The 115,343-nt window shown below is 50.6% G+C and carries 97 protein-coding genes and 1 tRNA gene (1 of these 98 running past the window's edge); 48 read left to right on the forward strand and 50 right to left on the reverse strand.

Features of this window, described 5'->3' with window-relative positions; translation table 11 throughout:
* Positions 1-117 precede the first annotated feature (117 nt).
* The 11 genes from RBT11_10890 to RBT11_10940 all read right to left on the reverse strand — a co-directional run bounded on the left by RBT11_10890 (position 118) and on the right by RBT11_10940 (position 9,883).
* Positions 118-921, reverse strand: a complete 804-nt coding sequence (locus RBT11_10890) for an HNH endonuclease (protein ID MDX9787276.1) — start codon at positions 919-921, stop codon at positions 118-120.
* 28 nt (positions 922-949) lie between these two features.
* Positions 950-2,005: a hypothetical protein gene (locus RBT11_10895; protein MDX9787277.1), complete on the reverse strand. Its 1,056-nt coding sequence runs from the start codon at positions 2,003-2,005 to the stop codon at positions 950-952.
* Complete coding sequence (locus RBT11_10900) at positions 2,002-2,793, reverse strand: SIR2 family protein (protein ID MDX9787278.1); 792 nt, start codon at positions 2,791-2,793, stop codon at positions 2,002-2,004. The genes RBT11_10895 and RBT11_10900 overlap by 4 nt, the downstream gene beginning before the upstream one ends.
* The gene (locus RBT11_10905) at positions 2,793-3,347 is read right to left on the reverse strand and encodes a non-canonical purine NTP pyrophosphatase (protein ID MDX9787279.1); all 555 of its coding nucleotides are present in this window, start codon (positions 3,345-3,347) and stop codon (positions 2,793-2,795) included. Before RBT11_10905 ends, RBT11_10900 begins: the two co-directional genes overlap by 1 nt.
* A 187-nt stretch (positions 3,348-3,534) precedes the next feature.
* Positions 3,535-4,563: a DUF2939 domain-containing protein gene (locus tag RBT11_10910; GenBank protein MDX9787280.1), complete on the reverse strand. Its 1,029-nt coding sequence runs from the start codon at positions 4,561-4,563 to the stop codon at positions 3,535-3,537.
* A 75-nt stretch (positions 4,564-4,638) separates the two neighbouring features.
* Positions 4,639-5,784 (reverse strand): hypothetical protein, encoded by a 1,146-nt coding sequence (locus tag RBT11_10915; GenBank protein MDX9787281.1) that lies wholly within the window; start codon positions 5,782-5,784, stop codon positions 4,639-4,641.
* Positions 5,785-5,905: 121 nt separating this feature from the next.
* Positions 5,906-6,619 carry a hypothetical protein gene (locus RBT11_10920; protein ID MDX9787282.1) on the reverse strand — a complete coding sequence of 238 codons (714 nt, stop codon included), beginning with the start codon at positions 6,617-6,619 and terminating at the stop codon, positions 5,906-5,908.
* A 193-nt stretch (positions 6,620-6,812) separates the two neighbouring features.
* Positions 6,813-7,979 carry a tetratricopeptide repeat-containing serine protease family protein gene (locus RBT11_10925; protein MDX9787283.1) on the reverse strand — a complete coding sequence of 389 codons (1,167 nt, stop codon included), beginning with the start codon at positions 7,977-7,979 and terminating at the stop codon, positions 6,813-6,815.
* Between the two features lie 47 nt (positions 7,980-8,026).
* Positions 8,027-8,290, reverse strand: a complete 264-nt coding sequence (locus RBT11_10930) for a hypothetical protein (GenBank protein MDX9787284.1) — start codon at positions 8,288-8,290, stop codon at positions 8,027-8,029.
* Positions 8,280-9,263, reverse strand: coding sequence for an integron integrase (locus RBT11_10935; protein MDX9787285.1), 984 nt, complete (start codon positions 9,261-9,263; stop codon positions 8,280-8,282). The genes RBT11_10930 and RBT11_10935 overlap by 11 nt, the downstream gene beginning before the upstream one ends.
* A gap of 251 nt (positions 9,264-9,514) precedes the next feature.
* On the reverse strand, positions 9,515-9,883 hold the full coding sequence (locus RBT11_10940) for a hypothetical protein (protein MDX9787286.1): 369 nt from the start codon (positions 9,881-9,883) through the stop codon (positions 9,515-9,517).
* On the opposite strand from RBT11_10940, the gene bamA reads away from it, so the two are divergent.
* The 6 genes from bamA (at position 9,852) to corA (ending at position 23,110) form a co-directional block, all read left to right on the forward strand.
* A complete protein-coding gene (bamA, locus tag RBT11_10945; protein ID MDX9787287.1) occupies positions 9,852-11,618 on the forward strand; it encodes an outer membrane protein assembly factor BamA in 1,767 nt (588 codons plus the stop codon). The two genes, RBT11_10940 and bamA, sit on opposite strands and share 32 nt — an antisense overlap.
* 149 nt (positions 11,619-11,767) lie before the next feature.
* On the forward strand, positions 11,768-15,979 hold the full coding sequence (locus RBT11_10950; GenBank protein ID MDX9787288.1) for a translocation/assembly module TamB domain-containing protein: 4,212 nt from the start codon (positions 11,768-11,770) through the stop codon (positions 15,977-15,979).
* 210 nt (positions 15,980-16,189) lie between these two features.
* Entirely contained in the window at positions 16,190-17,554 is a 1,365-nt protein-coding gene (locus RBT11_10955) for a TolC family protein (GenBank protein MDX9787289.1), read from the forward strand.
* A gap of 20 nt (positions 17,555-17,574) precedes the next feature.
* Entirely contained in the window at positions 17,575-18,738 is a 1,164-nt protein-coding gene (locus RBT11_10960) for an efflux RND transporter periplasmic adaptor subunit (protein MDX9787290.1), read from the forward strand.
* Entirely contained in the window at positions 18,735-21,986 is a 3,252-nt protein-coding gene (locus RBT11_10965) for an efflux RND transporter permease subunit (GenBank protein ID MDX9787291.1), read from the forward strand. Before RBT11_10960 ends, RBT11_10965 begins: the two co-directional genes overlap by 4 nt.
* A gap of 17 nt (positions 21,987-22,003) precedes the next feature.
* Positions 22,004-23,110, forward strand: a complete 1,107-nt coding sequence (gene corA, locus RBT11_10970) for a magnesium/cobalt transporter CorA (protein MDX9787292.1) — start codon at positions 22,004-22,006, stop codon at positions 23,108-23,110.
* Positions 23,111-23,119: 9 nt separating this feature from the next.
* Here the strand turns inward: corA and RBT11_10975 are convergent, their stop codons facing one another.
* Positions 23,120-23,671: a DJ-1/PfpI family protein gene (locus tag RBT11_10975; GenBank protein ID MDX9787293.1), complete on the reverse strand. Its 552-nt coding sequence runs from the start codon at positions 23,669-23,671 to the stop codon at positions 23,120-23,122.
* Positions 23,672-24,164: 493 nt separating this feature from the next.
* Between RBT11_10975 and RBT11_10980 the strand changes: the two genes are divergently transcribed.
* Positions 24,165-25,259: an AI-2E family transporter gene (locus RBT11_10980; GenBank protein MDX9787294.1), complete on the forward strand. Its 1,095-nt coding sequence runs from the start codon at positions 24,165-24,167 to the stop codon at positions 25,257-25,259.
* A gap of 296 nt (positions 25,260-25,555) precedes the next feature.
* On the opposite strand, the gene RBT11_10985 is transcribed toward RBT11_10980, so the two are convergent.
* Positions 25,556-25,631 (reverse strand) — tRNA-Ala (locus tag RBT11_10985).
* 376 nt (positions 25,632-26,007) lie between these two features.
* On the opposite strand from RBT11_10985, the gene RBT11_10990 reads away from it, so the two are divergent.
* The 3 genes from RBT11_10990 to RBT11_11000 all read left to right on the forward strand — a co-directional run bounded on the left by RBT11_10990 (position 26,008) and on the right by RBT11_11000 (position 28,964).
* Complete coding sequence (locus RBT11_10990; protein MDX9787295.1) at positions 26,008-26,208, forward strand: P-II family nitrogen regulator; 201 nt, start codon at positions 26,008-26,010, stop codon at positions 26,206-26,208.
* Between the two features lie 184 nt (positions 26,209-26,392).
* Positions 26,393-27,679, forward strand: a complete 1,287-nt coding sequence (locus RBT11_10995; protein MDX9787296.1) for an ammonium transporter — start codon at positions 26,393-26,395, stop codon at positions 27,677-27,679.
* A 262-nt stretch (positions 27,680-27,941) separates the two neighbouring features.
* Positions 27,942-28,964, forward strand: a complete 1,023-nt coding sequence (locus tag RBT11_11000) for an ADP-ribosylglycohydrolase family protein (GenBank protein MDX9787297.1) — start codon at positions 27,942-27,944, stop codon at positions 28,962-28,964.
* Positions 28,965-29,001: 37 nt separating this feature from the next.
* Here the strand turns inward: RBT11_11000 and RBT11_11005 are convergent, their stop codons facing one another.
* From RBT11_11005 to RBT11_11030, 6 genes are all read right to left on the reverse strand, one after another.
* On the reverse strand, positions 29,002-30,795 hold the full coding sequence (locus tag RBT11_11005; protein MDX9787298.1) for a cobalamin-dependent protein: 1,794 nt from the start codon (positions 30,793-30,795) through the stop codon (positions 29,002-29,004).
* Positions 30,796-31,173: 378 nt separating this feature from the next.
* Positions 31,174-31,578: a hypothetical protein gene (locus RBT11_11010; GenBank protein MDX9787299.1), complete on the reverse strand. Its 405-nt coding sequence runs from the start codon at positions 31,576-31,578 to the stop codon at positions 31,174-31,176.
* Positions 31,579-31,607: 29 nt separating this feature from the next.
* The gene (locus tag RBT11_11015) at positions 31,608-31,763 is read right to left on the reverse strand and encodes a hypothetical protein (protein MDX9787300.1); all 156 of its coding nucleotides are present in this window, start codon (positions 31,761-31,763) and stop codon (positions 31,608-31,610) included.
* A 262-nt stretch (positions 31,764-32,025) separates the two neighbouring features.
* The gene (locus RBT11_11020; protein MDX9787301.1) at positions 32,026-32,226 is read right to left on the reverse strand and encodes a cold-shock protein; all 201 of its coding nucleotides are present in this window, start codon (positions 32,224-32,226) and stop codon (positions 32,026-32,028) included.
* A gap of 297 nt (positions 32,227-32,523) precedes the next feature.
* A complete protein-coding gene (locus RBT11_11025) occupies positions 32,524-33,807 on the reverse strand; it encodes a DEAD/DEAH box helicase (protein MDX9787302.1) in 1,284 nt (427 codons plus the stop codon).
* Between the two features lie 151 nt (positions 33,808-33,958).
* Positions 33,959-35,599: a DEAD/DEAH box helicase gene (locus RBT11_11030; GenBank protein ID MDX9787303.1), complete on the reverse strand. Its 1,641-nt coding sequence runs from the start codon at positions 35,597-35,599 to the stop codon at positions 33,959-33,961.
* A gap of 617 nt (positions 35,600-36,216) precedes the next feature.
* Here RBT11_11030 and RBT11_11035 point away from each other — a divergent pair.
* Positions 36,217-37,029, forward strand: coding sequence for an SDR family oxidoreductase (locus RBT11_11035; GenBank protein MDX9787304.1), 813 nt, complete (start codon positions 36,217-36,219; stop codon positions 37,027-37,029).
* A gap of 249 nt (positions 37,030-37,278) precedes the next feature.
* Here the strand turns inward: RBT11_11035 and RBT11_11040 are convergent, their stop codons facing one another.
* Positions 37,279-37,704, reverse strand: a complete 426-nt coding sequence (locus RBT11_11040) for a WxcM-like domain-containing protein (GenBank protein ID MDX9787305.1) — start codon at positions 37,702-37,704, stop codon at positions 37,279-37,281.
* A 72-nt stretch (positions 37,705-37,776) separates the two neighbouring features.
* The gene (locus RBT11_11045; GenBank protein ID MDX9787306.1) at positions 37,777-38,622 is read right to left on the reverse strand and encodes an alpha/beta hydrolase; all 846 of its coding nucleotides are present in this window, start codon (positions 38,620-38,622) and stop codon (positions 37,777-37,779) included.
* Positions 38,623-39,154: 532 nt separating this feature from the next.
* Between RBT11_11045 and RBT11_11050 the strand changes: the two genes are divergently transcribed.
* The 12 genes from RBT11_11050 to mobB all read left to right on the forward strand — a co-directional run bounded on the left by RBT11_11050 (position 39,155) and on the right by mobB (position 53,176).
* Positions 39,155-40,738 (forward strand): PAS domain S-box protein, encoded by a 1,584-nt coding sequence (locus tag RBT11_11050; protein MDX9787307.1) that lies wholly within the window; start codon positions 39,155-39,157, stop codon positions 40,736-40,738.
* A gap of 285 nt (positions 40,739-41,023) precedes the next feature.
* Entirely contained in the window at positions 41,024-41,785 is a 762-nt protein-coding gene (locus RBT11_11055; GenBank protein MDX9787308.1) for an ABC transporter ATP-binding protein, read from the forward strand.
* A 7-nt stretch (positions 41,786-41,792) separates the two neighbouring features.
* Positions 41,793-43,721, forward strand: coding sequence for an AMP-binding protein (locus RBT11_11060; protein MDX9787309.1), 1,929 nt, complete (start codon positions 41,793-41,795; stop codon positions 43,719-43,721).
* A complete protein-coding gene (locus RBT11_11065) occupies positions 43,718-44,611 on the forward strand; it encodes a branched-chain amino acid ABC transporter permease (protein MDX9787310.1) in 894 nt (297 codons plus the stop codon). Before RBT11_11060 ends, RBT11_11065 begins: the two co-directional genes overlap by 4 nt.
* On the forward strand, positions 44,611-45,708 hold the full coding sequence (locus RBT11_11070) for a branched-chain amino acid ABC transporter permease (GenBank protein MDX9787311.1): 1,098 nt from the start codon (positions 44,611-44,613) through the stop codon (positions 45,706-45,708). The genes RBT11_11065 and RBT11_11070 overlap by 1 nt, the downstream gene beginning before the upstream one ends.
* An 85-nt stretch (positions 45,709-45,793) precedes the next feature.
* Complete coding sequence (locus RBT11_11075) at positions 45,794-47,017, forward strand: ABC transporter substrate-binding protein (GenBank protein ID MDX9787312.1); 1,224 nt, start codon at positions 45,794-45,796, stop codon at positions 47,015-47,017.
* Between the two features lie 149 nt (positions 47,018-47,166).
* Positions 47,167-47,982, forward strand: coding sequence for an ABC transporter ATP-binding protein (locus RBT11_11080; GenBank protein MDX9787313.1), 816 nt, complete (start codon positions 47,167-47,169; stop codon positions 47,980-47,982).
* 130 nt (positions 47,983-48,112) lie between these two features.
* Positions 48,113-48,517: a universal stress protein gene (locus RBT11_11085; GenBank protein ID MDX9787314.1), complete on the forward strand. Its 405-nt coding sequence runs from the start codon at positions 48,113-48,115 to the stop codon at positions 48,515-48,517.
* A 46-nt stretch (positions 48,518-48,563) separates the two neighbouring features.
* Positions 48,564-50,084: an AMP-binding protein gene (locus RBT11_11090; GenBank protein MDX9787315.1), complete on the forward strand. Its 1,521-nt coding sequence runs from the start codon at positions 48,564-48,566 to the stop codon at positions 50,082-50,084.
* 366 nt (positions 50,085-50,450) lie between these two features.
* Positions 50,451-50,942 carry a PaaI family thioesterase gene (locus RBT11_11095; GenBank protein MDX9787316.1) on the forward strand — a complete coding sequence of 164 codons (492 nt, stop codon included), beginning with the start codon at positions 50,451-50,453 and terminating at the stop codon, positions 50,940-50,942.
* Between the two features lie 183 nt (positions 50,943-51,125).
* A complete protein-coding gene (locus tag RBT11_11100; protein ID MDX9787317.1) occupies positions 51,126-52,490 on the forward strand; it encodes a sigma 54-interacting transcriptional regulator in 1,365 nt (454 codons plus the stop codon).
* 164 nt (positions 52,491-52,654) lie between these two features.
* On the forward strand, positions 52,655-53,176 hold the full coding sequence (gene mobB / locus RBT11_11105) for a molybdopterin-guanine dinucleotide biosynthesis protein B (protein MDX9787318.1): 522 nt from the start codon (positions 52,655-52,657) through the stop codon (positions 53,174-53,176).
* Here the strand turns inward: mobB and RBT11_11110 are convergent.
* Both RBT11_11110 and RBT11_11115 read right to left on the reverse strand, forming a co-directional pair.
* A complete protein-coding gene (locus tag RBT11_11110) occupies positions 53,173-54,204 on the reverse strand; it encodes a molybdopterin-binding protein (protein MDX9787319.1) in 1,032 nt (343 codons plus the stop codon). The genes mobB and RBT11_11110 overlap by 4 nt on opposite strands.
* Positions 54,205-54,266: 62 nt before the next feature.
* Positions 54,267-54,902, reverse strand: coding sequence for an FmdE family protein (locus RBT11_11115; GenBank protein ID MDX9787320.1), 636 nt, complete (start codon positions 54,900-54,902; stop codon positions 54,267-54,269).
* A gap of 306 nt (positions 54,903-55,208) precedes the next feature.
* Between RBT11_11115 and RBT11_11120 the strand changes: the two genes are divergently transcribed.
* Positions 55,209-55,331 carry a hypothetical protein gene (locus RBT11_11120; protein ID MDX9787321.1) on the forward strand — a complete coding sequence of 41 codons (123 nt, stop codon included), beginning with the start codon at positions 55,209-55,211 and terminating at the stop codon, positions 55,329-55,331.
* On the opposite strand, the gene RBT11_11125 is transcribed toward RBT11_11120, so the two are convergent.
* Positions 55,328-55,558 (reverse strand): hypothetical protein, encoded by a 231-nt coding sequence (locus RBT11_11125; protein ID MDX9787322.1) that lies wholly within the window; start codon positions 55,556-55,558, stop codon positions 55,328-55,330. The genes RBT11_11120 and RBT11_11125 overlap by 4 nt on opposite strands.
* Positions 55,559-55,588: 30 nt before the next feature.
* Positions 55,589-55,813 carry a hypothetical protein gene (locus RBT11_11130; protein ID MDX9787323.1) on the reverse strand — a complete coding sequence of 75 codons (225 nt, stop codon included), beginning with the start codon at positions 55,811-55,813 and terminating at the stop codon, positions 55,589-55,591.
* A 53-nt stretch (positions 55,814-55,866) separates the two neighbouring features.
* Between RBT11_11130 and RBT11_11135 the strand changes: the two genes are divergently transcribed.
* Complete coding sequence (locus RBT11_11135; GenBank protein MDX9787324.1) at positions 55,867-57,804, forward strand: aldehyde ferredoxin oxidoreductase C-terminal domain-containing protein; 1,938 nt, start codon at positions 55,867-55,869, stop codon at positions 57,802-57,804.
* Between the two features lie 204 nt (positions 57,805-58,008).
* Here RBT11_11135 and RBT11_11140 read toward each other — a convergent pair whose 3' ends face one another.
* Positions 58,009-59,280 carry an MFS transporter gene (locus tag RBT11_11140; GenBank protein ID MDX9787325.1) on the reverse strand — a complete coding sequence of 424 codons (1,272 nt, stop codon included), beginning with the start codon at positions 59,278-59,280 and terminating at the stop codon, positions 58,009-58,011.
* Between the two features lie 57 nt (positions 59,281-59,337).
* Complete coding sequence (locus tag RBT11_11145) at positions 59,338-60,306, reverse strand: chromate resistance protein (protein ID MDX9787326.1); 969 nt, start codon at positions 60,304-60,306, stop codon at positions 59,338-59,340.
* 504 nt (positions 60,307-60,810) lie between these two features.
* Here RBT11_11145 and ileS point away from each other — a divergent pair.
* Genes ileS through RBT11_11165 form a run of 4 tightly spaced genes read left to right on the forward strand, consistent with a single transcriptional unit; the run spans position 60,811 to position 66,458 of the window.
* Entirely contained in the window at positions 60,811-63,615 is a 2,805-nt protein-coding gene (gene ileS, locus RBT11_11150; protein MDX9787327.1) for an isoleucine--tRNA ligase, read from the forward strand.
* Positions 63,615-64,121 (forward strand): signal peptidase II, encoded by a 507-nt coding sequence (gene lspA / locus RBT11_11155; GenBank protein ID MDX9787328.1) that lies wholly within the window; start codon positions 63,615-63,617, stop codon positions 64,119-64,121. Before ileS ends, lspA begins: the two co-directional genes overlap by 1 nt.
* 52 nt (positions 64,122-64,173) lie before the next feature.
* A complete protein-coding gene (lgt, locus tag RBT11_11160; GenBank protein ID MDX9787329.1) occupies positions 64,174-64,959 on the forward strand; it encodes a prolipoprotein diacylglyceryl transferase in 786 nt (261 codons plus the stop codon).
* 11 nt (positions 64,960-64,970) lie between these two features.
* Positions 64,971-66,458, forward strand: a complete 1,488-nt coding sequence (locus RBT11_11165) for a hypothetical protein (protein MDX9787330.1) — start codon at positions 64,971-64,973, stop codon at positions 66,456-66,458.
* A gap of 46 nt (positions 66,459-66,504) precedes the next feature.
* On the opposite strand, the gene lipA is transcribed toward RBT11_11165, so the two are convergent.
* From lipA to gcvH, 3 genes are read right to left on the reverse strand one after another with little or no spacing between them, the layout of a single operon-like run.
* A complete protein-coding gene (gene lipA, locus RBT11_11170) occupies positions 66,505-67,398 on the reverse strand; it encodes a lipoyl synthase (protein MDX9787331.1) in 894 nt (297 codons plus the stop codon).
* A 9-nt stretch (positions 67,399-67,407) separates the two neighbouring features.
* A complete protein-coding gene (gene lipB, locus RBT11_11175; protein MDX9787332.1) occupies positions 67,408-68,097 on the reverse strand; it encodes a lipoyl(octanoyl) transferase LipB in 690 nt (229 codons plus the stop codon).
* Between the two features lie 4 nt (positions 68,098-68,101).
* Positions 68,102-68,488 carry a glycine cleavage system protein GcvH gene (gene gcvH, locus RBT11_11180; GenBank protein MDX9787333.1) on the reverse strand — a complete coding sequence of 129 codons (387 nt, stop codon included), beginning with the start codon at positions 68,486-68,488 and terminating at the stop codon, positions 68,102-68,104.
* Between the two features lie 295 nt (positions 68,489-68,783).
* Between gcvH and argC the strand changes: the two genes are divergently transcribed.
* From argC to RBT11_11225, 9 genes are all read left to right on the forward strand, one after another.
* Positions 68,784-69,821, forward strand: coding sequence for an N-acetyl-gamma-glutamyl-phosphate reductase (argC, locus tag RBT11_11185; protein ID MDX9787334.1), 1,038 nt, complete (start codon positions 68,784-68,786; stop codon positions 69,819-69,821).
* A gap of 144 nt (positions 69,822-69,965) precedes the next feature.
* The gene (gene folD / locus RBT11_11190) at positions 69,966-70,874 is read left to right on the forward strand and encodes a bifunctional methylenetetrahydrofolate dehydrogenase/methenyltetrahydrofolate cyclohydrolase FolD (GenBank protein MDX9787335.1); all 909 of its coding nucleotides are present in this window, start codon (positions 69,966-69,968) and stop codon (positions 70,872-70,874) included.
* Positions 70,875-71,431: 557 nt separating this feature from the next.
* Positions 71,432-73,957 (forward strand): preprotein translocase subunit SecA, encoded by a 2,526-nt coding sequence (gene secA / locus RBT11_11195; protein ID MDX9787336.1) that lies wholly within the window; start codon positions 71,432-71,434, stop codon positions 73,955-73,957.
* A 168-nt stretch (positions 73,958-74,125) separates the two neighbouring features.
* Entirely contained in the window at positions 74,126-74,440 is a 315-nt protein-coding gene (clpS, locus tag RBT11_11200; protein ID MDX9787337.1) for an ATP-dependent Clp protease adapter ClpS, read from the forward strand.
* Between the two features lies 1 nt (position 74,441).
* The gene (clpA, locus tag RBT11_11205) at positions 74,442-76,712 is read left to right on the forward strand and encodes an ATP-dependent Clp protease ATP-binding subunit ClpA (protein MDX9787338.1); all 2,271 of its coding nucleotides are present in this window, start codon (positions 74,442-74,444) and stop codon (positions 76,710-76,712) included.
* 414 nt (positions 76,713-77,126) lie between these two features.
* Positions 77,127-77,303, forward strand: coding sequence for a hypothetical protein (locus RBT11_11210; GenBank protein MDX9787339.1), 177 nt, complete (start codon positions 77,127-77,129; stop codon positions 77,301-77,303).
* 403 nt (positions 77,304-77,706) lie between these two features.
* On the forward strand, positions 77,707-79,347 hold the full coding sequence (locus tag RBT11_11215; protein ID MDX9787340.1) for a thrombospondin type 3 repeat-containing protein: 1,641 nt from the start codon (positions 77,707-77,709) through the stop codon (positions 79,345-79,347).
* Positions 79,348-79,459: 112 nt separating this feature from the next.
* On the forward strand, positions 79,460-80,158 hold the full coding sequence (locus tag RBT11_11220; GenBank protein ID MDX9787341.1) for a PEP-CTERM sorting domain-containing protein: 699 nt from the start codon (positions 79,460-79,462) through the stop codon (positions 80,156-80,158).
* Between the two features lie 103 nt (positions 80,159-80,261).
* Complete coding sequence (locus RBT11_11225) at positions 80,262-81,050, forward strand: PDZ domain-containing protein (protein MDX9787342.1); 789 nt, start codon at positions 80,262-80,264, stop codon at positions 81,048-81,050.
* 21 nt (positions 81,051-81,071) lie between these two features.
* Here the strand turns inward: RBT11_11225 and RBT11_11230 are convergent, their stop codons facing one another.
* The 3 genes from RBT11_11230 to RBT11_11240 form a co-directional block, all read right to left on the reverse strand.
* Positions 81,072-82,073, reverse strand: coding sequence for a methyltransferase (locus tag RBT11_11230; GenBank protein ID MDX9787343.1), 1,002 nt, complete (start codon positions 82,071-82,073; stop codon positions 81,072-81,074).
* A gap of 181 nt (positions 82,074-82,254) precedes the next feature.
* Positions 82,255-83,445, reverse strand: coding sequence for a prenyltransferase/squalene oxidase repeat-containing protein (locus tag RBT11_11235; GenBank protein MDX9787344.1), 1,191 nt, complete (start codon positions 83,443-83,445; stop codon positions 82,255-82,257).
* Positions 83,446-83,447: 2 nt separating this feature from the next.
* Positions 83,448-84,134, reverse strand: coding sequence for a YdjY domain-containing protein (locus RBT11_11240; protein ID MDX9787345.1), 687 nt, complete (start codon positions 84,132-84,134; stop codon positions 83,448-83,450).
* A 134-nt stretch (positions 84,135-84,268) separates the two neighbouring features.
* Between RBT11_11240 and RBT11_11245 the strand changes: the two genes are divergently transcribed.
* Positions 84,269-84,466: a hypothetical protein gene (locus RBT11_11245; GenBank protein ID MDX9787346.1), complete on the forward strand. Its 198-nt coding sequence runs from the start codon at positions 84,269-84,271 to the stop codon at positions 84,464-84,466.
* On the opposite strand, the gene RBT11_11250 is transcribed toward RBT11_11245, so the two are convergent.
* From RBT11_11250 to RBT11_11265, 4 genes are read right to left on the reverse strand one after another with little or no spacing between them, the layout of a single operon-like run.
* Positions 84,463-85,869: a sigma-54 dependent transcriptional regulator gene (locus tag RBT11_11250; GenBank protein ID MDX9787347.1), complete on the reverse strand. Its 1,407-nt coding sequence runs from the start codon at positions 85,867-85,869 to the stop codon at positions 84,463-84,465. The genes RBT11_11245 and RBT11_11250 overlap by 4 nt on opposite strands.
* A 6-nt stretch (positions 85,870-85,875) precedes the next feature.
* A complete protein-coding gene (locus RBT11_11255; GenBank protein ID MDX9787348.1) occupies positions 85,876-87,270 on the reverse strand; it encodes an ATP-binding protein in 1,395 nt (464 codons plus the stop codon).
* A 13-nt stretch (positions 87,271-87,283) separates the two neighbouring features.
* On the reverse strand, positions 87,284-88,528 hold the full coding sequence (locus tag RBT11_11260) for a radical SAM protein (GenBank protein MDX9787349.1): 1,245 nt from the start codon (positions 88,526-88,528) through the stop codon (positions 87,284-87,286).
* Positions 88,529-88,545: 17 nt separating this feature from the next.
* Positions 88,546-88,806: a hypothetical protein gene (locus RBT11_11265; protein MDX9787350.1), complete on the reverse strand. Its 261-nt coding sequence runs from the start codon at positions 88,804-88,806 to the stop codon at positions 88,546-88,548.
* A gap of 568 nt (positions 88,807-89,374) precedes the next feature.
* Here RBT11_11265 and RBT11_11270 point away from each other — a divergent pair.
* From RBT11_11270 to RBT11_11280, 3 genes are all read left to right on the forward strand, one after another.
* Complete coding sequence (locus RBT11_11270) at positions 89,375-90,016, forward strand: VTT domain-containing protein (protein ID MDX9787351.1); 642 nt, start codon at positions 89,375-89,377, stop codon at positions 90,014-90,016.
* 202 nt (positions 90,017-90,218) lie between these two features.
* Complete coding sequence (locus RBT11_11275) at positions 90,219-90,605, forward strand: cupin domain-containing protein (GenBank protein ID MDX9787352.1); 387 nt, start codon at positions 90,219-90,221, stop codon at positions 90,603-90,605.
* A 336-nt stretch (positions 90,606-90,941) separates the two neighbouring features.
* Positions 90,942-93,074, forward strand: a complete 2,133-nt coding sequence (locus RBT11_11280; GenBank protein MDX9787353.1) for a TonB-dependent receptor — start codon at positions 90,942-90,944, stop codon at positions 93,072-93,074.
* Positions 93,075-93,169: 95 nt separating this feature from the next.
* Here RBT11_11280 and RBT11_11285 read toward each other — a convergent pair whose 3' ends face one another.
* Genes RBT11_11285 through mqnE form a run of 4 tightly spaced genes read right to left on the reverse strand, consistent with a single transcriptional unit; the run spans position 93,170 to position 97,419 of the window.
* Positions 93,170-94,027, reverse strand: a complete 858-nt coding sequence (locus RBT11_11285) for a menaquinone biosynthesis protein (GenBank protein MDX9787354.1) — start codon at positions 94,025-94,027, stop codon at positions 93,170-93,172.
* 1 nt (position 94,028) lies between these two features.
* The gene (locus RBT11_11290; GenBank protein ID MDX9787355.1) at positions 94,029-95,234 is read right to left on the reverse strand and encodes an amidohydrolase family protein; all 1,206 of its coding nucleotides are present in this window, start codon (positions 95,232-95,234) and stop codon (positions 94,029-94,031) included.
* Positions 95,231-96,307: a cyclic dehypoxanthinyl futalosine synthase gene (gene mqnC, locus RBT11_11295; GenBank protein MDX9787356.1), complete on the reverse strand. Its 1,077-nt coding sequence runs from the start codon at positions 96,305-96,307 to the stop codon at positions 95,231-95,233. Before mqnC ends, RBT11_11290 begins: the two co-directional genes overlap by 4 nt.
* Positions 96,304-97,419 (reverse strand): aminofutalosine synthase MqnE, encoded by a 1,116-nt coding sequence (gene mqnE, locus RBT11_11300; protein ID MDX9787357.1) that lies wholly within the window; start codon positions 97,417-97,419, stop codon positions 96,304-96,306. The genes mqnC and mqnE overlap by 4 nt, the downstream gene beginning before the upstream one ends.
* Before the next feature lie 291 nt (positions 97,420-97,710).
* On the opposite strand from mqnE, the gene RBT11_11305 reads away from it, so the two are divergent.
* Together RBT11_11305 and RBT11_11310 are read left to right on the forward strand one after the other, a co-directional pair.
* The gene (locus tag RBT11_11305) at positions 97,711-98,862 is read left to right on the forward strand and encodes a response regulator (protein ID MDX9787358.1); all 1,152 of its coding nucleotides are present in this window, start codon (positions 97,711-97,713) and stop codon (positions 98,860-98,862) included.
* A gap of 11 nt (positions 98,863-98,873) precedes the next feature.
* The gene (locus RBT11_11310; GenBank protein ID MDX9787359.1) at positions 98,874-100,115 is read left to right on the forward strand and encodes an ATP-binding protein; all 1,242 of its coding nucleotides are present in this window, start codon (positions 98,874-98,876) and stop codon (positions 100,113-100,115) included.
* A 59-nt stretch (positions 100,116-100,174) separates the two neighbouring features.
* On the opposite strand, the gene RBT11_11315 is transcribed toward RBT11_11310, so the two are convergent.
* Genes RBT11_11315 through RBT11_11330 form a run of 4 tightly spaced genes read right to left on the reverse strand, consistent with a single transcriptional unit; the run spans position 100,175 to position 103,793 of the window.
* Entirely contained in the window at positions 100,175-100,558 is a 384-nt protein-coding gene (locus RBT11_11315) for a hotdog domain-containing protein (protein MDX9787360.1), read from the reverse strand.
* A 4-nt stretch (positions 100,559-100,562) separates the two neighbouring features.
* Positions 100,563-101,951, reverse strand: coding sequence for a hypothetical protein (locus RBT11_11320; GenBank protein ID MDX9787361.1), 1,389 nt, complete (start codon positions 101,949-101,951; stop codon positions 100,563-100,565).
* Between the two features lie 10 nt (positions 101,952-101,961).
* Entirely contained in the window at positions 101,962-102,981 is a 1,020-nt protein-coding gene (locus tag RBT11_11325; protein MDX9787362.1) for a hypothetical protein, read from the reverse strand.
* Positions 102,982-103,025: 44 nt separating this feature from the next.
* Positions 103,026-103,793, reverse strand: a complete 768-nt coding sequence (locus tag RBT11_11330; GenBank protein MDX9787363.1) for a ParA family protein — start codon at positions 103,791-103,793, stop codon at positions 103,026-103,028.
* 181 nt (positions 103,794-103,974) lie between these two features.
* Between RBT11_11330 and RBT11_11335 the strand changes: the two genes are divergently transcribed.
* Complete coding sequence (locus RBT11_11335) at positions 103,975-106,128, forward strand: SUMF1/EgtB/PvdO family nonheme iron enzyme (protein ID MDX9787364.1); 2,154 nt, start codon at positions 103,975-103,977, stop codon at positions 106,126-106,128.
* Between the two features lie 102 nt (positions 106,129-106,230).
* On the opposite strand, the gene RBT11_11340 is transcribed toward RBT11_11335, so the two are convergent.
* Genes RBT11_11340 through RBT11_11355 form a run of 4 tightly spaced genes read right to left on the reverse strand, consistent with a single transcriptional unit; the run spans position 106,231 to position 111,379 of the window.
* The gene (locus RBT11_11340; protein ID MDX9787365.1) at positions 106,231-107,868 is read right to left on the reverse strand and encodes a radical SAM protein; all 1,638 of its coding nucleotides are present in this window, start codon (positions 107,866-107,868) and stop codon (positions 106,231-106,233) included.
* Complete coding sequence (gene alr / locus RBT11_11345; protein MDX9787366.1) at positions 107,861-109,024, reverse strand: alanine racemase; 1,164 nt, start codon at positions 109,022-109,024, stop codon at positions 107,861-107,863. The genes RBT11_11340 and alr overlap by 8 nt, the downstream gene beginning before the upstream one ends.
* A gap of 11 nt (positions 109,025-109,035) precedes the next feature.
* Positions 109,036-109,878, reverse strand: coding sequence for an aminotransferase class IV (locus RBT11_11350; GenBank protein MDX9787367.1), 843 nt, complete (start codon positions 109,876-109,878; stop codon positions 109,036-109,038).
* Between the two features lie 43 nt (positions 109,879-109,921).
* Positions 109,922-111,379, reverse strand: a complete 1,458-nt coding sequence (locus RBT11_11355) for a 30S ribosomal protein S1 (protein ID MDX9787368.1) — start codon at positions 111,377-111,379, stop codon at positions 109,922-109,924.
* Positions 111,380-111,512: 133 nt separating this feature from the next.
* Here RBT11_11355 and RBT11_11360 point away from each other — a divergent pair, with 133 nt between their 5' ends.
* From RBT11_11360 to RBT11_11370, 3 genes are all read left to right on the forward strand, one after another.
* A complete protein-coding gene (locus RBT11_11360) occupies positions 111,513-111,887 on the forward strand; it encodes an arginase family protein (GenBank protein ID MDX9787369.1) in 375 nt (124 codons plus the stop codon).
* A 141-nt stretch (positions 111,888-112,028) separates the two neighbouring features.
* Positions 112,029-112,865 carry an oxidoreductase gene (locus RBT11_11365; protein ID MDX9787370.1) on the forward strand — a complete coding sequence of 279 codons (837 nt, stop codon included), beginning with the start codon at positions 112,029-112,031 and terminating at the stop codon, positions 112,863-112,865.
* A 66-nt stretch (positions 112,866-112,931) separates the two neighbouring features.
* Positions 112,932-114,647 carry an ABC-ATPase domain-containing protein gene (locus RBT11_11370; GenBank protein ID MDX9787371.1) on the forward strand — a complete coding sequence of 572 codons (1,716 nt, stop codon included), beginning with the start codon at positions 112,932-112,934 and terminating at the stop codon, positions 114,645-114,647.
* Between the two features lie 230 nt (positions 114,648-114,877).
* Here RBT11_11370 and RBT11_11375 read toward each other — a convergent pair whose 3' ends face one another.
* Positions 114,878-115,343, reverse strand: partial view of an ABC transporter permease gene (locus RBT11_11375; protein MDX9787372.1) — the 3' portion only. Its footprint extends 272 nt past the window's final position; 466 of the gene's 738 nt are visible here — the last part of the coding sequence; its start codon lies off the right edge, out of view — the gene reads right to left on this strand; the stop codon is at positions 114,878-114,880.

Consider the following 115,343-nt stretch of genomic DNA (forward strand, 5'->3'; position numbering starts at 1 on the left):
GCGCGTGTTATTTGTCTGACGCTCACGGTAGAAAGCAAAAGCCAAATGCCGGTCCTGTTGCTTAGGCCTTGTATTTCATCAGTGAAGAACGGAAGAAAAGAAAATCTAAATCCGATTCTAAGGGGGTGTTATTTTCTCTTGACTTCCTCGGCCATATAGATGTTCGGCCTTAACCGCCTGAATTATTGATTTAATATTATCAATACTTATCGTGTCTTTCTTCCGATGAATAACTGCATGACAATTTGGACAAACTGGAATCAGATCTTTTATCGGATCGACTTGATAACCTTCACCAATTTGTGCCAAAGGCTTTAAATGATGAACATGAATGAGTCCTTCACCAATATTGCCATAGAATTTATAGAAATCGAATTTACATATTTGACAAGCACAACCGTAATACTCAATGCAAATCTTTCGAGCAGTTACATTCCGTTCATATTTGTTAATTGAAATTGTTGTAGCGCTGCCTTCTGAAAAAGTTGCTGCAACTTGGGGAATCTCTTCAGGTAAATAAAAAGTTTGAGGCTGGCTCATTCCAGACTTCTTTTTTTCAGAGAGTGGATAAGCGTTTGCACATAATATTTGCGCGACTTGTGGAAGTAAGTGGTGATCACTTATTTCCACAAAATATGGGAATTCTTTATCCCAACCCTTTTCAATTTTTGGACGGATATTTATTGTGATTCCAGATTGGAAAGCTGGTTTTACAATAACATCTCCCCTAAAATAACATCTAATAAAACCACTTTTTGATCGATGGTATACATATGCAAATCTATTCCTTCCTGGCACATATAAAGCACAAGTATCATTTGATTCATTGCGAGTTGCCGTAGGTAAGAATTTGCGGACTTCTTCAAGTAAATCTTCACATAAACTTTGTGATTCAATACTGGCTTTTTTATGGCTTGGCATTCATACTCCAGTTTGTGGCCGAACGCTGCTAATCAGCCGCGCTGCTTTTTGCGTCGGCTGAATTAGCCTTGTTATGGGTTTTACGGTTAAGTTTCGAGATTAATTTTATATTTTTGAATGAGTAACTATTCTGATTTTCATACATTTTATCAATGCAATCATCATTTCCAGTAATGCTTCTAAACATAGTATAGTTATCACTAAGGTTGTTATTGTTTATACTTGGGTTATCAGAACAAAGGACAAAAGGCACCCCTTGCTTTATAAATTCAACAATGGGGTGATCTTTCATTTTTTGAATAGAGCGTGTCAGATAGTTACTACAAAGGCAAATTTCTAAACATATTTTTCTTTCGACAATCTCATTCATTAATGTCATAGACTCTGCAGCGGCTAAACCATGGGCTATCCGATCAGCCCCACATTCATTAATAGCCCACCATATGTTTTGTATTTTCCCTGTTTCTCCTGCATGTACTGTTATTCCTAATCCGAATTCTTCTTTCGCTTTTTTGAAAAATTTTTCTACATCTGGAATTACTGGTGAATCTTCATTTCCGCTGAGATCAACACCTACTAATGTGCTACTGAAATTTACATATTGTATTGCTTTTGAGAGCTTTTTGATCTTTTCTTCGGATAAACCATACCGGGAGAGGGACAATATGAGCTTTGCATCAATACCGACTTTAACTGACGCAGTTTCAATTGCTTCGATAAGCCACTCTAAGGATTTTTCTAATGGTATTTGATTTATTTCCGAAATATTAAAGGGAGAGTTTCGCAGTTCAACATAATGCACATTATCGTCAGCAAGACTAATCAATGCGGATTCGACCATCGAATAAAGACATTCTTTGCTGTATGGTAATTTTTTAAGTGCGTACCATGGTTTGAAGTATTCCTGCAATCCATTCACTGGTGCATTTATTTGTAGATCATTATCTAAATTGAACCACTCTGGCAATTGAGCGGCCACTGGCCCCAGGAGTTGAATGGCCGTGCTTGTTGTAATCGCACCATTAAGATGGACATGAAGATCTGCTTTTGGCAAATGACAGAAAACGTTGTTTTCAGTATTCATGGTTGTAACTTTTTAAAAAAATTAATTAGTGCTTCTTGTGGGTCATCCTCATCAGAAGTTATCATATTGATACCCCATTGATCTAAAATTGCTTCTTGAATTGGATTAGGTCTGTGCGTAAAAACATAAGATCGTGGTTGGACGCCCCCGCATGTATTGGATTTCCATAGCTTAGCTAGTTTATAAAAAAGGAACCTCAAATTAACATCTGTCAAACTATAACCAATAAATAGGACAGACTTTCCGAGCACATCAGACCTTAATTTAATATCGAGAGGAGTCTCAAACTCTAAACGTTCATAGTAACTTGATTCATCGAGGACTATTGTGTCATCATTATCAAAATCACCATGGAATTTTATAATTTGGGTGATTCCATCCTTTATCTGCGTTATATCCGAAACACTTGCAATCTTGATGTATTCTTTTTCATAGAGATCAAATGAACGTTCGAGCCAACGGTCATAGTTGGTTGTATAGATCATTGGAAACTTCATGTTTGCTATCAATCTGTGTAATTCTGAACTATTCAAATCGATATCTTTAGAATGCCAATTTGTGTCCATCCAACTTCTTAGGGGGCCTATATTCCCTTTTTTTACCCGGTAATATTCTGCAAGAGCTAAATTTTCACCGAAAGTTTTATATATCTCAGGATCATATCCAAGTTCATCAGCAATGTGATCTATTAATTCAGACCACGCCGGCAAGCCCAGATTCTTTGATACGCCAGCCCCGACAAATAAAATAACATTTCTTTCACGATAGGCGGATTTTAAATCGTCCATTACAGTATTTCCTTCAATAGAAACTCTCTAAACTGATCAAATGCCAATTTGCGCATTGATATTTCATTCTTTTTTTCGCCCAATTCTGCAAAAGTTTCTGTGTATCCATTTGGTATAAAAACACAGTCCCATTGAAAAGCTCTATCACCTTTTGGCTCAGGGGAAATTTTACCTTCAACTGACCCTTCAAAAGTATATATTTTTTTTGCATCACAGTATGCTATAACGGTCCTGGCAGTTAATGAGGTATTTTCAAGTCCTCCCAGCAATTCTGAGAATTTGTCTGCTTCCAATTTATCCCAAAAAACTTGGGTCAATCCTCCAGGAAATCCTTGTAGACTATCGATATAGAGTCCAGTATGTTCTATAAAAACTGGCCTCCCTATTTGATTAAAAGCCTTCAGCACCTTATCCCTAACAATTTCATGAATATCCTCTGTTTGTATCTCATGAATTGTGAGTGGAGCATGAATAATAGAGATACCGATATCACCTATAATTGTCTCGACTTCTTTTGCTTTATGAGGATTTTTAGTTACAAATCGTATTTCCAAAATTTAGTCCCTTTGAGACCCATAACGCCGCGCTTAACCGGGCGCTGCTTTTTGCGCTCCGGTTGAAGTGCTTGTTCGCAGTTTAATTTACTACCTATCGGATATTTGCAGAGAATCATCAATACAAGCCCCAGTGTCATTTCCATTTTAACATTTGGCCATTACCAGGTCTTTCAAGCTTTCATTCTTATTGTTGTGCATAGACTGCTTGTTCGGAACCTGCCACTTCCAAAGTAAATTCTTCAAGATTTTCCGGAAGGTTTAAAAACACTATCATGAAAGGCCGGTCTTCCCCTGGCTTGATGTTCATGTTTGCATTATTATCCCCTTTAGCGTTACCCAGCCGACTTTTAATTTCATCCAAGCCCAGTTTCGAGAGTTCCGCGATGGCAATAACATTCCCGCAATAAACTATTTCCGAATTTGATAGCTTTTTCCCTTTTGTATGTAGCTTGCCGTTAATCCGTATCAAACTTCGGGCTTCCCCATATCCGTTTCGCGCTTTTCCTGTAATGACAAACAATCGCCCAGCAGGGCCGTTCTCAACAAACTGACTGTCAATATCAGTGGTCGTAATTTTAAGATTACCTTTGATATCGCGTGATATTTTATCGTTTTTCTCATTTGGTCCCGTTTCAATATGTGGATCTTTTAGGTCGGTATTCGCTAATAATTCCTCAAAAGGGAACTCTATGTTTGTTACCTTCCAATTAAATCCGTAACGCTTTAAACAAAATACTATATTTTTAACAGGTTGAGTGTTTTTCATAGGGATGCTAATAGTAAACTTATTAAAACCCTGTAATTTATATGAGGCCTCATAAAAAAGCTGCTTGGATTGGATGTTTTTATTTTCAGAGGGATTTTGGCTGCTGCTTGCCAACTCAATCGAGTTGCCTTGTAAAAAATGCAATATGCCATAAGGGGTGATTAATGAATCAACTAAACCCTCTGAAAATTTAGAAGCGATCGCTGTTCCGAACGCGCTGAAAGGATGATCTTTTAGTGTTTCACCAGCAGATTTCATGAAATGAAAATTAAGCTGATCTTTAAAATTTTGCCTCAAAAGTTGGAAGTCAACGTTATCTGACAATTTATCCGGATCATTATCTTTAATGCTATTCTCAATATTATATACCGCAATATAAGGAGAACCAATAAAATAGGTGGCTGTAAGGACGAGTGCCACAATTAAGGCAAACATAAATCTTTTCATTATAACTCTCTTTTCTTAAAAGTTTTTGCTTACAGTATGCCATATCAAATTCATGGGTGCTGCGAACGCTGCTAATCAGACGCGCGGCTTTTTTGCGTCGGCTGCATTAGCCTTGTTATGCTTATTTTTGTAATTTTTTTCCCAGATTTCTTCTGGCGCTGTTGTTAAATGAAATCTGTTTGAAGGAAATTTAAGTACGCTATCATTAGAGAAAATAGATGCGATTCTAAGCAATACATATAATTCAGGTTTATTTGCATCACCCGGTACAAATCCTTCATGCACTATATCATTGCGTATTTCTATAGCCTTTATCGCGAGCTCGATTTGTTGTTCTGGTATTTCATCTACAGCCGCACATAAGATAGCTAATTGAGACCTTAATGGAAGATTATTGAAGGAATTGGTTGATTCTAAAATTTCTTTTTTAACCACCCTTTTTCTAATGAAATTATGTATGCTCAATTCAAGAGCTGTTACTCCTTCTATAAAAGCAAGTCGCACATCCCCTTCATCACATAACCTGTGCGCCCTGATAATAAATAAGTCACCGTTAGTTTGGGTGTAGTCTATGTTGGATAATGATTCCCAATCACGCTTATTCATGTATTGTTCATAGTCTGGTGGAGGTCCGACTCGAAAAGTAGCCTTAGTTGTTTCAGGTCCATCGGGGTCCAAAACTTTCCATTTCCTGCCACGAGAAAAGCGCCATTTCATACCCAAAACACTACCAGCATAATAGCCAAGAGATTGGGTTCTAGAATCAAATTTAGGCATTTGATGCAACCAATACTGCCCCATCCTAATCCTTAGCATTTCAATAAAATTATGAAGTGGCTCATATATGATATTTTTGATTACATTTTTGGTGAATTTAATATATTTTTCATCACCTTTCCTTGAGGCACCAATTGCCGCGGCAATATCATCCGGAATTTTATCAAGTTCGAGGAGACCATTAAGGGGTCCAGAATATAGACAACCTTGTTTCCCCATAATTTTTAAATCGACTTCTCTTCGAGAAGGATTAAAACGTACAAAAGAATCATCTGTAAATCCGAATCGTTCAAACCAGACTTTTAGTTTAGCATTTGGATTGTCGACGGATAAAGTTATAAGATTTTTTTCACCGTCAGGCAGCCATCTGTGAAAAATTGCCCCTTCATTGTCATCATCATGAGAACTCAAATCAATTCTGAATTTGATAAGTATTTTTTTCAATATTGGACGCCTATTGGTGATAAAACTTTGAAATTTGACGAAAGTAGAGCATAACGCTCGGCATAAGGCGCGGCGGCCTTTTGCCGTCGCCCTTAATGCCGTTGTTAGCTATTTTGTTGCATCATTTCGAATTATTCAACATTCCTGCTGCGAAGAAATCTGATGCTAATTGCTGCATGAACTTTACGGCTGGCCCTCCAACCTTGAAAACAGGAAGATTCCCGTTTTCTGAAAGAAACACTTCATGAGGAACACGTGACGAATGATTCGAAACAATGAACAGCCAGAATAAACCGCCAAAAACTGCTCGATAGGCCGTGTGGCCGTCTATCTTTGTGGGAAGCCTTTCAGGAGGATAAACAAATTGCTGCATCAGTTCTTGGCTCAACGCCGGCAGCACCAGAATTGAGCCGTATTCATAAACCTCCCCGGGTCTTTCCTCGGATAGCATTTTACGAATTCTCTCTGAGTGAGGACCCAAGTCGATTCTATGTACCTCAGGTCTACTTGCGATTGATGCTCGCCAAATCAAGGACATTTGGAATAGTTTAAAAGAGTCGTAATTCAGACCTGAAAATACAACCGCTCGATTATTTTCAATCACTTTTAGTGGCAATTCAAAGAAAACATTCCTGGCGTATCCTTCCCACCTGCTAAACCGCTGTTCACATTCATGGCATAAAAGTCTTTCATAGATCCCTTTTGGACGGGTGCTTCTTCTTTTGTTTGCATCCGTGGAAAGAACAAAGAATCGATGATTATCGTCATACAGCGGTCTGTAAAGCCATTCTGGAAATATATGAGATTCCCTAAGTGGAATATTCTTATTGCACAATCTGCACGCCATATCTTCACGCTTCAATTATTACTAAAAACAAAGGCGATGCCATAAATATCCAGTCCTTAGGATTTTTGGTCCCGAACAACCCGCAAAATAGAATCCATGGCCCTTGTAAGTTGAACAGACGATCGTTACAATACGATATGAGCGTTTTTGCCTTCGGATGAAGGCCCACCAGGACAATCGTTTAATAACCTAAGACCATCACCACGGCATTACCGGACTGCTTCACAACTTGTGCTCGACTCAACCCATTATTTCTATTCGGTTCAAGTCTGCCACTCAATTCCGGCAATGATTCGAGAAAACTTAGTACGATTGAACTTTTTAGCGCATAGTTCACATTCTGAGGCAAAGTTCCTGTTGCTCGTGCAGCGGATATTTCATCCAGCTTCGCGATAACCACCCCGATCACCCGACCCTGTTCATCCAGAAGCGGCCCGCCAGAATTACCAGGCTGAACCGGCACGCTAATCTGGAACAGGCGCGGGTCATTGCCTGCACCCGTAAGGCTACTAATGTTTCCCTGGGTGTATTTAACCTCGGTTCCCTGAAGTTGGATGTTCGGGAAACCGAGCGTAAAAACATCTAAGCCAGTTCTCACATTTCGACTCGATATAACCGGCAACGCCGCAACTTTTAATCCATCCAGTTTCAGCAGTGCAATATCATTGGCGGCATCGAAACGAACCAACTGTGCGGGCATCAATCCGCCGTTTGTCCATACGTTGAGTACAGCGGCTTCTTTGACTGCATGATAAGCGGTCAGTAAGTATCCGTCGGCTGTAATAAAGAAGCCAGTTCCATTGTTCCTGAACTCTGCTGCCGCCGGTTCTCGCGCGGTTGCGTGTTCACCCTTTCGTGGACGAAATTCCCGGCTCAGCCGCTGGGCCTCGGCTATTTGGGCGGGTGACATCACTTTTCTCAATAAATATCTATTTTTCTTAGCACCTTCAAAACCCTGTGCAACGGATAGATTACACCATTTATAAGCTTGGACATAGTCTTCAGGAACACCTTGGCCAATGTAATACATCGTTGACAGGTAGGCTTGGGCATCTGCACGCCCCTGTTCTGCTGATTTGGTGAGCCACTTGGCCGCTTCTTTGTAGTCTTTTGGGATACCTTCGCCGTTGTAATACATCAGGCCCAAATTAAGTTGAGCACCCGCATGCCCCTGTACCGCTGCCTTGGTAAACCATTTGAATGCTTCTTGGTAATCTTTTTTAATAGAATACAACAATCCCACACCATAGTTGGCTTGGGCCTCGTCAGTGTGGTCTTCTGCCAGTAATCCGATCGGTATGAGCAAGATAAATGCAAGGATTGCTGCATGGACAATTATTTTCATCATCGAATTCCCCAGCTAACATTATATTATACGGCCTAAAAAAATTACAATTACAGCGGAATCAACCGCCTATACCGAAATCCAGCCTTTGCTTTTAAAATCAATATTAACAAAAATTTCAGCACAATAACCTCTATTAAGCCAAATTCACCCGTTTGTTTATACGGCGCAAACCTGCAGCCTAATCCGGCAAAGCCGGATGCTGGAATGCTGGGATGCTGGGATGCATAAAAGCCATCTTTCACCTTCGGCGAATATACACGCAAAAGCGTGCATGTTTCTGGTAAAGGGTTAAACAACTCATCAAAGATCATCCGCCGGGCTTCTCACCCCTCGGCCGCCGCTATTTAAAACATGGGTATATATCATCGTCGTTTTCACGTCATTATGGCCCAGAAGTTCCTGAATCGTTCGAATATCGTAACCGGATTCCAGAAGGTGTGTGGCAAATGAATGCCGAAGCGTATGGCAGCCCACCTTTTTATTTAGCTTGGCCGCCCATGCCGCTTCTTTGACTGCCCGCTGAAGCACCGTTTCATGAAGATGGTGCCGCTGTTCCACTCCCGACCGCGGATCAATCGAGCGCTTCGCGGACGGAAAAACATATTGCCAGATCCATTCACGATTTGCATGGGGGTATTTTCGATCCAGGGCGTGCGGCAGGTGAACGCGACCGAACCCCTCGCGCAGATCGTTTCCGTGCAGGTCCTTAACAACCGCAAGATGGTTTTTTAATGGGGTTATTACGGAGCTTGGCAGCATGGTGATCCGATCCTTTTCACCCTTGCCATCCCGCACGGTGATTTGCCGATAACTGAAATCGATATCTTTTACTCTCAGCCGAAGGCATTCCATGAGCCTCAGACCCGCGCCGTAGAGCAGGTTCGGCATAATCCATTTGTCGGCCTTCAAATGGGAAATAAGGGTTTTGACTTCATTTTTCGTTAAAACCGCTGGCAGTTTTCGGGAGCGTTTTGCCCAAACGATGCCGTCAAACGTACCGGGTTCCTTTTGAAGAACATGCTTGTATAAAAAGACAAGGGCGCTCATCGCCTGGTTTTGCGTTGAAGCCGCCACGTTCTGATGGGCCAGATGAGAAAGAAAATGGGTAATTTCACTACTCCCCATTTCAAGGGGATGGCGCTTTTGATGAAACAGAACTAACCGCTTGACCCACTGGACGTATGTCTCTTCCGTGCGAATGCTGTAATGCCGCATCCGCACCGCATTCCGAACCTGGTCCAATAGTTTGGGTTTTTTCCCCGGAGGTTGATTGTCGGTTTTCATTCAAGTCACCAATTGGAACTGCAGCGCGAAACATTACTCTGTATATGCTATCGGAACATGAGAACACCGCCCGGAGCTGTTCGCCGGCGCCGGGTACCACGATGAAACGATTTGTTGCGGGATGATTGGCTGAATGGAGGGGGCTTTGGCCGCCGTGAAATTGGGGCGTTATGATGTGGGGCTATCATAAAAAACGGCGGTCGAGTGTGTTTTCACCCTTCCTGCAATGATCCACAACATGAACAGCGATTTTAAAGCCTTTGTTTTTCAATCGCGTTCAAATGGTTCATAAAGAGTTCGCCGGTCAAAATCAAGAGGGAAATGAAAAATGGCAGGCGCTTTGGAAGAGGAAATCCGAGACGTTTTTTATCCATTCCACGAGCGTCTTTGATTCGGCCGGTTGAAGGGCCAACTGGTATTGTGCGGTCATCTATGCTAATCTGGGCGAAAATTGCCGGTTGAACCACCCAAAAGCTTTCAGGAACAGCGCTCATTACCATGAAATGCAGCCTCTTTTGTTTTCTGTTGATAGGTTTCGTCGCTGTTTTACCCGCAGCGGCGCAGGAATCCCCTTTTCGATTAAGCAAGGTGACATTCAGCGGCGTCAACTCCATTTCCAAACAGGATCTTTCCGAAACCTTGTCCGCGCAGGTTCCCAATCGGCTGAAAATCTGGATTCGAAAACCGGTGCTGACCGAAGAGGATCTTCACGAGGATGTGGACAAGATCAGGCGGTTTTATCAGGCATATGGTTATTTCCATGTGAAGGTTGAATATAGCCTTAAACGGATGAAGGATATTGCGCAAAAGGAGGCGGCCGGACCGCTGGCGCCGGGTTATACGGCCGAGGTCACGTTTACGGTGACCGAGGGCGCGCAGGTTAAGATCAGTGCCGTTGAGATTCGCATGAAGAACGCGGCGGGCATGGACCTTGAGTCGGCGTTGCGCGCGAATCTGCCGGTTCAAGAGGGCGCGGCGTTTGAAATCGCCAAATACAGGGAAGCCAAGGTCTTGATTCAAAAGGAATTGGGAAACCGGGGATATCCGTTTGCCAAGGTGACATCTAATGTGGTGGTGGATACCGCTTCCGAGACCGCGCGGATCAGCTTTGACATTGATTCGGGAATGAAATGTGTGTTTGGCCCGATGGAAGTTTCAAAGCAGGAAATGGCGATAAAGGATGAGATCATTGAACGGGCGGTCACGGTTGCGCCCGGCGCGCCCTACGAAACACGAAAGATCGAGCAGAGCCAGCGCAATTTATTTAACCTGGATGTGTTTAAATCCGCATTGATTCGAACGGAACCCCCGAAGACGGCCGGGGATAATCATGTGCCCTTGCACCTGGAGCTTAAACCTAAAAAACAGCAGAGCGTTAAATTCGGATTGGGGTATGGCAACGAGGACGGGGTTCGGGTCAAAACCGGTTGGATTTACCGGAATTTCGGCGGATGGGCCGGCCGGTTCAGCCTGAACGGCAAGCTTTCGGATTTGTATCAGGGAATCGAGGGCGATTATACGCAGCCGTATTTCATGGATGCGCGAAATACGCTTTCGGCCGCAGCCGGGACGGAAACAGAGACGCTTGATTCATACGACAATCGGAAAATATTCGGGCGGCTTGACCTGAAACGCAAATATCTTTCCAATTGGGAAGTGATCTGCGGATATGCGCTTGAGATGAACAACCTGGAAGATCTCAGCGTGACCGACCCGGAAGAACTGCGCCAGTTCCGGAAGGACAAAGACTACCTTATCTCTTCTTTCGGCCTGGGTGTCTCCCGAAGCACGGTCGATAACGAGATTAATCCCACCAAGGGCCAAACGGTCTCGTTCCTGGTGGAACTGGCTTCCGAGTATTTCGGGTCCAATATCGCTTATGTCCGGCCGGATATGGAATTTAAAACCTATATGGTGAGCTGGTTTCAAACCATTGTGGCATGCCGGTTTCGGGCGCAGACGATCAATGATTTCGGGAATACCACCTATATTCCGATTTTCAAGCGCTTGTTTTTAGGCGGCAGCAATACGGTACGCGGGTATGGGTACCAGGAGCTGGGCCCTTTGGATGACACGGGAACGCCGCTCGGCGGATTGTCCTTTCTGAACGCGAATATCGAATTGCGGCGCAGCTTGTATGAATCGATATCCGGGGTATTGTTTCTGGACGCGGGCACGGTGGAAGAAAAGGCCTTTGACTTTCCGCTGGATAAGTTGCGGTACGCGGGCGGTGCCGGGTTACGATATGACACGCCGATCGGGCCGGTTCGGCTTGATTACGGGTATCAGTTAAACCCGCTCACCGAGGAAGATGACCGATGGCGAATTCATTTCAGCATCGGCCACACCTTTTGATCGGACGAGAACCGGAACATGACTGAAAAGGAGCCCATGCCGGCACCACCGCCCGAAATACCGTCACGGGCCCGAACCCGGGTCAGACCCTTTACCAGAAACACGCACGCTTTTGCGTGTATGTTCGCCAAAGGTGAAAGATGGCTTTTATGCATCCCAGCATACCATCATCCCAGCATTCCAGCATCCGGCTTTGCCGGATTAGGCGCTTACTGAAATCGGCAGCCCTGCTCTGCCTCGCGGTGCTTTTCTGCGGGGTGGCCGCCCTGGCCTTGCTGCAAACGGAAACGGTCAGATCTGGCCTTAAATCCGTTTTACTTGAACAATTGAGCGGGGTTTTAAACGCCACCGTTGAAATCGGGCGGATTGAAGGCGATTTTATTCGGGAGCTGACCCTGGAGAAGGTGCGCCTGTCCGATCCGGACGGTGATATTTTGTCCTGTGACCGGTTGTCGCTCAAGTGGCTGATGCCGCTATTGCTGAAAAAAACCATTTATATTCAGTCGGCTGAGATTCACGGATTGCATATTCAGTGGCGTTTTTTGGCGGACGGATCCTCTAATTTCACCCGAATGTTCAACTCGGACGCGGAATCGGCCGAGGATGACGTGCCCTCGGCGATCCAGTTTATTCTGGGCAGGGGGGTGTTGAAAGATAGCGGCATCGCTTTTATCGAACAAAAGGATGATACGGTCGGGCCGGAGATTTCGGTGGCGACGCTTGCCCTTCAACTGAAATACGGCCGGGTGTTGCGCTTCGATATTGAAGCGTCCGCCTTTTCGATGAAGTCTCCCCGATTACCGGAAACGGCGCTCAAGGGCATCGCGATATTGGATCCGGACACCTTGCGGTTCCGGTTTGAAACGATTGATGTAAAGACTTGCGACTCATCGGTTCATGTGGCCGGAGAAATGTCCTTTGAGGGAGATGTCCCCGCGTTTGACCTTGCGCTTCAAAGCGAGCGGTTGAACCTGGGGGCGTTGGACCGTGCGTTTGATCTGCAATGGGGTCTTACGGGCACTCTGGCCGGCGAGGGAACGGCCAAGGGGGACTTTGACCGATTTGAGCATCAGTTAAGTCTCACCCACGGGGACGCCGCGGTGAGCACCGCCGGAACGATCGCCATCCTCGCAGGGGGGGAGGTGGATCTGGCCGTGACCGGCAGCGTAAGAGAGTGGAATCCGGCGGGTATGCCTTTTTACCAGAGGCCTGCTTTTGCGGCCGGACTGAATGCGGATTTTTCGGTGAAGGGAAAATGCGGCGCTTTTCACCCCGTATTTGATGGAACCGTGGAAATAACGATGCATCAATCCGAATTGGCATCGGTGGCGGTTACAAAAGGATATCTGGCCGCCCTGCTTTCGGGGCATTCCATCGCCATTCGGACGCTGTTGTTGGACGGTAATTTCGGCGCGATTCAAGCCGGCGGGGAGTTGGCGGGCGTGCTCGATGATACCGGGGATAAAACCGGCGCATTTACCGTTTCGTGGTCCCATTCAAATCCGGCGGCATGCCCTTATTTGGAACAGTTAAAGCTGAGGGGGAATGTCAACCTGGAGCTCGATCTCACCGCTTCTTTTCCCGCGGATTACGATTTGTCTAAAGCAGCGGGAAAGGTCACGGCGCGGTTAAAAGAGTCGCGGTTAAAGGTGGATGATCTTACCATCGGCAGCGGGGAGATTAATGCCGTTATGGAAAAAGACCGTCTGACGGTGAAGGACGCGGCTTTTTCCACCTCGGCCGGCGGGATTGTGTTCAGCGGGATGGGGCAGGGGTTGCTTTCACCTCACAGCGATAAGAACATTGAGGTGTCGGCAAATCTTCAAAAGGTGGATCCCGGTGTTTTTCTGCGGCGCCTGCGGGATCAGGGCGAGGGGGCAAATGTGAATCTTTCGCTCGATGCCTCGGCCCAACTCCCCTCGAACTATCAACTCAAGGCCGGCCGCATTCTTTTCAATTCGAATGTCTTTCCTTCCGTTATCGGTGGCATGACGGTGAATTCCGGCGGGGTGCAAGGGGAGTGGATGGCCGGAAAATTGCGGGTGGACCGGGTTGAACTCACTACCGGGGATGTCCGGCTTCATGCCGATGGCGAGTACGACACGAATGCGTGTTCCCTGCATGGCCGCGCACAAGCGGATGTAAGCGACCTCAAAGGGCTTGAGGGCCGGCTGAAAAGCTTTCTTCCGGAGATGCCGACGGCGCTTAACCTGTCCGGCCGGGGCCGAGTGACCGCCACCGCGAGCGGGGCGATTGATGCGCCGGATTTTTCGATTCAGATCGACGGGACCGATCTGTCCGCGATGGGGCTTTCCGCGGGCAGCATCGCGCTGAACGGAAAATGGCAGGGAGTTGCGGCGGTTCCACGGCAATTATCGGCTGTTTTGAAAGCAGGTGGCATTGATTATAAGGGAAACCGGTTTCCTGAACTCAACGCCACCGTTAACCGGGACGGCGAAAGCCTGTCAGCGGATATCGAACTTTCGCATGAAAGCAAAAACGTCCTCACGCTCATCGCTACCGCGGAGGGGCTGGAAAACGAGACGAAATCCATCACGATAAAGAATCTTTCGCTTAGCGGGCCGGATTTTCCGGAATCCGAAAAACTGTTCAATCAAGGGCCGATCCTTCTGCGCTTGACACCGCAACTGCTGGCTGTCGATGCCTTGCATGTGACTTCAAATCGGGCCGAATTGACGATGAACGGTCTTTTTGCGCCGGACGCCGAGCAGCGCCTGGCGATGAGGTTAAGCGGACTTGAAATGGCGCGATTATCCCGGCTGTGGAACTCGAAAGACAAGATCAGCGGCCTTGCCTCGGCCAATGTTTCCCTGAGCGGAACCCTCACCGCACCGGTGATCGAAGGGCGGATAGGCATCAAAAATATCGCCGGATATCAGGTGACGCCCGCGGATTTGACCGCCGATATCGCTTACCGGAATGGCGCAGGCACCCTAAAGCTCGATCTGACCCGAAACGGCGAACCGTTAGTCGCCGTCGCCGGCAGCATGACGGTGCCGATACGGCTTGTGCCGTTTGAGGCCGATTTTGACAATAGCCCGATGCGGGCATTCATCAAGGTCCGCACATTGCTCTCGGCGTTGCCGATTCCGGCGATCAAAGAGGTGACCTATGATGCCTTCGCCGATATGGACCTGAACGTTGCGGGAAAAATCGCGGCGCCTGAGATTTCGGGGCACATTCGGCTCTTGAACGGGCATCTGGCTGTCCCCGGAAAGGGGCTGAATTACGACACTGTGAGCGCCGAGATCGATGTGGAAAACCGGCGAATTTTCATTCGGGAATTACTGGTTAAGGGGAAAAAGGAAGGATACCTGCGCGGCGCCGGACAAATCGAGATGGACGGTTTTGCGCCCGCTTATCTGAATCTGCAGTTGACCGGCGAGAAGTTTTATATTCCGTATCAGAAAGCGATTCAGGCACGCCTGACCCCCGAATTGACCCTTGCCGGTCCAGCGGCTTCCCCGGTGTTGACCGGGGAGATTCGCATCGTGGAAAGCAAAATCAATCTGGATAAAATGGCGCCTCAAGCGCCGCCCGAGATCTTAATTGTTGACGGCGCGGCGGAAGAGAACAGGTCGCAACAAATCCTGGATGATGAAGAAATGCCTTGGTTTTTAAAAGGCTTATCCACTGATGTGCTTGTGCACGTGCCCGGAAACGCATGGTTGAAAGGGCAGGACATCAATACGGAACTGACGGGAGAAATTGCGCTGAAAAAGACGAAGGGAAAACCCTTTACTCTGATAGGAGAGCTTTCAACCATTCGGGGCACCTATAATTTCAGGGGCAGGCTTTTTAAGATCGAGCAGGGCGGGGTGCGTTTTATCGGGCTCGAAGACCTGAACCCGTTGATCAACCTCAAGGCGGTGAGTCAAATCGACGATGCCGATATCATCATTTTGCTCACCGGAAGGGCCGATAAGCTCGTGCTGACGCTGGACAGCGACCCCAAGATGGATCAGTCCGACATCATTTCGTATCTGGTGTTCGGAAAATCCACTGATTCCTTAAAAGGCGGGCAGGCCTTCAATGCCGAAAAGGCGGCGATGAGTTTGTCCGGGGGCATGGTGGCCAATGAGCTTCGCAGCATTTTGGGAGATGTGTTTTTCCTTGATTCGTTTGCCATCGAATCCGGTGAGGAAAGTGCGGCCGGAGCCGTTTCCTTCGGCAAGTACCTTCGGCCGAAAATTTTTGTTCTTTACCGGCAGGGGCTTGCCGAAGATCAGCACAACCGGGTTGAAATTTCCTACGAGCTGAGTCCCAATATCCGCGTCGAGACGCAGTTGGGCAATGATCGGAATAACGGGGTGGATCTGTTCTGGGAATATGACTTTTAATGGTATTCCGGCTTGATATCGGCCGAATCACTTTCCTGCGAAAAATTAAAATTTGAAAAATGGCGTTAACTGCCTTATGGTGGCGAAATCGGACTACCGGTTGTGAAACCGGTTTGTATTCAAGGTCATTCACGCCCGGTTTACTTCAATCAAGGCAGAAAACAGACTTCCGGCAACGCCGGATCAGGCACAAGGAGTAAATACGCATTGATGAACCTGCCGTTGCATTTTAAAAAACCGATTTCATGGATCGGCCTGATACTGATGTGGCCGGTTATGCTTCAGGCCGCCGCACCGGAAGCGCCCGAACCGCTGGAACGATCCCGCGCCTTAAGCATGGCGGTTTCCGGGCACCCCCGCATGCGCGTGTATGCGCATCGGCATGATCAGGCGATGGAAAGAATTACGCAGGCAAGGTCGGGGTTTTTGCCGCAGCTTTCTTTTTCGGAACGCTACAGCCAGACGAATAATCCCATGTGGGCCTTCGGCACCATGCTGAATCAGGAAAGCATTACACAAAACGATTTTGACCCGGCAAGGCTTAACGACCCCGACGGCATCGACAATTTTGTGGGGTCGTTTTCAGTCCAATGGCCGCTGTTTGATTCCGGACGAACCTGGTACGGCTGGCGCCAGGCCCGGCAAGGGGCTGAAGTGTCCGAACTGGATATGGAAAAAACAAAGCAGCAGGTGGTGGCCGGCGCCGCTGTCGCCTACGACAGCCTGCTGCTCGCAACGGCGCATTCTCAGGTGATCGACCAGGCGATGTTGCTGGCCGAAGCGCACTTGCGCATGGTGACGGAACGCTTTCAGGCCGGTTTTGTCGTCAAAAGCGATTTGCTGCGCGCACAGGTCCGCCTTGCGGAGTTAAAGCAAAAACGCTATGCGGCCCAAAGCCGGGTGGCGGTCGCCATCGCGGCGCTCAATGCGGCCATGGGCGAGCCGCCGCACGAGAATTACGAGCCGAGTGATGATCTGGTGATGACCGCCTGTAAATCGCAAGTTATAGAGGACTGGATTCACACCGCCCTTTCCAAGCGGCCCGAGCTGCTTCAACTGGATAAGCAGGCATCCATCGCGGAAAAAGAGATTGCCAAGCAAAAGGCGGCCCACCTGCCGAGTCTGGGGCTTTTCGGCAATTATGAAATCAATTCGGAGTCGTTGGACGAATCCGCGACCAATTACACGGTGGGGGCCATGGTGCAGGTCAATCTGTTTTCCGGATACCGTGATGTGGCCAAAACCCGCGAGGCCCGGGCCGCACTTGAAGAGATCAACGCCCAACGCCTCGATCTGGTCGCCCATATCGAAGTGCAGGCAAGACAGGCCTATTATGAGGCATGCAGCGCCAAAGAGCGCATTGGGGTGACCGAGTTCGCCGTGAGCCTGGCGGAAGAAAACCGGCGAATTGTCGCGGACCGGTACAAGAACGGTCTATTGACCATCGTCGAGCTGCTCGATTCGGAAACGGCCCTGGAAGAGGCGCGTATCAACCGGTATCAGGCATTGTATGACTACCGGGTGGCCTATGTCAATTTACAGCTTGCGGCGGGACTGGTGCCGTCGGATTTATAATCGATTGAGGAGGATGAGGAATGCGACGTTCCATTTTTTTAAGCATGGGATTATTCCTTTTTATGAGCATTAGCGGATGCGGGGACAAGATCGAACCCGGCACGAGCAAAACCGATTCTGTAAGGGGCATTAAGGCGAAAACCGCGATGGTGCAGGCTGAATTTAGAACGTCCCTTCAAGATGCGGTCGGTACGGTGGAAGCCAGATTAACCAGCACCTTGTCCAGCAAGATCATGGGCACCGTGACGGAAGTGAAGGTTGAAGAGGGGGCGTCCGTAACCAAGGGCCAGGTGCTGGTGGTGATGACGCAGCAGCAGATTTCCTCGGATCAGCAACAGGCGTTGGCGGGTCTGGATGAAGCCCGTCGCGGTCAGGCGGCGGCTGAGGCGGCCCTGCGCGTCGCTCAGGCAAATGCCAGACTGGCCGAAGCCACCTATGCGCGATACCAGCAGTTGGTTTCGGGTGAATCCGCCACGGCCCAGGAGTTTGATGAAATCAAGGCAAAGAAGGATTCCGCCAAAGCGGCGGTGTCTCAGGCCGAATCCATGCTCTCGGCTGCAAAGCAGCGGGTGGCGAGTGCCGGCGCGAGATTGCAAGGGGCAACGGCGACCGAACGGGATAGGATTATATCCGCGCCCTATGATGCGGTGGTAATGGAAAAGATGGTGGAGCCCGGAGATCTGGCCGCTCCCGGGCGAGCCCTGATTCGCCTTGAAGGAAAGGAAGGCCATCGGGTGGTGTTTATGCTGGAGGAAGCCAAAATTCATGCCATTCACCCGGGGCAAAAATTGCCGGTTTCTTTCCCTGCGCTTTCGGAACTGCAAGCGGAAGGAACCGTGGAGGCCATTATGCCGTCAACGGACGCGGTTACCCGTTCGGTTGAAATCAAACTGGCGCTGGCGTCGATTCCCGGACTCAGATCGGGATTATTCGCGCGGGTGCTGGTGCCGGGCGATGAGAAAAAAAGCATCCGCATTTTCAACAGCGCCATCGTTACCCGCGGCCAGTTGACCGGCATCTACAAGGTGGATGCGGATTCAATCGCCCGGTTTCGGCTGGTCAGAACCGGCCGCGTCTTTGAGGATCAGGTGGAGATTCTTTCCGGCGTAACCGATTCGGATCGCTACATCGTCTCGCCCGGTTCCGATGTGGCCGACGGCCTTCGCGTGGAGGAAGGGGCATGACATATTCATTGGGTCCATCGGGTAAAATCGCAAAATTTTTTATCGATTCGAAACTGACGCCGCTGATTATTATCGCCTCCCTGCTTCTCGGCATTGCGGCCGTGTTTGCCCTGCCGCGCGAGGAGGAACCGCAGATTATTGTGCCGATGATCGATATTTTTGTGGCCATGCCGGGGGCTTCGGCCGAGGAGGTGGAGCAGCGCGTCACCCGGCCCATGGAAAAGCTCCTCTGGGAAGTGCCGGGCGTGGAGTATGTGTATTCCACATCGAGCACCGGCATGGCCATGACCGTGGTGCGCTTTTTTGTGGGAGAAGCCGAGGAGCAGGCCATCGTCCGGCTTCAGTCAAAGCTGGTGGCCAATTTTGATCGAATCCCGCACAGCGTCAGCCAGCCGCTGATCAAACCCCGCTATATCGATGATGTGCCGATTCTGGCGCTGACCTTTACGGGCAAGGATATGGATCATTATACCCTGCGACGCGTCGCCGCAGAAATAGAGGACCAGATCAAGCGCGAGCCCAATGTGTCCCTGACCAAGCTGATCGGCGGCGGCCGGCGAACGCTTTATGTGCGGCTCGATCCGGTCCGGCTGGCGGCGTACGGATTGGATGCCGATCAGGTCGCCGGCATGATTGCGACGGCAAACCAGGAACTGGATGCGGGGAGTTTCCCGTCACCCGTTGGGCAGATATTGGTTCACAGCGGGGGATTTTTGCGGGATACCGATGATGTGGGCCGCGTGGTGGTGCATGTGGCTGAATCTCGCCCGGTATATCTGCGAGATGTGGCGCAAATCGAAGACGGCCCCGAAGAACCGGATCAATATGTGTTTTTCGGTCAAGGCCCGGCGTTTGAGGAAAAGGAGGCGTCCGGCCATACGGATTCGGACCTGCTCCCGGCCGTTACCCTGACCGTGGCCAAACGCAAAGGGACCAACGCCATCAGCGTTGCAAGCAGCGTATTAAGACGGGTGGAGAGTGCAAAAGGAAATATCATTCCGGATAACATCACGGTGCGCGTGACCCGAAATTACGGGGAAACCGCCAAGGAAAAATCGGACGAGCTGTTGCTGCATATGTTGATCGCGGTGATATCGGTCAGCATTCTGATCTGGTTTGCCCTGGGGCATCGCGAATCGGGCGTGGTGGCACTGGCGATTCCGGTGACCCTGGCCCTGACCCTGGCCGTGTTTTATCTCTACGGCTATACGCTCAACCGGATCACCCTGTTCGCGCTGATTTTTTCCATCGGTATTTTGGTGGATGACGCCATTGTGGTGGTTGAAAACGTGGTGAGACATTACCGGCTGCCGGAAAATCAAAACCGGCCGAAGCTTCAGGTGGCCATAGAAGCTGTGGATGAGGTGGGAAACCCCACCATTTTGGCCACATTGGCCGTGATTGCCGCCATATTACCCATGGCCTTTGTCGGCGGGCTGATGGGGCCTTATATGCGGCCCATCCCGGTGGGGGCATCCGCGGCGATGATTTTTTCCATGATGATCGCCTTTATTGTTACCCCCTGGGCCTCGGTCCGGTTAATCGGTGAGCAAAAGGCCGGGCATGAAGGTTCTGATCATCACGGCAGCGAAGACTGGTCCACCCGGCTCTACCGGCGCATCATGGACCCGCTGCTTCACAAGCCGGTATTGCGCTGGGGATTTTTGCTGCTGGTGGTGGGGCTGCTGCTTGGTGCGTGCGCGATGGTGCTCCTGGGGATGGTTCGCGTCAAAATGCTTCCCTTCGACAACAAGAGCGAGTTTCAGATCGTGCTGGATATGCCGGAGGGCGCGACGCTGGAAGCGACCACGGCGGTATGCCAGGAATTCGGCAATTATCTATCGACGGTCAATGAAGTCGCCGATTTTCAGATCTACTCGGGAACTTCGGGGCCGTTTAATTTCAACGGGCTTGTCCGGCATTATTATCTTCGCGGCGGACCGAATATGGCCGATATTCAGGTCAATCTGGCGGGTAAAGGGCAACGAAAGCTTCAGAGCCATGAAATCGCCAAACGGGTGCGCCCGCCGCTGAAAGAAATCGCGGATCGATACGGCGCAAGGGTCAAGGTGGCCGAAGTGCCGCCCGGACCGCCGGTTCTCTCCACCCTCGTGGCGGAGATTTACGGCCCGGATTATCAGCGGCAGCGCGAAATCGCCGCGGAAGTCATGCGAATTTTTGAAGAGACCCCGGGCGTGGTCGACGTGGACTGGTATATGGAAGAGGATCAGGCCCGATACCGCGTTGAGATTGACAAGGAAAAGGCTGCGCTGAACGGCATATCCGCCGGAAAAATCAGCGCGGCCTTGCAGGCGGCGCTGAGCGGCCGTCAGGTGGGCCTGCTGCATAAACCCCTTGAAAAGGAAGATGTTCAAATCCTGATGTGGCCGGAGCTGGCCTCACGAGCGGGGATTGAACAGTTGGGCGCCATCAAGCTCTCCGGTGCCAGCGGGCGGCTCGTCCCGTTATCCGCGCTCGTTACGTTCACGAAGGAGGTGAACGACAAAAGCATCTATCATAAAAACCTCATGCCCGTGGTTTACGTCACCGGTGATGTGGCCGGCGAAGTGGAAAGCCCGGTGTATGCCATTCTGGATATGAGTAAAAAGATTGATGCCTTGAAATTACCCGAAGGCTATACGATGAAACAGCACACCGCGCGGTTGCCGGATAGCGACCAGCGGTTTTCGATGAAATGGGACGGCGAGTGGCATATTACTTACGAGGTATTCCGGGATCTGGGACTCGCGTTCGGGATTGTGCTGGTATTGATTTTTGTGCTGGTCGTGGGGTGGTTTCAGTCTTTTTCAACGCCGCTGGTGATCATGGTGGCGATTCCGTGTTCGCTGATCGGTATTTTGCCCGCGCATTGGGCTATGGGCGCCTTTTTTACGGCCACTTCCATGATCGGATTTATTGCGGGCGCGGGGATCGTGGTGCGAAATTCCATCATTCTGGTCGATTTCATCGAGCTGCGCATCAGCCAGGGCATGCCATTGGATAAAGCCGTGGTGGATGCCGGCGCCGTGCGCTTCCGGCCCATGATGCTGACGGCCGCGGCCGTGGTGGTGGGCGCTTCGGTCATTTTGTTCGATCCCATTTTTCAGGGGCTGGCCGTTTCGCTGATGGCGGGCGAAATCGCCTCCCTGATCTTTTCCAGAATGGCGGTGCCGATTCTTTATTTTCTGGATAAGCGATGGGAATCGGAACATCTTCACAGCCATTCCGAAAAACAGCCCGACGCCTGAAAAAAAGGACGAACACGTTGTCACGCTTTCTAAAAAAAGTGGCCAAAAAAACGGGGGCCGCACCCGGCACCTTGATTCATGTCGGCGAAAGAAGGATCGATCGGGCAAAGATCTCTCTGATGTCTTATAACCAGGAGGACTTTCACTTCGTGGAATATGAATCCATTGATGAATTGCCCGATATCGGAACCGATATCGGACCTGATATCGAACCCAGTATCGAGTCAGGCACCGGAAAAACCGTCTGGCTCAACATCGACGGTGTTCATGATGTGGCCTTGATTGAAGCCATCGGCAACCGGTATACCATTCACCCCTTGACCCTGGAGGATATTCTTCACACGGGGCAGCGTCCCAAGGCGGAGTTGTTTGACGATTATATGTATATTGTCCTGAGAATGATTCAATACGATGAAGCGGATGGACAGCTTCGCTCCGAACAAATCAGTTTCATCCTATTTCCCGGCTTGCTGATTTCGTTTCAGGAATCCATCGATGATGATGTGTTTTCGGGCGTTCGGGAAAGAATTCAAAAAGGGAAAGGAAAAATTCGCGGCCTATCATGCGACTATCTCGCTTACGCCTTGATCGATGCCATTGTGGATCATTATTTTGTGATACTCGAAAAATTCGGCCAGGATGTCGAATCCCTGGAAGAGGAGCTGACCGACTCGCCGAGCCGTCACTCGATGCAACGAATCCACGAGTTAAGGCACGAATTTATCTACCTGCGAAAACAGATCTGGCCGCTTCGTGAGGTGGTTAACAACCTGACGAAAGGGGATGGCGGTTTTTTCCAGGAAAAAGCTCGGTTTTTTCTGCGGGATGTTTACGATCATACCATTCAGGTCATTGATACCATCGAGTCCTACCGGGACATTCTCTCCGGGTACATGGATCTCTATCTGTCCATCGCCAGTAACAGGATGAACGAGGTGATGAAGGTTCTGACGATTATCTCAACGATTTTTATTCCCATTACCTTTATCGCGGGCGTTTACGGCATGAACTTCAAGCACATGCCGGAATTGGACTGGCGGTGGGGTTATTTCGGCGCATGGGGGCTGATGGGAATTTCGGCGTTCGCCATGATTTTTTATTTCAAGAAGAAAGACTGGTGGTAACGGTTACCGCTACCCGATCACCATGGGCGCCGCCACTTCAGCCGCTTTTTCTTTTCCATACAGCGCGGCCACCAGCTCAAGCGCGAACGCCAGGGCGGTGCCGGGGCCTCGGCTGGTAATGCAGGGTCCGTCGACCACCACACGGTCTTCGGTTGCGCTGTTTCGGTCAATCTGCCCAATGAAATTCGGATGGCAAGTGGCTTTCCGGTTTGCCAGCAGTCCGTGATGGGCCAGGACGACGGCGGGTGCCGCGCAAATCGCGCCGATCCAGCGGCCTTCAGCATGCTGTTTTTTCAGCAGATGGGTTAATGCGTCACAATCCCTTAAATTGGCGGCGCCGGGAATACCGCCGGGCAGCGCGATCATATCGTAAACATTGCCAGTGCAATCGGATATGAGCTGGTCCGCAACAAGCCTGACGCCCCTGGAGGCAGTGATTTGCAGCGCGTCTACGCCGGCAACGGTGACCGATGCCCCGGCCCGTCTCAAGACATCTATGATGGTAACGGCTTCCATTTCCTCGCATCCCTCTGCAATGGGAACCAAAGCGGTTTTTTCCATGCTTACTCCCTTTCTTTCTTTCTTTGTTTGTTTATTTGTAACTGCTCAGTATCCAGGAGACAGTATTCAGAATTCAGAATAAAAACAACTGAGGGCGGCCGGATTAATCCCATTGCATGAAGATATCGGTGGCGTAGTGCTTCATTCTGAATTCTGGCTTCTGAATTCTGTGTTCCTGAGGTGTTACGTTTATTTTATAACTCCTTTTTTCCGAACGGTCAAACCGTGCCGCAGCTTCCATCCGATCCCCCTCCAGGCTTTCGCTCCCGGCTGTTCTTTTCTACAGGCGATTTCCCTGCCAGGCAGCCGGTGACAGTCCGGTCGCCGGGCGGCACGGGTTGAATACGAACCCATATCCGGCACAACTCGGTATAATTTATCCTTTCCGCGATCCTAAAGCCAAATGGTCGATATTTCGGGTCTCGTTTGTATTATTTTTATTTTTAGGCTAAAAGAACGCATCGAATAAATGTGCTTTGGAGAAGGACACACGGTGGGACCGATATTCAACTGGTTGAAGCGTCACATGGGGAATCCCCAGATTGTGATTCTGTTCGGGGTCATTCTGGGCGTCTTGATTGTTCTCATCGGTTTTGGCTCGATGCTGATGCCGGTTCTTGCCGGAGGGGTGATTGCCTACCTGTTGGAAGGCCCTGTTAAGCGACTGCAACGAATCGGATTGCCCCGGATCATGGCGGTCATACTGGTGTTTATTTTATTTCTGGCTGTTTTGGCGCTGCTGGTTCTGGGGATCATTCCAAAGCTTTCTCAGCAGATTTCCGATTTTGTCGAACGGATTCCGGAATACATGATTCAGATACGCACCGGGCTGGAAATTCTGCCGGAACGGTATCCGGAATTCATTTCCCATGAACAGGTGGCCTATCTGGTGAGTGAGTTGACGTTGCAAATCAATGAATCGGCCCGCCAACTGGCACTGCGCTCCCTATCCGGGCTGGTGAATTTCATCGGGGCCGTCGTTTACATTTTTTTAGTTCCGGTACTGATTTTTTTCTTTATGAAGGACAAGGATAAAATTGCGGCATGGGTTCATCAATTTCTGCCGGCGGAGCGAACCCTTGTGGATCGAATCGGTCGGGATGTCGATTTACAGATGGCCAACTACATACGGGGAAAAACACTTGAAATGGTGATTGTCGGGGTTGCCGCCTACATCATGCTGTACCTGTTCGGGTTGAATTATTCCATACTGCTGGCTACCCTTGTCGGTATGTCGGTTTTCATACCCGTGGTCGGCGCCATTGTCATGACCGTTCCGGTGGTTCTGGTCGGCTATCTGAAATTCAGTTTTACGCCGGAACTCATGTGGCTTACACTGGCGTATATCGTCTTACAGCAACTGGACGGCAATGTGCTGGTTCCCATCCTTTTTTCCGAAGTCAATAAACTCCATCCCGTGGCTATCATCAGCGCCGTGTTGGTGTTTGGCGGCATGTGGGGTTTCTGGGGCGTTTTTTTTGCCATCCCACTGGCCACCCTTGTACAGGCAATCATCCGGGCGTGGCCGGGGGTACAGAACATGGAAAGCCAACCTTCGCGAGAGCAAAGCGCAACGGATAACGAATAAGGCTGAAGGTCGTTCGAAGAAAAGATGGGCAGACTGACACCTATCGAAATCATCAAATCCCGCCAGATAAGATAGCTTCTCATCGTCTATGAGAATGCACCTGCCGCGCGGATGCTGTATCTCATTGTATCCACCATGCCCCCATGCGAAATGTGGCCCCATGGGGCATGTGCATGTGGAAAAATAAAAAAGGCCACTCCCGTGTAAGGAAGCGGCCTTTTTAAAATTACATGTCACAAAACTGTCACATTTTGGGGTATCCCGGGTAGTGCGTGTTTTGTAACTTATTCCATTCATGGTGGAGCTGAGGGGGCTCGAACCCCTGGCCTCATGACTGCCAGTCATGCGCTCTCCCAGCTGAGCTACAGCCCCGTTGATTGAGATGCATCTACTAACAAATAGCGCATACGGTGTCAACCCTCTTTTTTTTGCTTTTCTGCCGGCACCAATTTTTCAAAGTCCGGATTGACGTAGGGGGCAGCGCAGCGCAGTTCACTTTAATAAAGGAGAACCGAAGCTTTGCTGTGCGACACTTTTTGAATCATTCGCTTCAGGGCGTTCATGGCCGGACTCACCCCGACGGTAAAAAAATAAGTAACTACTCAGTATTCGGAATTCAGGATAAACACAACTGAAGGGCGCCGGATTAATACCGTTGCATGAAGATATCGGTGCGTAGTGCTGCTTCATTCTGAATTCTGTGTTCCTGAGTAGTTAAAATAAAATTACATTTATGTCAAAAAGGATAATGAATTCAGACCAGTGTTTTCCGGCTGGCGTGCAGTGGCTCGAAACGACCTTCACGAGAAAGGCCGCGCCAGGACCTCAGCGCGGGCACATGGAGATTTACCGTGGTGCCGAAGATGAAACGAATGGTTTCCCGAAGATCAAAATTGAGGTGGTTGGGGGTTTGTCCGCGTGTAATTTTTACATAATTGTTGTCTTTTAATTATAAAATTACATTTTTGTCTTTGAGGTGCTATCGTCAGTTTTTTTGTTGTGAGCATTATCGATTGAAATAATAGCCAGATACGATTTCGCAACCGCCATTGGCATACCCATTGCTGTTAATCGAAGCAACAGGGCGGAAACGGGGTCATCATCTGGACGAGATACTAAAGGGAGGTAATACCATGAAGAGGGTTTTTGGGGCGACGCTCATCGCGATCACTATTTTTCCAACCATCGCATTTGCAGAAGGGGTCTTGAACTCAGGCGATACGGCCTGGATGATTGTCTCGACCGCATTGGTTATGATGATGACGCCGGCGGGGCTCGCACTCTTTTACGGCGGCATGTCCCGGTATAAGAATCTGTTAAATACCTTTGCCATGACCTATGCGGCTTACTGTCTCGCCAGTGTTATCTGGGTGATTTGGGGCTATTCCCTCTCTTTTGGCGCTGACAAATTCGGTCTTTTCGGCTCGTTGAATTTTCTCTTTCTAAACGGCATTACCGTGAACAGCATCAGCGGCAGCATACCGACTTATGTTTTCGTTGTCTTTCAGATGACCTTTGCGGGCATTACCGCTGCGCTTGTCCTGGGCTCCGTTGTGGACCGAATGAAATTTTCATCCTGGCTGGTTTTTACGGTGCTTTGGATCACCTTTATTTACTGCCCGATCGCGCATTGGGTTTGGGGCGGGGGGTGGTTGAGCACATTGGGTGCGCTTGATTTCGCCGGCGGCAATGTGGTGCATATCAATGCCGGTGTGGCCGGTCTGGTGCTTTCCCTTGTGCTCGGAAAACGTATCGGTTACGGCAAAGAAGCCATGTTTCCATCCAGCATCGCCTTTACCGCGCTGGGCTCCGCTCTGTTGTGGTTCGGCTGGTTCGGTTTTAATGCCGGCAGTCAGTTGGCTGCCGATGGGCTGGCGGGGTCGGCGTTTCTGGTGACCAACACTTCTGCTGCGATGGGCGCACTTTCCTGGATGTTTCTGGAATGGCATATCAACAAAAAGCCAACCCTGCTGGGATTGGCCTCCGGTGTGGTCGCCGGCCTGGTGGCAATCACGCCTGCCGCCGGGTTTGTCGATTTGGCCGCATCCATCGTGATCGGACTGGTGGCCGGTGTTCTGGGATTTTATTGTGTAGCGGTGGTAAAGAGAAAGATGGGTTATGATGATTCGCTGGATGCCTTTGGGGTTCACGGCATGTGTGGGTTGTGGGGAGCACTTGCCACCGGCATTTTTGCCAATCCGGCGGTCAATAAAGTGGGTGCCGGATTGCTCTATGGCAACCCGAAACAGTTGCTGATTCAAGCTGTGTCCATTGTCGCCACGGCCGCCTTCACTGCTGTTGGCACCCTGATCATCGTAGGGATTACGCGGCTTGTAACTGGCGGGTTGAGAGTCGGACAAGAAGAAGAAATTGAAGGGCTTGACAGTTCGCTTCACGGCGAGCGCGCCTTTGAGTTATAACTTCTATTGGCCAAAGGTTAATTCATTCATGATGGCGCGGGCAAGGGTGTCGATACCCTCGGAGGAAACGATCATCGTGCCCGCGCATACTGCCTTGATTTTCGTCCCCATACAATTGTGTACCGTGCCATAGGATCATCTTGCCTTTCGGTATCGCCCGCAGCTTTTCTTTTTGCCGCTGAAATATCTTTTAATTTCATGGTCGATATGTTATGGCAAACTGCGATTGCAGAATGATAATTTTTTTCTTAGGATGGCAGGCATGGGAAACACCGGCTCTCACATCAGTCTGAATGACAGGCGATCGAGCGCGATCCTGGGAATGTTCGTCGGGGATGCGCTTGCCATGCCGGTCCATGGGTACGCCGATCGGGAGACCCTTGTTCGCGATTACGGGCTTGTCACGGATTATCTGCGACCCAAAAATCCCCATCCCGGCAGTAGGTTGTATCGTTCAAAATATACGCCGCTTAATGAAAAGGGTGAGATTCTTCATGAACAGGCGCAGTATTGGGGAGAAATCGGTATTCATTATCACCAGTTTCTGTCGGCCGGTGAAAATACGCTGAATCTGAAACTTTGCACCTTGTTAATCAACAGCCTTATTCATCACAGGGGCTACAATCCGGATGATTACCTGAAATCCTATATTGATTTTATGCGTACGCCCGGAAACCATCGCGACACCTACATTGAAGAACATCACCAACAGTTTTTCCGCAGTTATGCGATGGGTAAACGGCCGCGGTTTTGCGGGTCACCGCAAAAGAATATCAGCGGTATCATCGGCATGATTCCTATCGTGCTTTTTTATGCTGAACATCCGGACATGGCACGGGAAGCGGCGCTGACCCATCTGAATTTGACCCACCTGGGGCCGACGATAGAGGTGGCTGCTTCGTTTTTACTGGATGTGCTAATATCGGTCCTTAACGGCGAGCCCTTACAGAAGCTGATGCGCCGAATGATTCTGGGGCAGGAAAATCAACTGTTGAATCCGAATCTTATGGATTGGCGATACAAACCCGATGAAACAGTTATCGGCGATTATATCGGATCAGCCGATACCGTGGAGCAAGCCGTGCCGGCGATCGCCTATCTGGCCATGAAATATCATGAAGATACGGAAAGATGTCTGATCGCCAACACCAACCTGGGGGGTGATAATGCGGGTCGGGGCGCGATTTTAGGCGCGCTGATGGGCGCGGCCAATGGTATGGCCTCCATTCCCGATCGTTGGATCAAGGGCCTGCTTGAACCACCACCCGAATTGTTCGGAAGTTAACCAAAGGGTTCGCGCCCATCTTAGCTGATAGCGAGGGTTAAAAACTGCTCGGCACTACGGGCGCTGCCTTCGCGGTTTCAGCGATATTCCGCACCGTCATATCGATTTTAAAGCCAATAACATTCCCGGTTCTCCGGCGCGCGGTGTTTCGCGCTGAATTTTCAAGGGCAATAGCGGCGGGATTTTTTTCACAGAAGGTTTCGGGTTCATAGGTCCATCCCTTTGCCAACCGTTTTTCTTCTCTTTTCAGCGTGATATAAAGGTATCGGCCGATCAGCGGGGCCATCATTTTCGGTCCCCATCCGAACTCATGATAGATATCACGCAAAAGGCGAGTCAGTTTTTCTGAAAGTCGCCGATTATTTCGGTAATGGGTTTTCATGGCCCATACGGCACCTGCATAGACGCTTCGAAGGGGAAAGGCTTCGCGGGCAAAGCGATTCCGGATACGCGAATCTGAATGATTTTTGTACCGTTGCCATCCCGTCAAAAGGGTGCGTATCAACCGGGCCAGGCTTGGGCCGTTGACCTCGAAATCCCGTTGAAAAGCCTTTAAGAGAAATCCCTCTTCCCGGTTTTGATGAATGTGGGGATGGTGAAAATTGAAACGGTATTGCCCATGGGTGTCCGCCAGGGGAAAGGCTGCTTCGGAAAGGAGTGACCCGTTTTTCCGGTGCTGATCATAAAGAGGGGTTCCCGGAATCGGCGTATAAAGCATGAACTGGTGAAAGTCGGAATCATGCCGAATGGCGTCCTCAATCACCTGGTCGATATTTTCGGGGGTGTGCTCCTCCAGGCCGATGATGGAAGATCCTAGAACGCGAATTCCGTGAGATTTCAGATGCTGAACCAGTTCATAGGTGTCAACGCCCCGAAGCTTCCGATACTGACTGCTTTGGCCCTCCAGGCCCATCCAGACCCAGGAAATTCCAAGCCCCACGAGTTGATCAATGGTATAGGATTGCAAGACCCGGGCTGAACTGAAAACATACAGGGACCAGCTCTTTTGGTTGGATGCCATTAATTCCATCAACCTAAGAGCCCGGCTTCGATGCAAAAGAAAATTTTCGTCCATGACAAAAAACGATGTCACCTTCAGTTTTGCTTCAAGGTCACACATGACCGCAAAAAGCGCGTCTCCGGTTTCATAAAAGTTGACAAAGTTTCCCTTGCCGCCGAACAGGGCGGAGGTGGAGCAAAAATTGCAGCCCACTGGACATCCGACGGATGGAATCAACATGGCAGCCGTATTCCCCTGTTGATGCTCCCGGTGCAGGGGAAGCCCCAGGGTCCGCGTTCCGTGGGCCGAATAGGCCAGGGGATGGCGAATCGGTTCGGTTTCATTTTGCCCGAGAAATTTTTGAAACCATCGAACGCCCTCGCCCTTAACAATGTGATCCGCATCGATAATTTCCGAAAGTTCTTCTTTATTGGCGATATGACCGCCGATAACGATGGTTGCTCCTGGTAAGTGTTCTCGAACCAGTTCACACATTTTTTTCACTTTTCCCACGTTCGGAATGATCGCGCTGATGCCCACAATGTCATATTGATTGTCCCGGATTTCCTGGACAAACCGGTCGAGAGAGGGAAAATCAAGCAGCGTGCAGGGCGCATTGAGATTCGATTGTATCATCATCAAGCCGAAACTGCGGTGAAACATGCGCAGCGAAAAACCACCTTGCACCCGGGTCACCTGGTTCTGGTAAAGCTCCATGGGATTGATCGTTCGGCTGCCGTATTCATCGTTTTGTGCATAAGGGCCGAAAACGCCGGAAAGTAAAATCCTGGCATGGGTTCCGAGCGAATGCACGGGGGTTAGCGTCGTCATAGAAACCTCCTGTGGGCTAATTTCAAGCCATTTCAGTTCGGTCAAGGTTAAGTGGATTCAAATTTCATCTGCGCAATACAAACTGTATTTTGAGGATAAAAATTTTAATCCAACGAAAGGATCGGCCGTAACGGGGCGTTTTGAAATTCGCTTTTTTGTTTATGGTTTTAAAAAAACGCTAAGTGCTTCAAGATCATCTTCGTAAGGATGTAGAATACAGGGGAGAATACTTTCTCAGCGCGGGATTTTGTGTTGATCATAGAGGAATTCGAGCGGACTTCAAGAATATTCGTCGCATTGACAATTCTATTACAATTCAATGCAATGGCGTCTAATCTCACGATCGCTCGTGAGCCGCCAAAAAAACCGGCGATTAGATCATACTTGGAGGTCGTTGCTTATAATCTTTCGTGCCTTTTGCTTTGTCTGTTCGCCGGAATCAATTTTTTCTTCAAATAGATCCACATCATCAAAGAATAACTCGGCAGAACGGTTTTCATCGGATTCATACAGCCTCATGACCGATTCGGCAATTTTCGTCGCATGGGGCCCGATGGGAAAAAGGTTGCGGGTTCGCAGGGTCGCGACCAGTGCTTCTATCCCGCAGTGAATGGAGCCTTCTATGGCCGAGCTATCATAGGTTTCTTCGCCGAGAAAGGAAAAGGCTTCCTTGCCCGGTGTCGAAGATGCTGCATGATTTAGAACTCTTAGAATAACGGCATATTCTTTGATGTTGAGTTTGTTTTTGACGCTTTCTCGAGAAATAAAATATTTTTGGCGCATATTTGCTCTCCTTAATGTCGGCATACGCGTTAGACTGCGGATTCTTCTTCATCCCGAAGATGCGTTGGCTTCTCTTCGGGCGTTATCGGTTTTTTATCCTGTCTGGATTGCTTTTTTTGCTCTTTCTTGTTTTTCCTTGCCAATTCTTTCTGACGTTTTTCGAATTGAAAATTTGGTCTTGCCAATTTTGCCCTCCTCCTTTGTTACCATTTTATAAATAAAGAAAAGAATCGCGGGATGACCTTATGTGTGTCCTAAGCCGGCAACCGGGCGACTTGACCGCCGACAACCTTCTCCAACCATGAACGCTTTTGCGTGCATATTTTAAGATAAAGGTACGAAGGGTAGGGCGCAGCAGGGCATCGGGGTGCAAAAAATCAAACGAATCGAAAGGGCACGCTTCAAAATATGAGAAGCTATGCCCTTTTTTCAAATGATAACAAAAAATTAAATTACAGTAACATTTTCAGCACAAGGGCCTTTTTGCCCTTGCGCAATGTCAAAGGAAACTTGATCGCCCTCACTGAGGGACTTAAAACCGGTGGCATTGATTGCTGAATGATGAACAAACAAGTCCGGTCCGTTTCCCTGCTCAATAAATCCAAACCCTTTTTGGTCGCTGAACCACTTTACAGTTCCATTGGCCATAGTGACTTCCTCCTTTCATAAAATTCTCTTAGTTCCAGACTTCAGGATGCCACTACTTAAAATGGAAGTTCCCTTGGGGAGAAACCGGTCTGAAAATTAATACAAACCATACACAGATTAACCCGTAACATAGTCATCAGTTGGGTTATGTCAAGTAATTATTTTAATAAAATCAATAATATTTGGCAATATTTCGTTAATATGGCAACTAAAAAAAGAATCGTTGGGGATGCGATGTCAAAAAGAAACAAAAGAGCATCCCTTCGCATGAAAAGAAATGCCTTTTTTACAGTTATATTAGGCGGATTGCAGGCTTCGCCGGCCGGTTGGCTTCGTCTCCCGGCCGGACATCCAGGCAAACGCGCCTTTTCTCGACCGCCCTTTTGGCTCATAGGCGGGTTTGTTCCTTTGCGGTTGATACCCTCGATCGGATCGGGGGCCGCTTTTTTGCGAAGTTGCCGGCGCTGCATGATAATCGAAATCCGCCAGGGTGCGCCGTTCGATAGGCGTGCCAACGGTCTGATTGATGGCGCGGACCATATCCTTGTCCTCTCCGGTAATCAGGGTGAAGGCCTCACCGTTGCGCGTGGCTCGACCGGTCCGCCCGATGCGGTGAATATAAGCTTCGGGGGTGGAAGGGATATCGTAGTTGATGACGTGAGACACCTGCGTGACGTCAATGCCCCTGGCGGCGATATCGGTGGCGACCAGAATCTGAAAGGTTCCATCGCGAAAGCCATCGAGAGCGGCCTGGCGGCGTCCTTGGGAAAGATTGCCCTGCAAAGACGTCGAGCGGTATCCGGCGACAGCCAGCTTTTGGCCCAAGGTTTTGGCGCGGTGTTTGGTCCGGGTAAAAACAAGCACCGAATCAGCGGTGGTATTTCCCAACAGCTTTAACAGCAGCGCCGTTTTCAAATGCTCGGCGACTGGATAGAGCGCATGACGAACCGTATCGGCAGGGGCTGTGGTTCCCACCTGGACCGTGGTCGGGTTTTGCAGAATATCCCCTGCCAAGCGGCGAATTTCCGTGGGCATTGTCGCCGAGAAAAGCATCGTCTGGCGCTGTTTGGGAAGATGCGTCAAAATGCGCCGAATATCCGGGAGAAACCCCATATCGAACAACTGGTCCGCTTCATCAATCACCAGCACTTCCACTTGGGAAAGATCGACGGTACGGCGATTGATATGATCCAGAAGCCGGCCGGGACAGGCCACAACAATATCGGCTCGCTTTAGTTTTTGAATCTGCGGATTAATTCCAACGCCACCGTAAACCGTGGCGCTTTTCAGGCGGGTCTTGCTCCCCAGGGTTTCGATCGCCTGATGAATCTGTTCGGCCAACTCTCGGGTAGGGGCCATGATCAGCGCGCGAACGCAATTTTTTCCCCCCAACAACCGGTTGAGTATCGGCAGGACAAAGGCAGCCGTTTTACCGGTGCCGGTTTGGGCCAGTCCCATCACATCGTGATTCCTGAGGACTTCCGGAATTGCCCGAACCTGAATAGGGGTCGGGGTTACATATCCTGCCGCTACGACGCCTGCCGCAACATGGGGATGAAAATTAAAAGACTCGAAATTCAACAAATACCTTCTTTCTGTGTTCCAATAAAAAAAGCCCCGGATTATTCCGGGGCTTACGTGATTTTTAGTTACAACCAGGAACACTAAATAATTACCTGGATAATACGGGCTGTTAATGCCAAAGTCAAGGGTATTATGGCATCCGTGCGATCTATTGGGCAAGCGCCACCGCAACGGATTGCCGGCCAATCCGATAAGCGCCGGCCCTGGACAACACCTTTTCCACGAATTTTTCCGGCACATCGACAAAGGTATGTTTGTTTTGAATGCTGATTTTTCCGATGGAACCGCCCGGTATATCGGCATAGTGGGTCAGGGCGCCCACGATGTGGTTCACCCGCGTGCCGTCTGATTTACCCGAACTGAGCGTCAGGCGCACCATTCCTTTTTCGTGCGAAAGGGCGGTCGGGGCAGGGCTGTTTTTCCTGTTTTCCCGTTTCTCGGCACGCCGGGGTATCGCCGGTTGCCATTCCTGAATCTCGCTCACCGGCGCGATGGGGCGTTTCTTGTCGTCTTCGCGGGCCAGTTTCAGCGCAATCGCGGCAATCTGAATGGGGTCATGCCCCTCTTCTATCAGGGTGGCGACGATTTCCCGCTCGCGGGTGCACCGCCCGCGCCGCAGCCAAACCCTTACCTGTTCCAGCAACCGGGCATCCCGCTGGGCCTGAATGTCTTCAACAGTCGGCAGGCTACACGGCTTCAATTTTTGCTTTGAATACCCCTCAATTCTACCTAAACGCCACCGTTCCTGAGGGGTCAGCAACGAAATGGCAATGCCGGGTTTTCCGGCCCGCGCGGTGCGGCCCACACGATGTACATAGATTTCCGGATCACGGGGTAAATCATAATTTAACACATGGGAAATATCGTCGATATCGAGTCCCCGTGCCGCCACATCCGTCGCCACCAGCACTTTTATCTGGTTGTTCCGAAACCGCTGCAGCACCCTTTCCCGGGCATCCTGGCTCAAATCGCCATTTAAAGCCTCGGCCGGAACGCCCCGAACCGAAAGCGCATTGACCAGTTCCCCCGTGCCAAGGCGGGTCTGAACGAAGATAAGCGCGCTGGAGATGGGTTCGGCTTCGATCAGCCGGGTCAGGGCCGCGAGCCGTTCCGTTTCATTGACCAGATAATAGCGTTGCTCAACCGATGCGACCGTCAGTTTTTTTTGCCCGATGGTAACCGACTGGGGATTGTGCATGTAGCGTTCGGCCAATTGTCGAATTTTAGCCGGCAAGGTCGCGGAAAAAAGAGCTGTTTGGCGATCGGGAGGCGTTTTTTCAAGAATGGCTTCAATATCCCCGATAAAGCCCATGCTGAGCATTTCATCGGCTTCATCCAAAACAACGCTCGACACGCGGCTGATATTCAGTGCCCCCTTCTGTATCAAATCCAGCAGGCGCCCCGGCGTCCCCACGACGATATCCACCCCTTTTTCGAGTTGCCGAATCTGAGGAACATAGGGTTGACCGCCGTACACAGCCAGCACGCGAACGCCGATCAAACGACCGTATTGATGCATGGCGCCGGCCACCTGCAGGGCCAGTTCCCTGGTAGGGGCCACTATGAGGCTTTGCACATGATCCCTCTTGGTTTCCAGGGTTTGTAGTATGGGGAGCGAAAAGGCGGCTGTTTTTCCGGTGCCGGTTTGGGCCTGACCGATGACATCCCGGCCGGTCAGCATGGCCGGAATAATGGCGGCTTGAATGGGCGTCGGTGCGGTATAGCCTAATTCAGTTACGGTTTGCACCAGCATGGGGTGCAGATCTAGAAGGGAAAATTCGTTGGTCATGGTTGAAGCTCCTACTTGCGTTTTGACGAATCCACGGTGCCTGCATTCCCCTTGCGGGGTTTGCCCCTGATGTCGATCAACAGTCGACTCGTCCCGGTAGGGGTGTCACCCCCTAGACACAAAGTAAGAGCCTTGCTGTTGCAACAAAAAAAAGCCCGGCCAATTGATCTGCCGGGCAACCACTTTTGATTATTCAAAACAGGTTGTGTGAAAAAATAAAGATCCGATATCGGATTCCGTGGCTCTTTTATAATATGTTTCGAGAAAATGCAAACCCTAATCCGGCAAAGCCGGATGCTGGAATGCTGGAATGCTGGAATGCTGGAATGCTGGAATGCTGGGATGCTGAGATGCATAAAAGCCATCTTTCACCTTCGGCGAATATACACGCAAAAGCGTGCATGTTCCTGGTAAAGGGCCTAATCCGGTAAAACAAGAAGCCGGGCGGCCGGACTGCTTAGCCGCAAACGACCTTCTCCAGGTATGCCCGTTTTTGCGTGTATGTTTCTCATCTATCTTCGGGGCCGCGTATCGAACTGCTCGGTGATAAAAAATTTTGACCGGATTAACCGTATCGGATATCTTATCGAGTAGCCGATGTTAACAGGTACGCTGCCATGGAAAAAGAACTGGCAGCGATGAATCAAGGACATGAGAGGTGCGGAAACATGACTGGAATCATGGCGGGCAAAGTTGCTTTGGTAACAGGTGGCAGTTCGGGAATCGGCAGGGCCGCTGCATCGGCCTTGGCCAGAGAGGGTGCGCGGGTTGTTGTTGCGGATATGAATGTTGAGGGGGGCAAGAACACGGTGCACCTGATCGAGAAAGCCGGCGGTCAGGCCGTCTTCGTAAAAACAGATGTATCCAAACCCGCCGAGGTTGAGCAGATGGTGAACAACGCCATCGCGCATTACGGCCGGTTGGATTGTGCCTTTAACAATGCCGGCATATTGGGCGATATGGCCACTACCGTTGACTGTACGGAAGAGAACTGGGACCGCGTGACGAACATTCACCTAAAAGGCGTTTGGCTGTGCATGAAATACGAGATTCAGCGGATGCTCCAACAAGGTGGTGGCGCTATTGTTAACACATCCTCCATAGCCGGTCTGGTTGGTTTGAAGACCGCGCCGGCCTATGTTGCCAGCAAGCACGGAATTATCGGCCTGACCAAGGCTGCCGCCATAGAATATGCGCGGTCGGGAATCCGTGTCAATTCGGTGTGTCCTGGCTATATCGAAACGCCAATGCTTGGATTTCAACCTTCCGAGGATTCCGCACTCAAGAAAAAAATGACAGCGCTGCATCCGTTGGGTCGCTTGGGAACGCCCGAAGAGGTCGGCGAAGCTGTTGTGTGGTTGTGCTCAGACGCGGCTTCTTTCATAACAGGACATGCATTGGCGGTAGATGGCGGATATGTTGCGCATTAGAAAATATAACGCTAACAATCATCGTATGGACGCGAAAGCCTTGGATCGGCGTTTATAAAACAACCGGCATGTTTAACACATTGTGTTGCGCGTCACTTCATTTACCGGGATTAGCATCTTGAAGGATAAAACAATAATTGAGATCGACGGAATTTACGGCAGCGCCAAACCCGCCATTATTTATACCCTTTTGGAGTCCTGTGTAGCGGTTTGCCCCTCCCGTATGAAATAAAGAGAAAGACTGGTTGGCTAAAATCTTTCTGTTTGCGCCAATTCGGCGATGATTTGCCGCTGATGATCCGTTAATGGGCAAAAAGGCGAATTATCGACAGTCGTATCCCTGTTTTCAACAACCAGCACCATCGCGTCCTTGCTCAGCGTATGGGTGTGCCAAACCCCTTTTTTCACGTTGTACACATGATGGGGATGCATATTTTCAGCATATATTGCCGTTACCGATTCCTGCCCATCGCCGACAAAAAGAAGGCATCGGCCCTTGAGCAATACAAATACCTCATCGGTTTCATTATGACGTTGCATGGTTTGAAGGGCTTCAGGTCGCAGATCATCACTGTAATTTAATACGGCGACCCGCCACGCCTCAAAATCGATAACGGGCTTATAGCCGTTGGCGGTGTGCTTTTTGATTTCCAACAGCGTTTTGTTTCTTTTCATTTTAGTCATATCATCCATTTTGCAACAGGTTGAAGAAAGGCGCACGGCAGGTAGTGGCGCTTAATCGGCTCTTTATAAAAAATACGATTGAATCATTTCAAGAATCAACTTGGGCTTTTCCATCGGAATCAAATGACCGGCATCGGCAATGATTCGATGTTCCCCCTTGGGAAGAAGCTTGACGACTTTGGGTAAATTAAGCCGCGCGCGGCTATCGCTTTTTCCGCCCTCCACGACCAGGACCGGGCAGTTGATGTGTGGCAGCACCGGCTCGGGGTCACGGGCGAAGCTTCCCATGAATAGGGCGGCCTCGCCAAACGGAGAGCACGTCAATTCAAGCTCGCCATTGGTCGCTTCAGATATTCCGTAATCCAAATAAATTTTCAGCATCTCATCATCCCAATCGGAAAAAAGAGACTTGGATCTTAAATATGTCTCCACTTCTTCATGGTTTTTCCATTTATTTCGTCGTTTCATCGCCTTTTCGGCCAAAGGAAGCCGGTCCAGGGTGACTTCCCCTTTATAGTAATCGTCCGACAAGAGAATCGGCTCGATCAAAATCATTTTCTGCGCCATATCCGGAAGAATCTCATGGGCTAAGACGCACACGCTGCCCCCCATGGAATGGCCGACCATAAAAGGGTTTTCGATCTCCAGCTGGCGGCACAGACTTACCAGATCATTGGCCAGCACCGGCCATCGAAGGCCACCTTTGTTGGGGTCGGTGCTGCGATGATCACAAAAAAAAGGCGCGATGATGCGATATGATTCGGAAAGTTCACGGGCGATGGGATGCCACTGCCAGGGGTTAAAACCGGTGGCATGAACCAACACGATGGCGGGGCCGTCTCCGTCATAGAGAAGATATTGTAGCTCGGTGTCCCTGAAAAAAGCGGATAAGGCCTGCGGGGTTTTCATTAGGGAGCCCTCCTTTTTCTAACCGATTGGAATAAAGCTATCTTTTTTTGTTGGTGTGCGTCAATTGATTTTTGTGGTCCGGCCATTAAGACCACGCTCGTGCATGCGCACATGCACGAGCACGTTTACGTTCACGTTTACGGGTAGGATTGCCGGGATCCTCGAGAGGTGGTGATGGCCTGAAAGAAAGATACGCCCGACTGGCACGGCTTTTCAAGGATCGTATAAGGTATGATATTGACGCATAATTTGCTTTGGAATATGCTTTTAATAATAATAAATCTCGTGCGTTCAAGCCTAATCCGGCAAAGCCGGATGCTGGAATGCTGGGATGCTGGGATGCATAAAAGCCATCTTTCACCGTCGGCGAATATACACGCAAAAGCGTGCATGTTTCTGGTGAAGGGCATAAGCCGGCAAAGCCGGATGTTGGGTGGTCGGGCTGTTTGGTGGCCAACGACCTTCTTCAATTATGCACGTTTTTGCGTTTATCTTTCTGATACAGGGTCTAAATTCGGCCCGGGCGCTATTTATGGAGAGTTCCCCTTCTTACGCTGAGTTGTTATCGCAACATGAAGCCTTGCGCCGGGAGTCCAACCGTCTGAAAGCGGCTGAAGCCGCCTTCCATCGCCAAAACGATTATTTAAAGGCCTTGCACCAAACGTCTCTGGCGTTAATCGAAAAGCTCGACAAAGAAGAGCTGCTTGAAAATATACTGGAGCGGGCGGCTTCCCTGACTGGAACGGCCCATGGATATATATACTTGCTGGAGCCTGCGTTGCATCAGATGCAGATGCGGGTGGGAAAGGGTTTTTTCAAGAGCCAGTTGGGACGGCGGGTCCGTATCGAAGAGGGGCTCGGGGGGCACGTTTGGAAAACGCAGGCGCCCGTGTTGGTGGATGATTATCAGGCGTGGCCCGGGCGGCTTTCGGATAGCGGCTTGGACGAGTTGCGCTCCGTTGTGGGCATTCCATTAAAATCGGATCGTCGTTTTTTGGGCGTTATCGGATTGGCGCATGTGGGCGTGAGAAAACGGTTCGGCCCGGAAGATATCGCCGTTTTAGAGCAATTTGCTGCGCTGGCGCTGATCGCCATTGAAAAGGCGCAGCTCTATGCGGATGTGAAACGGGAGTTGACCGAACGCAAGCGGGCCGAGTCGGTTTTGAGAGACAGCGAGAACCGTTATCGTATCTTGCTTGAATTTTCCCCTGATCCCATTGTGGTATACGACATGAAAGGGGTCGCTACCTATGTGAATCCAGCGTTTGAACAAACCTTCGGGTTGTCGCGGGATGAACTGTTGGGCAAGCAGATCGATTTTGTTCCCCCGGAGAACTGGCCCGAAACCAAGGCGGCTATCGAGCAAATGCTAAGCGGAAAAAAGATCAACCTGTTTGAGACGCGCCGGCTGACCAAGGACGGGCGGATACTGGATGTGCAGCTTAGTTCCACGCTGTATTTAGGCCATGATGGCCGGCCGGTGGGGAATATCGTCACGCTTCGAGATATCAGCGCCAGAAAGCAGGCCGAGCAGGCGCTTCAAACCTATCATGATCATCTGGAAGAACTGGTGGCGGAGCGGACAGCGGAACTGGCCAGGGCGAACTTAAACCTGGCTCGGGAAGTGGATGAACGCAAACGGGCGGAAAAAACGCTGCGCAAGCATGAAAAGGAACTACAAGCCCAATCCCATCACCTCGAAGAGGTGAATACCGCGCTTCGGGTGCTGCTGAAACAACGAGAAGCGGATAAAAAAGAGTTGGGCGAAATCGTTACGAGAAATGTTCGGGAGTTGGTAAGCCCTTATCTACAAAAAGTAATCAGCGGGCGGCTGGATACGCGTCAGAAAACATTGGTGCGTATTTTAGAGACGAATTTAAACCATATTATTTCTCCGTTTATCAATAAACTTACCAGCGCAATAGTGACGTTAACCCCCATGGAGCTGCGCGTGGCGGATCTTGTCAAGGTGGGCAAGACCAATAAGGAAATAGCCGAATTGCTGTTGGTGTCCAAGAATACGGTGCTGTTTCACCGGTATAACATTCGCAGTAAACTGGGAATAAAAAATAAACGCATGAATCTGCGGTCGCATTTGATGTCTTTTGATAAATAGTGGTTAATTCCCACTATTATACTGCTATTTAATAAACTTGACATTCCATGTCGTTGCGGTATGCTGCAATTACATTCTTCATAAACCGGCATTTTGAAAAGTAAAGCAAGTGAATCGCCGGTCATTCCTTTTGAAACTGACGTGATAGGGTGCGTTCGCCGGATTCGGGCGGTAAATGATACCTGAACACGTTGTCAATATTTTGTGGGCTGCATCACGGTTGATAGACCGTCGGTAAAGCCGTTGGCGAGTCAACAAAATAACCGGGCGAGTATTGAGACATCCATGACGCAACTCATTGTTTCAGGCGTTACATTGATATTCGGCGGATTGCACGCGCTGTCCAATGTGAATTTGACGATTGAACCGGGGCTGATCACTTCCATTATCGGGCCGAACGGGGCGGGAAAAACCAGTCTCTTAAATTGCGTGTCCGGTTTTTATCACCCTACCAAAGGCGAGATTCAATACGGCAACCGACGGCTGACCCATGCCTCTCCGCACCAGATATCAAACATGGGGATTGCGCGGGCCTTTCAGAACCTGGAACTCTTTAGCGGGCTGTCGGTACTCGACAATCTCATGCTGGCCCGCCATCAGAACCTGCATTATAACCTTGTTCAAGCCATCCTGTATTTCGGCAAGGCGTCGCGGCTGGAAGCTGAAAATCGTGCCTATGTAGAAAAAGTGATTGATTTTATGGAACTCGAACTTTACCGGAAAAAAATGGTGGGCAATCTCAGCTACGGCGTTCAGAAAAGGGTGGAGGTGGCGCGCGCGCTGACGCTGGCGCCCAACCTGCTGCTGCTCGATGAACCCATGGCCGGCATGAATATCGAGGAAAAAGAAGATATCGTTCGCTTTATTCTCGATCTGAAAAAAGAATGGGACATCACGATCGTACTGGTGGAGCACGACCTGGGGGTTGTTATGGACATTTCCGATCAGATTTACGTCCTTGATTTCGGAGAAGTGATCGGTTCGGGCAAGCCGAAGGAGGTCGCTTCCAATCCCAAGGTAATTGAGGCTTATATCGGGGAAGAATAAGTTGCTTATGGAACACAGGGACGCGTTAAAGCAGTACAGTATTCCGCAACTGTTGCGATGGCGGGTGAACACCAGCGGCGATAAGATCGCCTTGCGGGAAAAGGATTTCGGCGTCTGGAACTGCTATTCCTGGAATCAGTACTATGATTTTGTCAGAAAAGTAGGCCTGGGGCTGAGAAAGATCGGCTTTGAAAAAGGGGACCGCCTCGCCACCATCAGTGACAATATACCGGAAGTGCTTTATGTGGCCATCGGCGCTCAGGCGGTTGGCGGCATTTCCGCCGGTATTTATCAGACGAGTTTGCCCCATGAAATCGGCTCGATTCTCGACTATTTGGGCGTGAGCATCGTTTTTTGTAACGATCAGGAGCAGGTCGATAAGGTGGTTGAGGTAAGGGATAAAATTCCGAACGTTAAAAAAGTGATTTATGAAGATCCGCGCGGAATGCGGGGGTATCAGGCCGACGATTGGTTTATGAGTATTCAGGATCTCTACCAACTTGGAGAAAATGCGCACCGGGAAGCCCCTGAGCTCTTTGATGCCCTGGTGAATGACGGCAAACCCGATGACGTGTGCCATCTGTGTTTGACTTCCGGAACCACCGGTTTGCCCAAGGGCGCCATGCTGACCCATCGCAATTACATCAACATGGGCCTTCAATTGACCGCGGTGGATCCCCTGGCGGAAACCGATGAGTACCTGTCATTTCTCCCCTTTGCCTGGATCGGGGAGCAGATGAATTCCTTCGGGGTCGCCATGGCCACCGGCATCGCCGTCAATTTTCCGGAGTCGGTAGAGACCGCTATGGAAGATCTCAAGGAAATTGGGCCGCATTTCATGTTCGGTGCGCCCAGAATCTATGAAACCATTCGCTCCCGAATCTGGCTTAAAATCGACGAGTCTTACTGGCTGAACCGAATGCTCTATTATTATTTTATGAAAGTCGGCGAGGCTGCGGCCCAATATCGCATGGCCGGCCGGAACATGCCGCTTAAACTTCGGTTTTCGGCCTGGATCGGAAAGCAAATCATTTTCAGACCGCTTGTCAACCAGATCGGATTGCTACGGTTGCGAAGAGCCTATACAGGCGGAGCGGCACTGGGGCCGGAGTTGTTTACCTTTTACCAGGCCATCGGGGTGAACCTGAAGCAGATTTACGGTCAAACTGAAATTGTGGGCATTGCCTATATGCACCGGGACGGCGATGTTAGGCCCGATACCGTGGGAAAGCCCTTGCCCGGAACGGAGTGCCGAATTTCCGAAAAAGGCGAAATTCTTTCCCGATCCGAATCGGTCACGATCGGATATTATAATATGCCGGATAAGACCGAAGAAGTGCTCGAAGGCGGCTGGCTGCATTCCGGGGACGCCGGATACATTGACGATAACGGGCATTTGGTGGTCATCGACCGGTTATCGGATGTGATGCATACGCAGGCCGGCGAGATGTTCAGCCCCATGTTTCTTGAAAACCGGCTCAAATTCAGCCCCTATATCAAGGAGGCGGTGATTTTCGGTGACAAGATGGCGTATGTGGCCGCGCTGATCAACATCGATCCCATTGTTGTGGGAAAATGGGCCGAGGACCGGGGCATTTCTTTTACCACGTTTATGGATCTTTCCGCTAAGCCGGAGGTGGCCGAGCTGGTGCATGAGCAGATTAGGAAGATCAACCACCATGCGGAAAAACCGCATTTTCGAATTCGACGATTCGCCATTTTGTACAAGCTTCTGGACGTGGATGACGGTGAGTTGACCAAAACCGGAAAAATCCGCAGAAAATTCGTTCGTGAAAAGTTTGATGAATTGTATCAGGCGCTTTATGATGACGCCATTACCGAGAAAAAAGTCGAAGCCCTGTATCAGTACCAGGACGGCCAAACGGCCACCGTGGAAACGATAATCCGCTTTTATACGATGGAAGAGGTCCGATGAGCTATTTTTTTCAATTGGTGGTCAGCGGGATCGTGGTCGGCTCCATTTACGCCCTTTCGGGACTCGGGTTTGTGCTGATATACAAATCCAGTCGGGTGCTCAATATTGCGCACGGACAGATCATCGCCGCAGGGGCCTTTATTACCTATGCCTTAACGGTATGGGCGCGGGTGCCGATTTACATCTCCTTTGGGCTTAGCATGATCATCACCTTTTTTCTCGCCATGAGCGTGGAAAGAATTTTCCTTAGACGCTTGATCGGGGAGCCGATCATTTCCGTGATCATGGTGACCATCGGGCTGATGTCCATTTTGGATGGATTGGTCTATCTAACGCCCTTTGGAACGGAGAACTTCTCCTTTCCGGCGTTTCTTCCCAGAACGTCGATTGAATGGGGAGGGGTTTCCATCTCGTGGACACAACTGGTGGGCGTGATGATCACCTTTATCCTGATTGGCGCTTTTTCCTGGTTCTTTAAAAAATCCACGTTGGGAATCGCCATGCGGGCCGTGTCGGACGATCAATTGGCCGCCATGTCCATCGGCATTTCCGTACCCCGAGTATTTGGCTTGGCCTGGGCCATGGCCGGCTTGAGCGCTGCGGCCGCCGGCAGTATTATCGGAAATATTACCGGTCTTAATTTTGAGACCCTTCATGCATTCGGGATCGTTGTGTTTCCGGTGGTTATTCTTGGCGGACTCGATTCGATTCTCGGCGCGGTGGTGGCCGGCATTATCATGGGGCTGATTCAACAGTTCGCCGGCGGCTATCTGGATGGTAACTTGGGGCTGAACGGAACCGGTGAGGTTTTGCCCTACATCATTTTGCTGGTCATTTTGCTGTTTAAACCTCACGGCTTGTTCGGAATTCATGAAATAGAGCGGGTGTAATGATGGCATCAAATCGTTGGTTGGCCACCGGTAATTATTTTACTTCCTATAAGGAAGAGCAGCGGATTTTTTTCACTCGCCTGGACCAATCCGTGATGTGCCTTTTTATTCTCGCACTCTTTGTCTGGCCCATGCTGATTGAGGTGGATAATAAATACATGCTTGTCATCGACAACATTCTGGTGGCGACGGTTGCCATTATCGGGCTGAACCTGGTGACCGGATTTGCCGGCTTGATTTCAATCGGCCATGCCGCCTTTGTGGGCATCGGGGCATACACCATCGCCTCTTTTGCAAGGGTTCTGGGAGATTCCCATGTTCTGCTGACGCACGCCTGGCCGGTGATGATTTTCATTTCGGGTTTGGTGGGGGCCTTGTTCGGTGCGATTGTCGGTTTGCCGGCCCTGCGCTTAAAGCATCTGTATCTGGCCATCGCGACCCTTTCCTTTCAAATGATTTTTCAGTGGACCATCAATTTTATGGATTTTTTCAACCAGGGCCAGACGATTTCCGTGGGAAGGGTTTCCTGGTTCACTGGCACCGTGTCGCGCAGTCAGCATTATCTTTTCTGGTATTATGCCATTTTGGTGGTGATTATTATCGCGGGCTTTTCCGTTCGAAATTTGTTGCGAACCCGCTACGGCAGATGCCTGGTTGCCGTGCGGGACAATGACCGGGCGGCCGACGCCATGGGAATGCATCCCGGGTTTACCAAGGTGTATGCCTTTTCACTGGCGGGCTTTCTGGCGGGGGTGGCCGGTGCGTTAAACGCCTATCTTTATCGGGGAGTCGGCATCGAATCCTTTACCCTGCATGCCTCCATTACGTATCTGGCCATGGCCATCGTGGGTGGCCTGGGCACGCTGCACGGCTCGTTTTGGGGTCCTGCGGCCATCAAATTGCTGGACTTACAGGTGGAAAAACTGGCGGAATGGTCGGCCACCTTTTTGCCCTCCGGCATGAACCTGGCGACAGCCCTGCGACCGCTCAGTTTCGGGCTGGTGATCGTTTTGTTTTTAATGTTTGAACCGCGGGGAATCGCCAACTGGTGGCGGATTGCCCGATCGTACGTTAAACTGTGGCCTTTCCGTTATTAAGCGCGGCCGCTGAATGCATTGTTTCGGTCCGGCATCCCGCCGGTTGATATTCGACCTTGAACAACACTTACTGCAAGGAGGAGACATGAAAAGACATAACATGATTCTGCGGATACTAGTTTTTTCAGCTGTTTTGATGGCGATTTCAACACCCGCGCTGGCCGGAAACGTGTATAAAATGGCGTTGTCGCTTGCCATAACCGGACCGACGTCCGATGCCGGCAATCCCTATGCCAAGGGCGTTGAGGATTTTTTCAATTTTGTGAACGAAACAAAAGTGCTTGGAGATGACACCATTCAGTGCACGATTCGGGACGATCAGTACAATAACGATGTGACCAAAAGAAATTTCGAAGATTTCATGGATCAGGGCATTGTGTTTTATCTCAACTACTCAACGGGAAGCACGCTGGCCCTGAAAAAGGATTTCGAGGAAGAAAAAATGCCGGTCATTCCCGCGTCTTTTCATGCCGGCAACCTGATTGACTCAAATTATATTTTTCTTCCGATAGCGTCCTATTCCGCCCAGGCCATCGGTCTGGCCGAATATGTCGTTAAAAATCATCAGGGAGACACGCCGAAAGTCGCCATGTTCATTCATCCATCGGCGTTTGGTCGAGGGCCGGTGGAAGATCTTCAAAAAGCCGTTGCCGCCGGCCTTAAAATGGAAATTGTGGAGGTGGTGGAGCACGGCAAGGATCTCGATAACACGGCCATGTTGAAACGACTGATGAGCAAAGGCGTTCAATACGTGATCAGCCAGACTGTTCAATCACCGGTTGCCACCATGCTTCAGGATGCCAGCCGTCTCGGCCTGGTGGCCGGTTCTTTCGGCGAAGCGGGTAAAATCACCTTTCTGGGCTGCCATTACACGGGCGGAAACGATCTGATCGCGCTGGCCGGTGCGGCCGCCGAGAATTTTTACTGGACGACCTCTTACATCATCACCAATGAGCCGAGTGCAGGCGCGGATGCCCAGTTGGCGCTGGCAAAGAGATATAACCGCGATGAAAAAGCGGCCAACTCCCATAACTATGCGAACGGCATGATGGTGGCCCAGGTTGCTACCGAAGTGATTCGCCGGGCAAAGGCAAAAGGGAAGCAAATCAACAAGGAAACGTTATATGAGGAAATGCTTGCAATGAATGGAGACAACGCGTTTTCACCGGGCACCACGGTGGGGCCGGTCACCTTTTCCGCGACCGATAAAGCCGGTGTGGATACCCTTCAGCTTTATGCTGTTAAAGGGGGTGCCTTTAAATCCATCGGCGCTCCTTTTATTCCCGAGTATACAAGCAAAATCAAGTAGTCGTAAGGACTGAATGGGAAGAGATGGAATCGGTGCCGCCCCGCCATCTTTCGAACCGAAACCAGGTGAATTCGGTTTCGGTTCGGAGAGGGATAATGTGGGGTTCTGAGTCATCCATTGTCTGCTGAAACTGATTGAAAAGCCGCCTTATGGAAAAAAAAACTGAGAACCTGCTGGAAGTCAATAACATCGAAGTCGTTTATAACGACATTATTCAGGTGCTCCGCGGGGTCAGTCTGAATGTTGCCGAAGGGAGTATTGTCGCCCTGCTCGGAACCAACGGCGCGGGAAAAACAACTACCTTGCGGGCCATCAGCGGACTGCTGAAGCCCGAGAACGGCTATATTCGGGAAGGATATGTTAAATTTGAGAAAGAAGACATCACCAATGTGCTCGGAACCCAGGTCGTTCGGCTGGGTGCGGTGATGGTGCCGGAGGGGCGCAGGGTGTTCAAGCACCTTTCGGTGGATGAGAATATACGCGCTGGCTCCATCACCCGTCGGGATGGTGCGCAGAAAATTCGCGCCGACCATGAGCTGATGTACACGCATTTTCCGCGGCTATCGAACATTACCCATCGGCTTGCCGGCTATTGTTCCGGAGGAGAGCAGCAAATGATCGCCATCGCCCGAGCGCTGATGGCGGCGCCGAAAATGCTTATGCTCGATGAGCCGTCCCTTGGGTTGGCGCCCCTGTTGGTTAAAGAGATTTTCGAAAATATCGGGATTATCAACAAGAAGATGAATACTACGATTTTGGTCGTCGAGCAAAACGCCAAGATTGCACTCAATATTTCCGATTATGCGTATATTATGGAATCGGGAAAAATCGTGCTGGAGGGCGCCTCCAAAGAGTTACAGCATAATCCCGATGTCAAGGAGTTTTACATGGGCGTCACACAGGGCGGAGGCCGAAAATCCTTTAAGGAAGTAAAGTCTTATAAACGACGCAAACGCTGGATGTAAGAAGCATTGAAAATCGGGAGTCGGCGCGTTGGGAGGGGCGAAAAATTTTTCGCCCTTACGGGCTGTGGGCATCGCTCGCGTTGGTATTCATCAAATGGTTGAAGCGCCTGATAGGGAAAGGGTAAGAACAATGAAATTTTTGGTGGGGTATAACGGTTCGGATGTGGCCAAAGCGGCACTGACTTTGGCGCGAACCTATGCGGAAGTGTTTAAAGCCAAGGTCTTTATCATGACGTCCATGGGAGGTGGCTCCCAAGAAACGCTGGAAACCATTACAAGGGCGGAAAATGAGCTGACGCATGCAGCGGAATTTCTGAAAGAAAAAGGGATCGAGTGCGAGACCCATCAACTCGCGCGCGGGCTTGCGCCCGGTGAGGACCTGGTGGCCTTTGCGCAAGAAAATGAGATTGACCAGATCTTTGTCGGGGTGGAGAAAAAATCGAAAACGCAGAAAATTATTCTCGGCTCTACCGCGCAGTACATCGTACTAAAAGCGCCTTGCCCGGTTGTAACCGTCAACCGGTCGTCTATTTGAGATAATACTTTTTTTCAGGCATGAAAAGATTGCCGAGGATAGCACCATGGGACTTTATGATTTTACTTTCTATGATCTGATCAATCGTAACGCCGTCGCTTTTGGCGAGCGTTTCTGTTGGATAGAGGCCGATGACGGCCGGCAATTGACGTTTAGCAATTATAAAAACCAAGTGGACTGCCTGGCGGGCGGGCTTTACCATGCCGGTATTCGCAAGGGCGATCGAATCGGCCTTGTGGGAAAAAACAGCCTGGAATTTTTTTTGCTGTACGGCGCAGCCGCGGCTCTGGGCGCTATCATGTTGCCGGTTAACTGGCGACTTTCAGCGGACGAGCTGTGCTTTAACCTGAATGATGGCGCACCCAAGTTGCTTTTTGCCGATGCCGAATTTCAACCCATGCTCAATGAAAAGCGGTCGGAATTACCCTCCATCGGAGCCTATTATAACTTAAAGGCCGATATGGGTGATGCCTTGCCTTTTAAAGAATTGCTGAATTCATTGGACGCAGCACCCCTGACGGATGTGGCCGATGCGGACGGGTTTGTTATCATTCATACGGCCGCCGTGGCGGGGCGACCCCGCGGGGCCTTGGTAAGTCACGGCAATTTTATGTGCGCAGACCTTCATTTCAACTATTATCTTAATCTATGCGCCGAGGATGTGCACCTGAATTTATTGCCCCTTTTCCATGTGGCGGGGGTGGTTATGGCCTTTAACGCCTTTCATGCCGGAGCGTTGAATATCAATGTCGGAAAATTTGATGCTGCCGCGGCCGCGCAATTGATTCGGGACAAAAGGGTTAGCCTGTGTTTTGACTTTCCGCCGATTTTAGATTCCATCCTTGATGCGGCAAGTAAAGAGAGGATTGATTTAAGTTCTTTTAAGGCGGTAGTGGGGTTGGGTACTGCGGAGGGAATGGAACGGTTCCAATCCGAAACCGGCGGCACTTACCATTGCATGTACGGGCAGACCGAAACCGCGTGTCTGGTCACCATGGGCCGATATGGCGATCGGCCGGGATCGATCGGAAAACCCATTTCTCTGGCGGATGTGTGCCTGGTGGACGAGCGGGATCAACCGGTCAAGGTCGGTGAGATCGGTGAAATCACGGTGAAAGGCCCCATGGTGTTTAAAGGGTATTGGGGGTTGCCTGAAGACAATGCTTATACGTTTCGTGACGGTCGGCACCATACCGGCGATTTGGGCCGCTTTGATTCGGACGGATTTTTATTTTATGCGGGCAGAAAAGAAGAGAAAGAACTCATCAAGCCGGGGGGTGAAAACGTTTATCCCGCCGAGGTGGAAAAAGTTATCTTGCAGCATCCGGCGGTGCTGAAAACGGTCGTGATCGGTGTGCCGGATCCCAAATGGAAAGAAGGCATCAAGGCGGTTTGTCAACTTCATTTGGGACAGACACTTTCCGCTGCGGAGCTGATGCGCTTTGTGGCGGATCGTATCGCCAGTTATAAAAAACCCCAATACGTGGAATTTGTCAGCGAGTTGCCCTTAAAATCCGATGGAACCCCGGATCGGGCCCGGATAAAATCGCTATATGGGCAACCTTAACCCATCGGAATGCATACCTCGAAAAAATCGGGATATCTCCAAGCACTGTGAGCCGTGTGGTGCTCGACGTTTTTTATAGGGATTTTTCTGTTTCTATTAAAGCGTTATAGCGCTTTCTTGCGTGGCATAATCAGCTCCAAATCGTCTTTTTCAATCCGATAGCCGCTTGCCAGATACCGGTCTGATTCGGTCTTGACAAACGGATTATATTTTGACTTGCTTTTCCCTGAGTAAGCACACCCCGTGTATGAGCGGTCGCAGGGGCGGTGTTGGCGATGTTTATTATATTGGGTGCCGGGAGATCGAAAATTGATATCTCGAAACCTTAAACTGCTTGAATAAGCGAGGGAGAAAATTAATCGTATTATGAACGATTTGACGAGTACTGATTCCAATTCAAGAGTCAAGTTGACTGGCCCGCATACATTCCACATGGAAGGATGGATCAGTTGTGCGCCCTTTGAAAGACTGCTTCGCATGGATATACTTGAGGCGCTAAATGGCCGAGCAGTGCTGACAATGCCATTTCTTATCGATTATGCCCAAGGCGCGGGGCTGATGCACGGCGGCGCTCTAGTAAGCCTTGCCGATACGGCTGTTGTGATGGCCATCAAAAGCATTCTGCCTTCCGGGACGCATTTTGCAACCATATCTCTGATGTCAAAATTTCTTTACCCGGTCAAATGCGGTATAGTGACTGCTGTTGCTGAAGTTTTGCAACCTGAAGAGAGAACTTTATCCGGCCGGGCCACTGTTTACAATGATAAAAAAAAAGAAGTGCTTGAATTTGAGTCTGTTTTCAAAATAGCCAAGGATGCCAGTATAAAAGGGGTGAAGATCACCCCGGGGATGGCCTGAATGGCTCGGGTTAGTATTTGACATCATAGTAGATATGTGATGTTATTGTCATCGTTGAATGGCCCATCCTTTTTGCCGTTTTGGGACTCTACATCGGCACTACGCCGGCCTATGACGCCCGCGCTTTGCTGACGGATCAAACGCATGCGTTGGATGAATCGGTATGGAGATCTTCGAGCAGTCATGGAAATATCACAATGCTGGAAAACCATTATTGATACCCTTCAGGATGGTCTGATCGTGGTGGATACGGCCGGCGTGATTCAGGCGGTCAACCCGGCGGCTGAGAGGCTGACCGGTTATGCCATGAAGGAGCTCATCGGCAGTTCTTGCCGCATTCTGAATTGCACCGGGTGCAAAATTATCGGCAAAGGAGTGGGGAAAGATTTTTGCAAATTATTTACCGTTGGAGAATCCAGAGGGAAGCAATGCGTGATCACTCAGAAGGATAACCGGTCGGTTTCCATTCATAAAAGTGCGACACTGCTCAAAGGGCCGACAGGAGAAGTGGTCGGTGCCGTTGAGATTCTTACCGACATGTCCGAGCTGATGCGCAAGCAGACGGAAATCGAATCGCTTCGAAAAACGCTGCATATGGATGACGGGTATCATGGTATTTTAGGGAAATCCCCGGCTATCGAACGGTTATTCGAGCTGATTGATAGCGTGGCCCCATCCAATGCGCCGGTTCTTATTCAAGGACAAAGTGGCACCGGCAAGGAACTGGTTGCCCGGGCGATTCATGAGGTCAGCAACAGAAAGGCGGGACCGTTTGTAAAGGTCAATTGCGCAGCCCTGAATGAGAGCTTACTGGAAAGCGAATTATTCGGTCATGTGAAGGGTGCTTTTACTGGTGCGGACCGGGATCGTATCGGGCGGTTTGAAGCAGCGCACGGGGGCACGATTTTCCTCGATGAGGTGGGGGATATTCCGCTATCCATCCAGGTCAAGCTGCTTCGCGTGCTTGAAGAAAAGGAAATCGAGCGGGTCGGGGACCATAAACCGGTCAGCGTGGACGTGCGGATTGTTTCGGCCACCCATCGAAATCTGGAAGAATTGGTGGCAAACGGGGCGTTCCGGGAAGATCTCTTTTTTCGAATCAACGTGTTTCCGTTGTATTGCCCGCCGCTCTCAGAGCGCATAGAGGATATTCCGCTCATTGTGCAGCATTTTATCGATCGTCATTCGGAAAAAGGGAATAAAAAAATACTGGGTTTGACCGCCGAAGCCATGCGGCTGCTTTTATCGCATCCGTGGCCGGGAAATGTGCGGGAGCTTCGAAATGCCATTGAATATGCGTTTGTGTTGTGTCCGGGCGGGTATGTGGAGGTGGCCCATATGCCGCCTAAGATTTCCGCGGGCAATGGCAACACCGTGTGCTTCAGGCCGCCCGATCCGGCGAATTCCGAAGAACAGTCCAAATTTCTTGACTTATTGCGCCGAACCGGCGGCAACCAGTCGGAGACGGCCCGCTTATTAGGGGTTAGCCGCGTGACGGTATGGAAGCGGATCAAAAAATATGGTATTCGGCTGCCACAGGATTTATAAAACAGCAGCTTAGGCCCTTTACCAGAAACATGCACGCTTTTGCGTGTACATTCGCCGAAGGTGAAAATGACTTTTATGCATCCCAGCATCCCAGCATCCCAGCATCCGGCTTTGCCGGATTTGGAAGTCGGGATGAGACAGCAAGCGAATATAAGGCCCCTTACATGACGGCGCAAAACGTCAACCCGCTGGGCCCCCCGGTCGTGCCGATCGTCGGCTTTTCCGGTGCTGGCAAAACCACCTTGCTGGTCAAGGTGATTGAAGCGCTTTCTTTGCGCGGGTTTCGCATCGGCACCATCAAACATCACAGCCATGATTTTGAAATGGATGTGCCGGGTAAGGATACCTGGCGGCATAAGCAAGCCGGTGCGAGTACGACACTAATTTCTTCACCCAACCGGATTGGTATGGTCCGGGACGTGGCGTCTGAAATGCGCCTGGATGAACTAATCCCGCTGGTGTCCGCTGTCGATGTCATTCTGGTAGAAGGGTTTAAACAGATAAAACGGGATAAGCTTGAAGTTTTCAGGCCGGAAGTTTCAGCACAACCGGCCTGCCTGAAGGATGAATACCTCGTGGCGCTTATCAGTGACACACCGATCGAGATTGGGGTGCCTCGATTTTCGCCATTCGATGTCAAAGGAGTGACCGATTTTATTGTCACCCATTTTCAGCTAGCCCGCTAAGCCCCTTTTCCGAAAGGACAATGCGGAAAGGTGCACGAGTCGCAGTCCTGGCAGAGTCCGCCATGGCCCAACGCGGCCAGTTGCAGCTTTCCGATTTTTTCTCCCGCTAGAATTCTGGGTAATATCAGATCCAGCACCGTGATGCGATGATGCAGCCCGCACGCCGGCATACCCAGTACCGGTACCTTGCCGATGTAGGCCACAAGGAACATGGCGCCGGGCAATGCGGCCGCGCCGTAATGAATGTCATCCGCACCGGCTTTTCGAATGCCGGCCCGCGAAACATCGTCCGGATCGACGCTCATGCCGCCGCTGGTCAAAATCAGCTCACAGCCGGCTTCGATATGCTTATGAATAACGTCCGCAATTATCTCCTCGTTGTCCGGCACAAGGGCGGATGCGATCACCTCGGAGCCAAGCGCTTGCACCTTTTGGGTCAGAATGGCGGCATAACGGTCTTCAATGAGACCACTGAACACTTCATTGCCGGTGATCACAAGCCCGACCCGAACCTGACGCAACGGTTTGATCGATACAACCGCGCCGTTTTGCCTGGCGATGGCGGCGGCGCGTTCAATGACGGCGCGCTTCATGACCAGCGGAATGGCCCGCGTGGCGGCCACCTGCTCTCCTTTTTTGACGAGAGAATGCGTGTGTTGCGTGGCACACATCACCTCATCGACCATATTGAAAGCGATCAGCGCGGTGGCATCAACATACAAGATCCCATCTCTGTCCGACAGCAATTTGATCTTTCCCTCATGGGGATGATGGTCATGAACAATGCCGTCTCCAGCCAGGGCATCGGCCAGAATGAGCGCGGCCTGGTCTTCATGAATCTCGCCTTCTTCCAGTTCGAGTTCATACAGATGGTTTTTCCCGAGCCGCTGCAAACGGCAAATGTCTTCGTTGCAAACCGTGTGTCCCTTTTTAAACGCCGCGCCTTTAAACTCGCCGGGGCGAATTTCGGTGATATCGTGCGCGAGGGCGGTGCCTACAGCGTTTTCTATGGGTATCTTCTTGCGCATGGTGACTCCTTACGATGCAAAATTTAATTTCCGCCTTTTGATCGTGCTAACAGGGAAGGTGATTATTCCGCCTTTTTTTCGGGTATCCAATTCATATTTGGCCAGGATACTTCGCGGGCGTTTTTAAAATAGGATTGCCCCGCGCAGATTTTGCAAAACACACGCCCACTCGAAATCACTTCACGATGGTCCCGGACCACCTGACCACAGTTGCTGCAGGTCACTTTCCGGCGGGTCGGGCCCGGAAAATCATATTCACTCAGGATGACTTCGACCGCATGAACCCGGAACAGCACGCTGTCCGGCATGCGCTTGTAGGCTTCGATTTGCTGGTCCGGGTAGTTTCTAATATCCGGGGCATACGCCGATACCAAGTCCCTGGATTCTTCCGTGGACACAATCCGAAAGGCCTTTTGCGTTTCAAGGTTTACAAACGTGGCTGCCATAATGCCAAAATCCATGTGTTTCAGGGACCGGCGGCCGAGCTTTACCCCCGTGGTATGCGCTACGGCATCGCCCGTGCAGCGGTCCATCTCCACATAAACAATCAGTTTTTTAATCTGATCGCGGCGTTTGGGCTCATCCAGTCCGATCAGCCTGCAGCCGAGAATGGCCATGCGGACCCCCACGACCTGTCCTGGGCAAAGATGGCCGTGTGCCTCGACCGATGATGCCAAAAGTTTTTCAAAAGGTTCCACGCTGTGTTCCCATGATATTTAAGCCAAGGATTGAAGGGCTGCAGCCAAGTGCTTTCATCGAATAGATCTGGTTGCGCTGCTTGTTCCCGATAATGACCGAGCCTGTTATGCGACAGCTTTTTTATCGTCTCAACGTATACCATAATGAATCAACTTACAAATTCAACTTTCGGCGCGGGCGAGCCGGTGCCTCCTTAAGATGATCCCGCCTTATCAGAGTCGCTTTCAGACACAGCGGCGATAGAAGGTATCGGTCAGATGCTTGATGCGACCGTACAAGCAGTTTGATCACGCTGAAGATCCATAATGAACCTGCTGGTCGCGTTCGGTTTGGGGGCAATTGACGCTTGCTTTTACGTGGTGGCGTCACTATTATTGATTGATAAATTCCGGTTGAAAATTGCGCCGCAACAATCGCGCAACATTTAGAATACGGCCTTCAACAAGCAGGAAATCGCCATGGAAAAGGGAATATTCGCTGGTTTATCAATGGTACGGTCTGCGGCGGGAGAGTCCAAGGCAATTGGAAAGAAAAGATGCTCAGGTGCCGTTCCTGTGAAGTATTGCAACGCCTGCTCTGATGCATCTTTTTTCAAGCCGCCTTTCCTGTCGTATTCATAACGAACCACAACTGCACTTTGATGTTGCCTTGCCATGATAAATCCGTTTCATTTATTTTAACCCACTCAGCACTTGGCCTGACCGGGTGCGATTCTGCGCAGAGAACAGCCGGTCCGCAAGCGGTTCAGGAGGCCGAAAATGATGAACATGGTGTGCATACTGACCATAAAATCGTGGGCCGTGTGAACCGATATCGGCAGGTTTTCAATAAAAAAGGTAAGAATGATAACGATAGTCATGCTGGTCAACATGCCCATGGAACCCATGGCGGTCCCCATGCTCGATGCCATGCCGTAATCCTTGGCATGAACGCGGGTGACCTATTCACCATGAGGAGGTTTTTATGTATGCATGGTGTGGAACTTTGCTGGGCGTTGATTTGACCTGCCAAACCTTCGAAAAAAAGGTTCTGAATCCTGATGTGGCCAGGGACTTTTTGGGGGGGCGCGGTCTCAATGCAAAAACGCTTTTCGATCGGGTGAAGCCCGGCATCGATCCCCTGGCCCCGGAAAATCTCCTCTGTTTTGCGCCTGGCATGTTGACCGCCACCTCACTGGGGCTCGCCAGTCGTCTTCACGTAAGCACCCTTTCTCCATACAGCGGAATTCTGGGGGACGGCAATGTCGGCGGCGCCATGGCCAGTGTCATGAAGCAGGCTGGATATGATCAAATTGTGGTGGCAGGCGCTTCATCGAAACCTGTTTACCTGCTTATCGAAGACGGTGAAATCTCCTTTCACGACGCAGGTAACCTGTGGGGCCTCACCACTTGGGCTACTACCGACGCACTTGTCCAACGCCACGGAAAGGGGGTGTGCGTTGCCTGCATCGGCCAAGCCGGGGAGAACCTGGTGCGTCAGGCTTCTACCATTGTGGACAAATACGCTTCGGCTGCGCGGGGCAGTGGAGCGGTATGGGGTTCCAAAAAGCTGAAGGCCATGGTGCTGAGAGGCACAGGAGGACCCGAACTGTTCGATCGCCCCGGCTATATCGCCCTGACCCGGGAGGACAAACGGTTCCTGACCCAAGACCGCGTGCAAAAGGAAGTGGCCTCGGTATACGGCTCCCACTATGGTGTGACCCACTGGTTCCCCGGCTTTCGCAACTCCGCGAAAGTACTTTCCGCCGACGAAATCCCACCGGCACTGCGCCCGGAGGCGTGGAAAGCTTACGAAATCGGTCGCGTGGGTTGTCGAGGTTGCCATATTAAATGCAAGAATGCTTATAAAATTCCAGAGGGGGGGCGCAAGGGTGAAATGGGTGAGGCGCTTGAGTATGAAGCGATTTACTGCCTTGGCACCAACTGCGGCGTGTTCGATCCCCTTGCCATCATGGAAATGGAGAACCTCTGTGACGCATACGGGGTAGATGTCATTGCGATTGGCAACACCATCGCACTGGCCAAAGACCTTTATAACCGCGGCATCATCGATGACAGGGTCACCGATGGTCTCGACCTCTCCTGGGAGAACGTCGAAGGTCAGGTGGAATTGATCCATAAGACGGTGATGCGCGAAGGCTTTGGCAATCTTATTGCCGAGGGGATGTACGCCTTGGCCAAAAGAATCGGCAAAGGGGCCATGGACTACTGCTACCATGTAAAGGGCCTGGGGCGCGGCGTCTATCCTGCCGGCCTCTTCTCGCTTGCCCATGCCGTTGCCACGCGTGGCGCCGATCACTTGCGCGGTCGAAGCTGGGCCGCCGGGGATAACTCCGATGAGGAAGTGCTCAAAGAACTCGTAGCGAAAGGGATCATCAGCAATGATCCTGTCCAATCCATCATTCACGGCGAACGGGTCACCACCCTGGCTGATTGCATCGGTCGTTGCAAAGGGGCCGTGAATACGTGGACATGCGCGCTTCCCCTGGTTTGGAAAGGGTCCCTGTTCGAAGGCTTGGCCGAGATGCTGACCAAAGCCACCGGCATTCCCTTTACGGCCAAAATGGTCGTGGCGGTCTCCGATCGCGTGGGGGCAGTGGAACGCGCTTTTAACGCACGCCGGGGGATCACGATAAAAGAGGATAGGTTGCCCCAGCGCCTGGAATTCAGAAACACGCCCGAGGGTGCAATGGAAAGAAAAACTCACCTAACCCTGGTCAGAGCCTGGTATGAAAAGAATGGCTATGACACAGTAACCGGTCGACCCACTCGGCAGACTTGCGAGCGCCTTAATATTGCCGAGGTTGCCAAAAGACTTGAGGAAGACGGCCCTTATAACACATGGGACGGACCGCCCTTGAGGGATTTGAATAGCTACCCCAAGGGCGGAAAGCGCTTCTGAATATCCTTTCCCGACCAACCAGCTTCATTTTACGGAAGCTGTGTTGGTGAAGTGATTTCACATGAAGCCTCCGGACAGAACAGTTTCAACCACATGCTGCCTTTGGTTTCCGTCTTCTCGGTTGTGGGTAGAGAGAACCGCTCCTCTTCCGCCATACAGGCATCTTCGGGACAAAACACCTTTAGCCACTTATCTTTTTTATTATCAGCCAGTTGGAGCCTCTTTGTCGTTTACGGGCACTGGGGTGTTGCGACCGAAAACCGCGAACCCGACAGTGCCGATGATCCCGAAAACGAACGCCGTAAGGAGGTTCGTCTGCGGGCTGATTTGCCATAAGAACGCGCCGCCCAGCGCGGCCATGGCAACAAAAACATCTCGGATGAGATAATAGAGCCCGAACATGCCCGCCTTACAGCTATCAGGTGATAGATCCATAATGAGTGATTTGCGGGTGGGCTCGCCGAATTCCTTAAGTCCCCGTAAAAAAAAGGCGGCCAGCAGCCACTCGAAGGAATGGCTGAACAGAAGCACCAGCGGGAAAAGGGTGAAAAAAATAAAGGTCACGAGAACAAAGGGCTTCTTGGTGCTTCTGTCCGCCATATAGGCTACCGGGATGTAGACAAGCACTGCCGTTGCCATCTCGATGGTGGTCAGAAGACCGAACTGGACGGCGGAGACAGGATCGGCGACGGTTTTCATGCACCAGACCACTACAAATGCATAGGGGATCTGTTCGCAGAAACGAATCAGTATATCGGTCACCAGCAGCCCCTTCATGGTCGGATTCATCAATCGCAGCAGTTTGAGCGGGTTTTTTTCCGGCGAGAGATTGCAAGTGTCCTTTGATGGATTTGCAATAGGCGTATCATCTTCGATCAGACGCTGCTGAAGAATCAGGGCAGCTCCCGCGAGCACCAGTGCTGCCGCAAACGCCAGGCGCACGCCGTCCCGCTCCCCCCAAACACTGATGAAAATGCCGCCAATCAAGGGTCCCAAAGCCATGGGAATACGGCGCACCAGTGAGTGCATACTCACGCCCATGGTGCGCTTATGCTGAGGTAATACCTTGTAAATGAGACTCATAGTGGCCGGCAGTGAGATCGCCGACCAGGAGATAAAGAGTAGCGCTCCGGCCAGCACTGCCTGCCAGGAAGGCACCAGAAGCACCAGGGCGAAGCCGGTCATGGCGACCATGTTGAACACCAACAGGGAGCGCTTTGTGCCGATCCGATCTGACAGATACCCGCCGGGGAAGCTGTAGAGGGCCGAGAGCAAGTTGTCCATCGCCTGCAAAAGACCGATGGCAAGCGCACCCCCGCCCAGCGCCATCAGGTAAATGGGCAAAAACCGCTCTGCCATGTGCTCCCCCATTCCGACCAGCACCACCATGGAGAGTACGCCCAAGGTGCTGCGCTGAAGACCTAAAAAGCCGGAGAGCCGGAAGGTATGGTTTTTTAAGGTTTCCTGGATTGCCATGAGCTTTTCCTTTAAGGACTCGGTGAATTATGCCGATCTTCTTGCGCGCGGTTCGGTTCACGTTTGTTTTTCAAAATAGGCATAAAGGTTTTCGAATAGCTTGAAGCCCTCCTGCATGCGTCGATTGTCCTCCGGGTGAGAGGCAACCAGACCGGTCAACAACGCATTAAAACCATCCGTTTCCCTGCGGCCGTATTTAGCGTCTTTGAGATCGATGTCGTGAACCACTTCGGCTAAAGGAAAAAGCGCCCGGTCCTGGAGATGCAGGCGCTGGATCATTATTTCGAAGCTGCACAGGTTTCCCTCGTGGGTGAATTCTCCGTCAAACATGTCGAATCGAAGCTCTCCCTCCTTCGGGACATAGCGTGAACCCTGGACGAACTTGAAAACCGCCTCGGGATCCATAAATCGGAGGATCAGCCACCCGCACGCGATGCGGTCAATAAAGAGGTTTTTTCTTGTCACCCAGATTTTTCCTTTGAGGGTGTCAAATCCTTCTTTGGGGGCGGATGGTGCCCATGTCTTTCCAGACACTTTTGCCGAAAGGTCGCTCAGGAGGCTTTTAGCAGTTTCCTGCTCGGGCGGCGGAAAGAAATCGATGCTCCTCACCTCGTCCAATCTGCGCTGTAACTTTGTCAAATGGAGCGGAATTCTTACCGCCGAGTCTGGCGGGTCCGTTTGCCTTGAAGAACATTCGGTCACTAACTGATTGGTCTCTTGAATGATTTTTTCGTAATCCGACTTGCGGGCGCCCTGAAATAGCGCCATAACTTTTTCGTCGGAGAGACCTTCCAGAAACCGGACCTCTGAAATCGAACCATCTCCGCCGCCCTCTATGATCTCTTTTAATATCCAGCTCAAGTCTTCCCGGGACTGATCGGAAATGGGCGTGGCGTAGACAGACTGTTTGACGGCCACAGCCCCCACCTGCTGGAGGCGCCGCCAGATTTTCACTCTAAGCGCGTTGGGGGTGGGCGGTATCTGGTGGATTAGCAGCAACCATTTTAATGGGGCATTGAGTGTCATGGGTTTCTCCATAGCAAATATACCTTAGCAATGTATCAGATGTTACATCTTGTCAAGATCGATCTTAATAAAAATGCCTTTTGACGTTTAAATTAACACAATATTTATTGGGATTGACTATCTGATTTGTTAAAGAAACAGTTGTTACATAAAAATAGGTAGCGGGGTGAACGAAGATGGTGCTTAGGGGGTTGGAAGATGCCAATATGCCGGTTGTAAGCGGAAGGCCGGCGCAGTTTTAAAACCAAGCCGCTTTTTCTGGTCGTTTCGGCTTTGAGGCATCATATTTAATGAACGCAGCTGGTAAGATGCAATGGGAAACGGGTTAAAGTACCCCAGCAGCCGCCGGGCTGGCAACCCCCGAAAAAAATAATAAACCAGCTCCCAAAAGCATATGCGGTTGCTCTGGAATCAACCAGTCTAAATCCTTGACACTTTCGGGCGTTATGACTAAAGTTCCCCGTCTAAAATAGAAATTTCGTTCTATCCGATACGGAGGATGTGATGGATTATAAAAATACGCTCAATTTGCCCGAGACTCGGTTTCCCATGAAAGCGAGCCTGATCAACAAGGAACCCGAACAGCTAAAAGCATGGGATGAGGCAAGGCTTTACGATAAAATCCGCGAGGATTCAAAGGGAAGACCGCGCTTTATTTTGCATGACGGACCCCCCTATGCCAACGGCCACATTCATATGGGCACGGCGCTAAATAAGGTTTTGAAAGATATTATCATTCGTTCCCGCCAGATGAGCGGATTCGATGCGCCCTATGTGCCGGGCTGGGACTGCCACGGATTGCCCATCGAGCACAATGTGGATCAGGAACTGGGTTCCCAAAAAAAGGAAATGAGCCAGGCCGATTTCAGGCGGCAGTGTCGAAAATATGCGGAAAAATTCATCGACATTCAGCGTGAGGAATTCAAGCGTCTGGGCGTCATGGGAGAATGGGAGAACCCTTATCTGACCATGACCTATCCGTATGAGGCCATCATCGCACGGGAGTGTTGCCAATTCGCCTTAAACGGCAGTTTGTTCAAAAGCAAAAAGCCGATTCACTGGTGTCCGCGGTGCAATACCGCTTTGGCCGAGGCGGAGATCGAATACCACGATGAAACCTCGCCTTCCATTTTTGTCAAATTCGCCTTGAAGGATGATATCAGCGGGCTTTATCCGGCGCTCAAGGATAAAAAGGTGTCCGTGGTCATCTGGACCACCACACCCTGGACGATTCCGGCCAATCTTGGTATCAGCCTGCATCCTGAATTTGAATATGCGGCCGTTGCGGTGGGTGGCGATGACGTGCTGATTTTGGCCCGAGAGCTGACGGCTTCCTGCATGGCGCAATTTGGCGTAACGGATTATCAGGTGTTGGCTGAGATAAAGGCGTCGGACCTGGAAAGGAAAAATTGCCGCCATCCGCTGTATGACCGGGATTCCATGATGTTGTTGGGCACGCATGTCACCCTTGAGGCTGGCACCGGGTGCGTGCATACGGCACCGGGCCATGGTCGCGAGGACCATGAAGTGGGTCTTGCTTATGGTCTTGAAACCTATTCGCCGGTGGATGAAAACGGACGGTTTACCAAGGACGTTGAATTTTTTGCGGGACAGTTTGTTTTTGACGCCAACAAGGCCATCAATGCGATGTTGACCGAAAAAGGCGCGCTCTTAAAAGAGAGCAAACTGACCCATTCCTATCCCCATTGCTGGCGGTGCAAAAAGCCGGTTTTTTTCCGGGCGACGCCCCAATGGTTTATTTCCATGGACAAGACCGGGTTGCGGCAAAAGGCCCTGGCCGAGATCGATCGCGTTCAGTGGATTCCGCACTGGGGCCGGGAGAGAATCTACGGCATGATTGAAAAACGCCCGGACTGGTGCATTTCACGGCAGCGGGCATGGGGAGTTCCCATCACGGTTTTTTATTGCCGAGATTGCGAGACCATGCATATCAGCCAGGCCTTTGTGGATCATGTGGTCGAGTTGTTCAAGCAACACGGCGCCGATGTTTGGTTTGAAAAGGATGCGTCTGAATTGCTGCCGGTGGGGGCGGCATGTGAAAAATGCGGCGGCACGGATTTTATCAAGGAAACCGATATCCTGGACGTGTGGTTTGATTCCGGTGTTACCCACGCGGGGGTGCTGGAGGCCCGGGAAAATCTGTCCTGGCCTGCGGACTTGTATCTGGAGGGCAGCGACCAACATCGGGGTTGGTTTCACAGCTCGCTTCTGGAGGCGGTGGGAACCCGCGGCAGCGCGCCGTATAAGGCGGTGTTGACCCATGGATTCGTCGTGGACGCCGAAGGCAAGAAAATGAGTAAATCTCTTGGCAACGTGGTGGCGCCCAAGGAAGTGATCAATAAATACGGGGCGGAGATATTGCGGCTGTGGGTGTCGGCGTCGGATTATCGGGATGACGTCCGGATTTCAGAAACGATTCTAAAGCAGCTCAGTGATGCCTACCGCAGAATCCGAAACACCTGCCGGTTTCTGCTCGGCAACTTGAAAGACTTTAACCCGGCCACGGACAGTGTTGACGATGCGTCCATGCCGGATATCGACCGGTTTGCGCTGCACAAACTTCAGGAGTTGATCGCCAGGTGCCGAAAGGCCTATGATGAGTTTGAGCTGCATATCATTTATCATGCCATTTTTAATTTCTGCACCCTGGACATGTCGGCATTTTATCTGGACGTGTTGAAGGATCGGCTCTACACTTCGCCACCGGCGTCTCACGAGAGAAGAAGCGCTCAGACGGTTATGTACGCCTTGCTCGACGGGATGGTTCGGCTGATGGCGCCGGTCATGTCCTTTACCGCCGAGGAGGTGTGGCGGTACATGCCCGAAACGGCCGAAAAGGAATCCAGCGTGCACCGGGCCGCAATGCCCACGGCCAATGAGGCCCGTGTGGATAAGGCGTTGGCGAAAACCTGGGAGGGCCTCCTTCAAGTGCGTCGCGAGGTGACCAAGGTTTTGGAGCGGGCGCGCGCCGAAAAAATGATCGGTCATTCTCTGGATGCCGGCGTGACGCTTTATGTGAATGACGCGCTGCAAGCCCTGCTGAGACCCTACGCGAATGATTTGCGTACCATTTTTATTACCTCCAAGGCCGAGATCGCGGCATTCGAAAGCGCCGCCGGTGCGGGAGAGGCAACGGAGATGGAAGGATTGCGAATCGCCGTCTCGCGGGTTTCCGAAGAAAAATGCGAGCGTTGCTGGATTTATGATGCCACAGTGGGCGAGGATGAAACGCATTCGACGATCTGTAAGCGTTGCCGGGATGCCCTGGCGGCAATTGGCGTATCGTGATGTCGAATCCTGCTGAAAAAGACATGACACGGCACGGCATCGCCCGGCTGGGTATTATCACGGCGCTGATTGTGGTGTTGGACCAGATTACCAAGCTGATCATTACGCGCACCCTCCCCCTGCACGAGTCCATTCCCGTCATCGACGGGTTTTTCAACCTTACCCATGTCCTTAATCCCGGCGGGGCCTTCGGGGTATTCGCTCAGGCCGGGCCGGGGGTTCGGTATTTCTTTTTCATCGGCGTTTCGCTCGTTGCGCTGGGTCTGGTGTTTTATTTTTATCGGACCACCCCGCGATCGCATCCGGTTCTCGGCGCCGCATTCGCCCTTATTTTCAGCGGTGCCGTGGGCAATCTGATTGACCGGGTGCGTTTCGGGGTTGTCATCGATTTTCTGGATTTTTATGTGAAGGGCTGGCATTACCCGGCTTTTAATGTTGCGGACAGCGCCATCACGGTCGGTATCTGCATCTGCGTGTATCATTTTCTTTTCAACAAACTGCCATGAAGGAAATAAAGGCCAACGCCCGAAAGGGTGCGTCCATATCGAGGCTTAACGCATGCATCCCGTCTTAATCAAAATCGGTCCCGTTTCCATCTACACTTACGGGTTATTCGTTGCGCTCGGGTTTTTAGTGGGCATTTTAGTCGCTCAGAAGGAGGCCGTCCGTCTGGGGCAAGCGCCCGCCCGGGTGGGGGATCTGTGCTTTTATATCCTCATTGCGGCCATCATTGGATCAAGACTTTTTTATATGGCCGTCAATCCAGGTGAATTTATGGAAAATCCCCTGGAAATTTTCAAAATATGGAATGGCGGGCTCGTGTTTTACGGGGGATTCATCGCCGCGGTCGTGACGATGGTTGTTTATCTGAGGCGAAAAAGGCTTCCCCTATGGCAAACAACTGATATACTGGCGCCCGGGTTGGCCGCCGGGCATGTGCTGGGACGGATCGGGTGCTTTTTTGCCGGGTGCTGTTACGGCAAGGCGTGTGCGTTGCCCTGGGCTGTGACTTTTACGGATCCGATGTCTTTGGCCCCTCACGGCATTCCGATTCACCCGACGCAGTTATACGAAGTGATCAACAATTTGATCCTTTTTTCTTTTCTATGGTGGTTTCGAAAACGCAAAACCTTTGATGGTCAAGTGTTCTGGGTATATCTGTTGCTCTATGGGGTGACGCGAACCTTGCTGGAAATTTTCAGGGGAGATCCGCGTGGCCTGTTCTTGGACGGCCTTTTGTCCATTTCTCAAATTATCGGCATGGCGCTGGCTGCGATTGCCGTGGCGATGCTGATCTACAAGCCAGGCCATCGCCCCGTCAAGACAGCCGGCCGAAACGCGTAACGAGTGGCCCCATGCCCGAAATCAATTACAAGCAATTTGATCAATATCTTGAAAAAACAGCAAACACTTCGGGTGCTAACGCATTTGCGCCGGTGTATCTGATTTTCGGCGAGGAGATGCTTTATAAAAAGGCCCACGATGCCATCGTGAATGCCCTGCTGCCAACGAGCACGGACAGACTCAATCATGAAAAGATCGCGGGCGACAATGAAAATATTCCGGATGTGATCAATCGGATGAACACCTATTCGCTTCTGGCTGGCACCAAAGTGGTTTCCTTTCAGGATGCGGCGCTGTTTTACACGGCTCAAAACAAAGATAAGCTTCTGGAAACCGCCAAATCAGCCTGGCAGAACTCGGAACTGAAAAAAGCGGCCGGGTGTGTGCTCAATGCCATGGTGAAATCGGGCATCACCCTGGATGATCTTCAGCCGGAAGGACAGGGCCTTTCACTTCTTTCAGACAATGCGAACGACGCGGAATGGCTTCTGAAGATATTGGCTTATTGCAGGGAGAACCAGCTTTCGCCGCCTTCTGAAAAAGATTATATGACCCAGCTTCAGGAGGCGGTGGAGAAGGGCTTTCCGAAAAAGAACCATCTGATTATCACGACGGATCTGGTGGATAAGCGCCGCAGTCAGTACAATAGCTTCAAAGAATACGGCGTGGTGATCGATTGTTCGGTTCCGAAAGGCAATCGGCAGGCGGACCGGCAGATTCAGGAAGAAGTGCTCCGGGAGCGGGCGAATAGTATTCTCGTACTGGCCGGTAAAAAACTGGAACCCCGTGCGCTTTCCGCGCTGATGGAGATGACGGGGTTTGATTTAAGAACTTTTTCCGGGAACCTTGAAAAACTGGTCCTTTTTGCGGGAAAGCGCGCTACGATTACAAGCGAGGACGTCACCTCGGTGCTGGACCGAACGCGGGAAGATCCGATTTTCGAGTTTACGGGCGCTGTTTCGGACCGAAACCTTGAAAAAGCGCTTTTCTTTTTAAAATCGCTGTTGTCCCAAAACAGCCATCCCCTTCAATTGCTGACGGCGCTGGTTAACCATTTCCGTAAACTTATATTGGCGAAGGAATTTACCGGTAGCGGCCCGGGCCGCGTGTGGCGCCCCGGAATGGAGTTTACGTCGTTTAAAACAAACGTGCTGCCGGTGATTCAAGCTTGCGATGCCCAACTACTTGAAACAACCGAACACTGGGATTCCGTGATGGATGATCCGGACGCCGAGAGCGAGGTTGCCGAAAAGCCCCCTGCCCAAAAAAAGAAGAAGGAAAAAAAGAAAAAAAATCCGGCAGCGGAGCTGGCGGTCGCCCAGAACCCGGGCAATCCTTATCCGATTTACCTGATGTTGAAAAAGGCGGATCTTTTTTCCATGGATGAATTGTTGACCGCTTATGCGCGGTTGAGTGATAGCGACATTCAACTCAAAAGCACGGGGCAGAATCCGCAGGTGCTGCTGGAATCGCTGATTATTCACATCTGCTCCAAATGAATGGCGGCGATTAATCTCTTAACCGACTATAACCAAATTAGATCGGTTAAATAGCGTGTATGCCTTTGGTATGGCGGTACAAATCCGCTGCATGGTATGAACTGCGGACAAACGGCCCGCTGGCAACCCGCTCAAAACCCATTTCCCTTGCCGCTTTTTCCCAAGTATCAAATTCTTCGGGATGGACATAGCGGTCCACGGGCAGATGATTCTTGGACGGCTGCAGATATTGACCCAGTGTTAGAAAGCGGCAACCGGCCTTTCGTAGGTCCGACAAGGTTTCCAGAATTTCGCTCTCCGTTTCGCCGAGCCCCAGCATCAGGCCGGACTTGGGCGGAATATTGGGTTTGCCGGTCGATACCCGTTGAATCAGCACCAGGGACCTTTCATAGACGGCTTCCGGCCGAGCGGTTTTGTACAGGCGGGGGACGGTTTCAAGATTGTGATTTAATACCTCTGGTTCCGCGTTGAGAACCGTATCAAGCGCATTCTGATCACCCTGAAAGTCCGGAATCAGCACTTCAACTTGCGCATCGAAGACCTTCCGTTTAATGGCCCGTATGGTTGCGGCGAAATGAGCGGCGCCGCCATCGGGCAGGTCATCCCGCGTGACCGAGGTGACAACGACGTATTTGAGTTTCATCTCCGATACGGCGGTTGCGAGCCGTGCGGGTTCATCCGGGTCGACTGGTTCCCCCGGTCCGTGCGCAACCGCGCAAAAGCGGCAGTTTCTCGTGCATCGATTTCCAAGGATTAAAAACGTCGCGGTCTGATGAGAAAAGCATTCCCATATATTGGGGCATTTGGCTTCCTGGCAGACCGTGTGAAGACGGCCTTTTTGAATCATGTCATTGATTTTTTCAAAGTCGGCGCCTGAGGGTAGCCGACGGCGAAGCCACGACGGTTTTCGGGGGAGGAATGGGTGGTTTGAGGTTGACAAAGGCGGTCCTTAAAGTTGAGCTGTCGTGTAATTGATCAGTGCTTTGTGTGAAATGTCATTCAGCGACACATTAAAAATTTTTTCCCAGTGACGTCGCATTCCCTTTTTAACTTCCGCCATGGAAGGCCGTGTTTTCGTATGGGCGGCCATACTGGTCATTTTGATGCCCTTAAGCCCGCAGGGATTGATCCAGTCAAAATGGCTCATCTCCGGATTAACGTTCAGCGCCAGGCCGTGGAACGTGATACCGCGCCGAACGGCAATGCCGATGCTGCCGAGCTTGTTATCTCCGACCCAGATGCCGTGGTTTAGTGGGTTTCGATTCGCCTTGATTCCCCAGTCCGCAACCGTTTGAAGCATCACCTCCTCCAGGCTTTCTACAAAATCAACGATGCCCATGCCCGTATTTTGAATCTTGATAATGGCATAAGCGATCAGTTGGTTCGGGCCGTGATAGGTGATGTCGCCCCCCCTTTCAACGTGAAGGAGTTTGACGCCGAGGCCATCCAGAAAAGACTCGGATACGGTCAGGTTCTTGCAACCACCCCTGCGGCCCATGGTCAGAACCGGGGGATGTTCTAAAAAGAGTACAACATCCCGGTTCAGCCTGCCGTCATGCCTGGCCGCCACAAGTTGAATCTGAAGCTGCCGGGCGGTTTCGTAAGGAATCACCGAAAGGTCCGCAAACAAGCATATCACTTAATTAATCCAGGTTGTTAAGTATGCCAAGATATTGATCACGAGTGAAAAGCGTGTCGATTTGGGATGGGTCTTTCGGTTTTACCTCAACCATCCACCCGTCGTCATAAGGGCTGGTATTGACTATTTCCGGAGAGTCTTCAAGCTGGGTGTTGACAGTTACTACCTCGGCGTCGATCGGCATGAAAAGCTCAGAGGCAGCTTTTACGGATTCGACGGTACCGAATTCATCTCCGGCGGAAAAGGTTGCCCCGGCCTTCGGCAGTTCAATGAAAACGATATCTCCCAACTGTGCTTGCGCATAGTCACTAATACCGATTCGAAAGGTAGCCCCGCCCGGCCGAACCCATTCATGTTCTTTTGAATAGCGCAACTCTGCCGGGAATTTCATCTCACTGATCTCTTTCATGGCAAATCCTCCTTGTGACCCGAATAGCGGGGCCCGAGATGGTGCTTCACTGCGGGCCGATACTCAACATGCGGTTGTTTTTATTAGGGTGCGGGCGTCTGCTGCCTAATGACCGGATATGAATTATTCGGGGGCGGGTCAAGAAAAAAGTGAGTTGCCTTTGAAACGGCCGAATCTCCTTGAAAAAAGACCCCGCCTCTGGTAGGCAAATGCGGAATAAGTATTTACGGGAATCTTACGACAGATTTTCAGTGTGATTACATGAATAGGTGATTCTATGATCCGAGTCGGGATCATCGGCGCTACCGGGTATGCGGGCGCCGAGCTGGTAAGAATTCTTTCCGGTCATCCCGGAGTGCAGTTGAGCCTGTTGACTTCGCGCCAGTATGCGGGCATTGCTTACGAGGATATTTATCCGTCAATGGCCGGTGTGGTGAACATTATCTGCGATTCGAACACGCCGGAATTGATTTGTGATAAGGCCGATGTGCTTTTTATGGCCCTTCCTCACAAGATTCCCATGTCATTTGCGCCTGGATTTATTGAACAGGGCAAAAAGGTGATCGATCTTTCAGCGGATTTTCGATTCCGAAATGCCGCGGCCTATGAAGCGGCCTATCAGCCCCACACCGCCAAAGCATTGCTGGACGAGGCGGTGTACGGGTTGTCCGAAATTTATCATCAGGAGATAAAGACCGCTCGGCTGATCGGAAATCCGGGGTGTTACCCGACCAGCATTCTGCTTCCGCTTTCGCCCCTGGTGAAAGAAGGGCTGATCGACGTTAACACCATCATTGCCGATGCCAAATCTGGGGTGAGCGGCGCGGGTCGTGAGGCGACGTTAACGACGCATACCTGTGAGGTGAATGAATCGTTTAAAGCGTATAAGGTGGCGGTGCACCGGCACAACCCGGAAATCGATGAGGTACTGAGCGGTATCGCGGGTACCCCGGTGGCGGTTACCTTTGTACCCCATCTGGTTCCCATGATTCGCGGCATGTTCTCCACGATATATACGAATGTTGCTGCCGGCTCGGGGCCAAAGCAAATTCGGGATTGCCTGAATGATTATTACGCTTGGCAGCCTTTTGTGCGCCTGGTGCCGGACAGTCGACTGCCGGATACGCGCAACGTGCGGGGAACCAATTTTTGCGACATCGGTTTTCGAATCGATGCGCGCAGCAACCGGTTGATTTTGATGTCCGCGATCGATAATCTCGTCAAGGGCGCGGCGGGCCAGGCGGTTCAGAACATGAATATCATGGAGGGGTTTGATCAGACCGTCGGCCTGTTTCAAACGCCGTACCCCGTATGATGCCGGTTCCTGCTCACATAGAAAACGATAGATTACGGTTCGAGGTAAGGTTAAAGGAAAGGTTATCCGCGGATTGACCGCGGCAAAAATTTAATCGGGTGTTTTCCCGAAAACAATAAACTCAAACACGAAAGGAGCGATACCATGACAGCAAAGCTCATTCTGGGCACGGAGATTCGAGAGCAGATCCTTGATGAAATTACGGCGGAAGTTGCGCAGATCAAGGAAAAACACGGCGTGGTGCCCGGACTGGTTACGATTCTGGTGGGCGCAAATCCCGCGTCCATTTCATACGTTACCTTGAAGATTCAAACCGCGCATCGTGTTGGTTTCAAGGAAGTTCAGGATAACCAGCCCGCGGATATTTCCGAAGCCGATCTTTTGGCGCTCATTGATAAATACAACAAGGATGATTCCATCAACGGTATTCTGGTGCAATTGCCGCTGCCCAAGCATGTGGACGAGAAAAAGGTTCTCAATGCCATTGATCCGGACAAGGATGTGGACGGTTTTCATCCGGTAAACGTGGGCCGGTTGATGATCGGTGGATCGGAAGTGAAATATCCGCCCTGTACGCCCGCCGGTATTCAGGAAATGATCGTTCGCGCTGGTGTTGAGACCAGCGGTGCGGAAGTCGTGGTTGTGGGCCGTTCCAACATCGTGGGCAAACCCATCGCCAATATGATGCTTCAAAAAGGCCCGGGTGCGAATGCCACGGTGACCGTGGTGCATACCCGCACCAAGGACATGGCCTCCCATTGCAAGCGCGCGGATATTCTCATCGTGGCAGCCGGCGTGCCGGACCTGGTCAAGCCCGAATGGATCAAACCGGGTGCTTGTGTCATTGATGTCGGTGTTAACCGGGTGGGTGAAAAGATCAGCGAAAAGACGGGAAAGAAAATCGCCATCTTGAAGGGCGATGTGGATTTTGAAGCAGCCAAGGAAATCGCCGGCTCGATCACACCGGTTCCTGGCGGCGTCGGCCCCATGACCATTACCATGCTGATGCTCAATACGTTGAAGTCGTTGAAATTCAAATTGGGATTGATGTAATCGCTTCGATCAGTTTAAAGGGGAAAAAGGGGGCGCGGCCCAACCGCCGCCGCTCTTTTTCCCCGGCCTGAACACGGCATGGTGATGGCCATCTACTTGATTTGACATACGTACCAGCCCTCACCTTCATTCTGAAGGATGGTTACAATCCCACAAGGTATATTTCAAATCAGCCTTATTTATATTCCTCCCCATCGTCCTTTTCATTCATGCCGGCGTCTTTATCAAAAGCACACACGTAAAACGCGTGTGTTCGAATCGAGCGATAATGGTTTTTCCTCCTTAAAGCCTTATAGCCGCCCGGCTTCAAGCATCCGGCTTTGCCGGATTAGGCCCTTTACCAGAAACATTCACGCTTTTGCGTGTATATTCGCCGAAGGTGAAAGATGACTTTTATGCATCCCAGCATCCCAGCATTCCAGCATCCGGCTTTGCCGGATTAGGTATGTAAAAAGGGGGAAAACTATAGTATGGTCTCCAACGGTGTTTATTTTAAACTATTACGTCAAGTCATGCTCGGCGCTGCTTTTTTCTGCTTTCAGGAGGATAAACAATAAATGCTCGGTACATGGTTAACCAAGATTTTCGGAAGCAAAAACGAACGGGAAATTCGAAAAATCCAGCCCTTAGTGGATGAAATCAATGCCATAGAGCCTCGCATGAAGGCCCTGAGCGACGATGAATTGAAAGCTCAGACCGGTGCCTTCCAAGAAAAGTTGGCTCAGGGAGCCACCTTTGAGGACATTCTTCCCGAGGCGTTTGCAACGGTTCGCGAGGCTTCTGTTCGAACCCTTCAGATGCGTCATTTCGATGTGCAGCTCATCGGCGGCATCGTGTTGCATCGCGGTAAAATCGCCGAAATGAAAACCGGTGAAGGAAAGACCCTGGTGGCCACCCTGCCGGCCTATTTGAACGCCCTGACCGGAAAAGGCGTTCACATTATTACCGTGAATGATTACCTCGCCAGCCGCGATACGGAATGGATGGGCAAGATTCACCAGTTTTTAGGGCTTTCCGTGGGCTGCATTCGTCATGCGCTGACCGATAAGGAAAGAAAAACCGCCTACGGTGCAGACATTACCTATGGCACCAACAATGAGTTCGGATTCGATTATCTGCGAGATAATATGAAGTTTGACCGGGAATCCCTGGTTCAACGGCCGCTTCATTACGCCATTGTGGACGAGGTGGACAGTATTTTGGTAGATGAAGCCAGAACGCCGCTGATTATTTCCGGTCCGGCCGAGAAATCGACCAGCCTCTATTATGAGGTCAATGGATTGATTCCCAAGCTGAAAAAAGAGCGGGATTATACGATTGATGAAAAGGCAAAGTCGGTCGTGCTGACGGAAGAGGGCGTCTCCACGGCGGAAAAATTGCTCAATGTGGAGAACCTTTATGATCCCAAACAAATCGATTTGCTGCACCATGTGAATCAGGCATTAAAGGCCCACAGTCTGTTTAAGCGGGATGTGGATTATATCGTCAAGGACGGAGAGGTGATCATTGTCGATGAGTTTACCGGGCGGCTGATGCCGGGCCGCCGGTATTCCGAAGGGCTTCATCAGGCGCTGGAAGCTAAGGAAGATGTCAAAATCGAGAACGAAAATCAGACGCTTGCCACCATAACCTTTCAAAACTACTTTCGCATGTACGAAAAACTGGCCGGAATGACCGGTACGGCCGACACGGAAGCTGCGGAATTTAAGAAAATTTATAATCTGGATGTGGCGGTCATACCGACCCATCGCCCGATGATTCGAAGAGACATGCCGGATGTGATTTACAAGACCCGACGGGAAAAGTTCGAGGCGGCGCTCGAGGAAATCATCGAGAAAAACAAAAAAGGCCAACCCGTACTCGTGGGGACGGTCTCCATCGATGTGTCTGAGAGTTTCAGTGAAAAGCTTAAAAAACGCGGGGTCAAGCACACGGTCTTAAATGCCAAGATTCATGAAAAAGAGGCCGAAATTATCGCTATGGCCGGGCAGAAAGGTGCGGTGACGATTTCCACGAACATGGCCGGCCGGGGTACCGACATCGTGCTGGGGGAAGGCGTCGTCGAATTGGGCGGCCTGCATATTGTCGGCACGGAACGTCATGAGAGCCGCCGGATTGATAACCAGTTGCGCGGCCGATCGGGCCGGCAGGGTGATCCCGGGTCTTCCCGCTTTTTTCTTTCCCTTGAAGACGACCTGCTCCGTATTTTCGGCGGGGAGCGCATTACCGGGTTTATGGAGCGATTGGGCATGGAGGAAGGTGAGCCTATCGAGCATACGCTGATCAGCCGCGCCATTGAAAATGCGCAGGCCAAGGTGGAAGGCCATAATTTTGAAATTCGAAAACAACTGCTGGAATATGACGACGTCATGAATCAGCAGCGGGAAGTGATATACCGGCAGCGCCGGGAAGCCCTGGAAGGTAAGAACCTTTATCCCGTGGTTCAGGAACTGATTGAAGAGAAAGCCGAAGAGATCGCAGACCTATTCGCCGAGGAACGACGGCTGCCGGATGAGTGGGATTTTCAGGGCCTTAGTGATGCCGTTTATAAACAGTTTTCATTTCGCATGGATAAACCGGATGCGGATACGCTGGACGGCCTGAACCGGGAGGGGCTGGCCCAGTGGATCGCAGAGCGGGCACTGGCGGTGTATGAAGAAAAAGCCAACGCGATCAGTCCGGATGCCTATCGGCAGATGGAACGAATCGTCATGTTGCAGACGGTGGACAATTTGTGGAAGGATCACCTGCTGAGCATGGATCACCTAAAGGAGGGCATCGGCCTTCGGGGCTATGCCCAACAAAATCCGCTTTTGATATACAAAAAAGAAGGTTTTGAAATGTTTCAGGATATGATCGCGAGAATCAAAGAAGAGGCGTTGGCGATCATGTTCCGGGTTCAACTGGAAGAACCCCGGCAATTGGAAGCCATCGAGAAACCCAAGATGCAACCCCTCATTTTTTCTCATGGCGATGGTGCACAAAAGAAAAAGCCGGTGAAACGGGAGGATAACAAGGTGGGCCGGAATTCGCCTTGTCCGTGTGGCAGTGGTCTAAAATTTAAAAAATGCTGCGGCCGATAACTGCAGAACCGTTTTTTTTGGGGATTATTAGTGAAAATAGATGAATGAACAAGAACTCTTTACAAGCAGCGCGCAGGATGCTTATAATCCAAATATATGGCCTTACGGCCAAGTTGGTGGGTTGAATGATGGAAAACAATCCCTCGCCGATAGGGGAGGGCGTTTATAATGAATGAGCATAAGACACACACGCTCGAAGACATTGAAACCCTAACCCGGGAGCGTGTTGAAGAGCCGCGGTTGTATAAAGTTCTGCTTCACAATGATGATTATACGACGATGGAGTTTGTGGTTGATATTTTGATGAATGTGTTTCACAAGTCCCAAGAGGATGCGGTGCTGATAATGCTGAATGTACATAAGCAGGGAATCGGTCTTTGCGGCATTTACACATTCGACGTGGCTGAGACCAAAGTGGATTTGGTTCACAGCTTGGCTCGGTCGAACGGGTTCCCCTTAAAATGCACCATGGAGGACAGTTGATATGATCAGTAAGGAACTTAGCGCGACACTTGGATTCGCGGTAAGAGAAGCAAAGCGAAGGCGCCATGAATACGTGTCGGTCGAACATGTCCTGTTTGCCATTCTTCATGATAATGACGGCATCGAAATCGTTGAAAATTGCGGGGGGGACTCCGAGCTTCTCAAAATTGCGCTCGAAAAGTTTTTTAATGAAAAAATGGAAGTTATTCCGGAAGGTAAAGAATATGTGTTGCAGCAAACCATCGGTTTTCAGCGGGTCATTCAACGGGCGGTCAATCATGTCCGGTCCGCTGAAAAGCAGGAAGTGAGCATCAGCGATATTCTGGCCTCCATCTTTCTTGAAAAAGATTCGCACGCATCCTATTTTTTGTCGGAACAGGGAATTACCCGGCTGGATGTCCTGACCTATATTTCCCATAATGCAACGAGCCCCATTTTGATAGAACCACCGGATAATCAATCCAAAAATGCAAAGCCGGACCGGAAAAAGAAGGATGACCCCCTGGCGCTCTACACCATGGAGCTGGTGGCGCGGGCAATGGTCGGCAAGCTTGATCCGCTGATCGGCCGTGAGCCTGAACTCGAGCGCACGGTTCAGGTGCTGTGCCGCCGGCGCAAGAACAACCCGGTGTTTGTGGGAGATCCGGGCGTCGGTAAAACGGCCATGGCGGAAGGGTTGGCCATTAAGATTGCCGAAGGGGATGTGCCGAATCTGTTAAGGGATGTGCGAATATATTCCCTGGATTTGGGCGCACTGCTTGCGGGAACCAAGTTTCGCGGTGATTTTGAGCAACGGCTGAAGGATGTGATTGCTGCGCTGAAAAGCCGAAAAGATGCGGTGCTCTTTATCGATGAGATTCACACCATTGTCGGGGCCGGCGCAACCAGTTCCGGGTCGATGGATGCCTCCAATATTCTTAAGCCGGCCCTGGCGTCCGGGGATATTCGGTGCATCGGATCCACCACTTATGAAGAATTTAAAAATCATTTTGAAAAAGACCGGGCGTTTTCAAGGCGTTTTGAGAAAATTGAGATCACCGAACCGAGCATTACCGAGTCCGTTCAGATTTTAAAGGGGTTGCGAAGTGCTTATGAATCCTATCATCAAATCGTTTATTCGGATTCGGCCTTAAAGGCGGCGGTCGAGCTTTCCGCCAAGCATTTGAATGATCGCTATCTGCCCGATAAGGCGATTGATGTAATTGATGAAGCAGGGGCTTATATTCGGCTGACCGGCGCCGGCCGCCGAAAACGAATTCATCCGAGCGACATTGAGAAAATCGTGTCGAAAATGGCCAGAATTCCGGCCCGGAGTGTGTCCAGTTCGGATCGTGTGAAGCTGACGACGCTGGGGGATCGGCTAAAGGAAGTGGTTTTCGGCCAGGATGAAGCCATTCACGCGCTGGTTACGGCCATTAAACGATCCCGGGCCGGCCTGGGGGCGCCCGGAAAACCGGTCGGCTCCTTTCTCTTTACGGGTCCCACGGGCGTCGGCAAGACCGAGGTGGCCAAACAGTTGGCCTTTGCCATGGGTGTTGAATTCATACGATTCGACATGAGCGAATACATGGAAAAACATGCGGTGGCCAGACTGATCGGTGCGCCTCCCGGATATATCGGATTTGACCAGGGAGGGCTCTTGACCGACGGCATTCGAAAACATCCTTACAGTGTATTGCTCATGGATGAAATCGAAAAAGCCCATCAGGATATGTATAATATTTTGCTTCAGGTGATGGATCATGCCACCCTGACCGACAATAACGGCAAGAAAGCAGACTTCAGGAACGTCATTATTATTATGACGTCCAATGCAGGCGCCCGGGAAATGAGCACCCAGAGTATCGGGTTTCGGGAAGTGACCGGTGATCCGGCCGCCAAGGGGAAAAAAGCGATCGAGGAGTTTTTCAGCCCCGAGTTCAGAAACCGTCTGGATGCCACCATCTCCTTTCATTCACTGAATGTGGATATCATGAAGCGGATCGTGGACAAGTTTATTGCCGAAATCAACGATCAACTGTTGAACCGAAAGATTACGCTGACGCTTTCCGATAGTGCGCGCTCCTGGTTGGCGGAAAAGGGTCATGATGCCGTCTTCGGTGCGCGCCCCTTAGCACGACTGATGCAGACGGAGATTAAGGATAAAATTGCGGACGAGATTCTTTTCGGAAAAATCGATAAGGGTGGAGAGATAACGGTGGACTGGATGGATGGATCACTTTTGTTTTCCTATCATGGTGCGACTACCGGCGTGACTGAAACAATTCAATAACCGCGGTCGATCATCATGCAGCAAGTGATGGATCAATCGGAACAGTTGCACGGAAATTTGATTTAACCCTTAATTGCCATTAGGTAAACCCCCGGCTATGCCGGGGGACTCACCAGTGTTTGACATTTACGGGACCAAATGAAAAGCTTCTCCGGATGTGAACCGTTCAACGTCACAAAGGAGAGGCTTTCAATGAACAGCGATTTAAGCTTAAAACCACAGCCGGTGGGAATTCAACATAAAAACAACTGAAAGCAGCCGGATTAGTCTAGTTGAATGAAGATTCCGGCGGTTAGTGCATTATTCTGAATTCTGACTCCTGAATTCTGTATTCCTGAGTAGTGACAAAGTGCAATCCATATCGCACGCAATTTCGATGAGGCCAACGATTTAGATCATCGGGTATGGCCGTATTTGAAACGAATCATAGACGCGCAGGTGCTCATCGTCCTTGCCGGACTCCCAAAGGTCAGCACCTTTCTCACCAGTGAGCATCCCGATATCCTCAGTCGCTTGAAAACCCGGGTCCTGCACCCGATCGGAATGGAAGATTTTATCCTCGAATACAATTCATATCGCCTACCAAATTGAAATATTATTACCCGCACTACATTGGGAAAAAAAGTAAATAAAAAACTATGGAATTAAGTTCATAATAATGATTAACGGAAATGGAAGTTTTTTGTAAAATCAAATAATATAAATAAGTTATTATTTTTAAAGTTAGAGGAAAATGTGGCACTAAAATTGCTGTTAAGCTAAAGTATCATTCAGGAACATCTCGGTTTATTGGCAAAAATAACAAACCGATAGCGGGATGGGAAAAGTTCAAAAAGATGTGAAACTTGGTTTTGAACCATAAGGGGTTTTGATTGGAGGTGATAAAGAAAAACCGGGGATGAATGTGTTTATTGGTTCTATCAGTTTAACTTAGACAAGGGGATCTAAGTTTTTTGCACAGGTAACAGGGGGATAAAAGAAAGGGGAACGAAATATGAAAATAAAAAATTGTTTTTTAACTATGTTAGTAATCGTCCTGTGTCTCGGCATGACGATGCCGGCCATGGGAGCCACCCCGTTTGGGTTGGACATCAATGACGCTATCGATGACGGTTTGGACTATTTGCGAAATGCAACGGTTTTTACCAATGCCAGCAGCACCTATGCGCAAGCCAGGGGGTTGTGTTTACTGGCGCTTCTGGAGAAACGGGCAAGCGCGGATTTTGATGCCGATGTGCTGGGGTATGACCATTCATCCCCTGCGGATAAATTGCTCGCCGAGGCGGCCGTCAAGCTGATTCTTGAGAACACATCTTATGGTGTGGCGAGAAATGGTTTTTATTCCTACTACCATGGCCAGAACATGATGGCTTTATCTCTCTACGCCCGAACCGGCGGGCCGTTGCCCCCGGGGTATGTGGGACCCTATACCTTGCGATCCGCCATTGATGAAATGGTTGATGAAACCATTGCCGCGCAGACACCAGGAGTTCCCAGCAACTTGAACAGCGCCGGATATTGGGGTTATTCCGGTAACGGGTCTGATTCATCCACAACACAATTTTCCGTTGCCGGGTTGGCCGCCGCCAAAGCGTATTATTTGGATATGGGCGATCCGGGAGGCCGAGTGGCTCAAATCGATGCCACGCTTGACCGAACAAGAGCCGCTTATGCAGCGAATCAGAGAGCCGACGGTGGACATGGCTATCAAAGAACCGGTTATAATAGCAGCTACCAGCAAACCGCATCGGCGTTGTGGTGTAGCATGCTCGGGGGTGCCAGCCTCAATAACCTTGCAGTACAAGGGTATTTAAACTGGCAATATCAGAATTATAATTATCAAACCATTTATGCCGCCTACAATTCCTGGCCAGCTTCCTATTACTACTATCTATGGTCATCCTCCAAGGCGTACACGCTGATTGAGGATTCCGGTGTCGCCCCCGAGGTCGGAAATCTGACGACCACTGACCTTGGGACGTTACCAAACGCGCCTATCAGTTTGGACCGCGCGGATTATCGGCTGGCGCATCGAAATCCCTTGACGGATTTGCCGGCGCGTGGCGGCGGGGTCGCCGGCAAATACAGCGATGAAACACCACGCTGGTATTACGACTATGCTTATTCCCTGATGACCCAGCAGGCCGCTGATGGCAGATTTACAGCCGTTTCGGTCCGTAACAATGGGCTTACCGCATATAGCCATGGTGTATGGAATACTTACAGCGCTCAGTCTTATGCCATCCTTGTACTTGAGCGCTCTTTGGGCGGCGCCTGCCTGGATTCGGATACTGATGGCGTTTGCGATGATGTAGACAACTGCGTGCAGGTAGCAAATCCCAACCAGGAAGATGCGGATGGAGACGGTGTGGGCGATGCCTGCGACAATTGTCCCGAGGTTGCCAATCCGGATCAATTGGACTCCGATGGAGACGGCGTGGGCGATGCCTGTGCACCTTTTGTGGCGATCTGTGATGTGGACGGTGACGGCGACATTGATCGAGCGGATACGAATGCGATCTTAAGCAGTAGAAACCAGCCGGCGAGCGGTCCGGATGATCCGATGGATGCGGACGGCGACGGTATCATCACCCTTAAAGACGTCAAGCTCTGTATCCGCCTGTACACCAATTAAAACCGCTTAACCACGGCCGCAAATCGATTTCGCTCAGCATGACGGGATTAATTTGCGGCCGTGCAAAGATAAGCAATAACGCAACAAACGGAATCAGGAGGTATAAAATCATATGAAAAAACTAAGCATGGTATTATTAACGTTGTTTTTAGTCATCGGGTTATCCGGCACGGGTAATGCGGCACTGATGGGGGATTTGTTGAACGGCACTTCAATCACGGTCGGGGATAAGCTTTTTGATAATTGGGCCATCGAGGTGCTGATTGATGACGCTGGTACTTTCGATCCGACGGGCATTGAAGTTATCGGGATTAATGATAACCCCTTAAACCCGGGGCTTAGCTTCTTATCAAACGGCGCTTTTTATGTAGAAGATGGCGATTGGCTTGATATTGAAATCAGCTTTAAGGTGACCGTCCTGAATCCCTCTCTTTTCATCAATGGCGTTTCGCTTGAAATGACAGATGGCGTTATGACCAAGCTGGATGGTGGGCTCTTTGGCACCGTGGTAATCGGGGAGGATATAGGTACCACCGAAGGGGATAACGATCTATCAGCTTTTGATCCATGGGTTGAGTGGGATCCGGAGTTCGGAATAGTTGCGCTTTCAGACGCCGTGAGTCTTGACCCGATATCAGAAATTTGGGTGCTGAAAGATATTTTTCTGACGAGTGAAGCAGGTGGTACCGTAAGCCTGGATGGTTTTCAGCAGCGTTTTTCGCAGACGCCGGTTCCCGAGCCGTCCACCATGTTGCTGCTGGGTTTCGGTTTGGTGGCGCTGGGAGGATATGTGAGAAGAAAAAGACAATAAATTCTTTTTGCAGCCAATTGCTACGATTTCAGAAGGGATGCGGTTGAAAATCCGCATCCCCTCTGGTTTTTTAAACAACGAATAAGGACCGCAATTTTCAGCCATGACAAGCCATCAGCCTGCCCGATGCCGCCTATTAATTCAGATCTTGATGCTTTTAAGCGCCATTTCGCTTTTTTGTTTGCCGGCGCACAGGGGAAGCGCGAGTGCCTCCTCGCTTGGTATCGAAGTGAAAGGGACTCTTATCGATATTCAGGCGGACCATGTGCCGGTGATAGAAATCCTCAAATCCCTCTCCGACAAGACGGGCCTTGTGGTTGAAACGGGTGATCCGCTGGAAAATCCGATTTCTCTTAAGCTGAAAGATATTTCTCTGGAAAAATGCCTTCAGCGGCTTCTGATTCATCAAAACTATGCCTTGACCTATGCGAAAACAGGTGATGATTTTGTCCCCATCAGCGTCCGCATTATCGGAACCAGCCTTACGAAACGACTGGAACCGGAGCCGGCCGCCGCGGCTGAACCACCCCGCTCGCCCGATCCCGCCGTCGAAGCGCAGATGCCGCAGGATGATCATATGAAAAAATATCAAAAGTCCTGGTTTGCGATAGCGGTTGAGGATAGCGCTGGGCTGGCGGGACAGATCGATACCGAAACGCTTGAAGCGAATGATGCCGATATGCCGGGCCTGCGGATCAAGGCGATCGCGCCGGAGTCCCTCTTTTATATGATCGGTTTAAGGGAAGAGGACCATATTCAGGAGGTAAACGGCAAAGTCGTCAAAACCGCCAAAGAACTCATTGAAACCTTGCAGCGCGCTACGGGCGAAACGCTCGGCATGATCCGAATTGCGCGGGCGGATAAAAATCCCATCTATATCGAGCTTCATTGACGTATTTTTTACAAAACGACATTAGGATGCCTTGCGTGCCGATACGAGCCAGTGCGGCATGGGCGCGGGTAATGTCTGAACCGCTATTTGAACAAAGCCCGCGTCTGTAAGCCACTTTTTTAGCTCCAGGTCCGAAAATACCCACCCATTATCAGTGGTAAGCGCCATATTTACGGCGAAAAGAGCGGAAAATTTGGGGGAGGTATGCGTGGCATCGGTCATGACATCCAATACGTGAATCAAGCCGCCGGGAATCAGCGCATCATGGGCCTTTTTAAGGATTTGTTGGATTGATTCAGGGGATTCCTGGTGCAGGACCCCTAAAATATTCACCACGTCATTATTCCCTGGAAACGCGCTCGTGTGATAATCTCCGGGCAGGGTGTGTACGCGACGGCTCATGCGTTGCAGCTCGATCAACTCTTCGGCAATTTTTACGATATCCGGCAGATCCAGGACAGTACAGTCTAAATTGGGGTATGTCTGCGCGAGCAGGACAGAAAAAGTTCCGGGGCCGCCGCCTACATCCAATAGCCGTTTCCTGTCTTTGAGGTTCATCAGCGGTATCAGGGCTCGCCCCATCCACAGGGCCCTGGCATGCATCGACAGCACAAAGGTTCTCGTACGGCTTTCATTGGTGCCCAAATGAAGTTGCGGCTTTTCCACCGGATTGCCGGTTTTAACGAGTTGGGCGAGATTTCCCCAGGCGGCATAGACATCACGATTATACCGAATGGCTTCCGAAAGATCGCCCGGTTTGCCGGGCACGAGAAAGGTATTGCTAAGAGAGCTGTTTTGATACAATTCGCCCGTTTTTTCCAGAAGGCCCACAGCCACACAACCATCCATTATCAGGCGGGTGCCGCGGGGGTTGAGGGAGAGTGCCTTTGCGAGCGTGTCAGCGGTGGCGGAATTCAATTCGGATAATTTGCTGAAGATGCCCAGATCTGAAGCGGTAAACAACACGCACGAATCATAAAAGACACTGGCCAACTCCAGAATTCGGCTGGGGTTTTGTGGCATGACGACTCCTTGAACCAAAACAGGTGCAGGGTGAAAAAGGAATGGAAGGACGCAACATAATTCTTTCTCGATGCATACACTGGTTGCCAAGTGCAACCCCGGGTTGAAATTGATGCCAGTCGCGCCCTTCGGCATTCTCCATATCAAACAATGCTTGTCGGATGTACTATGGTTAGCGGTTTCATACTTTTTTTTCAATCATGTTGTTGAGCGAATACTTGATGCTGATGATCGCGTAGGCGGTTACCAGATCCTTCACATTGTGTAAATAGCGCGCGTGTGTATGCACCCAATACCCCTCCTCATGTTGCATCGAGATGAGTTTTTTAATTAATTCCTCCCGCCAGGGGTGCTTGACACCCTTGCTGTCTTCGATGACATCCTCTCCGAGCGCATCAAGACATTTGGCGAAGGTCATATAATAATAATACAAGGCATCCTGGCCGAAGCCGGGGTTTTCATCCAGCGTATAATTGTTTTGAATCCAGGACACAGCAGATTTAACCCGAATATCGTTTTTGTCAACCTTTGCATAGAGAAGGCTTTTGACGCCCGCATAGGTCATGGAACCATAGGAGTGGCTGCGCTCTTTTTTATAAGTGCCTGTTTCATAGATAAAACCGCCGTCATCCACTGCGTAGGGCATATCATTGACCGATTTGACATTTTGGCAGCGGGCTAAAAATACCAGGGCTTTTTTCCAATGCAATCCCAGCTCGGCCTCATCTTTTTCCATCTGATCCTTATTTTGGGGCGCAAGCTTGGTGTAACGGGCTTCATAATCTTCCGCTGCTTTGATGGCGTCCAAAGCGAACTGGGTGTTGGACAGATCGGGCCGGTCATCACCACCATAACCAATGCCGCCGTAAAAGGGGTGGTCCTTGGCAACCCCTTCATCCTCATCCAATTGAAATTTAATCAAAAACTTTTTTGCGTTGTCAATGATAGTCGCGTATTTTTCCATTTTGCTTTCTGCAAAGGCAAGCAGGCAGACGGCGGTCATATAATTTCGGTATTCCTCCTTATATATGGCGCCATCGGGCTTGACAAAGCTCTCCAGGTATTTAAATCCATTTGCAATGGCGGGCTCGCTTTTTTCGCCCGGATTATAGATCGGCTGCAGCAAAAAGGAATAGAGCACCAGCGCGGTAATGGCCGGGTTGTCGTTCCAGGAACCGTTCGGCAACTGGGATTTCAGTAAAAATTCATGCGCCTGTTCCAGGGTGTGTTTGGATTCATTCAACAAGGAAAGATGCGAAGAGGAGTTGAACGAAGTGATCAGCCGGATGGGTTGTTCTTCAGCTCCAAGGCAGGTGGTTGTGATGGAAAAGATTCCGGCAATGAGTATAAATACGAGCATCTTCTTTAACATGGCTATCGTCTCCTGATGATTATTTCAAAATTTTGATCTATTTTTAAGTCGCTATGGTCTTTATTGACTTCAAAACCGAAATTGCCGCTATATGGATTCTTTACCTTTGAGAACAGGTTGATGACTGTTGTGGGGTCCGGCCAGACACTGATGTAACTCAATTCCAGGTCACCGGCATAACCGTGGTCCGGTATAAAAATGCCCCCCGTATAGACCCAGAGCAAAGGATCTTTGGTGTTTTCACGGTTTCGCATCAAATGCTGCATGTCCACTTTTCTGCCGTCATCTATAATTTCAAGCTCTATCAAGCTTTCTTGGTAATCTTTCAGTAATTGCGCTGTCCCATCGCTCTCGCGAATTAAGTTGATCATTTTTTCAAAATTCATCGGTTTGCACCCGATGAGCAGCAGTGCGAAATTCAGTTCGGATGGTTTGTTACCAGTAATTTTCAGTACGCTCTCATAGGTCTTTCCCTCATTTCCGACTAGAAAATATTCTAAAATCCCTTCTTTGATGGCAAGTTGGGCTTTTATTCTCACCTCTTTTGTTTTTTTGTTAATTTCGATATTGTTTAATCGAATAAGATTCGGATCTTCCGAGCTGCCCGCATTTTTTGCTTTCGCACCGATAACCGGGGTGACGAACAGGGAAATCAATAAAAAGAAAAAACAAATTTTTAATTTATGCACAATCAAAACCCTTCTGCGTATTTTGCGGGAAATCCGCTAGTTGCGCATTGATACTGGATTGATAAACGTTTCAAAAAGGGGGATCGGGCCGTGAAGCGTGTTATTTTCACGGCCCGATAGAAAGGGGAAACACGGTGAACATTTTTTGGGGAAAAATGCATTTACCATATGAAATAGCAAATACCTTGCCAACAATGACAGTTGCTTTAAAAAATATAACTTTATTTAATTACGGGTGGTTATTAAATATGAGGTCTCTTGGAAATGAAAAAAGGCGCCTCCAAATGATATTTTTTAGCCGTTGGTGGACAAAAAATAGCTTTTTAGATTAAATTTCATAGTCCTTGCATTTTTTTCGCAATGTCGAGCGATGCAGCCCCAGAAGCTGCGCTGCGTGGGCCTGGTTCTGGTTGGTCCGGTGAAGCGCTTCCCGGATCAATGTCTTTTCAACAGATCCGACAACACTATCGAAAATCGATGCGGTGGGCGCATCGCTTTTTATCACCATCTCAAAATGATCGCGTGTCGCACGGTCCAATTGATCCAATGATGATTCATTTGCCCCCGGAGAATGTGCGGAATTCAGGTCAAAAGCATATTCGGGGAGAATATCCTCTCTGGAAATCACCATGGCGCGTTTGATCTGGTTTTCAAGCTCTCTGACATTGCCCGGCCAGTCATATTTGGTCAGGCGCTTCAGGGCTTCTTTGGTTAAGCCTCTGATTCTACGGTTTAATTCAATATTTCCTTTCTGGATGAAATGATCGACCAGAAGCGGAATATCCTCGCGTCGCTCTCTGAGGGGGGGCAGGTGAACATTAATCAGATGAATACGGTAAAATAAATCTTTTCTAAACCGGCCCGCAACCACTTCCTCGAATAAATCCTTGTTGGTGGCGGCAATAACTCTCGCGTTGGTCTGTATGGGCGTGTTGCCGCCGATCCTTTCAAAAACCTTTTCCTGAAGCACTCTCAGCAATTTGACTTGGAGGGAAAACTGCATTTCACCGATCTCATCCAGGAAGATGGTTCCCCCGTCGGCGATTTCAAATTTACCCAATTTGCGATTTTCAGCTCCGGTAAAAGCACCCCGCTCGTAACCGAACATTTCGGCTTCTAAAAGGTTCTCCGGCATGGCGCCGCAATTGACGGCCACGAACGCCTTATTTTTTCGAGGACTGTTTGCATGAATTGCGCCGGCAACCATTTCTTTTCCGACACCACTTTCCCCCGTGATGAGCACGGTGACATCCTGAGTGGTCAGCAGGCCGATCATTTTAAAAACTTCCTGCATGGCCGGGCCGTTGCCGATGATTTGTCCCAATGCGGAAGGGGTAACCTGAAAATTTTCTGTACCGCTTAACGCAAGCGATTTTTTTCCATCTATGATGCGGTTGATGATGGCTTGAATTTTTTCAAGGTCCAAGGGTTTGCTCAGATACTCATAGGCGCCTAACTGCATGGCTTTTATCGCAACATCCATGGCGCCGAAAGCCGTCATGAAAACAATGGCGATTCCCGGCGCCACTGAGCGGATTTCTTTGAGAAGATCAAGCCCGTCCCCGCCCGGAAGACGATAATCAAGGAAAACAATCTCTGGTTGATGGGTTTTAATTTGTTCCAGCGCATTTTCCGAATCTCCCGCCGATAGGGGAAGGTAACCTTCGTCTTTAAGAAACGCTTCAAAAGCGATACGAATCATCTCTTCATCATCTATCACCAGAATTCGTGTCATGCTGATTTACTTCCCGTTAACAGGTAACCAGATCGAGGCTTTTGTTCCACCTTCGACGCGGTTTTCCAGTTTAAGGAGGCCACCATGTTTTTCTATGATCGTACGGCTGATGGCAAGTCCCAGTCCCATGCCTTCCGGCTTGGTGGTAAAAAAAGGTTGGAAAAGCCGCTCTTTATCCTCATCAAGAAATCCCGTACCTGCGTCTTCTATGGCGATTTCAACAAAATCACTGTTATCAATCCGCGTCGAAAGGGCGAGGTCCCCGCCCTTTGGCATAGCGTCCTTGGCATTTAATACAAGATTCCATATGACACCCTTAATCTTCTCGTGGTCCATTAATACTTCGGGAAGATCGGGTGTGAGGTTTTTTTGAATTCTGATGCGTTGCGCGTGAAGGCTCTGCTCTGCCAGTTGGATTACTTCAGTTAGCACCTCATTTGGATTATGCCGTTCAAGGTGCAGCTCACTGGGGCTTGCTCTTTCAATCATCTCTTGAATAATACGATCCAGCCGGTCGATTTCCTTTACCAGCAACAGAAAAGTTTTTTGATCATCGGGCCGGTCGTTCAGTCGTTTTTGAAGCACTTGTCCGAACATTTTGATACTTGTTAATGGGTTTCGGATTTCATGCGCCAGACCTGCGGCCATTTGGCCTGCTGTGGCCTGTTTTTCAGAGGCGACCAATTTGACTTCGAAGGCTTTAACCTGGTCAAGCATATGATTGAAGGAAGCCGCCAGGCTGCCGATTTCATCGCTGCTGTTGATATCCGCCCTTTCACTGAGATCCCCTCTTGCAATTTTCCCGGTAACGTTGGCAAGCGCTTCCACAGGGGCGGTGATGGTTTTGGCTATCATATAGGCGACAAGCGCCAACATCAGCATTCCGAACAGAGAGATGCCGCCAAGGCCGACGATGATCCCGGTACGTAACTGCGCCATGTCGTGCTTCGGCATCCAGATGGAGAGAAAAACGGGACCGGGATCCGGCAGGACAAGGGGCTTGACAATGGTTCGATAGCTTACCCCCTTGAAATCAAAATCCTTTTCTTTAAACGGATTTTTCGCATATTCTTTAATGGATGCGTGGAGAGCATCTGAGTGATTCTGTGTCAGGAAGGTGCTTCTGATCACAAGTCCGTTTTTATCGAAAAGGACGATATCCGATTTAATGATCTCTTTTATTTGACGCAAGATAGCCGGGTTTAAAATATAGCTGGATTTTGAAACGGCGCCGGCAACCTGTTCCATTTGTGATCTAAGGCTTTGGTCTAAATAGCGCGTGATGATGTATGCTGAAAACAGCCAGGAGAAAATGGAGGTGATTCCAAACAAAAGTGTAAAGGGCAGAATGATACGATAAAGAATTCGTTTCGGCCTGAAACTGAACGCATTCCGACTCATGATCGGGGTACCTCTATACGAAGTCTCCCTCCACCTGCATATACAGACAGCGCTTGCAGGAAAGGTTACCCGGAAAGGGTTTGTTCAGCGCCAATCGCAATTCGTGAACGCCGGCAAATAAGCGCAGCAGAAAATGCAGATCCGGACCGGCCGTCCCTTCCATATCCGTGCCCACAAAAGGCCAGAAGAGCGACAGAATGGGATGGATGCCGCGGGAAAGGAGCCACCGGGCGCCTTCGAGATTAGACCGAAGGGCGGCTTCCGAATCTTTCAATGTGTCGTCGAGAACCATTTCAGCGCCGATGACAAAGGCACTGTGTACGTTGTTTTCTCCGAAAATCGATACCGCTTTCACAAGGGAGGCCTCCCACATATCACGACCGAAGAACCTGGCCTTACCGGGGCACACGCGCTCCCATATCTTTCGATCCCATACCTCCAAGTTAAAGCAGACCCCATCGGCGCCGGCTTCCTTAAATTCTTTCAGGCGTCCGGGGGGTAGCGCCTGAGAGCCGACGGCAAGATAAATATCTTTTGAGACATCGCGGAGGCCGCGGACAATATTCAGGTAGCGATCCGCTTCCAATTCCGGGTCGGTCATGGAGCCGCCGGTAAGGTAAAGGTGTCTGGCTCCGGCCGCTATCCCCTTAGAAACCGCTTCCGCAGCATGCTGCAATATGATTGAAGGAATTTCCGATTGTCCCTCTTTTTGACCCAGGGCGCGGCTGCGCGCATCAGGGAGCCCGTAACCACAGAAAGCACATCGATAGGAACCTTTGGAGGGTGCGCCGGTTAAACCGGTACTTTCCATCGGCGTACTCCAGTATTCACAGGCAGGCGTCAGGTTGAGCACCATCATATCCCCGTGCTGATTCAAGCCGCATGCATTTAACGGCGTGCCGTCAGACGCGGTATGGCTATGCCAGATGGGGCGATCCGCAAAAGTGAATGAAATAAAGGGGGCTCCCTCGTCCAAAAGCAGAAAGTTTTTCCCCTCATGACGCGCAATCGTAAAGGGGCTTTCTTCACGACACCGCAGCCTAACGAGAGATCCGCTGTCAAGGTTCATCAGATAGGGCACTTCCACCGCAGTTCCGTCCGGTAAGCAATGAGGCCGAAAGTCGGGGAGGGCCGTCTTGGCGGCTTCAAGCATCAGCGGATCAAACTTTACACCCAATGATAACAGCGCCGTTTTCATCACCACCGCGGCTGGCAGTGCGGGATATTGCTGAGCAAGATGAGATAGTGTCGCAGTCACCTTTACATTCCTTTCTTTTAATTGTCGCTGGCCGGCCTGACTTCGAAGACCTCATAATCCACAAAAGGGGAAAACGGCTTGTTGATCTCATGAAGCCGTTTCATATCGGGGACGTCTAACAGTGTGAAGGAGCATGATTGATCCATGGTTACATAATCGACAACAACGGTAAGATCTTTAGGAGGGGCGGCGTAAAAACGCTCCAGCTCAGCGTTAAAGGCCTGTTGTTGATCGACAGTTAAATTTTTCTTCATTTTGCTTATTTGCATAATCTTCATCGGCGTCTCCCGGAATTTCAAAAGTTTCGTTTATCACCAGGATAAAAAAATCCCGGCGTTGCCGTATTGCTTCATCACGCTTTTTAATCTTTAACCATTTTGATGAGTAATGAATTTTTATCCAATAGTCAACCGGCTCCCGTAAAATCTGCACCGTGATTTTGTCCTAGTATAAATTGCGTTAAAATTTTTATTTGTTATGGGCAATTCCGGTTTTACACCTCTGCCCCGAAGGGCTGTGTAACATAGCCCAGGGTTGCGGCGAAGCCGCTACCCCGGGGAAACGATGAACCAACCAATTAACCATCAACCTCAATGGGGCAGTGTCCGTCTTGCGCATTCCGCAAGAACGGCTCGCGGTATTCCAAGATACGGCGGCCGCAGCCATATGGGAAAGAGCGGGTTTACGTTAAATGTCATGTTGAAATTTGGTTTTATTTTATATATAGACAGAGGCCATCAAGGTTAAAAACATTTTAAAAATCAATATATTCAATGAGGGTTGCCCGGAACGATCGTTTTGTCGTTCCATGTGGACGCCCTTTTAATGGAAACCCGGTAAGCGCGTATGAGGATATTTCTTAAAGTCGTCATCTTGACGATCTTGCTTGCATTGCTGTTTCTTCTGGGATTTATCCTTTTCGGGGAAAGCCTGACCACGTTTTTTACCCAGCAAAAGGTGAGCGCCTGGTTTGTATCAATAAAGTCATATGCCTGGCTGATCGGAATTGGGCTTTTGGTTTCCGATCTTGTTTTACCCATTCCCGCTACACCCATAATGGCCGCGCTGGGGACCGTCTACGGCCCTTGGCTTGGCACTCTTTTTGGTTTCGCCGGTTCCTGTCTTGCCGGCTTTTCCGGTTATTTTATAGCCCGTTGTCTGGGTAAAGGCGCGTTGAAATTAATCGCTTCTGAAACTGAAATAGTTCAGTTTCAGGGATTTTTTAATACCTGGGGGGGCGCAGCGATCATTATCAGCCGAATGACCCCCATATTGCCTGAGGTAATGACGATTCTTGCCGGTTTATCCAAAATGAAAATCGAAAGGTTTACCTTGGCGCTGTCTTTGGGAACCTTACCCACAGCATTCCTGTATGCCTATATCGGGCACGCGGCCAAAACCGAACCGGTTTACGCCGTCATCGGCGCAACGCTTTTACCCTTGGCGATTTGGCCGATTTATTTGAAAATGACGTCTAAAGGCAAATGAACACGCCCCTTATCCGGCAAAGCCGGATGCTGGAATGCTGGAATGCTGGGATGCATAAAAGCCATCTTTCACCTTCGGCGAATATACACGCAAAAGCGTGCATGTTTCTGGTAAAGGGCTTAAAATTGCGGCCTGATCGCTTACAACGACAATTTTTTGTCGATATGGTGATCGAAAGAGGCTAACGAAAGGAATCTTCTGTATGTCAACGGCTGTTGTTCGTTATCGGGATGAAACTACTGCGATATCGTGTCCCTACGGCCATGTGGAGCGAATCGTCACCGGCGGGGAAGGCGGCATCGCCAATGTTCACGTGGTCACCGTCACCAAGGGAGAAAGCCACATGCATAGTGGTTATGACGAGGTGTACTATGTGCTTTCCGGCACCGGTTCGATTATATTGGGAGAAAAGACTTGTCCCCTGCGACCCGGCGCGGCGGTTGTAATTCCGGCCGGTGTTCCGCACGCGCTTGCTGCGGACTCGGACGTACCTTTATCGTTTGTGATCTTCGGTTCTCCGGCTATGAGCATAGATGACGCGCGGGCCAGGCCCCGAGCTTGCCCGGACCAAGGGTTGCCTAGAGTTTAAGCGGGTTGGCAAGCGAATCGGTGTTTTCAGATGATCATATTTGGTCACTTAATGATATTTTTTATTCAGAAAGGTTTTTTTCAAACGGCGTTTATTCTGACAAACTCCTCTTTTTAGTCTCCATGAGTCAAATCGATAACCATTCATAACTACTTTAATATATAAGATAATATATGCCCACCGGATATCCGGTTGGACTTTGGAATAAAAGTCGTCCCAAGAAATACCAATGGCATTGTTTTTGCCTCTACTCCCAAAGGTAGCCCAGCCATGCGATTGAGCCGGATATGGAAAGAAGCCTTTCATTTTATAGCGAATAAGAGGAGGAGAGGGGTGATGCGCAAGAGGAGATTTAAGAAGTGGATGACGGTCGGCGTGTTTTTGTCGATGGGATGGTTGATTCGGATGCCTGTTTTGGCAGCGGAAGGAGTTCAATATGAGCTGGCGCCGGTGGTTGTCACGGCAACACGTACTGAAAAAAATCCAAATTATATTCCTTATTCGGCGCAGGCGCTGTCGAGCGAGCAGCTTAAAAATGAGCAGATGGTTCGTACCGTGCCCGAAGCGTTGAAGGAGATTCCCGGCATTATGGTGCAAAAGACCGCTCATGGGCAGGGATCTCCTTTTATCAGAGGCTTTACTGGGTTTCGAACCCTTTTTCTCATTGACGGAATTCGGCTTAATAACTCGGTGTTTCGCGACGGACCGAATCAATACTGGAATACGGTCGATCCCCTTTCGGTCAAACGGCTTGAAATCCTCAAGGGACCCCAATCCGTGCTGTTCGGCAGCGATGCGGTCGGTGGAACGGTTCAAGCCATCAGCGTTGAGCCGGATATGAAGAGCGGTTCAGGTACGAATATTCACGGCAGGGGTTATTACCGGTATGCAAGTGCGGAGAATGCCAATGTGGGCCGCGCGGAATTAAGCGGCATGATTGCTGATAAATTGGGGGTTATCGGTGGGTATTCTTATAAAGATTTCGGAAATGTGCATTCCGGAGGAGACTTAGGAGAGCTTCCCAAAACCGGATATGATGAATGGAATGCAGACGCAAAAGTCGTTTATCAGGTGACGCCCGGGAGCAAAGTAACGATGGCGTACCAGAAGGTTGTTCAGGATGATGCCTGGCGAACACACAAAACAATTTACGGCAAAGGCTGGGAAGGAACGACTGTCGGAAATGAAAAGGTCCGCTCCCTTGATCAGGATCGAGAGCTTTTTTATATGAAATACAGCGGAAAAAATCCGGCCGGTTGGCTGGACGGCCTGGATATCACGGCTTCTTATCAGACGCAGGAGGAGGAGCAATATCGGGTCAGATCCGATAACCGGTCGGATGTCGAAGGGGTGGATGTCGGTACCAGCGGGTTATGCGCTCAGTTGGATACGGGAAGCCCGATCGGCTGGCTTACCTACGGACTGGAATATTACCACGATGAAGTTGACTCCTTCCTGCGAAAATATAAAGCCGATGGATCATTCAGCGGCGCGGAAATTCAAGGTCCCGTGGCGGATGACGCCAGCTATGATTACCTGGGCGCCTATTTTCAGGATGATTTTCAGGTAACTGACCGGTTGGGGCTGATCGCCGGAATCCGATACAATTATATGAAGGCGGATGCGGACAAGGTCAAAGACCCGCTTACGGGCGATCTGATGACACTTGAAGACGACTGGACCACCCTTGTGTCCAGCCTTCACGGGCTTTACTGGTTGGACGCCGGCGAGCAGGTGAATCTGTTCGCGGGCATATCACAGGGGTACCGGGCGCCGAATCTTTCCGATCTAACGCGCTATGATACGGCGCGCAGCAATGAATTGGAGACGCCGGCGCCGGATTTGGATCCCGAAGAGTTTGTGTCTTATGAGATCGGTGTCAAATTAAGATCAACCCGTTTTGCTTCCCAGCTCTCTTATTTTTATACGGATATAAGGGATATGATTGTCCGGGCGCCCACCGGCCGAATCATCGACGGGGATAACGAAGTGACCAAAAAGAATGCAGGCGATGGGTATATTCACGGGGTGGATCTGAATTGCACCTGGCGGATTTTCCGAGATTGGGAGGCCTTCGGAGCGTTCACCTGGATGGACGGAGAAGTGGATAGCTATCCGACATCCGATCCGATAAAGGTGACTGAGCCGGTCAGCCGGCTGATGCCGCCGACATTTTACGGTGGGCTGCGGTGGGAACCGGTACCCCCTTGCTGGCTGGAAGGGTATGTTACCATCGCTGGAAAGCAGGATGATTTATCTGCATCGGATATGGAGGATACGCAGCGAATACCGCCGGGCGGAACTCCCGGATATACGGTATATGGCGTCAGAGGGGGATGGCATTTGACGAAAAACCTGACGGCTTCAGCCGGAATCGAAAATATCACCGATGAGGATTACAGAATTCACGGCTCCGGGCTGAATGAACCGGGAAGAAATTTTATTGCCACGCTGGAAGCGACGTTCTGAATTCATTTTCCGGAAATCGGCGGGCGCTGCGTTTTCGGCCGTTAATCCGAAGGAGCAGCCATCCCGCCAAAGCCGGAATAGTCGGGGGCTATGTTTCAGGGTTTAAAAAAAGATAACGCGACGGGTGCTTTCAGAAACTCTTCGGTGTATAGATGCTGAAAAAAGGTGGTCAGCCCTTTCATTTGGGGCGTCTTCAGACCGAAGCAGAAATTGGCGAAGTATTTATCGCATATTTTCTTTTCCACGCGCAATCGGGCCGAGGCATTGATGGCGGCTTCCTCCAGATGTCGCATGCCGGTTTGTCTGGATTCCGTTAATAGATTGAGCACGGTGGCAACGGTTTCAGGATGTTTTTCCGCAAACGCTTTTCGAACCGCCCATACGGCAAAGACAAAGGGCAATCCCGTCAGCTCGGACCACAGATCTCCCAGATCCCAGACATAGGGGAAGGCATCATGCCAGTTTTCTCTTAAGGCCGTATCTCCGATCACAAGGACGGCATCGTCATCGGCGCGTACATCCCGCGGGGACAGGATTTTACCGGTTTCATAAAGAGGCGCCACCCGGCGCATTTTCAGCACCAGCCGAATGAGCGCCGCGGCGGTGGCCGATTCATCCGTGACGTAGATTCGCTTGCCGGTTAATTGCGCCAGGGGGTGCCGGCTGACCAGCAGCACGCTCATGACATTTCCCGCGCAGGCGATACAAAAATCCGGAAGCAGCAGCCACTCCCGGTGATGCCCCGTGTAGGCAAAGGCGGATACGGAGCTGATGTCCAGCTCTGCCGCGGCCAGTTTCCGGTTTAATTCGGCGGGGGGCGCACTCACGATTTGCAGCCATTCCGGTTTTCCGGCGTGCTCAAGGCCGTAATAGATCGGATCGACATTCACATAGGCGATTCGTCCGAGCCGGACGGGTCGATCCGTTGCTAAAAGAGAGGGTTCCAACATCATTTCAATCTTCCTCCCCGTACACCATTTTTTCCAGCAGCGTCGATGGGTTCGATGCGTTCACGGGCAGGTAGAGCATGGCCGGAAACATCCCCTGTTTCAGCATACCGAATTGCGTTTCAAATCCCAGCGCACGCGCGCCGTTGACGGTCGCCATGGCAAAAATTTCCTGCGGGGAGATACTGGGGTAATTGATGGCCACGAGTTTCATTTCGTCCCAAACACTTAAGGTGGAAACGCTTGCCAGGCTGTCGGTGCCGAAGCAAACGTTCAGGCCGGTGCTCAACATGCCGCTGATATCCGGCAATTTCCCGTGAAGGTTGAAATTGCTGCGCGGACAGACGCATATATTGACCCCGTGTTTGGCCAAAAGGTCAAAATCCTTTTGCCGTGCCTGAAGCAAATGAACCGCAACGGTTTTGTTATCCAGAATTCCCAGCCGATCCAGATGAACCACCGGTGTGGCGCACGGCAGTCCCCAAGTGGAAAAGTCGATGCCGCGCTGAAACAGAAAATCGGCCCAATCACCCCCGGCGGAAAGAATGAAGGTCAGTTCATCCCCGGACTCCGATAGGTGAATACTCATCGGAAGTCCTTTTTTGCGAGTTGCTTTTTTAATCGCTTTCAGCAGATTCGGGGAGGTGGTGTGGGGGGCATGGCCGGCCAGCGAGTTTCTGAGTGTTCCGGTGGCGCTCAGAAAATCGGTTGGTTCGGGAATCAGGTTGCCGAGAAATTCCCGAAAATAAATGCCGGACAGGTGGCTATTCGCGAGTGGGCGACGGGAATATCCCAAGGAGGAAATATCCCCGATCACCGCGCAGCCGCTTTGTTTCAATTCGTCGATGCCGCATTGAATGCCGGCCATGATTTGTTCGTTTGACAAAGCCGTGCGCTTTTCAAGCAGGGTGGCCACCCATTTGCTAAACGCCTGATGATAAGAGATCTTGTTGCGCAGCGCACCGAGTTCCAAATGCGTGTGGGCGTTGACCAGTGCGGGCGCCAGAACGCCCGGACCGTGATCGATGGTTTTTGGGCAGGGAGGGGCAGATCCCATGCCAACGGATGTGATCCATCCGTTTTCAACGGCCACATATCCATTTTTGTAAATAGCGTGGGGAGAAGCGATGACCCATCCGGCGCGATGAACCGTTGTTGAAATATCGAGTGTTCCGGAGGGGTGAGGCGGAAACGGAATCGGACAAATATTCACGATGAATGCTCCGGTGAAACGGCGCGGTAAAAGCAATCGCGCTGAACCGCGCGGTATCCGGCGGCCTCAATGAGCCGCACCATTTCACTTTCGGGTAACCTGAAATGGACGCCGGCGGCGGCGACGACATTTTCCTCAATCAGGGTGCTGCCCATATCGTTGGCGCCAAAGGTCAGCGCCATTTGGGCAATTTTATCCCCTTGCGTCACCCAGGAGGCTTGCACATTCGGGACATTATCCAGAAACAGGCGGCTTAACGCCAGCACGCGCAGGTATTCGGCGGCGGTGGCTGCCTGTACTCGAATGCGGGTATTGTCCGGCTGAAAGGTCCAGGGAATAAAGGCCGTAAATCCGCCGGTGTCATCCTGAAGGTCGCGAATGTTAACCAAGTGGGAAATAATGTGTTCCGGCGATTCAATATGACCGAACATCATCGTCGCCGTGCTTTTAAGACCCATCCGATGCGCGCAGCGCATGACATTGAGCCAATCTTCGGCGGAACACTTATGGGGAGAGATTTTTTTTCGAACCTCATCCACTAGTATTTCGGCCCCCCCGCCGGGAATGGAATCCAGTCCGGCCGCAACGAGCGCCGTCAGCGTCTCGGTGACGGTTAATCCGCTTTTTTTTGCGATAAAATCGATTTCGGTAGGTGAAAATCCATGAATGTGAATGGTGAAATTACCCTTAATAAAGCGAAGAAGATCGAGGTAGTAATCCAGATCGAGCGCGGGATGCATGCCACCCTGAAGGAGAATCTGGGTTCCACCGAGAAAAAGGGTTTCTTCGATTTTGGTTCTTAATGCTTCTTTTGAAATAATGTAGGCCTCCGGAGAATCCTGATCCCGGTGGAAGGCGCAAAAAAGGCATGCCGAAACGCACACATTCGTATAATTGATATTACGGTCCACAACATAGGTGACGACCGGTTCCGGATGGTGGTGAAGACGGCTCAAGTGGGCCAACCGGGCCAGTTCGAGAAGGGGCGCCTCATGGAAAAGGGTCAGAGCATCGGCTGTGGTCAACCGTTGGCGGGTGAGGGCGTTTTGCATTGCCGTATCGAGCCGGTTCATTGGGCAGGCCCTCTTCCGTGATTCTGCAGATTTACCGGCCGATAAAAGGAATCCCGCTCCACCGGGTTGAATCGGGCGGCGCGAATGAGGTGTATCATATGTTCACGCGGAAGCCCCTTGGCCGAGGTGGCACCGGCCATATGGGTGATTTTCTCTTCGATAATGGTGCCGTCCAGATCGTCCGCGCCAAAGGACAGAGCCACCTGAGCGAGTTTTTCCCCGATCATGACCCAATAGGCTTTAATGTGATCGATATTGTCGAGCATCAGGCGCGCAACGGCAATTGCCTTTAGATCATCGAAGGCCGTGGTGGCCGGCAGGTGGGATAGCGCCGTATTTTGCGAGTGAAAGGCCAACGGAATGAAGGCGGAAAATCCGCCGGTTCTGTCCTGTAACTCCCTCAGCCGCAGTAGATGGGTGACGCGCTCCTCGACGGTTTCGATATGGCCGTACAGCATGGTCGCGTTGGAGGGAAGGCCGGCTCGATGTACCGCTTCAATGATTTTAAGCCAGCGCCGACCGTTGATCTTTTTTCTGAACAGCCTATCGTGAATCCGGTCGCTGAGGACCTCGGCGCCGCCGCCCGGCAGCATGGCGAGTCCCGCGTCAACAAGTCTGAAAATGGTTTCTTCAATGGAAAGTCCCGAGGTTCGGGATAGGTAATCGATTTCAACTGCCGTAAAGGCTTTGATGGTGACTTGCGGCCTTACCGATTTGATGAGATTCAGAAGGTCTAAATAATAATCGAGGCCCAGTGCCGGATTTAGGCCGCCCACCACATGCAGCTCTCGAATCGGCTCATCGGCTCTTGTATTCAGTGCTTCGCGGATTTGTTCCAACGAGAGGGTGAAGCCGCCGGGTTCCCCCTCTTTTCTCGAAAAGGCGCAAAATAGGCAGTTGTTCGCACAGATATTCGTGTAATTGAGATGTTGATTATAGACAAAAAATGCCGTATCTCCATAGCGTTTTCGGCGCACCGAATCAGCCAGGCGACCGACGCCCAGCAGATCCCGGCTTTCGTATAATCGAACACCATCATCAAAGGTCAGCCGCTTGCCGGCGGATAGTTTATCCCGAATCGGATTCAATCGGGTGTCTGAAAATGGCAACACCGTAACAGTCCTCTTGGTCCGCAGTGCTTGCTGCGGCTCAGATTGCTTGAACCGAATAGAAACGGTTCGGCGAAAGAAAATAACCGCAATCGGGTTGAATGGCAAGGACTATTATCAACCCGGTCCATGAACCCATTAACGCCGACTGTTTATAACTTTTTAAAAATACAGAGCATTAAACACTTTTATGGCGCGTGCTTATTGAAGAGATGTGTTTCTGCTGATATAGCGAGAGGCTAGCTGACATTGGCGCTCCGGTGAATCCGTTCAAGCAGGTTAAGGAACTTCGCAATGGTACCATACGAAGAAATGAGCATTTTGATCGTTGATGACATCGAAAGCATGTGTAAATCGATTCGTGGCATGCTCAAGGTGATGCGGTTCGGGAAAAAATATCGGTTCGCGCACAACGGTGCGGAAGCGCTGAAAATGATCAGGGAAATTCCGGTTGATCTGATTATCTCGGATTGGAATATGCCTGGCATGACGGGCGTGGAAATGCTCGAAGAGATTCGGGAGGATCCGGCATTGAGGGATATCCCGGTGGTAATGGTGACAGCCGAGGCAAATCGGGAAATTGTGGCTGAGGCGGCCGAGTCCGAAATTGATGCCTACATTCTTAAACCCCTTACCGTCAAGGTGCTCAGCGACCGAGTAGTTGCGGTTCTGGAAAAAGCCAACAATCCGCCCCCGATGGTCCGGCATTTAAAGAAAGCAAGATTGCTGAAGGAAGACGGCGAGTTGGAGGCCGCCATTGCGGAAACCAAGCTCGCGCAAAAGGCCGACCCGAGGTCTTCCAGGCCATTGCGTGAACTTGGATACCTGTATTATGAAAAAAAGGAAACGGATACCGCCGAAAACTGGCTGATCAAGGCGGCCAAAATGAACAATCTCGATGTGTTTGCGTTTCACCTGCTCGGGGAGATCTATCTGCAGCGAAACGACATTGCCAAGGCCGCCGATTGTTTTGAACAAGCGATGAACATCAGTCCCCGGCACATTTCACGCGGCGTGTACTTCGGAAAGGCGTTGATTCAAAAGGGCATGATGGCCCGTGCCGAAAAAGTGCTCGACAAGGTCATCGAGTTATCGGGTTATTCTCAACCGCTCGTGGAAGAGATCATTTCGCACTGCATGGAACATAGGGCCTATCACTACGCCGTCAAATTGCTGAACGAATTGATCAAATTCGAACCGGACCGGGTGGATTTGCTTTCCCTTTTGGGGTTAGCCTACGAACAGATTGAAGAGTGGCTCAACGCGCTTAAATTTTTTTTGTTGGCGATTGAAAACGACAAGAAAAATTTGCCGATCAAGCTTCATGCGGCAAAAATATACAGTCGCATCGGCCAACCGTTTCGAGCGGAGATGATGTTAAGGGGTGTCCTTAAACTTGACCCTCAAAACAACGAAGCAATTGAACTGTTAAAACAGAATGGTTGATTGGACGGGTAATGGACGTTGATAACAGATTCTCTAAAGCGCTCATGAAAATGGTGGAAATTTCCAACCGGGCCGATCTTGCCTTCAATGACAAGCTTCAGCATATTTTAACTGAAGTCGTTATTTGTTTCGATGCCGCAAAAGGCTCTGTCATGATCAATCGGGAAGTGGAGTACCTGGAGGTTGTCGCCTCCACGGATTCCAAATTAATCGGCGTCCGGCAGCGGATTTCCGAACGATCTCCCGCTACATGGGTTTTTCTCAACGCGGCCCCGCTATATATGGAAAAAGGTATTCAAGGCCGGCCCATGCTCAGAAATAAATTTCAATCTTATCAAAAAGGTGCTTTTCTGATTGCGCCGATTGGGTGCGGCGATCAGGTGATTGGCGTGGTGAGCGTAACGGAAAAAAAAGGCGCGGATCTTTTTTCCGAGGAAGAACAACAGATTATCATAACGTTTGCGGGGCAGCTCATCGGCGCGATCGAAAAGAACCAGTTGACTGAAGCCCTGCAAGAGCGGCAGCGGGAGTTGGAACAGAGAAATTACGAACTGGAAAAACTGAAAAAACTCCGGACGGAGCTTTTCAATATGCTGGTTCATGACTTAAAAGGGCCTATTTCCGAGGTTGTGGCCAATATCGACATTCTTTCCTATACCGTTCAGGAAGAGAATATGGAATATGTCAAAGCCGCCCAGGCGGGGTGCGATACGCTTTATCGCATGATATCCGACTTGTTGGATATTGCGCGATTGGAAGAAGGAAGCCTGAACCTGGTCCGAGAACCCATCAGGCCCCGGGAAATGCTCTCGGAGGCCGTATCCAGAGTTCACAGCATCGCCAGAACCAGATCCGTTATTCTGCAGGAAAGATGTCTGTCGCCGCTAACGGATGAAACGTGTTATGGTGATCGGGGATTGCTGGTGCGGGTGCTACAAAATTTTTTGATGAATGCGATTTGCCATTCACCGGAAAACGAAGTCGTCGAGATCGGCTGTGCGATCGATAAAAACGGAGATATTCGGTGTGATGTGACGGACCGGGGTCCGGGGGTTGCTCCGGAATTTCAGAGAGCCATCTTCGATAAATATTTCCAGGTGCAAAAGAAAAACGATGGCCGGTTATACGCCACCGGCCTGGGGCTGGCTTTCTGCAAGATGGCGATTGATGCGCATAAAGGGAATATCGGTGTCGTAAGCGACGGGAAAAAGGGCAGCACATTTTGGTTCACTATTCCCGGTGGTGAATCATAGCCCGCCGAACCGGGCATCGACGGATAGACTGTCGATGATCGGCTCGCAACGAACCCGGATCAAGCCAGCACATGCTTGGCCAGAACAAAGCAGGTGAAGCGACCCTCAAATACGGTTTCGTCTTCACGAAGAACAAATACTTGAACCAATCGCTTTTTACCGTCTTCCGATAGAACGCGCGCTTCCGCAATGACGTGGTCCCCGACGCGCACAGGCTTTGTAAACCGTACTTCGGCGGCACCTAAGGTGACATTCGGATCATTGACGGCGATCATGGCCGCATAATCGGCCAGGCCAAAAATGAACCCGCCATGGACCAGACCGAACTCATCCACCGCCATTTTTGGAATGGCCGACAGTTCAACGCGACTGAAACCCGTTGCAACCGCCAGGGGGGTGCCGCATAACTGTGCATTGATTGTTTGGTGCGTAAGGATTTTCATGGAATCAGCCCTTTCGCCGCACGACGCGCCGCACGGTCTTTTTTCCGTCTTTTTTTCGAATGGCGACTTTTCGAACCGTTTTGACCTCGCCGGCTTCGGATGCGGCTGGAATGAGCCGGCCGTCGAAGTCTCGATGCTGAAAAGCACAGGTGGCCCTGGGGCATTTGAGCCCAACCCCGCCGTCTTGCTGCTGGAATTCAATCAAAAACGGGCTGTTGCATGTCGGGCAACTCATATGATGCGGCCTGCCCCAACTGACCAGGTTGCAGTTCTTGTTGGAGCAGTAATAATACGTTTTTTCCTTTTCCGTGGTCTTTGAAAGTATTTTGCCCTCTTTGCAGATAGGGCAGGTCATAGCAAGGTGCTCCTCAAATGCTTGTATCTTGCGTTCGATGGCTTCTTCTTCCGACAATTCATCGACAGCCGTTTCTTCCTCTTTATCTTCCGATTCTGGCCGGGGCACGACTGAATCAAGGGAATTCGAATGCGGTTGTGTTTCAGCCGGGAGGGGGGAGACAATATTCGATAAGGGCGGAATCGTCGCGGCGGATGCCGTTGTCGTATCGGGGGGGGGCTCCAGCACTTGTGTTATTGGGGGGATAGCAGCCTCATCATCAGAAGGGAATATGGGTTCCGGTGCTGGCGGAATCTCCGATGGATCCGGTTGTTTCGGAAAGAGCTCACGAATCGTCACGTTGCTGCTGAATCCGGAAGTGATTACAATCGTGGGATCTGAGGTTGGGCCTGCCAATCTGGCCCGAAGGGCGCGCAGTTTTTCAAGGTATGCTTCTCGCTGTTTCCGAGCAGCCGGGTTATCCTTTTTCCGTGCTGCTTCCGCCCGATGGCGTCTTAATGCTTCAGCGCGCTGTTTGCTTATGGATGTTCCCCTCGTCAAAAGGGTTTCATCATATTGTCTCAGCGCCTGCATGATTTCCTTTCGGCCGGTCATTACTTCCTCGGCGGCCTGCAGGGTATATGCGATGAGGCTGAGGCCGGGCATGGAAGGAAAGATAGCTTCCATCATGGAGAGAAACTTGATGGCCGGCTCGAGAGCCCGGTACTCTTCATCTGCGCCGATATGGATATATCCCATTTGCGCCAGATCTTGAATTTCCACCATGAGATGATCGTCCGCCTCGAACCCGATTTCATCAATGTCTTTCAGAAATGTCTGGCGGTTGTATCGTTTGGGAGCGGCACCGGGAAATTCGGCGATCTCCTTTTCTCGTTCAACAAGAATCAGTAAGCACGCGATCATATTCAAGCTATATGCCGGATTGCTATCGGATTCGCCGGTATCCAACAGCCGTCTGACATGGCGTTTCAAAACGCGATCAAACTTATCCATCAGTCTGGCCAAGCGGGCTTTATCGGATTTTGTGTCTTCGCTCATAGGGATTTTATCAATCTTCGTTTATCTCGGAAATCAGGTCAGCTATTTGAGATGCCATTTTCGACATCTTCTCCTGGGGCTCTTTTTCAGAATGCCCTTTCGTTTCAGTGGCCAGATTATTGGCTGTCGATGCCGGCATGTTCTCCGAAACTTTTTCATCTTCGATCAGGTCCGAAGCGGTCAGCGCCTCCATGGTTTCCATCTGAAAATCATCCGGTTCCGCATCAAACTCGGTCAGCTCATCCGCGAAGGTCACATCGGATGCGGCAGTTGAGTTCAAACCGGATGTAATGGCGGGCGTTATTAAATTGGCCGGCTCCTTATTGACGAGGGTAAAGGTGCTGGTGGTAGCATCGATTGCTGTTGAATGCTCGGTGTCTTCCGACATGGCCGCCAGTTCCGAGGTCAATTGCAGAATGTCATCCTCAAGCGCTTGCTCCGATTCAATATCCAACGTAGAGTCAAGCAGATCCGCCATCTCTTTTTCCATATCGGAATTATTGGTTGCGACGGCACCCGCATCAGCGATCTTATTTTCGGCTGGGGCGTTAACATTTTCAGGACGGTCTTTTATTTCCGAGGTCAGTTCCAAAATATCTTCATCAGCGGCCGGCTTGGGTTCTATATCGGACTCAGGAATCGACAGGATCCCCATCGCTTTTTTCAAGTCCTCTTCCGTGCCGCCGGTTTCGATTGAAACCGTTTCGGGCTCCGGAACCGGGCCTTCCGCGGCCAGCAATGAAAGGCAGGTGCCCTCGCGGTCAAAAACAACCGAAAGCGACATTTTGACTTCAAAGTCGAGCCGGTAGGCGACTTTATTCTCGTGAACGATGATGTCGCCGTCTTTGTATTCAATATCGTCCTGAATGCTCAACTGATGCCGATCCCGAATAATTTTTTCGATAGTACCCCAGTCGAGATCGCCGATAATGGTATCTATCAATTCGCGTTCACCGGTTTTTATGATTTCTGAATTCGTAATCTTCACTTGCATCACCTCGGTTGTGTTGGGGTCGTTTTCGGTTTTCAATTCTATTTTCGACACGCATATTACGATCGTGCCGGGATTGGTTTTTAGGACGACAACATTTTATGCATTTCTTGTGCCAGGTTAAGGTAGGCCGCGGGGCCGGAAGCCGTGATATCATAGAGCACTCCCGGTTTCCCATGATCCGAAGCGTCGGCCAGCGTGGCGTCCATTGGAATAACGGTTTTAAAAATGCGGCCTTTTAGGCTGCTGAGGAAATCCGGTGTTTTTTCAGTGGATGAGCAACCGTCTGTTTCAACCATTGTGAGTAAAATGCCGGTGACTTTGAGCTTGGCGTTTGTTCGGAATCTAACCATTTGAATTAAGGACAATAACGGGCTCAGTCCCTCAAAGGAGAATAGGCGACGTTGCGTGGGAATAATCAGATAATCCGCGGATGCCAACGCGCTCATGCAAAGATATCCCAATGAAGGTGGTGAATCGATGATAATATAATCATATTCATTGGCCGTATTCCGAATCAGCCCCGGCAAGACCCGTTCGCAATCGATGCCGGGTGTCCCCCTGCTCTCGATCAAAAAAAGATCATTTGAGGCAGGGACAAGGAATAAATGTGACAGGCAGGTGCTTAAAGTTACGCCGGAGAAAGGGATTTTTCCCGCTAATGCGTCAAAAATGCTGTATGAAATCAAGTCCTTATTTGATCCGATTCCCGTCGTGGCATTTCCCAGCGGGTCGCAGTCCACAACCAGCGTTCTTTTTTCAAATAAGGCGAGTGAAGCGGCAAGATTAACAGCCGTTGTTGTTTTACCGGTGCCCCCTTTTTGGCTAGCTATGCATATGACATGCCCCATGGGCCTCCCATAACATATTCAATTCTGTTTGAAAAGCCATAACACGAGAATGCATAAAAGCATGTGGCATGAATCTTGATAAGTGGTTATTGAGAATCGTGTGGGTATCGTGTAATTGAAGACGAGGCAATAGACACTTCAGGCATAGCCAAAAACAACTATCGTAACGAGGTGATCCACCATGCCGATATCGGCTGCGGGTGTTGAAACGGCGATAGCCGGGCTGAGATATCGAAATCCGTCGGCGCTGAAAAGCAGATTGCTGGCTGCTATTGCCGGGTATTACGAAGGGGTTGAATTTCCCGAGTCCGTGAGGGTCGTGCCCACCGATGACCTCATACAAAAAGTATGGGAACTCGAAAATGATCCTGCCCAAATCATTTCCAAAAGAAAAAACTTCAACAGCATCAAATCCGCTATCAATGCCGATTTAAAAAGGGCTTGGCAGGAGGGAAACAATCCCGAGGGAATTACCATCGGTCCTGAAAACATGTTTGCCATGTCCAGGGAAGCCAAAGATCAAATGCTCGACTCTATTTCAGAATCGGTTCAAGGCGCAGGGGCATTGAAGATGGAGCAGATTGGTGAAGCACTTAAACTCGTTTCAGCGTTTTTGTCTTCCAGGCAGGATGAGGGGATGCCCGCCGAGATGGCGCAGCTTCAAACCCTGGTTGAAAAATTAACCCGGGAAACCGGCAAAGGCGATTTGTCCCAATATGACATTCTGAAAAAAGGAGAACATACGACCGGGCCGGTGAATATCGATCAGGAGGGTAAAGCGCCTGCGGTATCCTCACCCTCTGATTCTTATGGCGACGCTTCACATCGAATGTCGGATGATATGACGGACGGCGTCAATATAATGACGGATGCACCTGCTGAAAGTGATGACAATAAAGCGTCTCCGGATGCGTTTGAGGTGACGGAAACCTTCGATCCGGAATTGGAAGAAGAAATCGAAATGGTGGATGCGGATGCTTTTGAGGATATGGAGGAAATAGATGAAATAGAGGAAAAATCGACTGATGAGACGGATGAGGCGTTATATTTGGAAGAATTCGATAGCATAGAAGAATTTGAATCGGACACTGAGGCATATGCGGACGAACAATTTTTAGATAATGCCGACCTTGTGGAAGAAGTGGAGGCGGCGGATGAGCCTGATGGAATAGAGTCCGATGCGGTGGAAGAAATTGATGGTGAATTGATCGAGGATGTTGATGTGGAAGCGGGTGATGAAGCGGGCATATTGGCTTCTGAAATAGAAGTGGATGAGATTGTCGAAGGAATAGACGAGGTTTTGAATGAGGCATCCGAAGACTATGACGAGATATTGGAAGATGAAGCCATCGAGGATGAAGAGGGTGTCGCGGAAGAAGCGGATGGCCGAGCTGAGGGAGCCGAACCGGACCGGCTCGACAGTTGGATGGAGGAGATCGGCCTTCCGATCGGTTTGTCGGATGAGGAGAAAATTGATTTTGAAAATACGACGCTTGATTCGGAGCGGAAAAAAAATCTTGCCGCTCGATTCGACGGTTTTCTCGGCGCCATGGAAAGGTATTATAACCAGTTTGCTACGGTACCGAAGGGTACCTATCGGGTGGGGGATACCGACACCGCCGATGATGTGCTGCTGCTGAAGCAGGTTTCGCTGGGTGAGTACTATATGGGAAAATTCCCCGTGACCAATGCCGTGTTCGAGGTCTTTGTCGACCGGACCGGTTACGTCACGACGGCTGAAAAATTAGGATATGGTACGGTTTATTATGGGCGGTTTCAAAAAATAGTGAATGAGAAAACCGGTCAAGCGCATTCTCGCTGGCGCCCCACTCACACTCGGGAAAAAGTGAAGGGTGCGACGTGGTATCAACCCCTTGGTCCGGGAAGCAATCTTCACAACAAGCGAAATCACCCGGTTGTGCAGGTCAGTCTGCAGGATGCCATGAGTTTTGCTGCCTGGACTGGAAAGCGCTTGCCCAGCGAAATTGAGTGGGAGGCCGCGGCCAGATCACCGGACGGCCGATTGCTTCCCTGGGGGAAGATTTGGCTGGAAAATTGCTGCAACATTGAAGGTGCCGGGATTTCAGACACAACCCCCGTGGATCAGTATATCAACGGCGAGAATCCCTTTGGAATTGTTGATTTGCTCGGCAATGTGCTGGAATGGACGAGTGATCCGTGTCAGCCTAAATTTTCCCTTAACAGGGAGATTGTGTATTATATCGCCAAAGGGGGTGGGTGGATTGCAGACCAGTCCCTGCGATTAACGACCCGGCACCGTCTTCCCGCTGATTTTAGTGCCAATATTCTCGGCTTTCGGTGTTTGATAGATTGAGTTAAAAACGCATCACTGGTCAGAATGGTCCGATCGGTTTTGGACGAGAAATTGCCGAGGGATCCGGATTTAATGACAGGAGGACCCGGTTGATTCGGATGGCTATGCGCTTTTAGAAAGCCTGCCGCGCAAAGGGCGGTCCCGAAGCCGCTTGAGGAAGGATGAGGTGAGCGCGGGTGATACGCGATGGGGGTAACATTCCCCTTGCGGGGTAACGCCCCAAATGCGGCCGTCGAATAAAAACCAGCTTAATAACAGAATGCCGAGGGGTTCCCGATCTTCAATCGCGATTTGGCCGTACGAATCGGGGGATGCGGGTTGCGGCAGCGGAGTCCCTGAGTCGATGATCTCTTTCATGAAGTTGATCATTCGGCCGAGTCGCACTAGGGTGACGGCCTCCAGCCGTGTGGTGGTATGCGAGATGGGAAGCGTGCTGGCGCGCATGAGGGAAAAGGCTTCCGGCAAAAGGCCCAATGCGTCGCAGATCTCATAGTCTTTGCTGGCCGGCGCCGGGTAATAAACGGAGACACCGGCCAGTACCCGCCGGGCCGTTAAGAACAAAAGATCGGTTAAGGAGTCCTCCGGGTTTTGCCACGGGGCGCCCACGATAATATATCCTACCGCATCCATGCCGTGTTTTTCAGCGGTTTCAAGCGCCCGGTCAAAGGATCGGCGAACATTCGGCCGGTGAAACCGCTGAAGCTGGTCCGGGCAGGCGCTGCCCAGAGACAGATTCAGGGTGCGAAACCCTGCCGCTTTCATGGCCGCGATCACTTCATCATCCAGGGTCGGCGGAAACAGGCCGTTCATGGCCCGAAGCTCGAGCTCAAATCGTCCGAAATTCGTTGTGATGGCGCGAAGCAAGGTGAGAAACCAATCGCGGTCGAGCGAAAGGTTTTCATCCTCAAAATCGATAAAACGGGCGTCGTGGTGAAGCACTGCATCGGCGATTTCTTCCAATACGTCATCAAGGCGTCGCCTTCGATAGGGATAAAGCTGATGGTTGCCAAGCGCGCAGTAGCTGCACGTCATGGGGCATCCGCGGCTGGTCACAATGACCGTGGCGCCTCTTCCCTTGCGGCGATAAAAGTCATCGCGAATCAGGCGGCGGGCGGGCGGGGGCGCGTCATTCAGCGACGTCATCACGGCCGGCGCACCGACATGAAGCGCACCGTCCTTTCTTCTGAAAACAAGGCCGGGCACTTCCGATAGTGGCGTCCCGTTTTTGATGGCCAGGGCCAGGGCCGGCAGGGAATTTTCTCCCTCACCGCGCAATACAAAATCCACATGGGGACAAGTCATGGCGTGAGCGGGCAGTGCCGTGGGGTGATGGCCGCCCAAAACGATGTTGCAAGTTGGAAGCGCGGCGCGAATTGCCCTGGCCGTGGCGAAGGCCTCCTCAATATAAGGCGTAAACAGAGCGGAAATGCCCACCAGAAAGGCGCCCGAGGATTGGGCCATTTTTTGAATATGTTGATAACTGTATCCAAAATGCCTGAATTGGTGAAAGAGCCCGAATGGACTTGAATCCGGCCGGCCATAATAGTCCGCAAGATAGCTCATTTCGAGGGGGGGCTGCAGGGGGCGTGATTTGGCCGATGCCAGCCCGTCCAGTAGGTTTACGCTGAATCCCTTTGCACCAAGTGCTGCGGCGATGGACGCCAACCCATAGGGCACGGTCCGCTTTGCGGTAAGATAAAAATCTCGAATCGGCGGTTGCACCAGAAGAATGTCAACCATTTACGTAGACCCTGGGAACCCTTTCGGAGATGCCGATGACAATTTCATAATGGATGGTGTTCAGGGTTGAAGCGATTTCATCCACCGAAAGGGTCTCGTTTCCCTGTTGTCCGAACAGGACGACCTCGTCCCCGATGTCGACGCCGGGAATATGCCCCACATCGATCATGGTCAGATCCATACAGATTCTTCCGACTACCGGCGCTCTGAGACCCCGGACGAGCATCTGGCCGCGATTGGAAAGCAGACGGTTTAATCCATCGGCATATCCCACCGGGAGGGTGGCGATGAGTGTGTCCCTTTGGGTCTGTCCGGTGCAGCCGTAGCTAATGCTAAAGCCGGACCGGACCTTATTCAATTGAATAATTTGGGAGCTTAATGCCATGGCGGGCTTTAACAGAATTTTATCGTGGTCTATTTCCCCGGAAGGATAGAGCCCATATAGGGATATGCCGGGGCGAACCATGTTCAAATGGGTTTCGGGATGTGCGATGATCGCCGCGCTGTTGGCGGCATGTTTAATGGGAATATCAATTCCGATAGTTGAGAGCTGATATAGCAGGGTGATAAAAAGCTCGAACTGCTTCGCGGTGTAAGTGCTGGCCGGCATGTCGGCGCAGGCAAAGTGGGTGTAGATGCCCTCAATGTCGATGCCCTTCATTCGGGTGATGTCCGTAATTTCGGAAATCAGTTCCCGAGGATTCAACGGGTCTTCCTCTCCCTGCCGCATCGAATCGGGCAGCAGGCCCAAGCGGCCCATGCCGGTATCGATTTTGATGTGAGCACGAATTTTTTTCCCGACGGACACGCCGATTCGGGACAGCATTCGGGCTGTCTGAAGGGAGAAAATCGTGGCGGTGATATCATATTGAATCAGGGCGTCGAGGCGCGTTGGTGGCAGCGCGCCGAAAAGAAGAATCGGGGCGAAAATTCCGGCATTTCGAAGAGCCATTCCTTCCTCGATGCGCGCCACGCCGAGTGCATCGGCTCCGTTCATGAGCGCGGTGCGGGCGACAGCCACAATGCCGTGGCCGTAAGCGTTTGCTTTCACCACGGCCATGAATCGGGCGGAGGGATGGGTGATGCGGCGCAACTCCCGGGCGTTATGGGCAATGGCGGACAGATCGATGGTCGCCCTGACAAGAGAATCGCTCATAAACTCCGTTCTTACCGTGATCGGGCGTATTCTTTCACAAAATCGGAAAAAAGGCGCATGACGTGAAGGGTCCTTGAACCGGGTTTTCCTTGACTGAAAGTCATGTCATCAATGCGGACAATCGGAAGGACTTCCCGGGTTGAAGACGTAATAAATACTTCGTCAAGCCGGGGTAATTCTTCCAGCGAAACCGGTCTTTGTTCAACCCTGAACACTTTGGATGCGAGTTCCAGAACCACCTGCCGGGTGATGCCCGGAAGAATATTCGAATCCGGCGTCACCAGTGTGTCGCCCTTAAAGCCGAAGAAATTGCTGGTGGTGCATTCCAATACATGTTGGTCCTCACCGATATAGAGAGCTTCCACGGCGCCGGCCTTTTCAGCTTTCCGAAGGGCGTGAATAGCGGCGATGTAATTGATGCTTTTTGCACACGGAAAATCGCGTTCCGTTCTGTAGGTTGCAAGTGATACGCCCTTTTCATACCACCACGCAGGCTTTGGCTTGAGGCCGGTGATCATCACGAGCAGCCGGCTGTTTCCCATAGGGGTGATTCCATCGTCACTTGAACCGCCGGTGACCAGAATTCGAATATTGCTCTCCGAATAATGATTCTTCGCCAACGTTTCCGTTACGATATCGATGACTTGCGGCTTTGACCAAGGCAGGTGAAGGCCGATGCCGGCTGCGGATTGAAAGAGGCGATTCACATGCGCCTCTAAATAAAATGGTTTGCCGTTATAGGTTCGAAGAAAATCAAAGACGCCGTAGCCCCGCAGCAGGGCCAAATCATCCACCGGAATGGTGGCGTTTTGCGCTTCGACAAATTGTCCATCTACATAAAATATACTTGCCATATCGTATTGGGTCCGTTTCGCATGAATGAAATGAAATAGAACGTCAGGATGATTTTTTTTCGTTCGTTTGTAGCGCCTGCCTCAGCTTTTCTCCCAGATCGCCCAAGCCGATGCTGTCCTTTTGCGTGTGATTTTTCCAGTCCTGCGCATCGCCGCCATCTCCGGGCGCAAGGGTCACCTTTTTCTCGTTGGGTTTGATTTCCTCGATCAGAACGGAAACGCTGTCTCCGGGTTTCAGCTTTTCAAAATCGGCCCGGTCCGGGGTTTGATTGATTTTGGATTGCGGCAAAAGGCCGGTGACGCCAGGCGCCAGTTGAATGAAAAAACCGAATTTTTCTTTTTTCTCCAAAGTGCCGGTAATCCGTTGACCGGACGCGTAATTATCCTTGAAGCTTGTCCAGGGATCCGCCTTGGTTTCGCGAATGCTCAAGGTGATGCGTCGCTTTTCCAAATCCACATCCTTGACGAGTACGCTGATCCTGTCCTTGGGACGGACGATATCCTCGGCGTTTACCACGCGTTTTTCGTAGCTCATTTCGCTGATATGCACCAATCCTTCGATGCCGGGAAAAATTTCCACAAACGCGCCGAAACTGGCGCATCGCGTGACTTTTCCCTCGACAATATCACCGGCTTTTAACTTACCGTTCAACTGGTCCCACGGATCGCCCTGCACCTGTTTGATGGAAAGGCTGATTTTGGGGCGGTTTTTTCCCTCTTCCGATGGCTTGATCCCGATGATTTTGACACGCACGGTGTCGCCGACCTGAATCACTTCCTGCGGGGTTTCGACCCGGGACCAGCTTAATTCGCTGATATGTACCATTCCCTCGATCCCGCCCGCAATATCCACAAATGCGCCAAAGGGCAAAATCCGGGTGACCTGACCGTCCCATTCGGAATTGATGGTGAGCTTGTCGAATATCTCTTTTTGCAGGGCATCTTTTTCCTGCTGCAGCAGTTGCCTGCGGGATACCACGATATTGCGGCCGTTTTCTTCAAACCGCGTGATTAAAAACGAAAATCGCTGGCCGACGTAGTCGTCCGGCGTTTCGATATGCACGATGTCCATCTGGCTGATCGGACAGAACGCTCGGCGTTGCAGTATTTCCACGTTAAATCCGCCCTTACAGGTGGCGGAAACCTTGCCTTCGACCGGAATTCTTTGGGCATGGGCATCTTGTAACAGGTTGACGCCGCCGATTCCTGAAATGGCCTTCGAAAGAATGATCTCGCTTTCCGTCATGGCGGTTACGTAGAGTTCCAGCTCATCGCCCAACTGGTAAGGAAGGTTACCATCTTCATCCAATAATTCAGCGCGGTCGGCCGCCCCGTCGATTTTGGTGCCCGTATCCAGAAATACCGTGTCCCGGCCGATGGAAATAATCTGGCCTTTGATTTTGTCGCCGATTTGTATATCCTGACTCATACCCTGGTTGTAGCTTTCGAAAAGCGCGGCAAAACTTTCTTCATCGTTTTCGTTTTGAATATCATCGTCCATTTGTAAGATCCTCCACCCTTAAAGGCAATTTTAAAACCCCTAAATAGAAAAATGGTCTATCGAAGTCAAACAAAAACCTGGATGTTTAAAGGGGAATGGGGTCCGGGGTAAATGATGCAGCCCGATCTTTTGGGTGATTTCAGAAATTATCGAGAAAGATTCATGCGTTGATACCGACGGGATACCGTCTCAATCCTTAGCACAAGTCTACGGGGCGAAAATTTTCACTGCAAAAGAGGTGCATAACGAGGGGCACGAGCGGATACTGGATCTGATTCAGGAAGGCGCAGAGTGTTTGGTGACGATCGATTGCGATGGCCTGGATCCATCGATTATGCCAGCCGTCAAGGCGCCTGTTCCGGGAGGGTTGTTGTTTCAACAAGGTATCGATCTGATTCATCACATTTCAAAAAAAGCGAATGTTAAAGGATTCAATCTGATCGAGTTTGTTCCTGAGAAGGATGTCAACGGATTTGGGTGCCTTGACTGCTGCCCGTATTATTTTTAATATGATAGGTGCGATAGCGCGGTATAACCCTGCGGGGGTCTGTTAATACAGAATGTCCGGCGATTGCTGGATTTTGGCTTAAACTGTTCAGATCAACTAACCGAAATAAAAGGATCCAATTCAATTTTAAAGGGAACCGATATGAGCAAGGTATGGTTCATTACAGGCGCCACTCGCGGCATTGGCGCCGAGATCGCAAGGGCCGCACTCTTAGCCGGCAACAAGGTTGTCGCCACCGGTCGAAAGCCGGAGAACGCAACAAGAGCGCTTGGCGTTTCCACCGACCTTTTGGTCGCGGCCCTGGACGTTACGCGCCAAGAGCAAATCCAATCCGCCGTTCAGGCGGCAAAGAAGCGATTCGGTCGTATTGACATTCTTGTCAACAATGCCGGTTACGGGCAACTAGGTGTCTTCGAAGAGATACCCCTTGAGGCAATCCGCGCTCAATACGATACGAATGTCTTCGGTCTCATGGCCGTCACCCATGCGGTCATTCCCGGCATGCGTCAGCAACGCAGCGGGCGTATCTTCAACATTTCCTCCGTCGGTGGTTTGAAAGGTTTTTTCGGTGGATCGATTTATAATTCCAGCAAGTTCGCCATCGAGGGGTTTTCCCAATCAATTGCCGAAGAACTCGCTCCTTTTGGTGTTTTCGTCACAGCCATCTCTCCCGGCTACTTTCGGACCGATTTCCTCGATTCCCGTTCTGTGAAATATGCTGACGTGACGATCAGCGACTACGCTCAGGCCTCAGAGGATTTCCGTGCTTTTCAAGGCCACCATCATCTTAATCAGACTGGTGATCCCGCAAAGCTGGCCGAGGCCATTCTTCGCCTTGCCGAAGTCAACAATCCGCCCGTATCGTTTGTGGCTGGATCGGACGGTATCAAGTGGGCGATGAAGGCGATCAGGACACTTCAGGAGCAGATCGATAATTGGCGTGAGCTCTCGGTGAGCACAGACGGCATGTGGGAATAACACGTTATTCGTCAAAGGCGTGCAACGAGAGATCAAGAATAGCTGTTATCATTCGAAATGCGGATCATGAAAAACGATCGGAATCTTAAAGAAATTCTTCGCCGAATCGACGGCAAGGGTTATAAGGCTTATAAGGAAATTCAAGGGGGATACCGATTTCCTCGATATCTGCTTTGGATAGACCATGTCCAGGGGGACCCGTTTGCCGCACCCAGTCGCATTCGTGTTCGTATCGATAGAAAAACATCGGGATTTCCATCGAATGCCACTTCTGAAAAAATCAGGACGATTGCGACGTGCGATTATCTGATTCGTACGTTCCATCAAAACTGCCATAAATATGCGAAGGGAAACCGTGGCACCGGAAAAAGCGGCGTGATAACTATTGATGCGCCGGTTCAGCAGGTCCTTGAAAGAAGCGCCATGGTGCTCAACTCCGAGTTTGTGGAAGCCCGTTTTTTTATGGGATTGCCGGGCCATGGAAGGGGTATTTCCGGGCCGGATGCGGAGGCCATGTTTTTCGAAGAGTTACCCTGCATTGTTAATGACTCGCTTTTTATGAAGCATCTATCCAAGCAAGCCTTTTACCATCATATCGAAACAGTGGAAGATACTGATTTTTTGAGAAAAGCGCTTCAAAATCATCATCTGATCGGATTTGTTGGTGATAACGCGTTGCTCCCGCGGGCCAGCGGGATTGATCCAAGGCCTTTGGCAAACGGCCAGGCGGTTCGATTCAAAGCGCCCGAAGGGTTGCGGACAACCGTATATCTGCCTAACCGGGGACCGGTTACCGGCATGGGAATAGCCAAAGGGGTGACCTTGATTGTGGGCGGTGGATATCATGGCAAGTCAACCCTTCTGAATGCGCTTGAAATGGGAATTTATAATCATATACCCGGAGACGGCCGCGAGTTGGTGGTCACGCTGCCGAATGCCGTTAAAATCCGCGCTGCCGATGGCCGGAACGTCGAACAGACCGATATTTCCCCATTTATCAACAATCTTCCATACGGCAAAGACACTAAGGCATTTTCAACCCAAAACGCCAGCGGCAGTACTTCCCAGGCGGCAAACATTATTGAGGCCGTTGAAGTGGGCGCCGGCGTTTTGCTGCTCGATGAAGACACCTCTGCGACGAATTTCATGATTCGCGACATTCGAATGCAACAGCTGGTGGCGAAAGATCAGGAACCGATTACGCCCTTTATTGACAAAGTGGCTCAGTTGTATCGGGACAAAGGTGTATCGACGATACTGGTGATGGGCGGCAGTGGGGACTATTTTAACGTGGCGGATCATGTCATTCGAATGTCGGATTACCAGCCACTGGATGTGACCGCTCTTGCCCGAAAAATCGCTGCCGCCGGAAAGGAGCGGCGCCGCCCAGAAGGCGGGACACACTTTGGCAAAACCCGTGACCGGTGCCCCTTGGCATTAAGCTTCGACCCGTTTCGTATAAATCGCCGTCAAAAGATTACGGCGACCCGCTTGCGGGAAATCCTGTTTGGGGAAACCGTGGTGGATATGTGGGATGTGGAACAATTGGTCGATATCTCTCAGACACGCGCAATCGGATACGCCATTCAGTATGCCACTCGTTTCATGAACGGCAACCGAACCATGAAGGAAATTCTGGCGTTGCTTATTGAAGAATTAGAAAAGAACGGACTTGACATGCTGCCGCCCTATACCACCGGTGACCTGGCCCGATTTCGCGAGATAGAACTTGCCGCAGCGATAAATCGCATGCGAACGTTAAAAATAAGACAAATAAATTAAGGCACGGCGCACTGTGCTGCAAATGTCACAGGTGAAGGTCATACCCGATAGATATGAGCAAATGGTAAGATGCCACGATTCCATGAAAATCATATCCATAGTCGATCAGGTAGAAATCATACGAAAAATACTGCGGCCCCTAAGAAGAAAAATGGTTTATCGAAGTCAAACAAAAACCCAGGATGTTTAAAGGGGGCTGGTGTTCGGGGCAAATGAGGTTGCCCGGGCACTCATAAAATCCAGTTTTTATTGATATTCCGAAGGCTCACCGCGAACAGCCCGGCGCAAAAAACTCCAAGAAGTCCCAGATCGAGGGAAAAGGGCATGGCATTTCCGCCGTTCACGGCCCCACGGAGCGCATCTACCCCATAGGTGAGGGGCAGAATGTAGGAAAAGGGTTTCAAAAATAGGGGGAGTTGCGCGATGGGGAAGAATAGCCCGCAGAGAAAGATCATAGGGAAGCGGAAAAAATTGGAAAAGGTCTGAGCCTCGAACACCTCGCTTACCGCTACGGCGATGAAAAGGCCCAAAAACGTCGAGGCCATGGCGATCATGATAACGACAGGCACGAAAACACCCCATGCGACTGAAGACAGATCGGCCAGAAAAGCAGCCATGATGACCGGCACGAAGGCATTGGCCGTACCGAACAGGATGGCCCCGCTGCTCTTGGCCAGCATCAGCAACTCAAAGGGT

The sequence above is a fragment of the Desulfobacterales bacterium genome, from assembly GCA_034003325.1.
Taxonomy (GTDB): Bacteria; Desulfobacterota; Desulfobacteria; order Desulfobacterales; family JAFDDL01; genus JAVEYW01.

Excerpts from the sequence above, each read along its gene's own strand:
- RBT11_10890 (MDX9787276.1), bottom strand. The coding sequence starts at position 921 with ATGCCAAGCCATAAAAAAGCCAGTATTGAATCACAAAGTTTATGTGAA.
- RBT11_10895 (MDX9787277.1), bottom strand. The coding sequence starts at position 2,005 with ATGAATACTGAAAACAACGTTTTCTGTCATTTGCCAAAAGCAGATCTT.
- RBT11_10900 (MDX9787278.1), bottom strand. The coding sequence starts at position 2,793 with ATGGACGATTTAAAATCCGCCTATCGTGAAAGAAATGTTATTTTATTT.
- RBT11_10910 (MDX9787280.1), bottom strand. The coding sequence starts at position 4,563 with ATGAAAAGATTTATGTTTGCCTTAATTGTGGCACTCGTCCTTACAGCC.
- RBT11_10925 (MDX9787283.1), bottom strand. The coding sequence starts at position 7,979 with ATGATGAAAATAATTGTCCATGCAGCAATCCTTGCATTTATCTTGCTC.
- RBT11_10930 (MDX9787284.1), bottom strand. The coding sequence starts at position 8,290 with ATGATCTTTGATGAGTTGTTTAACCCTTTACCAGAAACATGCACGCTT.
- RBT11_10935 (MDX9787285.1), bottom strand. The coding sequence starts at position 9,263 with ATGAAAACCGACAATCAACCTCCGGGGAAAAAACCCAAACTATTGGAC.
- RBT11_10950 (MDX9787288.1), top strand. The coding sequence starts at position 11,768 with ATGCATCCCAGCATACCATCATCCCAGCATTCCAGCATCCGGCTTTGC.
- RBT11_10955 (MDX9787289.1), top strand. The coding sequence starts at position 16,190 with ATGAACCTGCCGTTGCATTTTAAAAAACCGATTTCATGGATCGGCCTG.
- RBT11_10960 (MDX9787290.1), top strand. The coding sequence starts at position 17,575 with ATGCGACGTTCCATTTTTTTAAGCATGGGATTATTCCTTTTTATGAGC.
- RBT11_10965 (MDX9787291.1), top strand. The coding sequence starts at position 18,735 with ATGACATATTCATTGGGTCCATCGGGTAAAATCGCAAAATTTTTTATC.
- RBT11_10975 (MDX9787293.1), bottom strand. The coding sequence starts at position 23,671 with ATGGAAAAAACCGCTTTGGTTCCCATTGCAGAGGGATGCGAGGAAATG.
- RBT11_10990 (MDX9787295.1), top strand. The coding sequence starts at position 26,008 with ATGAATTCAGACCAGTGTTTTCCGGCTGGCGTGCAGTGGCTCGAAACG.
- RBT11_10995 (MDX9787296.1), top strand. The coding sequence starts at position 26,393 with ATGAAGAGGGTTTTTGGGGCGACGCTCATCGCGATCACTATTTTTCCA.
- RBT11_11000 (MDX9787297.1), top strand. The coding sequence starts at position 27,942 with ATGGGAAACACCGGCTCTCACATCAGTCTGAATGACAGGCGATCGAGC.
- RBT11_11005 (MDX9787298.1), bottom strand. The coding sequence starts at position 30,795 with ATGACGACGCTAACCCCCGTGCATTCGCTCGGAACCCATGCCAGGATT.
- RBT11_11010 (MDX9787299.1), bottom strand. The coding sequence starts at position 31,578 with ATGCGCCAAAAATATTTTATTTCTCGAGAAAGCGTCAAAAACAAACTC.
- RBT11_11020 (MDX9787301.1), bottom strand. The coding sequence starts at position 32,226 with ATGGCCAATGGAACTGTAAAGTGGTTCAGCGACCAAAAAGGGTTTGGA.
- RBT11_11030 (MDX9787303.1), bottom strand. The coding sequence starts at position 35,599 with ATGACCAACGAATTTTCCCTTCTAGATCTGCACCCCATGCTGGTGCAA.
- RBT11_11035 (MDX9787304.1), top strand. The coding sequence starts at position 36,217 with ATGGAAAAAGAACTGGCAGCGATGAATCAAGGACATGAGAGGTGCGGA.
- RBT11_11040 (MDX9787305.1), bottom strand. The coding sequence starts at position 37,704 with ATGAAAAGAAACAAAACGCTGTTGGAAATCAAAAAGCACACCGCCAAC.
- RBT11_11045 (MDX9787306.1), bottom strand. The coding sequence starts at position 38,622 with ATGAAAACCCCGCAGGCCTTATCCGCTTTTTTCAGGGACACCGAGCTA.
- RBT11_11050 (MDX9787307.1), top strand. The coding sequence starts at position 39,155 with ATGGAGAGTTCCCCTTCTTACGCTGAGTTGTTATCGCAACATGAAGCC.
- RBT11_11055 (MDX9787308.1), top strand. The coding sequence starts at position 41,024 with ATGACGCAACTCATTGTTTCAGGCGTTACATTGATATTCGGCGGATTG.
- RBT11_11060 (MDX9787309.1), top strand. The coding sequence starts at position 41,793 with ATGGAACACAGGGACGCGTTAAAGCAGTACAGTATTCCGCAACTGTTG.
- RBT11_11065 (MDX9787310.1), top strand. The coding sequence starts at position 43,718 with ATGAGCTATTTTTTTCAATTGGTGGTCAGCGGGATCGTGGTCGGCTCC.
- RBT11_11070 (MDX9787311.1), top strand. The coding sequence starts at position 44,611 with ATGATGGCATCAAATCGTTGGTTGGCCACCGGTAATTATTTTACTTCC.
- RBT11_11075 (MDX9787312.1), top strand. The coding sequence starts at position 45,794 with ATGAAAAGACATAACATGATTCTGCGGATACTAGTTTTTTCAGCTGTT.
- RBT11_11080 (MDX9787313.1), top strand. The coding sequence starts at position 47,167 with ATGGAAAAAAAAACTGAGAACCTGCTGGAAGTCAATAACATCGAAGTC.
- RBT11_11085 (MDX9787314.1), top strand. The coding sequence starts at position 48,113 with ATGAAATTTTTGGTGGGGTATAACGGTTCGGATGTGGCCAAAGCGGCA.
- RBT11_11090 (MDX9787315.1), top strand. The coding sequence starts at position 48,564 with ATGGGACTTTATGATTTTACTTTCTATGATCTGATCAATCGTAACGCC.
- RBT11_11095 (MDX9787316.1), top strand. The coding sequence starts at position 50,451 with ATGAACGATTTGACGAGTACTGATTCCAATTCAAGAGTCAAGTTGACT.
- RBT11_11100 (MDX9787317.1), top strand. The coding sequence starts at position 51,126 with ATGGAAATATCACAATGCTGGAAAACCATTATTGATACCCTTCAGGAT.
- mobB (MDX9787318.1), top strand. The coding sequence starts at position 52,655 with ATGACGGCGCAAAACGTCAACCCGCTGGGCCCCCCGGTCGTGCCGATC.
- RBT11_11110 (MDX9787319.1), bottom strand. The coding sequence starts at position 54,204 with ATGCGCAAGAAGATACCCATAGAAAACGCTGTAGGCACCGCCCTCGCG.
- RBT11_11120 (MDX9787321.1), top strand. The coding sequence starts at position 55,209 with ATGAACCTGCTGGTCGCGTTCGGTTTGGGGGCAATTGACGCTTGCTTT.
- RBT11_11125 (MDX9787322.1), bottom strand. The coding sequence starts at position 55,558 with ATGGCAAGGCAACATCAAAGTGCAGTTGTGGTTCGTTATGAATACGAC.
- RBT11_11130 (MDX9787323.1), bottom strand. The coding sequence starts at position 55,813 with ATGGCATCGAGCATGGGGACCGCCATGGGTTCCATGGGCATGTTGACC.
- RBT11_11135 (MDX9787324.1), top strand. The coding sequence starts at position 55,867 with ATGTATGCATGGTGTGGAACTTTGCTGGGCGTTGATTTGACCTGCCAA.
- RBT11_11140 (MDX9787325.1), bottom strand. The coding sequence starts at position 59,280 with ATGGCAATCCAGGAAACCTTAAAAAACCATACCTTCCGGCTCTCCGGC.
- RBT11_11145 (MDX9787326.1), bottom strand. The coding sequence starts at position 60,306 with ATGACACTCAATGCCCCATTAAAATGGTTGCTGCTAATCCACCAGATA.
- ileS (MDX9787327.1), top strand. The coding sequence starts at position 60,811 with ATGGATTATAAAAATACGCTCAATTTGCCCGAGACTCGGTTTCCCATG.
- lspA (MDX9787328.1), top strand. The coding sequence starts at position 63,615 with ATGTCGAATCCTGCTGAAAAAGACATGACACGGCACGGCATCGCCCGG.
- lgt (MDX9787329.1), top strand. The coding sequence starts at position 64,174 with ATGCATCCCGTCTTAATCAAAATCGGTCCCGTTTCCATCTACACTTAC.
- RBT11_11165 (MDX9787330.1), top strand. The coding sequence starts at position 64,971 with ATGCCCGAAATCAATTACAAGCAATTTGATCAATATCTTGAAAAAACA.
- gcvH (MDX9787333.1), bottom strand. The coding sequence starts at position 68,488 with ATGAAATTCCCGGCAGAGTTGCGCTATTCAAAAGAACATGAATGGGTT.
- argC (MDX9787334.1), top strand. The coding sequence starts at position 68,784 with ATGATCCGAGTCGGGATCATCGGCGCTACCGGGTATGCGGGCGCCGAG.
- folD (MDX9787335.1), top strand. The coding sequence starts at position 69,966 with ATGACAGCAAAGCTCATTCTGGGCACGGAGATTCGAGAGCAGATCCTT.
- secA (MDX9787336.1), top strand. The coding sequence starts at position 71,432 with ATGCTCGGTACATGGTTAACCAAGATTTTCGGAAGCAAAAACGAACGG.
- clpS (MDX9787337.1), top strand. The coding sequence starts at position 74,126 with ATGAATGAGCATAAGACACACACGCTCGAAGACATTGAAACCCTAACC.
- clpA (MDX9787338.1), top strand. The coding sequence starts at position 74,442 with ATGATCAGTAAGGAACTTAGCGCGACACTTGGATTCGCGGTAAGAGAA.
- RBT11_11215 (MDX9787340.1), top strand. The coding sequence starts at position 77,707 with ATGAAAATAAAAAATTGTTTTTTAACTATGTTAGTAATCGTCCTGTGT.
- RBT11_11220 (MDX9787341.1), top strand. The coding sequence starts at position 79,460 with ATGAAAAAACTAAGCATGGTATTATTAACGTTGTTTTTAGTCATCGGG.
- RBT11_11225 (MDX9787342.1), top strand. The coding sequence starts at position 80,262 with ATGACAAGCCATCAGCCTGCCCGATGCCGCCTATTAATTCAGATCTTG.
- RBT11_11230 (MDX9787343.1), bottom strand. The coding sequence starts at position 82,073 with ATGCCACAAAACCCCAGCCGAATTCTGGAGTTGGCCAGTGTCTTTTAT.
- RBT11_11235 (MDX9787344.1), bottom strand. The coding sequence starts at position 83,445 with ATGTTAAAGAAGATGCTCGTATTTATACTCATTGCCGGAATCTTTTCC.
- RBT11_11250 (MDX9787347.1), bottom strand. The coding sequence starts at position 85,869 with ATGACACGAATTCTGGTGATAGATGATGAAGAGATGATTCGTATCGCT.
- RBT11_11255 (MDX9787348.1), bottom strand. The coding sequence starts at position 87,270 with ATGAGTCGGAATGCGTTCAGTTTCAGGCCGAAACGAATTCTTTATCGT.
- RBT11_11265 (MDX9787350.1), bottom strand. The coding sequence starts at position 88,806 with ATGAAGATTATGCAAATAAGCAAAATGAAGAAAAATTTAACTGTCGAT.
- RBT11_11270 (MDX9787351.1), top strand. The coding sequence starts at position 89,375 with ATGAGGATATTTCTTAAAGTCGTCATCTTGACGATCTTGCTTGCATTG.
- RBT11_11275 (MDX9787352.1), top strand. The coding sequence starts at position 90,219 with ATGTCAACGGCTGTTGTTCGTTATCGGGATGAAACTACTGCGATATCG.
- RBT11_11280 (MDX9787353.1), top strand. The coding sequence starts at position 90,942 with ATGCGCAAGAGGAGATTTAAGAAGTGGATGACGGTCGGCGTGTTTTTG.
- RBT11_11285 (MDX9787354.1), bottom strand. The coding sequence starts at position 94,027 with ATGATGTTGGAACCCTCTCTTTTAGCAACGGATCGACCCGTCCGGCTC.
- mqnC (MDX9787356.1), bottom strand. The coding sequence starts at position 96,307 with ATGAACCGGCTCGATACGGCAATGCAAAACGCCCTCACCCGCCAACGG.
- RBT11_11305 (MDX9787358.1), top strand. The coding sequence starts at position 97,711 with ATGGTACCATACGAAGAAATGAGCATTTTGATCGTTGATGACATCGAA.
- RBT11_11310 (MDX9787359.1), top strand. The coding sequence starts at position 98,874 with ATGGACGTTGATAACAGATTCTCTAAAGCGCTCATGAAAATGGTGGAA.
- RBT11_11315 (MDX9787360.1), bottom strand. The coding sequence starts at position 100,558 with ATGAAAATCCTTACGCACCAAACAATCAATGCACAGTTATGCGGCACC.
- RBT11_11320 (MDX9787361.1), bottom strand. The coding sequence starts at position 101,951 with ATGAGCGAAGACACAAAATCCGATAAAGCCCGCTTGGCCAGACTGATG.
- RBT11_11330 (MDX9787363.1), bottom strand. The coding sequence starts at position 103,793 with ATGGGGCATGTCATATGCATAGCTAGCCAAAAAGGGGGCACCGGTAAA.
- RBT11_11335 (MDX9787364.1), top strand. The coding sequence starts at position 103,975 with ATGCCGATATCGGCTGCGGGTGTTGAAACGGCGATAGCCGGGCTGAGA.
- RBT11_11340 (MDX9787365.1), bottom strand. The coding sequence starts at position 107,868 with ATGGTTGACATTCTTCTGGTGCAACCGCCGATTCGAGATTTTTATCTT.
- alr (MDX9787366.1), bottom strand. The coding sequence starts at position 109,024 with ATGAGCGATTCTCTTGTCAGGGCGACCATCGATCTGTCCGCCATTGCC.
- RBT11_11350 (MDX9787367.1), bottom strand. The coding sequence starts at position 109,878 with ATGGCAAGTATATTTTATGTAGATGGACAATTTGTCGAAGCGCAAAAC.
- RBT11_11355 (MDX9787368.1), bottom strand. The coding sequence starts at position 111,379 with ATGGACGATGATATTCAAAACGAAAACGATGAAGAAAGTTTTGCCGCG.
- RBT11_11365 (MDX9787370.1), top strand. The coding sequence starts at position 112,029 with ATGAGCAAGGTATGGTTCATTACAGGCGCCACTCGCGGCATTGGCGCC.
- RBT11_11370 (MDX9787371.1), top strand. The coding sequence starts at position 112,932 with ATGAAAAACGATCGGAATCTTAAAGAAATTCTTCGCCGAATCGACGGC.